We start from the raw sequence: 115,343 nt of genomic DNA, 5'->3' as shown, positions 1-115,343 counted from the left end.
CTGTATTTGGCTTATGTCCGATCGCAACAAACAAGCCTTGAACTTGTACATCCTGAGTGCTTGCATCTTGGGTTGATTTGATACGAACAGCGGTTACGCCGGTTTTATCACCCAATACTTCATCCACTTGATGGTTCCAGATAATACTGATTTTGCCTTCTTTTTCTTTGGCAAAAAGATGGTCTTGTAAAATCTTTTCAGAACGTAAGCTGTCACGACGGTGAACAAGGGTCACATGCGCTGCAATATTAGAAAGATAAAGTGCTTCTTCAACTGCTGTGTTACCACCACCAACAACCATGACATTTTGGTTCTTATAGAAGAAACCATCACAGGTTGCACATGCGCTCACGCCTTGGCCCATAAACGCAGCTTCAGATTCAAGCCCTAAATATTGTGCAGTTGCACCTGTTGCAATAATCAACGCATCACATGTGTACTCTTCCATATCGCCTTTGAGAACGAATGGACGAGTATTCAGGTCTACTTCATTGATGTGATCGTAGACGATTTCTGTGCCGAAACGTTCTGCATGTGCTTGCATACGTTCCATAAGCACAGGACCCGTTAATCCTTCTGGGTCACCTGGCCAGTTGTCAACTTCAGTGGTCGTTGTTAATTGACCACCGAGTTGCAAACCTGCAATCAGTGTTGGCTTGAGGTTAGCACGTGCAGCATAGACTGCTGCGCTATAGCCTGCAGGACCAGAACCCAAAATAATTAACCGTGAGTGACGAGCGCTCATTAAAGAACATCCTTTTTATATTAAAACTGCTAAAATTATACGTGAATCCAGAGGGGAGTGGGGTAAATCGATCGGGATAATATTGATTAACTCAATCGAATTGAACTATATCCGTGCAGGATGTTAACAACAACAGTAAACAATCGTGCATCTTTTTTGTAAGAACGAGTGCATAATATAAAACTTATTGATTAAGGCATTTTAGGCCTTAAAAGATACCAACAAATAACGAATCGGGTTACAGGACTGTATATGACTGCGGTGTCAAGTGTTTATGCACAACGCTTTTTAATGACATTATTTTTGATTTCTTTTGGCATTTATTTATTTCTTGCCACAGTAACCTATACACCGTTTGATCCGGGTTGGATGCACATTTCCAGTGATACCCAGCAGGTTTCAAATGCCAGCGGTGTGGCAGGCGCTTGGATCGCAGATTTATTGTTCGGCTTCTTGGGATGGGCAAGCTTGCTGATTCCTTTATTTTTATTTATTGAAGCCATTCAAGTCTGGTGGCCAAGAAGCTTTCTTAACCGTCCATTTCGTTATGCTGCCCAGTTCTTCTTGATCCTGTCCATTTCCAGTCTATTGTACCTGCATTGGAATACCCCCGCAGATACTTTGGACAATGCAGCTGGAGGAATCATTGGTTATGAATTGGGACAGAGCTTGTCGCAATTATTGACCATTTATGGCGCAACTTTGTTCTTACTCGCATTCAGTATTCTATTATTGACTTTGGCTTTTGGGATTCAGTGGAACAAGACCTGGGCTACATTGAAAAATACGCCTGCTTATTTACAGGATTTATTTTATAAAAATGTGCCTCAGAATGAATCTGCGTATGATCTGACTGAGCAATTAGCCGCTGCAGATACACCAGCAATCAAGAATAAAACTCAAAAAGAGTCTGATCCAGAATTTGAAACAGAAGAAGCTAAAGTCAATCAGGTTCAGGCAAAACTGATTAAAATTGATGATTCACATCATCAGTTGATGGCAGAAAAACTGTTTGCTGATGTAGTTGCGAAAGAACAGCAACAAAGTACTCAACCTGCACAAGCGGAACAACTTGAAGATTTTGAGCAAACCTTACAGCGCGCGCATCAATTTGAAAATGAAAGCCAGCGTTTGGTGCAAACTGGTGAAGTGTGGCGTGCATTGCAACGCGATGATGCAAGTCATAAGCAAGAGATTGATGCCTTATTAAGAGCGGCGGATGATTCTGCCAATGCGGCTCATCCCTATGCAGCGCCTGCTGCACACGTTGCAACGCAGCCATCCAGTCATCGTAATTTAGATTGGAATGATGACCAAATCTTTGATGAATTGTTGGCTGCTGTTCCAAACAGTAAGACGGCAACAGATTTACATACCCCATTTACGCAAGAGCCTCCGGCGCATTCAGCCCCTCAGGTTGCTGAGGTCGAATTTGAGGCAGATATTGAAGCCTTGATTAATGAGTCTGCAAGACCAGCAGCTGTACAGCCAGAGGCTGCACCGATTCAAAATGCAATCCATTCTATCCAAGAGGATGTTCATCGCATCGCTGAGCAGCAAGCAGATGATTTTAGTGATCTTCTGGTCGAAGAAGAGCGTGAACAGGCTTCACCACGAACGACCAGTTATGCGCAATCCTCTGCTTTTGTAAAAGCACCGATTGAGGTTTCAACGGCGCCGAAAGAAACACTGTCTAAAGAAGCTTTTATCGAAGCATGGCAGGAAACGGCAGGTAAAGCAGATCCAGATGCGGATTTAGATATCGAAGAAGATTTTGATCTGGATGCGCCGTTAACGGATGCATTTGGTCGTCCGATGTCACGCGCCATGCAAGTCGCGCAAAAACGCCGTGATCTACCGACTTTACCAGGTCTGGAATTGCTGGATGAAGTTGATCCAAACAAAAAGGTCAATTTCACCGCTGAACAATTAGCACGTCTTTCTGAGCTGTTAGAGATCAAACTACAAGAGTTTAATGTGAAGGCTCAGGTGGTCGAAGCCCAGCCGGGACCAGTCGTAACACGTTTTGAACTCGATCTTGCACCAGGTGTAAAAGCCTCTAAAGTGACCAATATTTCACGCGATCTGGCACGTTCAATGTCGATGGCTTCGGTTCGTGTGGTTGAAGTGATTGCAGGAAAACCATATATCGGAATTGAAGTGCCGAATAGTAGCCGTGAAATGGTACGCTTGATTGAGTTATTGAAAACGCCAGCTTTTGAAGACCCTGCAGGTTTGCTCTCTATGGCGATGGGTAAGGACATTTCAGGTAATCCTGTCATTACTGACCTCGGTAAAGCACCACATATGCTGGTTGCGGGAACCACAGGTTCTGGTAAGTCGGTTGCCGTGAACTCAATGATTCTTTCGATGTTATTGAAGTATACGCCTGACCAGTTACGTTTGATTCTGATCGATCCGAAGCAGCTTGAATTAGCCAACTATAATGATATTCCACACTTATTAACGCCTGTGGTCACTGACATGAAAGATGCGGTCAGTGCTTTAAACTGGTGTGTCAATGAGATGGAACGCCGTTATAAATTGATGTCCTTCTTGAAAATTCGTAAGTTGAGCGACTATAACCGTAAGGTCGAAGAGGCAATTGCCAATGGTGAAGACCTCATTGATCCAACATGGAAAGCCAGTGATTCGGTGGTCGGTGAGCGTGCACCGCGTTTGACACCGTTACCGTCGATTGTGATTGTTGCGGATGAGTTTGCAGACATGATCATGCAGGTCGGTAAAAAAGCGGAAGAAATGATTACTCGCTTGGCACAAAAATCGCGTGCTGCGGGTATTCATCTGTTACTTGCAACCCAACGTCCTTCGGTGGATGTGATTACAGGTTTGATTAAAGCCAATATTCCAACCCGTGTTGCATTACGCGTAAACAGTAAAATTGACTCACGTACTATTCTCGATGCAGGTGGTGCAGAAGACTTACTCGGTCATGGTGATATGTTGTTCCTAGGACCAGGTAAAATCGAGCCTGAGCGTGTGCATGGTGCCTTTATTAGCGATGATGAAGTGAACCGTATTTGTGATGCTTGGCGTGAACGTGGTGAGCCGGATTATGTTGATGAAATCCTGACGCCATTTGATGAGGAGCCAAGCTCACGTGGTTTTGAAGATGGGGATGGTGATCCAAGTCGTGATGCGCTGTATGATCAATGTGTATCGTTCGTTTTAGAGACACGTAAAGCATCGACCTCATCGCTACAACGTAAATTTAGCTTGGGCTATAACCGTGCGGCACGCATTATCGACCAAATGGAAGAGAATGGCATTGTCAGCTCAATGGGCGCCAATGGTAAGCGAGATATTCTGGTTTAAAATTATCTGCTAAAAAAAGCCTCTATTGATAGAGGCTTTTTTTATTGGTATTCAGTGGCTTTATTGAAGAAGCGATTAAGCAAATTTTGCTAAAACTTCTAAGAAGCCATCTTTTTGACGCGGAAATTGAGCAATCACATCATGAATGCGCTGTCCTTCAGGGTTGGTTGCATTCAAGTCACGACCATCTGCCAAAAACTGGGTAATCAAGCGCTCATAGTCATTTGGACGCATATGTTTGAATGCATGATAAAGCACATGAAAGTCAGCATTTACGCCAGTTGGAGGAAGTTGGTTAAGGTAGGCAAACACACGCTCATCTGACCATTCTTCATTGAAAGTTGCTGGCTGTGATAATGCCATGACAATCTCCTCAGTCTTATAAAATAATAAAGGCAAAATCCTTGAAGTGGGGGAAAGCCATGCTTTCCAAAATCCACTCGCGTATTTTGCCTTTATTTGCGAAAAATCGCTAATGAAAAAACTGCTATCGATCTTCAGGTAAATTGATATTCATTTCTAACATTTCGATATTTGCTTCTGAACGAACCTGCATTTGAATATGCTGTTCATCCACACCACGAACATAACGACTCACCACCTGCATGATTTCTTTTTTCATCTGGTCGATTTTGTCTTGGCCTAGGCGACGACCTAAACCTTGTTCAGAGGCAACAATTACCTTTAAACGATCTTTGGCAGTTTGTGCACTTGATGGTTTTTCATCACTGCTAAAAAGTTTACTCCAGAATCCTGCCATAATTACGCTCCAAATAGTCTAGCTAACCAACCTTTTGGCTGTACTGCAATGTGTCGATAAGGACGGTCTTCACCAAGGAAGCGAGCCACTAAATCATCATAGGCTTGACCCGCTTTTTCTTCTGCATACAGAATCACTGGCTTACCTTCGTTTGATGCTTGAAGCACGCTTGGACACTCAGGAATGACGCCCAATGTCGGCACTCGTAAAATATCTTTAGAAATATCGTCAATCGTAAGCATTTCTTGACGATCAGCACGTTCAGGGTTGAAGCGTGTGATACATAGATGCTTACGGATACGACCTTCGTTTTGTTCAACTTTTTTGGTCTTGCTATCGAGCATGCCAATAATACGGTCTGAGTCACGAACTGATGAGATTTCAGGGTTAGTTACAATGATGGCTTCATCAGCATGATACATTGCTAAAATCGCACCGCGCTCAATACCTGCTGGTGAGTCACAGATGATGTAATCGAACTCTTGAGAAAGTTCATCAATGACACGTGCAACACCTTCATCGCTCAAGGCATCTTTATCACGGGTTTGTGATGCAGGGAGAATGTACAAGTTTTCAATATCTTTATCACGGATTAGCGCTTGCTGTAAGCGTGCTTCATTATTAATGACATTGACGAAATCATAAACAACGCGGCGTTCGCAGCCCATGATCAAATCTAGATTACGTAAACCTACATCGAAATCAATCACAACAGTTTTATGACCACGTAGGGCTAAACCTGTTGCAAAAGATGCGCTTGTTGTAGTTTTACCTACACCACCTTTGCCTGACGTTACGACAACAATTTTGGCCACCGAATCCACTCCTATTTATGGTCATACGCCCCTAAAAGGGCTTATTTGGTGCTTTAAAACTCAATTCAATAAATTAAAACTGCAAGGCTTCAAATTCAAGTTCTTGCTTGTTATTTAAATAAATATGTACAGGCTTTTTGATCATATCTTTGGGAATATCATCTGCTACACAATAGGTTCCTGCAATCGAGATTAATTCTGCTTCTAAAGAGTGACAGAAAATACGTGCTGCAGCTTGCCCACCTGCACCTGCAATGACTCTACCACGAGCATTGCCATAAATGTGAATATTTCCAGATGCAATCACTTCTGATCCACTATTCATGCCCGCATTTAAGATAATATCGCCTTGATCTTGGACCAAACATTGGCCTGTCCGCAAAATCTCATCATGATAAGAGGTGATATATGCATTCGATGTGTTTTTTTGTGGTGTTTGTATTGCAGCATTATCCGCTGTTTTTACAGGAGCATGATCAACCACTTGTTCTTTAGATGCCTTGATGCGCTGTAAGGGCTGATCGGCAGGCAGAACAGGGAATTGAATCGCACGAGCTTCAGCACCCAAAATGCCATCAATGACGGCCATCGGTTGTAAACCTAAATCAATTAGAAGCTGAATTAACGCAATCAGCTCTTGTTCTACGGTACTGTCAATAATGACGAGTGTACCGACATAAGAACCTTCATTCAGTGTACTACTCAGTTGCTGTCGGATTGCATTATGGTCATTAGTGTCAAAAGTCAGACGACTAAAATTCACCATTCTGCCCGTAATCCGTATATCAGCCATAATTTATCCTTCAGGGCTTTTTAAGCGCTCTATTGTGTTGAAGCGTGTTGTAAATAAAAGCAAATGCTAGAACAAATTACACGAATTCTCTAGCTTGATTGGTAATTTTTCTTGTAATCATTCTGCTTTTTTATCCAATTGATCAGATTCTTGCAAAGTTTGCTGCCATTGTTTGACTTTTACCTGTTTTCGAATTGCTTCAAGGCTTTCAAATACCACTGATTCGACTAATTCTTCTAAGTACTGATTGTCAATATTCAGCTCACTGACCTGTTGTGCAATATATTGATAATTTTCATTCGGCTTTTGTACGGAACCTGCTGTAAAGGGTTCGATGAGGCCTGCACTGATATTTTCACCCAATCGTTGCCCAATACTTTGTATTTGTTGTTCGATACGGCCGCCTACAATCGGGATCAGACGCAACAATTGGGTCAGTTCAGGGGTATCTTCAATGGCTTGATTGACAATAACACCGACTTTTTGAGTGATCACGGGTTGTTGTTGTTGTAATGCTGTCGCCAAGGACTCCTGTAACATTGAGGTCAATGTCACAGTAAAGAGTTGTCGATGATGATCAACCAGATCATGAATAATTTTTTTATGGCTGGAGCTGGTTTGCAATTCGTGCCGAATGCCATCAATCACAGTAATGACGACACGATCAGACAGCTCTTCCATCACCACACGATAATAGAATAGAGCTTTGATACGAATGCCATCTGGCACAACCTTATAACCAAGTTCATGGAGTCGGTAGGCGATAATTCCTGCACGGAATAAACGCAGGAAACGTAAATGCGGAATAATGGCTAAGATTTCATACCAGTGAATAAAGGGGAAAAACCACCAACGGGCATGATGTTTTTGTGCAATTGAGATGATCCAGCGCACAACCAGTTCAACAATCAAAAAGATAATGAACCATGCTTCGGTGGTAATCACCCAAGGGTGTAAATGGGTACGATAAAAATCCAGCACACTGGAGAGATGGATAAAATTAAAAAACCAAGCCCCGATATTACTCATCAGGAAAAAGTTCATGCCTAGACAGAACAAGTTAAAAACAATAATAAACACCATGAAAATGTCATAGACGAGGAACAGTTTGAAAAACACACTGTTCGGATTGACATAGTTATATTTAGAGTTTTGTCCTGAGTCCTGCTGGGTCATGTCTTTACTCAATTCCTGATGAGAATATTAATTATATTTTGCTTTCATTTGTGAAATCAGCTGGTCTTTTTCAGTCCAGATTTGATCAACCCATTTTTGGAAACGTTCACGATAGGCAGGGTCATCTTCATAATTACCGCCGAGTACCCAGTCTGGAATTTCTATTTTACGTAAATCGACAGCGATACGTGATACATCTCCCAACCAGAACTCACCATAACCAGGTGCACCATCGGGATAGACAATAGTCATATCGACTAATGCATCAATTTGATCCCCCAGAATGTTAAGTGCTAAAGCTAAGCCACCCGCTTTAGGTTTGAGTAAATTCTGAAACGGAGACTGCTGTGCTGCATGTTTTTCTGGGGTAAAGCGAGTACCTTCTAAATAATTTAATAAGGTAAATGGTTGACTCAGTAACTGTTCACAGGCTTTACGTGCTTCCAGCATATCGCGTGATTTCAGCTCTGGATTTTTGGCAATTTGTTCTTTACTGTGGCGCTTCATCATTGGGAAGCCCAAAATTTTGAAGGCTTGTCCCACAAAAGGAATGAAAATAAGTTCCCACTTGGTAAAGAAGCGGGTCAGAGGCATACGGGTTAAACCAAAATATTGGTTTACTGTGGTATCGACCCAGCTTTGATGATTGCACATCATCAAGTATCGACCTTGTAAATTCAGATCGAGTTGTTCATCAATACTGATGTCCCAGTGTAAATTTGGCAGAACATGGTCAATTAACCAATTGTTTACCCCTAACCAACTATTGGTAATTTGAATATTGGTTTCATCTACTTTGGCTGATTTTTTAAATAATTTAGTGAGACCGAGTGCCAGTACAGGCGGACCATGAAAAAAGGTGCTGCCTGTAATCACGGAACTAACGGTTAATCCTTTACTGACTTTTTGCAATAGGGATGCTTTTTTATTAGCGGTAGCCATAAATCGAACCTTGAGTGCATATGTTTGAAAAAAGAGATGTTCCAACTATAAACAACAGATGTTGAAATACAACTGTATATTTTCAGATATTGACATTTTTTATATATTCAAATGCGTACATTGGTTTTTATTGGTAAGAGATAGAGACTATATTGTCAAGTTTGCTTGTAAATTGCGCATTTTTATTTTGTGATTCAAGTCTCATTATGTTTTTATTTTGAGAGACGTATAACAATGAAGAAATTGTGTTGGCGTGATCAAGTAAAATGCATCAAAATATTACAAAACTACTAACAAAGTGTTTATTATTAACAAAAAATCAATGGTCTAGCGCCATTTTCTCATTCATCATTTGTCCAGACAACAAAATACATAGACAGGAGCAACGCAATGCGTGCATTAGTAATTTCAACACTCGTAGGGGCTGGATTGGTACTTTCTGGTTGCCAAACGACTGGTAATAACATCGGTGGCGTTGAATACGACAAAGCAGCTTTAGGTGCATTAATCGGTGCCGCTGCAGGTTATGGTGTTTCTAAGGGTAACGCAAATACAAGTAAGCAAAATAACCGTGCTGCGGCAATTGGTGCAATTCTTGGTAGTGCTGGTGGTTTATATCTCGATAACAAAGAGAAAAAATTACGTGAGCAAATGGCAGGTACAGGTGTAGAAGTTGGTCGTAATCCAGATGGTTCTGTTCAATTAATCATGCCGGGTAGCATTACATTTGATACCAACAAATCAAACATCAAACCTAACTTCTACGGTACTTTAAATAAAGTAGCGCAAACTTTAGGTGAAGACAATAAGAGTGCGATCCTAGTAACAGGTTATACAGATAACACGGGTAATGATTCAATCAATATCCCATTATCTCAAGCACGTGCTCAATCAGTGAAAAACTATTTAGCTGGTCAAGGCATTTCTGGTAGCCGTATCGATGCGCAAGGTTTAGGTTCAGCGAACCCAATCGCTTCAAATGCGACTGCTGCTGGTAAAGAGCAAAACCGCCGTGTAGAAATCAGCATTTATGCTAAACAGTAATTTTTACTGATTTCAAAAAAGCCACCTTCGGGTGGTTTTTTTATTGCAGATCAAAATAGGCGACAAGCTACGGCGTGTTATTTGGATAAGGCATCATAATTTATACATATCCCTAGATTTACTATTGGGATTCTAAAACAGAGATGTCTATAATTGTGCTCGAAAAATCAGGCTCGGAAACGAGAGAGGTATAAACCATGTCATCTGCCAGTCAACTTAATGACAAGCAACTTGAGGCCATGAAATATGTTCAGGGACCATTGTTGGTGCTTGCAGGTGCAGGTTCAGGCAAAACCTCTGTAATTACCCGAAAAGTTGCTTTTTTAGTGCAGCAGTGTGGTATTCCTGCCTATCGTATTACCGCAATGACCTTTACCAATAAAGCGGCACGTGAAATGAAAGAGCGTGTCGGAAAGTTGTTGTCACGTGAAGAAGCCAAAGGGCTATCGGTCTCGACCTTTCATACCTTCGGTTTAAACTTACTCCGCCTTGAATTAAAACATTTACCGCTTAAAAATAATTTTTCGATTTTAGATGCCGATGACTGTAAACGAATCTTGATGGATTTGATGCAGCGTGACAATTTATCAGGTGCTGAGAGCAAAGAACTGCTCGCCAAGGCGATGAAGAAAATTTCAGACTGGAAAAATGATCTGATTGTCCCTGAACAAGCACACTCAACTTGTGAAACTGTTGAAGATGTCCAATTTGCGCATCTATATCAGCTCTACGAGCGCAATTTACGTGCCTATAACGCCGTTGATTTTGATGATTTGATCGTGATGCCAACACGTTTGCTTCAGGAAAATGCCGAAGTGCGTGACAAATGGCAGAACCGTGTTCGTTATTTATTGGTGGATGAATATCAAGATACCAACACAGCACAATATACCTTGGTGAAGTTGTTGGTTGGGGTCATGGGACAGTTTACCGCTGTAGGTGACGATGACCAATCCATCTATGCTTGGCGTGGCGCAAAGCCTGAAAACATGGCCTTGTTAAAAGATGATTTCCATAATCTTAAAGTGATTAAGCTGGAGCAGAATTATCGCTCGACCAGCCGTATCTTAAAAGCGGCCAATGCCGTGATTGAAAATAATCCGCATATTTTCGATAAGAAATTGTGGAGTGATAAAGGTCATGGCGAAACCATTCGTGTCATCACCTGTTTGAATGACGATGATGAAGCGGAACGTGTAGTGAAAGATCTGATCACGCATAAGCTGATGAATGGTAAAAACTGGAAAGATTATGCGGTGCTGTATCGTGGTAACTTCCAAGCACGTGTGATTGAAACCCAACTGCGTCAGATGCAAATTCCGTATAAGTTATCAGGTGGGCAGTCTTTCTTCGCGCGTGCTGAAATTAAGGATGTGATGAGCTATTTACGCCTCATCATTAACCCAGAAGATGACAGTGCCTTCTTGCGTATTATCAATACGCCTAAGCGTGCTATTGGCCCAGTGACGCTAGAGAAACTCGGTTTATTTGCCCAAGAAAATACCTTGTCTTTATTAACGGCATCGTCAGACCAACGTTTAAGCATGGTGTTACCGAAAAAAGCAGCAACACAATTACATGAGTTTGCTGATTTTATTGCGACCTTCACCCGTGAATTGCTTGATGATGATGAGCCAATGCCGAAAGTTCGTCAGATGATCAATGAAGCAGGCTATATCGATTATATCCGTGAACAGGCTGCGACGCCTGCGCAAGAGAAAACCAAACTCGACAGTGTCGAAAGTTTATATAGCAGTATTCAAAATTTGTTGAATCGTACCGATGACGTCGATGAGAAAAATATTGAAAGTGTGATTCGCAAATTGGTACTGCTGGATATGCTTGAGCAGCAGCAGGAAGAAGAAGACACGGATAAAGTGAACTTATTAACCTTGCATGCCGCCAAAGGTTTGGAATTCCCTTATGTGTATATGATTGGCCTAGAAGAAGAGCTATTGCCACATAAGAACTCGATTGCATCAGAAACCATCGAAGAAGAACGCCGTTTGATGTACGTGGGCATTACCCGTGCGCGTCAAGGTCTGACTTTAACCTTAGCAGAGCAACGTAAGAATGGCGGGCAAATGCGTCAAATGACGCCAAGCCGCTTCTTGGATGAAATGCCGCAAGATGATCTGGAATGGCATGGCCGTAAAAAGAAACTGGCACCGAATGTCGATCCAAAAGAACAAGCTCAGCAATACCTTGCCAATTTAAAAGCATTGTTGAAACGTTAAGAAATTGTAAGTAGGAAAATTTAATGAAAGTTCAAGTTAAAGTATTAGATGCCCGTTTAGGCCAAGAGTGGGCTTTGCCTTCTTATGCAACCACAGGTTCAGCAGGTTTAGATTTACGTGCTTGTTTAGATGAAGCAATTGACATTGCTGCGGGTGAAACCGTTTTAGTGAAAACTGGCTTGGCGATTTATATCGAAGATCCAAACTTTGCGGGTTTGATTTTACCGCGTTCTGGTCTCGGCCATAAACATGGGATTGTGTTAGGTAACTTGGTCGGTTTAATTGATTCTGATTACCAAGGTGAGTTGATGGTGTCGGTTTGGAACCGTGGACAAAATAGCTTCCGTTTAGAGCCAGGTGAGCGTTTAGCGCAATATGTTTTGGTTCCAGTGGTACAGGCAGAGTTCGAACAAGTGAGCGAATTTGTTGCGACTGAGCGTGGTGCTGGTGGGTTTGGACACACTGGAAAACAATAAACATTTCAGTAATTATCACTTTAAATGCAATGTTTTGCTGAAAAACGTTGCATTTTTCATATTGATTGTTGCCTCGATATATATTACAAAGCAGCTGATTCATTATTTTAATTTTTCTGAATAAGGGTTAATTAATTTCTTAATAGTTTCTGCTTTTTTTATGGATCCAAAGATTATAAAAATAGGGGCTTACAGTGAATATACAACATACATTTCCGCTGAATGTTTTCCGTGCTTATGATATTCGCGGAAAGCTCAGTAATTTAACACCGAAGATTATTAGCTCGATTGCCTACGCTTTAGCTTCGCAATATAAAAATGCTGAACAAACACATGTGGTGATTGGTTATGACGCACGTTTAACCAGCCCCGCTTATGCCCATATCATCCAACAAACCTTTGAGCAGCAAGGCTTAAAGGTCACTAACATTGGTTGTTGCTCATCGCCAATGATGTATTACATTGCCCGTGACTTTGGCGGCAACGGGATTATGGTCACAGCGAGTCATAATCCAAAGTCTGATAATGGCATTAAATGGATTTTAAAAGGTGAACCGCCAACGCCTGAAGTTATTCAGCAAGTCGGGCAATTTGCACAAATTTCTTTAATACATCGTGATGATTCGCTACTTTCAGAAAATTTGGCACATCAGATTATTTCTAAATACTGTTTGCAATATCAGCAATCATTACTGACCGATATTCAACTCGCACGCCCTTTAAAAGTGGTTTTAGATGGATTAAATGGTTCAGCAGGGCATTGCGCCAAACTGGTTTTAGAAAAATTGGGCTGTACGGTGATTGCTTTACGTTGTGATGCCAATGGCCATTTTCCAGACCATGCCCCAGATCCCTCACATGCTGAGCATTTAAGCAAGTTACAAGCCGCTATCGTGGCTGAAAAAGCCGATCTTGGGATTGCTTTAGACGGTGACGGCGATCGTGTCGTTTTACTCGATGAGAATGCACACATCATTAGCCCTGATCGCTTATTGTCGTTATTCGCGCAGATCTGCTTGCAGCAACATCCGCACAAAGAAATCGTATTTGATGTGAAGTGTTCAAGTATGGTGGCAGATACGGTACAGCGATTAGCTGGACAAGCTAAAATGATTCGTACAGGCAGCAGTTTCTTACGTGCTTACTTGTCTCAATCTCAAGGTTCAGCCGTCTTTGGTGGCGAATATGCTGGGCATTATGTGTTTAATGATGGGCGTGGCTTTGGCTATGACGATGGTCTTTATGCGGCATTAAGGGTGATGGAATATCTGACTCAATCTAGCGCAGTCAGTTTATCTGAATTATTGGCGATTTACCCAGAACGCTACTGTACTGAAGACACCTATATCAGTACCCATGATGTCAATCCACAGCAAGTTTTAAATGATATTGAAATTTTAAGTCATCGTTTAAGTGCGCGTTTAAGTAAAATTGATGGGGTAAGACTTGATTTTGACGATGGATTTGGCATTATTCGAGCATCAAATACTGGCGAATATTTTACCGTGCGGTTTGATGCAGATAATCAAACCCGATTAATTGAAATTCGCCAGACCTTTGTTTCTATGCTGCAAACGCAATATCCGCAGATTGCACAAGAACTCGCACTGGCTTAATAAGGAGAGACGCATGCCACATGAGCATATCGGCATTGATAAAGCAAAAATTTTGATCGAAGCTTTGCCGTATATCCAACGTTTTGCAGGAAAAACGCTGGTTGTAAAATATGGTGGTAATGCGATGACGGATCCTGAGTTGGAAAGTTCATTTGCCCGTGACATTGTGTTGTTAAAAACGGTTGGTCTGAATCCAATCGTTGTGCATGGTGGTGGGCCACAGGTGGATTCATTGCTAAAACGCCTAGGGCAAGAATCTGATCGTATTGATGGGATGCGCGTAACCGATCAAGCAACCATGGAAGTGGTTGAAATGGTATTGGGTGGGAGTGTCAATAAATCGATCGTAAATCTGATTAATCAGCATGGCGGTCGCGCTATTGGTTTAACCGGTAAAGATGGTAATTTACTGCGTGCACGCAAATTGCTGATGGAAAAGCAGGAAGCTGATGGTTCGATTTCACAAATTGATTTGGGCATGGTGGGTGAAGTCACTGGTGTAAAAACTGATGTGCTAGAAATGTTTACCCAAAGCGATTTTATTCCTGTCATTGCACCCTTAGGTGTGGATGAGGAAGGCAATACCTATAATATCAATGCGGATCTTGTGGCGGGAAAAGTTGCAGAAGCGCTTGGTGCTGAAAAGCTGATTTTATTGACCAATATCACAGGGGTATTGGACGAAAATAAAAATCTATTGACTGGTCTAAGCACACAAGAAGTTGATCGCCTGATTGAAACAGGTGTGATTTATGGCGGTATGATTCCGAAAGTAGGTTGTGCGCTTGATGCGGTTAAAGGTGGTGTAGTTAGTGCGCATATTGTGGATGGTCGTGTACCACATGCAAGTCTATTAGAGATTTTTACCGATCATGGCGTTGGTACATTGATTACCAACCGCGCCAAACATTAATTTATTCTATTGATTTTCAAAGAGACCTCGAAGGGTCTCTTTTTTTCGTCATCAGTTGTTCATGTTTTAGTCATCGCAATGTCATTTAAGCACTTTAAGGTGAATCTAGCCATAAGGAGCTTTCATTATGCTAGAAAAATTAAATCAATATCGCCAGACATTGACTTTACCTTTACGCCACAAACCAGCTCAAAATCAATTCCGTTTTGAATGGGTGGATAATTTAAAAGAATTACAAGAAGTACAACGCTTTAGAGCGACACAATTCAGCCATCAATTTGGGATGCGCTTTGAAGACGGTTTAGACCAAGACTTATATGATTTCGGTTGCGAGCACGCGGTATTACGGGAAAAATGGACAGGCGAAATCGTCGCTTATACACGGCTTAAATTGTTCCAAGGCCATGAAATTGGACAGAGTTATAGTGCTCAAGAATTTGAAATCGTTCCACAATTCTCTCATTTACCGAGTATTCTCGAAATTGGACGTACTTGTGTTCATCCAAAATTTCGTTCGGGTAAAGCCCTGTCAATGCTCTGGCTGAACCTGACGCCTAAAGTCCTGTGGTCGATGCGCGCCAAGTATTTGATGGGCTGCGTTAGTATTCATTTAGAAGATAATTTGGCGCGTGCTTATTACACCCACCGTCAGATTCAACAATTGGGTGAGCATCAGACGATTGATATTCGTTCAAAACGTAGCTTTGAGCCAGAGCGTCCTGATTATAGTTTCCCGCAAGATGAGCGTATGCCAAAGCTTTTCCAAACGTATTTAGGAATGCAGTCGAAATTGTCAAAACAAGCATTTTATGATGAAGATTTTAAATGTTTGGATTATTTTGTTTTCCTTGAGGTAAATAAGATTGCCACTTCTTTTGTCATGAACAAAATGGTACAGCGCTAGTAAGGTTTTGTTGATACTACAACCATGCATTGCGTTATCGGCTAAAACAACATAATCAATGCATGAAACATCTACTATGATGGCTCTTATCAAGTTTCATACCGATGTTTAGGGCCGTTTTAGCCATAACTCTACGGGACAGGGATATTTTTTGCTGCTACGTCGTTATGTTTTGTTCATTTAGAGTCACTAAATTTTACAAGCCCTGCCTCGTATCAGCTAAAAATATTCTCTGTCGCAAGCATCTGTGTAATATCAACAGAACCTCTTATCATTCTTAATCTAATAGTGAGCACATATTGAGATTTACAAGGCATCTCTCCCTCATGCACAATAGGCATAGATGTTAGATAGTTAAAAGATATGTGCCAGCTATTAGGAATGAATTGCGCCACCCCGACAGACATTACTTTTTCTTTTCGTGGGTTTTCACAACGCGCAGGGGTGACCTCTGACCACTGTGATGGTTTTGGGATCGCTTTTTTTGAAGATAAAGCCTGCCGATTATTTGTGGATAATCAATCTGCAGTCGAATCTCCTATTGCTGATTTAATTCGTAATTATCCAATCAAGTCTCGTAATGTCATTGCGCATATCCGTAAAGCCACGCAAGGTAAAATCAATTTAGAAAACTCACATCCTTTTTTGCGTGAATTATGGGGCAGACATTGGATTTTTGCTCATAATGGCGATTTACATGATTTCAAACCTAAGTTAAGTGGCCGTTTCGAGCCAGTAGGCAATACTGATAGTGAATTGGCATTTTGTTATTTGCTGGACCAGTTTGTTGAGACCTTTGGCTATACCGAACCGAGCCTGGAAGAAATCTTTGCACTGTTACAGCAGATTGCCCCACAGATTGCAGAGCACGGGACATTTAATTTCTGTTTATCAAATGGCAAGGCATTATTTAGTTATGCCACAACAAAACTACATTGGCTCGTACGTGAGTATCCATTTCAACCTGCGCATTTAATTGATCTCGATGTTGAAGTCGATTTTAGTCAAGTGACTACGCCAGAAGATCGGGTTGCAGTGATCACAACGGAGCCTTTGACGCATAATGAAGCATGGACGGCATACCAAGCAGGGGAAATGATTTTATTTCAGCATGGTAAACCGATTCTGCATGCCTTGACTCAAGTGGAACGTTTAATTCGCGAAGCAGAAAACCCAGCCTTAAAACGCGTGACTAAAGCGGACCAGTATTGAAGTGGTTCAATGGATAGAAATGAACTCATCGCTCAGCTCATTCTTTAGATTTACCCAAAGATGAGTATGTGGTTGTTGGTGGTGGCGTATTAACCGCACATTGTATCCGTGATACAGCCGATATTGATCTTGTGGTAAGCGCAGATTTGTTTGGTCATTTACAGACGACTTGGAATCAGAAAATTCGTCCAAATGGGAAAATAGGACTTTATCAGGGCTGTTTAGAAGCTTATTTAGATGTGAACTGTGGCGACAGTCAGGAAAGTTTTCAAACCCTATTGGCAAGTTCTGAGCTGATTGCTGGAATACATTTTATGCATTTATCGACACTCGCTGAATTTAAACGAAATTATGGGCGGAAAAAGGATTTAGCCGATTTAAATTTAATAGCAGCATTTCAAAACAATAAATAAGACTGTTTTGCTTGGATTTTTTTAATTTTAAAATTATTTTTTATAAAAATTAGATAGATATTTTTTCTTGTTGGTTAAAAAATACTTGAGTGTTTTGATCGGTTAAAATATTTAAATAAATATAAAACAAGGGTTTAATTTGTTTTCTTTATCAATAGTTAAAATCTGACAAAAATGCTGTGTTTTTATTTAATTGCTTTGTCGATATTATATCCTTATTCAATAAATCAAATATGGTTTGGGGTTCGATATGGGTATGAAATGGTCTGTCGAATATAATACAGGAATCGAGGTGATCGATGATCAGCATCGTCGTATTCTAGATTATATTAATGAAATTGATGAATTAAATGAGGGTGATGATCGGGCAAAATTAAAAGGTATTTTGGATAATATCATTGATTATACTCAGTCTCATTTTACCTTTGAAGAAAGCTTACAAGAAGAAGCAAACTATAAATATCGTGTACCGCATAAGCGTGTACATGACTTATTTATCAAAAAGATAGAGACTTATCGTCAACGTTTTGAGTTGGGGCAAGAAATTGATAGTGAGCTGCATGAAGCACTCTCAAAATGGTTGATCAACCATATCCGTCATGATGATGCGGATTATGTCGGTGCAGTAAAAGAAAATATGATTGGAATCATTAAAGAAAATGAAAAGAAAAAAGGGAAAAACTGGTTTTCTCGATTCTTCTCATAATAATAAGACAATAATAAAAGACTCCTTATGATAAAAAATAATAAGGTGTGGTATGAGTGAACATAAGGGGTCTACTTAATAATATAATAATTCGTGCGCAGCAAATCATCGTAAGGTGATTTGCTTCTTTCTTTCGATATCTTTTGTTTTGATTTTCAGGCGTGAGAAAGGCAAAATAGATTGAATATTTCATTGCAAACTCCATAAAGCGCAATGAGTTCAAAGATTTTTCAAGGAATGCATTATGCAGGACACAACTCTGTCACGCTGGCTTGCACCAGTGATGGCGTTTTGCCTATCTTTTGTCATGATTAGCACATTGGCACCCGCTGTTGGCATCCAGATTGACCGTCAATTCGATTTCTGGCTGCTGTGGCTAGGCACCATGATCGTATTGGCATTACCTATCGGTTATCTTGAAATTGCTTTAGCTAAACGTTCACAAACGACAGCATTACAAGCGCTTTCCAGTTTAACCCGTGATGCAGATGCGTCACCAAGATGGCGTATCGTGGGATGGTTGGCCGTTGTTTTTGTTCCATTCTTTGCTGGCAGCATGTTGATGACGGCAACACAGGTGACGAGTCAACAACTTGGATTGGATCTTTCTAGCCAAATCGTTTTCGCAATTTTTGCAGTTGTGGCATTGGCACTGTCTTTTATTCCTCGTCAGTTTTTGATCATTTTAGCCATGCTTGGCGTACTCGCTGCATTTGTACTTGCCAATGTGATGGGAACCCATTTACAAGCATGGCATTGGACGGGTATCGAGTTTAAAGAGTGGGGCAATGCGACAGTACTTGCATTAGTCGCAAGCGGTTTAGGTCTGGGCTTATACTGGCAGAGTAGTTTAGCAGCAGTGAAGCAACAAGATGCTGCGACAACTGCGGTATTACCAATTTGGGTGGCACAACTGCTTGCGGTGATCGCCTTTGGTTTCTTCTCAGTGCAAACACAGCTTCCTGCCTTGGCATGGGTGTTCGCTGCAACACTGTCTGCTGCATTGTTAATTCAATTTGCCAAAGAGCAACTGGCACAGCGTCAGCTTGCGATCGTGATTCAATGGCTGATTTTACTGGCGGCAATTGCTGTTTGGGCTGTGCCACAGGTCGAGCAAATTTTTAATACCCTATTCATGTTATGGGGATTGACGATTTGTTTGATTTATGCATTGTTTGCTGGCTGGATCATGAAGATTAGTCATCTGCGTAAAGCCATGGGCTTTAGTAATGAGCTGTTTTATAACCTTTGGCGGATTGCGATCCGTATCGTGTTACCGCTTTCAATTGTGGTGGCAATGATCGCCGTGATTGGGCAAGTGCTGTAATGGAGCAGGCTCAACAGGTTTGGGTGGCCTATGCATCACTTGAGCAGCAATTTCATATCGCTGTTCGCTTTAACGAAGGTATGACGGCGCAACAGGCTATAGATGCTAGTGGTTTAGCTGAGCAGGTGAGTTTGCCAGAGCTTTTACATTTGGGGATCTTTGGCAGCAAGATTGAAGCAGATACCGTGTTGCATGCGGGTGATCGTGTTGAGATCTATCGTGCGCTTACAATTAATCCAAAAGATATTCGGCGTAAGCGGGCGGCAAACAACCCTGTCGGGCGATTTATTAAAGGCAATCGCTTTAGACCATCAAGCTCATAAAGAAAACCCCTCACGATTGACTCGATGAGGGGTTTCTTTTTACGGGAAAGCCGTTATAGTGGTGGCGCAGTCAAAATCGCTTCTTTTGATGCCGGTAAACCAGGTTGTGATTCTGGAATCGTATCTAAGCCTTCCAGACGTTCGACATTACCATTCGCATCAAAATAAACTTTTAAATGTTGACCGTGAGCCGCGGGTATTTTTGCTTTTTTCGCATAAGTACCTGGGATATAGTTGTAGATGTAGTCCCAACGTTGTGGATTCAGTGGATCTGTCACTGTTGGACTACCAAGCAAGAAACGGACTTGCTGAAAGCTCATGCCCACTTGTACTTGAGAAGCTTGTGCTTTGGTTAATGGTGTTCCCTGTGGAATATCAACTTTATAAACACCAAAGACTGAACAACCGCTAAGTACTGAAGTGACGAACAACGCCAGCATGATTTTTTGCATTTTGCTACACTATCCTGATAAATGATGATGCATTTGGTTCAAGGATAGATCATACTGCATCTAAACTCTATTGCCTATTCCAACTTAAGATTTGTTGAGAGACCTTTTTTTATGCCGATTTCCAATCAAGACTTACGCAAAGCTGGACTTAAAGTTACCCTTCCTCGTATTAAGATTTTGGAATTATTAGAAAATTCAAAACAACATCATTTAAGTGCTGAAGATATTTATAAAACCTTGCTTGAACAAGGTGAAGATGTTGGCTTAGCGACAGTTTACCGTGTGTTAACACAATTCGAAGCTGCGGGTATTATTCAGCGTCATCATTTTGAAAACAATCACTCTGTTTTCGAAATCATGCAGGAAGATCACCACGATCACCTTGTTTGCTTAAACTGTAATAAAGTTATTGAATTTACAAATGATATTATCGAGAAAGAGCAGCATTCAGTTGCAGACCAACATGGTTTTGCCTTAACTGGACACTCTTTAAATCTATATGGCTACTGTAGTGATGCAGAATGCCAAGAGGCTTATCGTAAAAAATAAGTTGTATTGAGTAAAAAATCCAAGTGTTCACGAAAACTGAACAAATAAAAAGGGAAGGTTACAAAAACCTTCCCTTTTTTAATGGCTTAATTTGAATTATTGGCCATCGAAGGTGATATTGCGGCTGGCACTTAATAACTGGTCTGCGCCTTCTTCTGACAGTTTAATGGTGAGGCGTAGGTCATTTGGCGAGTCTGCGTGTTTCAAGGCATCTTTATAAGTAATCTGACCTGCTTTATAAAGGTCGAATAGGGCTTGGTCAAAGGTTTGCATACCCAATTCGCGTGAACGTTTCATCAGATCTTTAATCTCATGAATTTCACCTTTACGGATATAATCCGCCAAAAGTGGTGTATTGATCAAAATCTCAATCGCAGCACGACGTGAATTACCATCCGGTGTTGGAATCAACTGCTGTGCGACGAGTGCTTTTAAATTCAGCGACAAATCCATATACAATTGACTATGACGGTCTGCTTCAAAGAAGTGAATAATACGATCCAGTGCTTGGTTAGCGTTGTTAGCGTGCAGGGTGGCAAGCACCAAGTGACCTGTTTCGGCGAAAGCGATGGCATAGTCCATGGTTTCACGTGAACGAATCTCACCAATCAAGATTACGTCAGGCGCCTGACGTAGTGTATTCTTCAGCGCAATCTCAAATGAATCGGTATCAATCCCGACCTCACGCTGTGTCACGATACAGCCTGCATGTTGATGCACAAATTCAATCGGGTCTTCAATGGTGATGATATGACCTTTGGAATTTTGATTACGGAAACCAATCATTGACGCAAGAGACGTCGATTTACCCGTCCCTGTTGCACCAACAAAGATGATGATGCCACGTTTGGTCATCGCCAATTCTTTCAGTACTTCAGGTAACTTCAAGTCGTCCATACTTGGAATATGCGTTTCAATCTTACGCAGTACCATGCCTGGCATATCACGTTGCTGAAAAGCACTGACACGGAAACGCGCCGTCTTTTCACGGTTCATGATCGCGAAGTTACATTCACGTGTGTCTGCAAATTCTTTACGCTGCTTGTCGGTCATAATGGATTGCACCAGTTGACCTACAATTTCCCCTGAAAGTTTCGATTTGGAAACAGGCACGATCTGCCCGTTAATTTTCATTGAAGGTTCAACATCCGCAGTGACAAATAAGTCCGATGCATTTTGTTGAATCATCAAATTGAGTAAATCATTAAAGTCCATGATATTTCTCTAATCCATTTATTTTTATAGGAATGATTCGGGTTGTTTTGCAACAGTACGAGCAGTTTGTGGGCTAATTAAGCCTTTAGACACCAGTGTTTTCAGACTTTGATCCAAAGTGGTCATACCGTAGTTGGCACCTGTTTGGATCGCAGAATACATTTGTGCGACTTTGTTTTCTCGTACAAGGTTACGAATCGCAGGAATACCGATCATGATTTCATGTGCAGCCACACGACCACCGCCATTTTTCTTTAATAGCGTTTGTGAAATCACGGCTTGTAGAGATTCAGACAGCATGGCACGCACCATGTCTTTTTCTTCTGCAGGGAATACGTCGATGACACGGTCAATAGTTTTCGCCGCAGAGGTGGTATGTAGGGTACCAAACACCAAGTGGCCTGTTTCTGCAGCGGTCAGTGCCAAGCGGATGGTTTCTAAGTCACGCATCTCACCGACCAGAATAATGTCAGGGTCTTCACGCAATGCTGAACGAAGTGCTGCATTAAAGCCGTGGGTATCACGATGCACTTCACGTTGGTTAATCAAACATTTTTTCGATTGGTGTACAAATTCAATTGGATCTTCAACCGTTAAAATATGGTCATAACGGTTTTCGTTAATATAGTCGATCATCGCTGCAAGTGTGGTGGATTTACCCGAACCCGTTGGGCCTGTGACGAGTACAATTCCACGTGGATAATCACAGATTTCTTTGAAAATTGAACCTAAGCCCAAATCTTCCATCGTTAAAACTTTAGATGGAATGGTACGGAACACCGCACCTGCACCGCGGTTCTGGTTAAATGCGTTGACACGGAAACGGGCAATATTCGGTACTTCAAATGAAAAGTCAGTTTCTAAATCTTCTTCAAAGTCACGACGTTGTTTATCATTCATAATGTCGTACACCAAGCGATGTACATCTTTATGTTCAAGTGCTGGTAAGTTAATACGACGAACTTCACCATCCACACGAATCATAGGAGGCATACCCGCTGAAAGGTGTAAATCGGAAGCACCGTTTTTAACTGAAAAGGCGAGTAGTTCTGTAATATCCATAATTTCCCCGAAACAAACTAAAATGTCTCATTATTTTGTAGAATAATATAAGGCTTTCATTCGGGCTTACCAACACCTTAAAGAATGGAAAGCAAAAAAAGATTTCGTAAATGAGAACTGTGTCAATGAATCAATCGCAACAATCCCGCCAATCTGTTTTAAATCAAATAGAACAAGCCTGTCAGCGTGTTCAACGTGATCCTGCAACAGTGCAATTGTTGGCGGTTTCCAAGACACATCCTGGTGCCAGCCTTCGCGAAATGTATGCAGTCGGGCAGCGTTGTTTTGGTGAAAACTATTTACAGGAAGCGTTAGAAAAAATTGAGGAATTAAAAGAACTAGAAATCGAATGGCATTTTATTGGACATGTGCAGCGTAATAAAACCAGGCATCTGGCTGAGAAATTTGATTGGGTACATGGGGTTGATCGTTTGATCATCGCTGAGCGTTTATCCAGTCAGCGTTTAGATACTCTACAACCCTTGAATATTTGTTTGCAGGTGAATATTGATGGGCAAGATTCTAAAGATGGTTGCCAACCTGCGGAGGTCGCTGAACTGGTTCAGCAAATCAGCCAGCTCCCCAATATCCGTTTACGTGGTTTGATGGTGATTCCTGCACCCGAAAATCATGCTGCATTTGCTGATGCTAAAGTGCTATTCGAGCAAGTGAAAGCGCAACATGCACAACCGCAAGACTGGGATACCTTAAGTATGGGCATGTCTGCTGATCTGGACGCTGCAATTGCGGCAGGTTCAACCATGGTGAGGGTAGGAACTGCATTATTCGGAGTACGGGATTATTCAAATTAATATAGCGTGAATTGAATAAAGAGCCGTAGAAATAAAGAACAAATTACAATTATATAAAATATCTCTACTGCTGAAAAAAACGGCATAAATTAGAATGACGTGTTTATTCATTTATATTCAACCTGAATATAAATGAATCACGATTATTTTTACAAAGATAAAAATTGAATTTAGGATCACGTTTAAAATGAAAAAACTCTATTTTTTAATCTCTTTTATTTTATGTCTATTTTTAGCAGCGTGCAGTAAAAAACAGAGTGATGTGGCTGCAGAGGCTGCCGATAGTAATGCTCAAGTGGCTGTAGATGAGAAACTGGGTACCAAATGGGGCGATGAGATTAGCTCGCATGTGACCGAGGTGAATTTAAGCCGTTTAACCGAGCAACCGATTGCTGAATCACAAGTCCGTTATGCCAACAAACAATATCAAGGCAAGACCGTTAACAGTATTTCGTTGGCAGCAGGGAAAATTAGTTTTTCTATTGTTGATGATACTGATCAACCCTTTGCTTTATCTCGTGATGGCCAAAACTATTATCTCTCAGCAAAAGATGGTCAAAGCTACCAATTAAAATATGAAAACCATACCGACAATACCTATGAAGTGGTAGCAAGTGTTGATGGGATCGATGTTTTAGATGGCAGTGCCGCTTCACGAAATAATGCAGGTTATGTGCTGCATCCGCACAGTGAAATTACCATAGAAGGCTTCCGTAAGAGTGACTCTGCTGTCGCTTCTTTTACCTTTAGTAAGCCTGAGGATGCTTATGCAGCAAATTCGGATAATGGCTCAATTCAGAATACAGGCATTATTGGAACAGCGATTTATCAAGTTGAATCACTGAAGTCCGCTGATGCAGCTGCAGAAGAAAAGCCATCTAAGTATGCTCCTCCACCAAAGGCTTTCCCCGCTGATAAGAATGAATAATGGATGAAAACATCCCTAAAAGATTGGTTAGCTTGAAGGGATGTTCTTATTTAAAAATAAGAATTTCTATAAGACGTTTAAAATCGTATAGATTTTGATCGGCCAATGATAAATGAATAGAAGGCAATCTAGCCTCTGTTATTTAAAATGTAGGTATATAAATGAATATCGCAAAATGCATATTGACTGTTTTAATTGTTGTTATATGTACTTCTAGTAAGGCAACTCCAACACCTGAAATTGAAAAAGCAGTTATTTCTGAGCATAAAACATATCAGGATTTTAAAGAAACTTTTATGTTTTTAATTGCAAAACTAGCGGAAAATACTGGAAATGATTCGCAACAAGATGAGGTCATTGATGCGCATTGGGCATGTGTACATCAAAATCAAATTGTTAAGATGTTTAATAATAATCAAAAATATAGAAAACAGTTTGACCAAGAGTTTGCCAAAGAATATACAACATTTGATGATACTTTAAAGGGCTTTCAAAAGTCTGTGCTCGAAACCAAATCTGTTTGTGCTGAGATGAAAACAGCCTACAACAAAATTTAAAGTTCAAAAAGGGGTGCAATTAGAACCTAATTCATCCCTTAAATGACTTCGCACTTGACCAAATGGTTATGCCTGAATTTTTAAAGGTCTTTGTGCATATTTTCTTTTTTAAGTCATTTATTCTAAGCATGTTAATGTTTCGATGAAGTTTTTAAAATCATGAAGATTTTGATCAGCTATTGCTGAGGAAATCGCTGGATTGGGATGAAAGAAAATGCTTTTCATCCCGACAGCCTGTGCACCTTGTATGTCTGCCAGTTCATTATCTCCGACAAAGATACAATCTTGTGGGTGAACACCAAGCTGCTGACAAGATAATAGAAAAATTGCGGGATCTGGTTTTCTGAGTCCGACTGCCTCGGAAACAATGATGCTAGAAAAGTATTCAGTCAGCCCTAGCGCATAAAAATTATGTTCTTGAAAGGGTGTTCTGCCATTAGAGATTAATCCAATTAAATAGCCTTGCTGTTTTAATTGGATGATGACGTTTTCTACATGTTCAAAACAGCATGAAAACTTATTAAAATCATTGATATAAGTGGTTAAAAGGATTTCTTTAGAATGATGTTGAATTGAAAATTCCTGAATCAGATTTTCATAAACACGATCTTTCCAAACTTTGCCATTATCATCTAATCCAAGAAAGCGCTGGATAAATTTTTCTCTGTCATCGGCAGGTACCAATTGAAAGAAATTAACCTGCCAAGTGAGGAATTTTATTAATGACGTCGTTCGATCAAGTAAGGTTTGATCAAGGTCAAAAATAACAGCTTTTTTCTGATTCATGTGATTTAAGCATGGTGATTATTTAATCATGATAATGCTTTAACCAACAATTTCAATCCGACTCGAACCTGAACCAATCGGCTGTACCTGAATCTGTACAGGAATTCGTTCATGCATTTCCTGAATGTGCGAGATCAACACCACTTTACGGCCTTGGCTTTGTAATTGATCCAGCGCATTCATCACCATATGCAAGGAAGAGGCATCCAGCGTCCCAAAACCTTCATCAATAAACAGTGATTCGATTTTCATGGAACCTGAGGCCATGTTGGCAATTGCCAAGGAAATTGCAAGAGCAGTAAGGAAGGACTCTCCACCGGATAGTGAAGCCACGGAGCGGGTTTCTCCATCCATATCATGGTCAATGATGGCTAGGCTGAGGGAGTTATCCAAACGTTTTAAGGTATAACGCTGTGACAACATGGTGAGTTGTTGGTTGGCATATTCCAGCAGAATATCCAGATTATATTGCTGGGCTAAATCACGGAAATCTTTACCCTTAGAATCACCAATCAAACTGGAAATTTTATTCCAGCGGTGTTCCTGCTGCTGAATCTGCTGGATCTGATCTGCAAATTGCTTTTGCTTGGCAACATTTTGCTGATGTAGTTCCAGTTTCAGTTTGAATTGATCACGTTGTTCAGCTTGCTGCTGTAATTTTTCATGATTGAGATGGATGTGCTCAAGCAACTGGTTGTGTTCGATGGGTGGCTGTTGTTGCTGATGTGTCTGTAATTGCTGTTGCAACGTTTTCAATGCAGAGGCGGCCTCATTGAGCAAGCGTTCTGCATGTTGTAGCGATGTTCGAATGTGCTGCTCTTGCTCAGCACGAATAGCAAGTAAATCCGCTAATAGATGGTCTTCAAATTCAGGATGCTGGTCTAACCATGCTCGGATTTCAGTCTTGGATTGGACAAGGGTAGCTTGTTGCTGCTGCTGTTGGGCTTTGAGCTGTTCCAGTTCATTTTTCTGCTGTTCAAAGCTTTGACGAGCCTGTTCAAAACGCTGTTTGATCTGCTGATATTGATTTTGGAGTTGCTGACGCTGTTGGTCGTGTTGGTTTAACCATTCATTGGCTTTAAGTTCGGTTAAACCTGTCATCGCTACAATCAATTGATGCGCTGACTCTGTATTTTGTTTGCCCTTAATCTCGACATCTTTGAGTTGCTGACTAAACTCCACATGTTGAGCGATCAAGCTGGTTAAATTGGACTTTAATAGATTCAGTTGCTGTTCAAGCTGCTGTTGTTTTCTGCTGAGTGTTTCATCTTGTTCAAGCTGTTGAACACGTTGCTGTAAACGTTGTGCTAGCTGTTGGGCAGAGCTCAGCATTTGCTGCTGCCATAAGCTTTGTTCATCGCTGCTCAGGCAATCCACAACATGCTGAATCTGTTGCTGTGACTGCTGTACGCTTTCCAGTTGATAGCGGATATTTTGAATCGTTTGAGTCAGGTGATAGTGGTCTTTATTGGCCTGATGCAGTTGCTGTAACTCAATTTCAATCTGCTGTTTGAACTGGGTTGCTTCATTGATGTATTGCTGTTGAACTGTAGTGATTTCCGCATGCGACTGGGTTAAATCTAACTGAATGTCGAACTGTGCTGCATGTTTGACTAATTCTTGATGTTGCAGTTTGAATTTGTCATCCGCTTGTTGCATGGCAGATTGCAATTGAGTCAGTTCGGTACGAATCTGGGTAAATTGCTGCTGTGTGTTTTGCCAAAGTTGAAAGCACTGCTGCTCTTGTTGAATGGCCTGTTGCTCTTGCTGTTGTTGCAGCTCATACAAGGCTTTGGAGAGCTGACTGGCATCATCACGGTAAGGGTGTTCGGTGCTGCCACAGACCAGACAGGCTTCGCCGTGTTTGAGTTCTGCACGGAGATGTTCAATATTTTCAGCATGTAATAACCGCTGTTGTTGCAACATTTGCTGCAATTTTTCCCGCTCATTCTTGGCAGACTGGAATTCACCTTGGCTGGTTTGCAGTTGTTGTTCAAGCTGCTGGTGTTGCTGCTGTGTGCTATTGAGCTTATGGCTTAGTTCATCACGTTCTTTTTTAAGTTCAAAATAATGCTGTAGTTTTTGTTGAATCAGATCCAGTTGACTCAATCGGGCTTGTTGTTGTTCCCTGAGTTTTTGTTTCTGTTCAAGCTGGCTTTCAATCTGTTGTGGTGCGCCAAATTTTTGAATGAGCTCATTCAATACGATCTGATCTTGTTCAAGCTTGGATTGGGCTTGTTGAATTGAACCTAAATTCTGTTCGACTTTTTGGTATTGTAGAATAAATTGCTTTAGCTGCTGAAGATGTGCATTCAAGCCTTTATCTAAAGTGGAGAATTGTGCGCTCTGTTGCAGCTGTTCAGAGCAGTTTTGTTGTTGTATGGATAGACTGTGGCGACTTTGTTCAAACTGCTGTTGTTGTTCAAGTAATGGTTGTTGTTGCGCTTCGTTTTGGTTTAGGCGAACTTTGGTTTTCTTATATTCATCAGCAATGTATTCACGTTCCTGTACATATTTACGCACTTGGGTGAGTTCTTGCTGATGGTTTTGTTCAAAACTCTGAAATTGCTGTAAGGCCGTTTCAACCTGCGTATAAGCTGTTTTTTCTTGCTCAAATTGGGTGCTTACAGCGGTAAATTGCTGCTGCTTGTGTTGAATCTGTGGTTCAAGCTGTTGCAGTGCTTTTTCCAATTGTTGCTGTTGGAACACAATCGGACGAATGCCTGAAAAGGTTTCGAGTTGGCTGAGTCGATTGCGATCTGCGGCTAAAGCCTGATGTGCTTGAATTTGAATGTCATGCTGTTGCTGTTTTAGTGTAATTTCAGTTTCGAGTTTCTGTCGCTGTTCAAACCATTGTTGCTGTTGATTAAGCTGAATTTTGTCGGTTTCAAGCTGTTGAACCTGTTGTTGTATCTGCTGAAATTGAGTCTGTAACTCGGCAACTTCTTCATCTGAACGAATTTCAATATGGCCGAGCACATTTTCCAGTTGCTTGCGTTGGTTGCTAATTTCACGGGTTTTTTCAAACGCCAGTTGTCCAATTTTGGCAAAAATACTGGAATTGGTCAGATATTCGAGTAATTCACCACGCTCATTATCGCGTGCCTTTAAAAAAGCGGTGACTTCAGACTGCGCCAACAGTACCGCACGGGTGAATTGCTCAAAACTCAGTTGGGTAATCTGTTGAATATGCGCTTCAACCGCTTTGGTTTTATCTGCAATCACCACGCCGTCAGTCAGGCATTTGAGTGAGCGTTGCACACTTTGCAGTTTGCCACTGGCATTTTCACGGGCACGTTTAATTTCCCAACGTGCGAGATAATGTTTCTGATCTTGTGCCACAAAACACAGTTCGGCAAAACCATGTCCTGTACCGCGACGTAGAACCGTTAAAGGGGAGTTGGTCAGCAGTTCCGAACCATCGACATCTAACAGTTTGCCGTCACTTTCTTTGAGGCGGGGAATTTTATTAAATAAGGCCAGACACATGGCATCTAGAATCGTAGATTTACCTGCGCCCGTTTTTCCAACAATGGCAATCAGTCCAGCACTGGCCAAAGGCTCAGTTTCAAAATCTATAAAATGCTCATCTGCCAGAGATGCCAAATTTTTCAGTCGAATTGATAAAATTTTCATGGCAGCTCCTTAAACAGTCTGATCATCTTCAAGTTGCTTTTGCGCTTCTGCGACCAAACTCATAAAGTCTTGAGTGACTTCATCATCGGCGTGATAGCCTTTTTTCTCCCAAATTTGCTGAAATAGTTTTTCAGGTGTCGGTGGTTCTAAGCTAATACTCTGCTTGCTTTCGGCATTAGTTTCATTGGAGAGATATTGTCTGGAAATGCGCACCAGTCGATAACGATTTTTGGGCAAGGCATCTTCAAATTGTTGTCGTAAATTGGGCTGTGGTGGCGTCGAGGTATGATATTCGATATCGACATATTCACGATGCTCAAGATTTTCGATCGGTTCATTTGGCAGATTACGAAGGCGCTGCATGACTACAGTAAGTTCATCTTTAATTTTATGCAGTTGAATACTTCGTGGTATCGCTAAAGCTTCAAAGTTAAACGAATCTTCACTTTTTTTAGGATCAATCGTGACTTCAACCACTTGGTGTTTATAGTTGATTTCACTAAATGACAGTGGAATTGGTGAACCGCTATAACGAATATGTGGATGCTGTACTTTTTGCGGTTTATGCAAATGCCCCAGTGCCACATAATCAATGCTGTCGTCGAACAGAGCTGTAGATAGGGCTTCTTCATTACCAATAATAATCGGCCGTTCTGAATCGGAGGTTTCTCCGCCTTGCATATGCGCATGCGACATCAGAATCAGGGCCTGATCATCGGTTTTACGACGTTTGGCTTCTTCGATTAACTGTTGGTGTAGATAAGCAATCGCATTTTGACTGTTGGTGGTGTGCTCATTAAAGCCTGTAATTTCAGCTGAACGTAGGAATGGCAGGGCAATACACCACGCTACAATCTGCTTTTGTTCATTATAAATCGGCAAAATTAAACGCTCTAAGTCGAGGGTCTTATCTTGATTCCAGCGAATCACACCGACCGTTTTGGCGTTATATTTTTCTAATAAGGGTTCAACTTGTTCAATCCGATAACCTGAGTCGTGATTGCCAGCAATCATTAAGGTTTGCATATGTGGGGCAAGCTCATGTGCATCGGCAAGAAATTGATAGAGTTGTTTTTGTGCCTGTGAGCTCGGGTTGATCACATCAAAGATATCACCCGCAATTAATAATGCATGCGGTTGTTTGGCTTTGATCTGCTCAAGTAACCATGTCAGAAATTGTTCATGTTCGTAGTGGCGGGAATGATTATAAAAAAACTGCCCCAAATGCCAGTCAGACGTATGAAAAAAACGCACGGTCATAAATGAATCTAAAAATAAAATAAACCCGAATAAGGTAGCACGTATTCAGGTGGAAGGGAGAGCCTTGATGAGCAGAAAAGCACTACAAGATCTGCCTTGATCATTTTTCAACGATGCTCTAGTTTGATCTCAATGCCATTATTTTAACAATGAGGATAGATAAAATGAGCTTAGGTCAAGTAAGCCGTGAAATCATGGATCAGATCATGTTGATTGGTCTTGATCGTGTGGAAAAGCGCAATGCTTTTGATAGCCATATGATTCATGATCTATCTCAAGCTTTAACTGAATATGAAAATAGCCCAGAACTGCGCTGCGCGGTGATTTTTGCGCATGGCGACCATTTTACTGCGGGCCTAGATCTGGTGGAGTTACAGTCCAAAATTTCACAAGGTATTTTTAATTTTGAGGCTGATCAGATTAATCCGTGGGGAACGGGCGGGCGGCATCGAACCAAACCTGTGGTGGTGGCTGTCCAAGGGATTTGTTATACTGCTGGCGTGGAACTCATGCTGAATGCTGATGTGGTGATTGCCAGTGAAAATACGGTCTTTGGTCAGCTTGAAGTGCAACGTGGGATTATGCCTTTTGGCGGGGCAACGGTGCGTTTTGTACAAGCTGCGGGTTGGCAAAAAGCCATGCCTTATTTATTGACGGGTAAAACGTTTAATAGCAAAACAGCCTATGAGTTGAATCTCCTGTCTGAAGTGGTTGAATCAGGGCAACAACTTGAACGTGCCTTGGAAATTGCCAAAGAGATTTGTAGTGCCGCACCGTTGGCAGTGCAAGCTTTATTGGCATCTGCAACCGATGCAGTCGTGGAAGGTCAAACAGTTGCATTTGAAAAAATGAACAATTATTTGATGCCGCTGTTTGTATCGGAAGATGCTCAAGAAGGGGTTCGCGCTATGTTAGAAAAACGGCCACCACAGTTTAAGGGGCGGTAATCATTTTACTTTAACTTGAGTTTAGCAAGTTATTGCGCCTGTTCATCGATTTCGCAAATCCCAAAGGTATTATGATCGAGGTCGATGAAATAGCCTTGCCAACAGCGGTTCGGGATTGCAAACTTATCCATAGCGGTAATCCCACCTAAACTTAAAATTTTAGCTGCAGTTTCATCGAAATTTGCCACCTCTATACTACAGGTAAAGGCATTGGTTCCACATCCAGTCGGTGGCGTTGCTACAGGACGTTGTAATAAACCACCATGAATTCCTGTTGTTACAATACGATAATATTCAATAGGTAAGCCTTCTACTTTTTCAAATGTCCAGCCAAACACGGATTGATAAAAGTGGACGTCACGTTGTGGATCTGATGACTGAATTTCAAAATAAATAATGTTGTTCATTCAATCTGTCCTTAATTTTTATGGTCGTAAAATTATTCTAAAGAGATATGGAATTGAAACACGAGACATTTATGTAAGCAGGTGCGCATTTTGCGGTTTGATCATAAAATCGCGTTGAATACATTTGAGTAAGATATAAGAGGTTAATCCTGTATTGATGAAAATTATTAAATTAGCGAATCATCCTGAATTACGAGAACAGGCTTCAATGTGGTTTTCGGACAAATGGGGGATTCCTGTTGAGGCCTATCGGGATAGTATTCAAAGCTCGATTGAACAGCCAGACGGAATTCCACAATGGTATGTGATTCTCGATGATACACAGCAGATCATTGCGGGCACTGGGGTGATCGACAATGATTTCCACGAGCGCAAAGATCTCAGCCCAAACCTGTGTGCTTTGTTTGTTGAGGTTGCTTATCGAAAGCGAAATATCGCCAAACAGCTGCTGGATTTTGCTCGATTAGAAATGAAAAGTTTGGGATTTGAAAAGCTCTATTTGGTGACTGACCTAGATGATTTTTACGAAAAGTGTGGCTGGACATTTTTAACCACGGTGACAGAAGATGAGGGTGGACTGATTAAAATGTATGTTGCCGATACGGTTTAATTAAAATACAAATGTCAGGCAAATAAAAACCGACGATTCGAGTGATGATAAATCGTCGGTCAAAATCTTTTTCAATGGTTCTGGCTGCTAACACAACCATTGTTAAAGATGGAGAGTCATAATGAAAGGTCACCGAAAACATTGCGGATGCCGTGCAATGTACAATCGGTTGCTGCGACCTTGTACCTTATATAACGCTACTGGTTGAGGATTGGTTGACATAAAAATGAAAAAAAAGTGAAAAAAATTTATAATTATTTTCTAAAGCCAGTCTAATTAGGTTTATCTTTATGATTTCATTGCGTTTGTACTATCTCTGGTTTTTTATAATTTGTTTTACTGCAACATTGTTGGCAGGTGTACTGGCCGCTATTTTACCCAATAGTATTGGTGGCGTGTTGACTGCGGTTCCTTATTTAATTGCGATCATTGTTATTTTATTCAAATTTCTCAAGCAACAACGCCGTGCACCGACGCCACAGGAACGGAAACGTTTAAGTATCGGCTTTAGTCTGATCTTTTGGGGCTATAACGCATGTGGCTTACTTCTCGGTCTGTTTATTTTTGCACGGAAAGATCCCGAAGTTTGGCAGAACTTTTTACTCTATCTGAAACAGCCCCAATTTTTGCTGACGGTATTGGCGATGTGGTTTGTGATTGCTGTACCGTTATTCTTAATTACCTATTGGTTTTATGGACCGCAAGCACAGCGAATGGCCAATAAAATGTTCAACTAGTTGAACAAAGTTCACTTGTAATTCACTTTCATTCTGCTAAGACTGAGATATCGAGCTGATCAATATCATGCAGGATGAGGGTGCGATGCAAAAACAGACGGTTTTAATCACAGGCGCAAGTGGATTTATTGGTTCTCATTTGTTGCCTTTTTTATTGGAACGACAATATCAAATTATTGCACTGACCCGACAGCCAAATCGAGTTTCTCAGCATTCAGCGCTACGTTGGGTGAGTGATTTTGATCAAATTGAAACGCAACAGATTGATTATGTGATTAATCTGGCTGGTGAAAATATTGGTGCAAAACGCTGGACGGAACAACGTAAACAGCAATTAATACATAGCCGTGTTGAGGTGACAGAGCAACTGTATCAATGGTTGGAACAACGGAAAATTTTTCCGAAATGTATTATTTCTGGTTCTGCGATTGGTTATTACGGTATTGATCCACAAGAACAATGGAAGCTTGTTTGTGATGAAAATACAGCACCGCAAGCGATTTTTATGTCTGAACTTTGCCAGAAGTGGGAACAAGCCGCTTTAAAATTTAGCCAACAAAATACCAAAATCATTCGTTTAGGTGTGGTTTTTGGGCAGGGCGGGATTTTGCCACAAATGCTGTTACCGATTCGATTGAATGCGGTTGCAAAAATTGGTTCGGGACGACAACCGATCGTGTGGGTTCATATCCAAGATGTACTAAATGCTATGGTTTTTCTATTGCAATCCAATCACAGTCAAAAGGTGTATAACCTTGTCGCACCTGAACAAATCAATCAACAACAATTTGCTCAAACGGCTGCCCACATTTTAAAGCGCAAACCTTTTATGCGAATGCCTAAGTGTGTATTTATATCGATGCTTGGCGAGCAAGCGCAGCTTATTTTAAATGGCCAATATGTGGCGCCCAAGGCCTTGCTGGAACAGGGTTTTCAATTTCAATATCCAGATTTAAATGTGGCATTAACTGCAATTTTAGCAAGAAATTAAATCCTGTCGCTTTAAGCGCAGCGGTGAATAAGCATTCGGATCAACCAGTGTCTCTTGCCCTAATATCAGCTGACGCAGCAGACATGCTGAACCAGCGCCCATGCATAGACCATTGCGGAAATGTCCAAAATTGGTCCAAAGATTTTCCAGTTCAGGCATTGCGCCGATATAGGGAATGCCCTGTGGAGAACTTGGACGTAAACCTGCCCAGCGTTTTACAATTGGAAATTGCGCTAATTCAGGCACCATCTCTAAACAGGCAGTGAGAATATCCTGTTGAGTATGTTCATCTACGGCAGTGCTAAAACCAGTCTCTGCCATACTGGAACCACAGACGATGTGACCATCTTGACGTGGAATCAGATACATCACCCGATTCATGCACATGGTTGGAAGCCAGTTTTCAGGGGTTTTAAATAACAGCATTTGTCCTTGTACGGGATGCACGGGGATATTGCGTTGGGTTTGCTCGGCCCATTGCTGACTCCATGCCCCAGACGTAATCACGACATGATCTGCGCTAAATTTCTGACCATCTTCCGTTTCAATCCCTTGAACTTTTTTATTTTGAATCATTAATTTTTCCACAGGGCACTGTTCAAAAAAACGTACCGCAGGGTGCTGTTTTAAATAGCAAATTAATGATTGTAATAAGCGTGGATTGCGGACATTCGAGAGTTGTGGGAAATAAATAGCTTGTTGGAATTGTGCTGAAATATGAGCGTTAACTTGCTGGAGTTGAGTACGATCAAGCAGTTCACAGTGTTGCATCGGCTCTTGATGTCGCGTGGCATAATTCAAACCAACTTCGAAATCGTCCTGATCGAAAATCAGCATACCTGTATCGTGGATTTGAAAATCAATGCCAGTGATGGGCAGCAATTTTTCATTCCATGTTTGATAGAGCGGTTTACCGTATTGGGCTAACTGATTCACTTCGGGTGCATAACGCCAAGGATACATGGGGGAAAGGATACCTCCACCCGCCCATGAGGCTGCTTGACCAGCAAGCTGTTGATCAAAAATATCGACAGAGCAGCCTTGTTCAGCAAGTTCCAATGCTGACATTAAGCCACTAATACCCGCACCAATGATGGCAATATGCATGTTAAACCAGTTTTATTTGCTTAATTGGGGTGAGCACCCAAATTTGATTTAAATTACTCAGAATAAATACGCGGCGGAGTCTTGCCGAGTTCTCAATCTATTTTAGGATTAGCTTTCAGCTGGACTTACTTTGGTTTTGCCCAAAGTAAGCAAAGGCATTGTCATCTGCAAAACCTGTTCAATTTTTTCAGCTTTATGCATCCAGCTATAAGTCCAATATCTTATATCTTGTTAGCACTGTGCAGGTTGCAGATGACGTTTCCGCGTATCAAATTTTAGAACATTCTAAATAAAAGGAAATTATTTCATCTCTTTTAATTTACGTGCTGCATCTTCCGCAAAATATGTCCAGATCCCATCTGCACCTGCACGACGGCAACACATCAATGATTCTAGAATCACGCTGTCAGAGAGCCAACCATTTTGAATCGCACCCGCAAGCATGGCATATTCGCCACTAACTTGATAAATGAATGTCGGAACACCAAAGGTATCTTTAACTTCACGAACCACATCTAGATAAGGCATACCCGGTTTGACAATCACCATATCCGCACCTTCTTGCAGATCCAGCGCAATTTCATGCAAGGCTTCGGCGCGGTTGCCAATATCCATTTGGTAATTGTATTTATTGCCACCTTTCAGGTTGCTGGCAGAACCCACCGCATCACGGAATGGGCCATAGAAGCTTGAGGCATATTTTGCTGAATAGGCCATGATATTGGTGTAGATAAAATCGTTTTGCTCTAGTGCTTGACGAATCGCACCGATACGACCATCCATCATGTCACTTGGGGCAATTACATCGGCACCAGCCGCAGCATGACTGAGTGCTTGTTTCACTAAGCATTCAACGGTTTCATCATTGAGTACATAACCCGTGTCATCAATAATACCGTCCTGACCATGCGTGGTATAAGGATCAAGTGCACCATCGGTAATCAAGACCATCTCTGGTAATTCTTTTTTGAGTAGGCGACAGGTCGTCTGAACCAAGCCATTGTCATCCCAAGCAGCTTCCGCTGTTAAGCTTTTATCTTGTTGTGGTGTGACAGGGAATAAGGCAAGTTTCGAAACCCCGAGTTCAAGCAAGGTTTCTGCTTTTTTTAGTAATAAGTCAGCCGACAAGCGTTGCACATTTGGCATGCTTGGAATGTCTTGGGTCTGTTGTTGTCCTGGTAATACAAACACTGGATAAATCAAATGATTCGCAGTTAAATGCGTTTCACTAACCATGGCACGAAGTTGGTCATTTTTACGGATACGGCGCATGCGAGTCGCAGGAAAAGCTGGACGATTGAACGTATAAGTCATAACAATCTCGATGTTCAGTATTACACTATAGGAATAATTGAGGTATTAAGTCAGGCTAGGGAGAGCTTAGCGCTGTTACCCAATTACAGAACCCCGCTATTGTAGCCCCATATTTTTAGATTTGTGCAAAATAATGGAAAGTTATTCTTTCCATTGAGTGTAGGCCGCGTATGAATGATGTAAAGAAAAACTGGACTGGGAATATTCAGCTAGGTGCCAAGGCAGATCACCAAGTGGTCTTGAAACAGCTGTGTAAGGCATTTAATGCCTGTCCATTTTTTAAATACAGTGGAATGGTCATGCGAGTGGTGGATGATCAGATTGAAGCATATTTTGAGATGCAGCCAGAACTGGTGGGGAATGTTGCATTTCAGATTTTACATGGTGGCGTTGCTGCGACGATTCTGGACAGTATTGGTGGGGTGGTTGCGATGGAGCAGCTTTATCGCCGTGCCACACCAGAAGATTTACCCGATACCATCAAAAAAGTATCGCGTTTAGCCACGGTGGATATGCGGGTGGATTATCTGGCACCAGGACGTGGCAAACATTTTATTGCCCGTGCTGAAACCTTACGTCTAGGTCGTAAAGGTTGCACCATGCGTATGACCATGGTCAATGATGAAGGTAAAGCGATTGCAACCGCAATTGCCTCGTATGCCTATTAATTTAGATGGCACAAGCTCTGCTGTCTTTTAGGCAGTAGTTTCTGTCCTGAACACCGCTTCCTTTTTTCGCGTCGATATCGTATTCCTATTTTGAACGATTTAAGTGTCTGAAAAGGGAGCTTCATTGTGGCAAAAGCAATCCATCATTTCGATTTTCTCAGCCATAATCGTGCAGCTTGGGATAAGCAGGCGCAAGAACAGCAAGCTTGGTCACGTCCTGTCAGTCATGAACTAATTCGCGCAGTTCGTCATGGAGATTGGGAGGTACATATCACGCCAAGACCATTATCCAAAGCATGGCTCGGCGATATTGTCGGAAAAAACATTCTGTGCTTAGCCTCTGCAGGTGGTCAACAAGCACCTGTGCTGGCGGCTGCGGGCGCGAATGTTACGGTCTTTGATATTTCTGATCAACAATTACAGCAAGACCGAATGGTTGCGGAACGCGAAGGGCTTCAGCTCAAGACCGTGCAGGGAGATATGTGTGATTTGCATGCATTTCAGGATGCTGAATTTGATTTGATCATGCAACCGATTTCAAACCTGTATGTTGCCGATGTTGTAGCGGTATGGCGGGAATGCTATCGGGTACTCAAACCGCAAGGGGTTTTGATCGCCAGTTTTTATAATCCTGTGGTTTTTATTGCAGATCGTAATCCTGAATATGCCAAACAGGGGCTGATTCACCCGATTTATAGATTACCTTATTCCGATCTTCAAGATCTGGGTGCAGATGCGCTCAATGCCAAACTGCAAGCAGGTGAGGCGGTGGTGTTTGGACATAGCCTCACGGATTTAATTCAGGGGCAACTGGCTGCTGGTTTTCTCATTCAAAGCTTTTATGAAGATGATCAACCACAACCACGTTTTTTAGTGGATCAATTTATGCCAACCTTTTTGGCAACACGGGCGATTAAAAATTAACAGCCTATCTTCCCTAAAATATGATTCGATGTGTCTGGTTGGGGGGGGCGAATATTTCCACCTCAATTGGTTTCATTATCTAGCAATAGTGCGATCCTAAAATAATTCTCAAACTGGATAGAGATCTGGAAAAAGTGGATAGAGTCCAGCCATAAATCAAGCTTCAATCATGAAAAGGTTTTTATGGATTGGAGGAGATAAAAATGGCTCCACGTAATATTGCAGAATGGCAAGATTTCATCACAGGATGTTTGGATTTTCGCCCGAACGATGGCGTATTTCGTATCGCACGCGAGATGTTCACAGAGGCTGAGCTTTTCGATTTGGAAATGGAATTGATCTTTGAAAAAGTCTGGATCTACGCCTGTCACGAAAGTGAAATTCCCAATAATCATGATTTTTTAACTGTTCAGATTGGACGTCAACCGTTGATTATTAGCCGTGATGGCCAAGGTCAACTGCATGCCATGGTCAATGCCTGTGAGCATCGTGGCGCCACCTTAACCCGTGTGGCCAAAGGCAATCAATCCACCTTTACCTGTCCGTTCCATGCGTGGTGCTATAAATCAGATGGTCGTCTGGTCAAAGTCAAAGCGCCTGCCGAATATTGTGAAGATTTTGACAAGTCGAGTCGTGGTCTCAAACAAGGACGTATTGCCAGTTATCGTGGTTTTGTTTTTGTCAGTCTGGATACACAGGCAACGGATCGCCTTGAAGACTTTTTGGGTGATGCCAAAGTATTCCTCGATTTAATGGTGGAACAGTCGCCAACAGGTGAGCTGGAAGTCCTGCAAGGCAAGTCTGCCTATACCTTTGCAGGAAACTGGAAACTGCAAAATGAAAATGGTCTGGATGGCTATCACGTCAGTACTGTGCACTATAACTATGTCTCAACTGTACAACATCGCCAACAGGTCAATGCCGCCAAAGGCGATGATCTGGATACCTTGGATTACAGCAAATTAGGTGCAGGCGATAACCAAACCGATGATGGCTGGTTCAGTTTTAAAAACGGTCACAGTGTTTTATTCAGTGACATGCCAAATCCAGCGGTGCGTCCTGGCTATGACACGGTGATGCCATATCTGGTGGAAAAATATGGTGCTAAGCGTGCTGAATGGGCGATGCATCGGCTCAGAAACCTAAACCTATATCCAAGCTTATTCTTTATGGATCAGATCAGTTCTCAATTGCGGATTGTGCGTCCAGTGGCGTGGAATAAAACCGAAGTGATTAGCCAATGTCTGGCGGTAAAAGGTGAGTCGACTGAGGCACGTCGTAACCGCATTCGCCAGTTTGAAGATTTTTTCAATGTCTCTGGCTTAGGTACGCCTGATGATCTAGTGGAGTTCCGTGAACAGCAAAAAGGCTTCCAAGCACGTTTGGAGCGTTGGAGTGATATTTCCCGTGGACAGCATAAATGGTGTTATGAGCTGACGCAGAATGCACAGGATCTCGGGATTCAACCTGTGATCACGGGCCGTGAACTGACGCATGAAGGCCTATATGTCAATCAGCACGGTCAATGGCAGCGTTTAATGCTGGAGGGTTTAAATCGCAAGGCCTTAAAAATGCAGGATATTACCTACCAGTTAGATACTGTGACAGAGGAGGTCTAAGCCATGACTGCTGAATTACATTTTGCTGTTTCACAATTTTTATATCAGAAGTCTGAGTTGTGCGATCGCTATGATTGGGATGCCTATCTGGAACTGTATGATGAAGATAGCGAATATCACATTCCACAATGGATTGATGATCATCGTTATGTCGAAGATCCAAATCAGGGCTTGTCTTATATTTATTATGCAGATCGCTCAGGACTTGAGGATCGCGTGTTTCGTATCCGTACCGGCAAAGCGGCATCAGCCACACCCTTACCACGCACGCAGCACAGTATTCAAAATGTACAGGTCAAAACCCTGCCAGAGGGTTTGATTGAAGCCAAAGTCGGATGGAGCACTTTATATAACCGTCAAGGTCTGGAAGGTTGTTTCTATGGACATGCCACTTATCTGTTAAGACCCACAGCGGAAGGATTCCGTATTCGCCGTCAGCACACGATTTTGCTGAATGACAAAATTGATTCGGTCTTAGATTTTTATCATGTTTAAGGGAGCTTCATGATGGGACATTCAGTTGCGCTTAATTTTGCCGATGGAAAAACCTTTTTTATTTCAGTTCAAGAGGATGAGTTACTGCTCAATGCTGCAATTCGCCAGGGCATCAACCTACCCTTGGATTGTCGTGAAGGCGTGTGCGGGACCTGTCAGGGCCAATGTGAAACTGGCAGCTATGAACAGGAATATGTGGATGAAGATGCCTTGAGCGAGCGTGATTTGGCTGAGCGTAAAATGCTGGCCTGCCAAACACGAGTCAAATCCAATGCTGCCTTTTATTTTGATCATAGCTCCGAGATGTGCCATGCAGGTGAAACCTTAAAAATTGCCAGCAAAGTGACCAAGGTTGAACTGGTGTCTGAGACTACCGCCATCTTGCATGTCGATGCCAGTTCATATACCAAGCAACTTGAGTTTCTGCCGGGTCAATATGCGCGTTTGCAGATTCCTGAAACAGAGGATTGGCGTTCTTATTCCTTTGCCAATCGGCCTAATCCTGACAATCAACTGCAATTTTTAATTCGTTTATTGCCTGATGGGGTGATGAGTAATTATTTACGTGAACGCTGCCAAGTCGGTCAGACCATCATGATGGAAGCACCTTTGGGTAGTTTCTATTTGCGTGAAGTGCAACGACCTCTGGTGTTTATTGCAGGTGGCACAGGTCTATCCGCTTTTTTAGGCATGCTGGACAATATTGCCGAGCAAGCCGATGCACCTGCGATTCAGTTGTATTACGGCGTCAATCAGGCAACCGACTTATGCGAACAGTCACGTTTACTGGCCTATGCAGAACGAATGCCGAATTTTAACTATCAACCCATCGTCACCCAATCTTCAGAGACTTGGACAGGAAAAACAGGTTATATCCATCAGCATCTGAATCGGGAGCAACTGGCGGAACAAGCCTTTGATATGTATTTATGCGGGCCACCGCCGATGATCGAAGCGGTCAAAAGTTGGCTGGATGAGCAAGCATTAACGAATTACCGTCTCTATAGTGAGAAGTTTTTACAAAGCAATAGTGCACGTATTGCACTCGAGGCTTAATGGATAAAGGGATGGAACATCGTGATGACCATCCCTTTTTTCATTCATCAAAAATATCATCCTCAACATTAAAAAATATTGGATATATGCAATCAGACGACTCTGAAGGAGAGATTGACTGCAGATATTGAATTGATTCAACCAACAGAAGTTTTAACAGAATTTGCTTTTAAGGGAATAAAGATGAAGACAGTTGATGTTAATACAGTAATCAATCGTGACAGTTTATCGCCGCTGCAATGGCTGGTATTTACACTGGGTTTCTTGGTGTTTTTTTGTGATGGTTTAGATACCGGGATTATTGGTTTTATTGCGCCCGCCTTATTGGATGATTGGGGCATCAGTAAACCCGAATTGGCACCCGTACTCAGTGCAGCACTGGTGGGGATGTCGATCGGTGCAATTATTTCAGGGCCATTGGCAGATCGGTTTGGACGTAAAGGGGTGATTGTGTTTACCACCTTATTATTTTCCGTATTTACCATCTTGTGTGGTTTTGCTTCTTCCACGCAGGACTTGATGATTTACCGCTTTATTACCGGTGTGGGCTTGGGTGCAGCGATGCCAAACATCAGTACCATTGTTTCTGAATATATGCCCGCGAAACGCAAAGCCTTTCTGACTGGTTTGGCGGGATGTGGGTTTATGTTAGGGATTTCCTGTGGTGGTTTGTTGTCTGCCTATTTGTTGGAAAATCTCGGGTGGGCCAAAGTGGTGATTTTGGGTGGTATTATTCCTTTGTTCCTCGTGGTGGCTTTATTACTGAAACTACCTGAATCGGTGCCTTATCTGATCAAACGAGAGCAGCAGGCCAAAGCGCAACAGATTCTGGCAAAGATTCAAGGTCATACATTTACCGACACCGTTAAAATCGAGTTGCCACACCTTGATGTAGATCGCAGTGAAAGTCCTGTTAAAACAGTTTTGGGCAAATATCTGTGGGGTTCAGTGATGTTATGGTTATGCTGTTTTATGAGCCTGTTGGTGTTCTATTTGCTAACCAGCTGGATGCCAACCATTTTAAAAACCGCAGGTTTTAGCACACAACAATTTAGTTTAATTGCCGCGATTTTCCCTTTTGGTGGGGTGATTGGTGCCATCATCATGGGTTGGTATATGGATAAACTGAATCCAACTCAGGTGATTAAATATGCTTACCTGACAGCATTTATCATGTTTATCGTTGCGGGCTTTGTTAGCTCAAGCATTTTGTTACTTGGCATTAGTATTTTCCTGATTGGGGCATTGCTGACAGGGGCGCAATCGTCTCTATTACCTTTGGCCGCATTGTTTTATCCATCACAGTGTCGTGCGGTTGGGGTGTCGTGGATGCATGGCATTGGTCGCATCGGCGCTATCTTTGGGGCGTTCTTTGGTTCTTATATCTTTACTTATGAGATCAGCCTTGGCGGAATTTTCTATCTGCTGGCCTTGCCGACCCTTATTGCTTTCATTGCCCTAAGCTTAAAAGCCATGCGTCAGAACAATAAAGCCAAACCCGTGTTAAGCACCAGTTAATAGATAAAAAAGCCCAGTACGTTGACTGGGCTTTTTTTATTTAAGAATGTTCACTCATGTTTATTTCGGGTTTCACTTGGTTTTTCCCCAAATTCATCCTTATATTCTTGAGCGAAGCGGCTGAGATGATTAAAGCCCCAGTCATAAGCCAATTTGGAGATGGAAATTTTTTGATGTTTGGCGGTATTACTCAATATTTTATAGATTTGCTGTAGGCGATATTTACGTAGATAGGCCATCGGACTCAGGCCATAATGCTGCTGAAATTCTTCATAGAGTTTGGATTTAGACACACCTGCCAAGGTGTGTAAACTTTCGGCATTGAGGGCTTCATGAGCATGCTGAATGATAAAGTTTTTTACTTTGCGTAGATAAGCTGGCTCAGCTCGGTTGCAGCGTTCATGTAAGGCTGCAGAATAATTATTTTCCTGAGACAACAGCAGGGCTTTAATCACAAAATTTTCATAGTCTTCGGAAAACATGGGTAGGCCTGAAAAGTCGGCATAATGCGATTTAAGCTGCAAGAAATTTTCAATATTGTGCCACCATGCTTGCATCAAGCCAGTCATCGACAGTGAAATTTCAGGGTTAAAGACGATGGCTTCTTCAATCGGTTGATTCAGCAGTTCGGACAGGACCAGTTGCAGGCTGTTTTCGGGAATCACCACCTGAAATTTTTGACAGTCCTGATTGATGACCAAATCCTGTAAGTCTTGATTGGAGACAATCAAACCAGTTTGTGCATCGGATTGGTATTTTGCGCCACGGATACTCAGCGTTTGTTTGCCATGAAAGGGCAGACTGATGCTATAGGCTTTCAGGTTGGCAATATTGATGGCGACATTGGCGCCATAACTGATGGTTCCGATCGCCATTTTTTTATGCGGTAAACGAATCCCGTCATAATGAAAATCGAGTGTTTCTCGACATAGGGTATCCAAGCGGTGTTCACCACAGATCATTGACATCAGATCTTGAGCAAAGTCGGCCTGATGCGAATGATGGATAAGATCCATATTTTGGCTGAGTGATGTCATCGTCCTTTCACCTAGCTAAGTGTTTGTTGTTTTAGCAGCAAGAAAAATGCCATTCTGATCCATAAATGACCGTGCTTTTCTCGCATGGAAGAATGAATTGCTGCGCAAAAATCAATATTCCACTTAAGCTCATTAGAACAAATCCAGCCAAATACACAAGCCTATTCCACATATATCTTCATGCTTTATAGGTATGTTAAGCATTGTTGTGTCTGAGGAGACTACGAAGATCACTTGCTTAGAACCCAAACTTTAAGTTTTTTATTATCATTAAAATATCAATTTATAAGAATTGAACGCATCAGTTATTTTTTTTAATCTCGTCATATGATTTTTTATCGTTAAAATGCGAAATGGTTTTTGTTCTTATTTTTCATTTTTGGTTTTTTTAACATTCAGTTAAGTTTTCAAAATTAAACTGATCGGCTGATTAAACCAAAAGTTAAAAATCTCTTTAATTTTCAGGAATAACTTATGACTGACGCTCAAGCCAACCAACAGGATGCTGCTTCAGATTCGGCATCAGATGATGCAATGAAAGCAAAACGTAAAAAATTCCTTGGATTTTTCGCACTCATTCTCATTCTCGCTGCAATTCTGTATGGTATTTGGGCGTTATTCTTTAATCATTCGGTCAATACCGATAATGCTTATGTCGGTGCAGAAACTGCACAAATTACCTCAATGGTCAGTGGGCAAGTGGCTGAGGTCTTGGTGAAAGAGACCCAACAGGTCAAACAAGGCGATGTATTGGTACGTATTGATGAACGTGATGCCAAGATTCAATTGGCACAGGCGCAGGCAGAACTGGCTAAAGCGCAACGCCAATATAAACAAAGCCAAGCCAATAGCAGTTCTTTAAATTCTCAGGTTGTGGTTCGTAATGATGAAATCACTAGTGCACAGGCACAAGTGACCAAAGCACAAGCCGATTATGATCGTGCTGCATTGGAATTGAATCGTCGTAATGAACTGGCTGCATCAGGTGCAATTTCTAAAGAGGAATTAAGCAAGGCACAAAGTGCGGTTTCAACAGCAAAAGCCAGTCTGGATTTGGCACAAGCAGGTTTGGCACAAGCGACCTCAAGCCGTAAAGCGGCTGAAAGTACCTATGCGGCCAATGAAGCCTTGATTCAAGGGGTGAATGAAGCATCTACTCCAGATGTTTTAGTCGCAAAAGCACATGTGGAACAAGCGGCCTTGGATTTAGAACGTACGGTAATTCGTGCGCCTGTTGATGGTGTCATCGCCCGCCGTAATATTCAGATTGGACAACGGGTTGCGCCTGGAACCGTGATGATGTCGGTGGTGCCTGTCTCTGCACTGTATGTCGATGCCAACTACAAAGAAAGCCAATTGGCGAAAGTCAAAGCAGGGCAGAAAGTGACTTTACGCTCTGATTTATATGGTGATGATGTGGTTTATCACGGCGTAGTACAAGGTTTCTCAGGCGGTACAGGTGCAGCATTTGCCTTGATCCCTGCGCAAAATGCCACAGGGAACTGGATTAAAGTGGTACAACGTTTACCTGTGCGTATCAGCCTTGATCCGAAAGAACTTGCAGAACATCCATTGCGTGTAGGGTTGTCGATGCAAGCGGATATTGATCTCGCATCGAAGTAATCAGCCATGAAAACGCAAAATCCATTTGCAGAATTGAGTGGCGGGCGCTTACTACTTGCCGCGTTTGTGATCGCCCTTTCAAATTTTATGGTGGTACTAGATACCACCATTGCCAACGTATCTGTCCCTCATATCACGGGGAACCTCGCAGTTTCCAGTTCACAGGGGACCTGGGTCATTACCTCTTATGCCGTTGCGGAAGCGATTTGTGTCCCTTTAACAGGGTGGCTTGCGGGGCGCTTTGGTACGGTTCGGGTGTTTGTCTTTGGTCTGATTGGCTTTACCATCTTTTCATTCCTGTGTGGTTTGGCGACATCCTTAGAAATGCTGGTATTTTTCCGTATCGGACAAGGTCTCTGTGGCGGGCCATTGATGCCACTCAGCCAAACACTATTGATGCGGATTTTCCCACCTGAAAAACATGCGCAGGCAATGGGATTGTGGGCGATGACCACGGTGATTGGCCCGATTCTCGGCCCGATCCTTGGCGGACTCATCAGTGACAATCTATCTTGGCACTGGATTTTCTTTATCAATATTCCTGTGGGTATTTTCTGTGTTTTAGCCGCGATACGTTTATTGTCGGTGGCTGAAACCAAAACTGAAAAACTGCGGATTGATGCGATTGGCTTAGGCCTGTTAGTGCTTTGGATTGGTGCATTGCAATTGATGCTTGATCTGGGGCATGAACGGGACTGGTTTAATAGCAGCAGTATTATCATGCTGGCCTTGATTGCGGTGGTTGGCTTTATCGTGTTTATGATTTGGGAACTGACCGAAAAGCATCCCGTGGTCAATCTGTATGTGTTCCGACATCGGGGCTTCGCCGTATCAGTATTGGCTTTGGCCTTTGGCTTTGGTTCCTTTTTTGGCAGTATTGTACTGATACCGCAGTGGTTACAGATTAATTTGGGTTATACCGCCACATGGGCAGGTTACCTGACAGCCACCATGGGCTTTGGTAGTCTGACCATGTCGCCCATTGTGGCGAAGCTGTCGACCAAATATGACCCACGCGCCTTGGCCAGTTTTGGTTTGGCTCTGCTCGGTGTCGTGACCTTAATGCGTGCCTTCTGGGTGACTGATGCGGACTTTATGGCTTTGGCTTGGCCACAAATATTGCAAGGCTTTGCTGTACCATTCTTCTTTATTCCACTGTCAAATATTGCAATGGGCTCGGTTTTACCACAGGAAATGGCATCGGCAGCAGGTTTGATGAACTTCTTGAGAACCATGGCAGGGGCGATTGGTGCTTCAATTGCAGTCACCATTTGGGATGATCATGCCAAAGTGGCACGTAGTGAAATGGTGAATAACTTACATCCGCAAGAAGTACAAAATACCTTATTGCAGAATGGGTTCTCTTCTGATGCGACACTCGCCACGATTGCGAATCTGGTGGATAAAGAAGCGATTACCATGTCTGCCAATCATGTATTTATGCTGTTGGCGATCGTGTTTGTGTTTGCCAGTGCTCTGATCTGGATGAGTCCAAAACCGAAACCTGTGGCTGGTGGGCCTGCACCACATTAACTTGGATCGGGACTTGAAAACGCAAGTTTCGCAACAATATAGGCTTATAAGCGCATATTTTGCTCGATGCTTAGAAATTAACATTTAAATTCTAGTCATCTATGCTATGATTGCGCTGTACTTTGGGGATGTTTCTGGCTTCGACGCTGGTAATGAAACTCATAGATGCATGCCGAGAGCGCATTTCCTCTCGTAAATCAAATTTGCATTTTTTAGTCGCAAACGACGAATCATACGCTCTAGCTGCCTAAGGGCAGCTTGTCCGCTTCACTGAATACTTGTGGTCAGTGAACCCGACTGAAGCGCACGCACACAAGTCCGTATAGTGTTGAGCCTCGGGACACTATACCAAATCTAGAGGATCGCACTTCGTACCCTGTTCGTCGGGTCACTTAGTGTTAAAACAATAGACGATATCTAAGCATGTAGTATTCTCGAGTGTAGTGCTGGCGGACGCGGGTTCAACTCCCGCCATCTCCACCAAAATATTATTCGGGATTGTTCAATCCGATGTAAAAAAGCCTTTAAGTTCAATACTTAAAGGCTTTTTTATTTGCCTGTTTGTCCGATATTATCCGACTTGATTTGACCTTATTTTTGCCTTTTAAGGGTCAAAATTGGGACAATTTGACCCACAAGATTCAAAATGATTGGGGCAGGAAAAATGGCACTAACTGATGTGGAATGCAAAAAGGCATTACCTAAAGAAAAGCAATATCGATTATCAGATTCTAATGGGTTGTCACTCATCATTGATCCCAAAGGGGGTAAATATTGGGCGCTTCGACTTACGGTTGATGGGCAAAGAAAATCTAAAGCACTAGGGCAGTATCCTGAACTAAGTTTGAAAAAAGCTCGTGAAATTGCTTTAGATATAAAATATAAGTTTTCTCGTGTAGAGGCGGTTGATGAGTTAAAACCACTTTTTAAAGAGGTGGCTGAAGATTGGTTTGAAAATCAAAAAGAAACATGGTCTACAAAGCATATTAGCAATGTCCAAGCATCATTAGATGAATTGTATATTGGACTTGCCAACAAGCGAATTAATCAAATCCAAGCTACTGAAATTTTGCAGGTTATTAAGAAAATAGAGGCAAGAGGTTCGCTTGAGATTGCCAAGCGTACCTTGTCACGTTGTGGTATGGTCATGAAATATGCCATAGCTCATGGCTATAGATACGATAATCCAGCAAGTGATTTGGTTTATGCACTCAAAAATAAAAAAGTGAAGAACTTAGCTTCATTATCAGAAAATGAAATGCCTGAATTCCTTAGACGCATCAAAACTTATCCAGCGGACGCTCAAACTCACCACGCTATTATTCTGATTATGCTTACTGGTGTTCGAGTAAGTGAGTTACTGCAAGCGAGTTGGGACGAATTTGATCTAGATGAGCGTAAATGGGATATCCCTGCTGAGAGTATGAAGAATGGTTTGCCTCATCGTGTACCTTTAACAGACATGATGCTAGATGAACTTCAGGCATTGCGTCTGACACATAATCAGGATCTATTATTTCCGCACCGCCTAAATAACAAGGGAGCTATGCGTAGTGAGTCAATCTTAGCCGTGATTAAACGTTCAGGCTATGCAGGACGAATGACTACACATGGATTTAGATCATTATTTAGTACAGTAGTGAATGAATCGAATTTATTCAATCCTGATGCTATTGAGCGGCAACTTGCCCATGTGCCACAGAACCGTATTCGCTCTGCATATAATCGAGCGCAGTATTGGGACGAACGTGTAAAGATTATGGAGTGGTATGGGGAGCAAGTAAAAAATTGGATGCTAAAATTATAGTGTGGAAAAAAAAGAGGCTGAAAAGCCTCTTATCTTTACAAGATTAAATAGTTATGCAATATGAAACAGTTATGAGGGAGGTGGCTATATTTTCAATTTAATGTATCATCGCAATGCCATTGAAGGTGACTTCAAACCGTTTTTAAAGGCAAAAGTTGACCTAGATGAACTTGTTAGTATTTTTCTTTCCCATCATCGCACATTTCTGTTAAATACATTTGATGAATTAATTCTTCTAATATTTCACTTTCAGTTTTATTTTTGAATTCAGAAAGATCTTTTAATTTTGTTTTAGCTGTCTTTGTTAAAGGCAAATGATTGTGCAAAGCCTATGGCTATGGCAGGTTTTACATTAATTTAGATTTAGATGAATCAGATGAGTTTGACCCCTTCATCTTTAGAACAACAAGTTTTAATGGCATTCGTACTTTGGCAGTACGGTTACGTTACTACCATGCAGCTTCAGTTGACCTACTTTCATGCTTGCCTTATGAGGTAAAAGCATTATACAAAGTTACTGTACCCCGATTTACTATGTGGAATTAACTTTACGTGATGCTATCAATTTAAAGGTTACAGGAAGCAATTAGCTCAGCCAGGCATATTGATAACGAGAGCAAGGCAGCAGGATTTTATAAGGAAGCTTTAGATCATGTGGCAAGGCAAGGTTATGACAACGCTAATTTTGAGGTAGGAGGTGAAGAGGGGCTGGAATTGTGGAAGAGTTTTACAAAGATGAATCAAAAACAAAGTCGAATCAACAAGCCTCTGATTTAACTCATGTGCAACATATTCGAAAAGAGTCAATATTGGGTAAGTTTGATTTTTATAAGAATAAAAATTAGATAAAACAGAATGTTATTTTCTATTTCAACTGACGCCATCCTACCACTAAAAATGGATTATTTGTCTCTAGCTTGTTGAGGGGTGATCCCACTCCATTCTTTAAAAGCCCGTGTAAAAGCACTGTGTTCTGAATAACCGAGCAACATAGCTATTTCCATGATATGTAAACGAGGGTCTTGTAAATACGACGTGGCCAACTCATAACGAACTAAATTTAATTCATGTCTGAAGTTCGTTCCTGCCTCCGTCAATCGACGTTGTAATGTTCGTGAAGAACAATTGAGTTTTGCACTTATTCGCTCAATATCTGGTTCTCCGTCATGCAATGCCCTAGTAATGAGCTGGCGAACTTGTTCTACGATCTCATACTGTTGTGGTAATTGAGCAAGTAAACGATCAGCATGTTGTTCAAGGATTGAAATCAGTGCTGCATCAGGGCTTTTCAGCGGAAAATGGAGGATTTCACTACTATACCTTACAGCTACTTCACTTTGACCAAAGAGAACAGGACAACTAAAAAACTCCTCGTAGGGACTTATGTCAGTTGGCCTAGGATGTTTGAAATGAACAAAAACAGGATTAACAGTACCTCTAACGAGTGTGCGACAGAACTGGACTAAAACAGCATATCCAGTGACATTAACTAATGCACCAGTTATGTACTCACTTTCATCCCAAGTAATATCAATCCAATTATTCCCTCTGCGTAGAACCATTGGAACCACATCAAAAACTAAGCGAAAATATTGATTAAGACGTACTATGGCTGCTTCAAGATTTTCACTAGCTAAAAATACAGAACCCAACACTCCTAGATGTCGTGCAGTGATCGTTTGTCCAAGATGTATTCCTAATAATGGATCTTTTAGTTGCTCAGCTGCTGTTTCCAGCATACGGTTCCAATGTTCAACATTAATGCCACCAATACCTTGAGGGTCTGGTTCAGGCCAAGGTTCTTCGAGCAATTCTTCTGGTGAGTAACCTTTTTCATCAAGGTACTCATACAGTAATTGGACAAATGTTTCAGGTATTACGCGTCGATATATATGTTGTCCCATAGCAGTTTTTGTTTTTCCTAACATTTTTATTACTGTTTGGCGGAAAGTATCAAGTAGGTTGTCCGCTAGCGTCAAGCCCTAGAAATTATCCTAACCTATAATTTAAACATCTTCAGTACAAATGGTTAGAATAGCGATGACTCAAAATACCTCTAATCTCTTAAAGCCAATAGTAGTTAAATTTAATTCAGGAAAATTACTGTGTAGCGCTGACTTTTATCGCCCATTAGGTGCAGGTCCTTTTCCTATCATTGTTATGGCACATGGTCTAGGTGGTACTCGAAAAATGCGTTTACCAGCTTTTGCTGAGCGCTTCACTGCTGCTGGTTATGCTTGTTTAGTGTTTGATTATCGACACTTCGGTGAAAGTGAAGGTGAGCCCCGCCAGTTATTAGACATTGGAAAACAACTTGAAGACTGGAAAGCTGCCATCGCCTATGCTCGTAGTCTAAAAGACGTCGATCCGAAGCGTGTGATCATTTGGGGTACTTCATTTGGTGGAGGTCATGTGCTATCAACAGCTGCTGATGACAATCAACTTGCCGCTGTTATATCACAATGTCCATTTACTGATGGCTTTGCATCTAGCATGGCTATGAGTCCACTCACTTCCTTAAAGGTAACAGGACTAGCACTACAAGATAAAATTGTTTCATTGTTCGGAGCTAAACCAGTAATGGTACCGCTTGCGGCTCAATCAGGACAAACAGCATTGATGAATGCACCTGATTGTTATACTGGCTATTTCGCGCTTATGCCTGAGGGATCAAATATTCCGAACTATGTTGCTGCACGTTTTGCACTTGATATTATTCGTTATTATCCTGGTCGTAAAACTCCAAAAATTAAAGCGCCTGTTTTATTTTGTATTTGCGATCATGATACGGTAGCGCCTTCCAAAACTACTCTGCGTCATGCCAACCGGACACCGCGTCATGAAATCAAACACTACACCGATGGGCACTTTGAAATTTATGTTGGAGAAGCTTTCGAGCGTGTTGTGAAAGATCAGCTCGACTTTCTAAAGCGTACTGTTCCGATCAATTAATTAAATATTTTGAACTAGGGCCATAAAAAGATTAGGCTGCTACTTGCAGCCTTTTTTACATTGCTTGTCCATGACACGTTATGAGTCGTGTGGCACATCAGGTTATGACAATGCTGTCTTTAAAACAGGATTGCTATTGTTGAAGAGCCCAATATGAATAAGGCAAGATCAGAGCAATAATCAGCATCGGGATAATGGGTCAAGATTGGGTAAATTTGAATTGCATGAAAATAAAAAGTAAATAAAACAGAATGTTATTGATTCAGTTCAAGTGACGCCATCCCAGTATTTTCCAAGGTTTTACAGCCCTGAGCCATGTTCAAGATATTCAGAAAGGATTGCAGCAGTCAGTGTCAGTATAGCCCTTAAATTAATTTTGATATTCTTCTTTTGATGATATAAGTGCTTCGAAATCGAAGCACTTCATTTATATAGCGTTCAATGACAATTTGACCATTACGAAGTAGCTATATTTTCATTTAAGAAAGGAATAATTCTTTGTTATTAGAAGCAGCAGTTTTAAAGAGTTTTCCACTACTCCAACGAGACTGGGCTTCACGACCAGCGGTCGCCAAAGGACTTTGAGACGTTTCATAAAATGAAATTAGCGTGTATCTAGATTCTTAGTGGCTATGCAAAGAGCTGTTAGTTCGGAGTAATTACTCAACTAAAGGCTCTTGTCCTTGTATTGTATAGTTAAGCGTTTATTCTGAATTTTAACGCTGTTAGCTAGTTTTAGTTAAGTTTAATTATTTAAGTACATTTAGAGTAAAATGTATAAAAGTAAGGTGGTTGATATCATTTTACAAATTAATCTATTTTTTATAGGTAACAAATGGATTAATAACTATTTTAAGCGTATGAAAAAAATAGCAATAACTAAGAAGCAATTTTTAAAAATAATTATCAAACCTTAAATTAATCTTAAAAAAATATAATTTCATTGTTCAATTTTTTGAAACACACTGTTGACTCTTTTTTTTTGATGAATATTAAGAACAATTTAGTAATATGTCGAAAAACATCTATGGCTAATAAAATGCGAACTGTGAAATACAATATTACTTTTATTGTTATTATTACCATGCTATCAATTGGTGGTCTTATATCTACTGATATTTTTCTTCCTGCCATTTTGGATATGAGTGATTATTATAAAGTTGATGAAAGTTCTATTCAAAATGCAATTGCTATCTTTTTATTAGGAATATCTATATCTCAGCTTATATATGGTCCACTTAGTGATAGCTTTGGAAGAAGAAAAATATTATTAATTGGGTTGGTAATTTGGTTTTTTTCAACAGTAGGTATTTTATTAACTAATTCAATTGATAGCTTGCTTTTACTTAGGTTCTTTCAAGGTGTAGGTTCTTGTGCAGGTATTACTATTAGTAAGGTTATTATTAACGATAAGATGGGGAGGGAAGATGCGGGACACTTATATTTAATAATTTTCCCTTTTGTTGGTATGTCACCAGCAATTGCACCAATGATTGGTGGGGTTTTAAATAATTATTTCGGCTGGAAATCATGTTTTGTATTTCTCGTTGTATTTATTATGTTTACCTTGTTTTTATGTTTTTTCTATCTAGAGGAAACTTTGCAAAAATCTAAAAGACATCCATTTAATATTTCATCAATCTCTTTAAATACTTTAAAAGTTTTTTCCGATAAAGTTTTTATCTATTATGCTTTAATTCCATGTTTTGCTTATGCTGCATATTTTTCTTATATAGTTGAATCACCAATTTTATTAAATAAACTGGGATTACACGTTGCTTATATTGGTTATTCATATATTGGATTATCCTTAAGTTATGTTTTAGGTAATATTGTAGCTAAAAAAATATGCAAAATCAGAGGAATAGATAAGACAATAAAAATTGGATACACAATATTTGTTATAGGAGGAGTTCTCTTTTTACTACAAATGCTTTTAAGCTCAAGTATTCTAGTAACAACGATACTTAGTATATCTGTGCTTACTTTTGGTAATGGCTTTCTATTGCCATTAGGTACAGCTTCAGCAATTGCATCTCATAAAAATGCACCAGGAACAGCATCAGGTGTAATGGGAACACTTCAATTAGGTAGTGCGGCAATCGTTTCTTTTCTAATTGGATATCTATCTAAACATAATCCTACAATTGTAGCTTTTATTATTGCCTCAATAAGTATTTTGGGGTTTGGTATCTTTATGTTTTTTCACAGTAATATAGTCAATAACGACTAAAATAAAAGAGAGATCTATATGATTAATAACATCGACGTAACTCTAAGAGATGGTGGTTATCAGAATAACTTTAGTTTTACAGCAGAGTATGCAATTACTCATGTTGAAGCTATGGTTAAAGCAGGGGTTGAATATGTTGAGATAGGATATAGAAATGGTTCTTTTAAGCCTATTCCAAATATTGGCTTAACTGGTATATCTCCAAACAAATATATAGAAAAAATACATACTAATGTTCCAGAGGCTAAATTAGTAATAATTGCACATCCGCATAATATATCAGAGTCTGATATTTATGATATGAAAAGTGCAGGTGTTGATACTATTCGATTATGTATTAAATCTGATAATACAAAGCCGACTTTAACTTTATGTGAGTTGGCGAAAAAAGTCGGATTAAATGTTTGTATTAATGTGACAAGAGTCAGCCAAGTGCCAACTCTATCAATAATTGAAATGGCCCAGTTGTGCGAATTATCTGGAGCAGATGTTCTCTATTTAGCAGACTCAAACGGTAGTTTGTTACCTCATGATATTGCAAATATGACAAAAGTTCTTATGCATACATCTAAGATATCTGTTGGCTTCCATCCACATGATAATTTAGGTCTTGCTATGTCTAATAGTATTCAAGCCGTTAATGCAGGAGCAACATGGATAGATAGTTCATTAGCTGGAATGGGAAAGGGATCTGGAAATTTAGTACTTGAAACATGGTTGCCTTATCTGAATAGCTGTAAAAAACATAATAGTAAATATGATTTGGCACCAATATTTACTCAACTTAATACACTAAAATCAAATAATTGTTTTTCAGAATCTAAACGAAATTTAATCGATATCATGTTAGGGATTGGTAATCTAAGCGTGGAGCATAAGACAGAAATTGAGGAAGTACTGTTACAAGATATCCACTCTGCATTAAATAAAGTTCGTTCTTTACAGGTGAATTTAGCATGAAAAATAAGGTTGCCGTTATTCTTGCGCCAGTTATGCCAGTGTGGGATAACGGGGATTTTTGCAAGGATTTAAAAACAATATTACTTGACCTGAATTATGAAGTTCACATCATTGATACTGTAAATGAAATAACCTCATGTGCTCCAAAAGTTATTATTGATAGCCTCAAAAACAAATTAAATGAAGAGATTAAATCACCATTTATTTTGATTGGATTTGCAATGGGTGGGGCATTGGTTCAAGTCATATCTACGCAAATCGACAATGTAATTGGTGCTATTTCAATAAATGGTCCTGGTTTTGCTGATGAGGATTTGAAATTAAAGCTTTCCAATTTAGTTAATTTACTCAATCAGAGAGAGCTTACTTTAGCTATGGACGAGCTACATAAATTGGTTTTACCTAAAAATATTTTATATCACATTCCACCCATGCATATAGACAAAGAGCTTCAGGAAAATGCGATTTCAAGAATGAAATTAGGCTTTAAATTGTTATTGAATTTAGATGCTCGCAATATTATCCCAAATTTTAAACACAATTTCTTAAGTGTGGTAGGTGAGTTGTCCCAATTGGCTTCAATCAATAATCAAGTGATTGTACATAGCCCTCACTTTCAATACCGCTTAGTTAATAAAGCTGGAATGAGACCTTGGAACGATAATCCAATGGATTGCAATAAGATTTTAAAAGAATGGTTAAGTACTTATGAATAAGAATTTGCTAGTTTTACCTGGTGATGGTATTGGAAAAGATGTATGTGATGCTGCATTACCAATTATTGATGCACTTAATTTACCCATCTCAATATGCTTTGGGGATGTTGGATGGACCTGTTGGGAAAATCATGGGGATTCTGTTCCTCAAGATACTTGGTTAAAAATTAAAAAAGCAGATGCAGTTTTATTAGGCGCGATTACAAGTAAGGGGAAAATAGCAGCGCAAGAAGCTTTACCAGCTGAATTAAAAGGTAAAGATATCAAATATGTTTCTCCTGTTATTCAATTACGCCAGAAATTGGGTCTGTTTGCTAATATTCGGCCAGTACGATACGTGGATGGCAATTTAAGACCTTTTGATCTTTGTATCATTCGAGAAAATACGGAAGGGTTATATTCAGGTTTTGACTTCAAGGGCATTCCTGAAGAAATGGCGGATTGGCTGAAGCACCCTAACATTAGCCACTCTGGCAGTGAAAATGTTGCTTGGTCTGTTAGATTACAAACAAAATTTGGCTTGGAACGTCTTTTTAAAACTGCGTTTGAATATGCGGAAAAACACAATCTTAAGCGAGTTACTTTTGCCGATAAGCCTAATGTCATGCGTGAAAGTGGTGCCTTTGCAAAAGAAATTTTTGATTCAATTGCATCTGAATATCCATTGATCGAAGCAGATATCCATAATGTTGATGCTGTAGCACTTTGGTTAGTTACTCGTCCTCATACTTTTGGAGTTATTGTTGCCGAAAATATGTTTGGCGATATTTTATCTGATCTTGCAGCTGGGGTAATGGGGGGGTTAGGTCTAGCACCAAGTGCTAATATTGGTTCTGATATAGCCTATTTTGAGCCAGTACACGGCAGTGCACCCTCAATGGCAGGTAAGAACAAAGCAAATCCATCTGCAATGTTCTACACAATTGCATTAATGCTCGACTATCTTGGATTCTCTGAAGAAGCTAAATTAATTGAAAATGCAACGGATAGTGTAATTCGTGAAGGAAAAGTTGTCACTTATGATCTTGGTGGTGAAGCAACAACTACAAAAATGGCCCTAACTATTATTGAGAAAGTCACAAAATTAGTTAATCGTAAGACGGCTACGGTCATTACAGTGGGTGATGAATTACTTACCGGAGAAAACAATAACTTAAACCTACAATTATTTAGTAATTATTTATATGAAAATGGTCTTCAGGTAAAAAAACATATCGTTGTTGCTGATGATATTAAGCAAATTTACCAATCAGTGATCGAAAGTCTCGGTGCAAGTGATCTAATTGTAGTCAGTGGTGGACTAGGACCTACATCTGATGACAAAACGAGATATGCTATTGCGAAGGCTGCTAATAAACCACTTAAGTTTGACGAAGCAACTTGGACTAAAATTGAAAAGCAGTTAATAAGTTTTGGTGTACGAGTCGATAACTCAAACAAGATTCAGGCAACTTTTCCAGAAGGCGCAAAAATTCTCGCAAATGAAACCGGTACTGCTCCTGGTTTTGCGATACATTGTGATGCAAGCCAATTAATAGTATTACCAGGCCCACCTAAACAGGCTTGCAAAATTCTTAAGAATTATATTGAAAACAGTAGCTTGTCGCAGATTTCAAATGATACTAAATACCATTGGACTCTAATTGGTATAAGTGAGGGTGAAATTGGGCAAATATTCAATCAATTTTTCCCGCCTGAGGATTTTGAAGTCCATTTCTTATGGAAAAGTCCTTATGTTCAGGTCGAGTTAAAACTCAACCATTTTCAGCTTATGAAGTTAGAAAGTTTGGAAAAAATTGAGGAAGTGCTTCAACCGTATATCGTTAGTCGTAAACGAGAAAAAGCAAGTGATATTTTAAAGAAAGTCGCCTCTATTAAATGGGAGTTTGAGGATCCAAGCCTTTCAAAATATTTAAGTAGTTCAAATACAGAAACAGCTTCACATGCTGTAAATGTGGAGATTGAACCCAAATTAAATGTAATTTTGGAGGGAGATCGCCCAATTGGTCAAATGACTATGACTACTTCGATCAGTAAACAGAAACAACTAAAAGTTATGTTCCCTTATAACAAAGATGTAATTGAACATATTTTAGAAGAATACGCTTCATGGTCGGTTTTAAAAATGCTAGAGAAAAGTGAAAAATAGAATGGAAACAACATTAATGTCAATTAAAGAACGTTTATTAGCACTAGATACGGCTTCAGTTTCTGATGCAATGGATAGTCTTGATATCCCATGTGGTTTACACAGCATTCATGCCCGTGTTTCTGGTAAAAAAATTGCTGGTCCAGCATTTACTGTTAAATATGAAAGTTATCAACCTGAAAATGAAATCTTTTCAAATGCTGGAAATTACATTGATACTGTAATAGAAGGGAGCGTGATTGTTATTGATAGTCAAGGACGGTCTGATTGCACAAATTGGGGAAATATTCTTACAACCAAGGCCAAATTGAACAACATTGAAGGTACAGTTCTCTTTGGTGCTGCTCGCGATATAAATGAAATCCGTAAAATGGAATATCCACTCTTTTCGAGTCATATTTATATGGTATCTGGAAAAAATAGAACTCGAATTGCTGCAATACAAAATACGATAGAAATTGGATCAGTCATAATTACACCCGGTGACTGGATTTTCGGTGATGATAACGGTGTGTTAAGTATACCTCAAAGCAAACTCTTAGACGTTCTGGAAAGAGCCGAGAATGTTGAATTGACAGAACAAAGAATTTTAGCTGCAGTCTTAAATGGTGGTAATTTATCTGAAGCCAGAAAAATGCTTGGTTATGCAACTCCATGGGAAGTGCAAAAATGAACAGCGCTTTTTATGATTACTGGAGTAATCAATTAGATTTCATTGATATTCATTATCATGCAAAGCCTGATAATTACTCACGAAGATATAATGCTCTAGAAGCTGGACTATTATACAAAAAAGAAAATGGGGCTGTTGTGTTGAAGAACCATTTAGGCAGTACCACTAGTCTTGCAGCCTTAGCTCAATCTGACAACTTACCTGTTTTTGGCTCAATTGTATTAAATCCAGCATCTGGAGGAATTAGTGTAAACTCTGTAAGACAGGCTTTGAGTCAATATCAAATAAAGAATGCTGGTCGAATGATTGTTCATCTACCTACATTTGTAACGAGTCTTCACAAAAGCAGATTAAAACGAACTTTTGCTAATCAATATGCAGAATCCCTTACTGAGAATGAAGGCTCAATTACGAATAGCAATGGGAAGATTAAATCTGAAGTTATTAATTTAATTGAGTTTTCTAGAGAACATGATATTGTTTTATCAAGTGGGCATGCTAATAAGGCTCAAGTTATGGAACTCATGGCAGAAATTGATAAACGGGGAGGTAGTAGGCTGATGCTAAACCAACCTGCGAATCCTATGACGGGATTTACGGCATCTGAGTTAAAAGCTTTGGGTAATCATGATTGGCTGTATATTGAGCAATGTGCATTAACTGTATATTTGAATTATCAAACAAAAGATGATTTCTATAGCGTGTTATCAGAAGTAAATAACGTTATTTACAGTTCTGACTTAGGTCAACCCTCACAGCCAGATATTCCCCAATGGCTAATCGATAGTAAATTATGGTTCAAAGAAGCTGGGTTAACCAAGCAAAGAGAAAAAGAGATTAGACTTCTTAACCCTTTGCAGATGCTGGATTCCATGTAAAAGCTAAATTTAATGATTTTATAAAATCAATAAATGCTTTTTCCTTCAATGATGGATGTGGATTAATATGGACTATATACATTGGTAAGGGTTGGGGCATAAACTCATCCAACAAAGATATTATATCTCCATCCATCAAAGATTTTTTTACCGTAAAGTCTGGTAAATAGGATATACCTTGATCATTTAAGACCATTTGGTAAAGATCAAGACTATTATTGACCCTCACAATTGAAGGGATTTTAATATTCACACTTTTACCTTCGATCATATAATTCCAAGTACGTGTGTGATTATCAAAATGTTGCAAGCATTTGTGATTGCTTAGTTCCGAAGGGTGATTGGGTGCTCCAAATTTTTTGACGTATTGTTTTGATGCACAAGTATATTTTCTCCAATACCCAAGCAAAGTAAAGTAGAGATTACAATCTGGTCAAGGACCACAATGGATGGCTAAATCGTATCCATGGCTGAAGAGCTCTAAACAATGGTTACCAGTTATAATTTCAAGGTTTAGATTAGGATGTTGTTCTTGAAACTCATGCAACTTAGGGATGATATGTAAGTTACTTATCGAATGGGGAATTCCAACTTTTAAGTTACCACTAACATCATTATTCAGATTTCTAATATCATGTAGAGAAAGTTCATATTCATCGATAATTGAAACACAATGTTTGTAAAACCGTTCTCCAGCAGGTGTCAAAAGTATTTGGCGTGAATTTCTCTTAATTAATTGAATATTTACTTCGGTTTCTAATAAAAGAATTCTACGACTTATGAGACTTGGAGATAGTTTCATTTGTGTTGCTGCCGCACGAAACCCTTGACAGTCTACAACCATTCTAAATGCTTTCATATTTTCAAGCATCTAATAATCCCCAATCTCTTAATTTTATTAAGCCGATATCATACTAATTAAAAAATATTTTAACAGATAGTAAAATGTAAACTATAGACTTATTATTTAGTTTTTTTAAATAAAATTCTTTTTAATTTCATTCAATTAAAAAATAAATCATAATTTTTACACTATTCTTCAATTATTTCTTATTGCAAACAAATGTATTTTTGGATTAAACAACATATTTAATCCAAAAATAATAAAACTTTGATTTTTTAAAATTATTTAACTTTATACCAGGTCTGACTTCTACCAAGTGCAGAAATACCGATGTAACCACGACCACTAAACTTCTTACCATCAGGAGATAAGGTAGCATTAAAGCTATAGGTTTTACCTGTCTTAGGATCTAAGATTGATCCATTCGTATATTTGTTTTCACCTGAACTTTTTAAATTTTTAACGATCGTCAGACCAACTAATGATTTGTTTTGGTAGGCTCCTTCGCATTTGCTACATTTATTCGCTTCACTTGGAACCAGAATTTTTTCGATAGTCGCTGATAAAGCACCATTTTTATCTTCATTAAATCTTACAAGAGCCCTTGGTTGATTGGTTTCATCATCAATTGTTTTCCATACAGTACCATTGAGCTGGTCAGATGCGTATGACTGAACAGGATGGGCTGCAAATAAACATAAAAGCAAATATTTTTTCATAACAATGGATTCTCTACTTAACAAACAGTATGTTTTTGATAGCCTAAATTGATTTTGCCATCACTACTAAAAATATGAGATTCAATCTGATCACCAATTTTTAGATATTGGGAGCGTCGGGACTGGCTTTTGTTAAACAATTGCCATTTGAGCTTCTCAGGTAAAAGTGCCGTCATTTTTATTAGGGTTGTCGATGGCAATCCAAGTGCACAGCCTGATGGCGTACCCGTCATGAGTACATCACCCACTTCAAAGTTGGTAATCTGAGAGAATTCAGTCAGTGTCTCAGCGGGCTTAAACACCAGATTTGCGGTTGAATCTTGCTGACGGACTTCACCATTTACTTTCAGGATAAGTTGTAACTTGTTTAGATAATGCATTTCTACTTTATTCAATAAACACAATACAGGACCTAGCGGACAGAAAGTACGATAGCTTTTTCCCTTATAAAATTGCATTTGTGGAATCTGTATGTCACGCGCGGAAACATCATTGCCAATACATATACCTGCAATATATTCATGTAAGTTATCTGTGGTGACGGTGACACTGCCTTGCGTTTTTTTCCCTAGGACTAGTGTTAATTCAATTTCATAGTCTAATAAATCAACATGGTTTGGTTTTTCAATCCATCCATTTGGACCATGAAGTGAGGCCAATGATTTGGTAAAAAACATATTAAATGACTGGGTATCAGGATTAATTCCCGAATCAAGCATATGCTGGCGGTAATTTGCCCCTTGACATAATATTTGCGATGGATTTGTGATTGGACTCAGTAGCTCTATCTCATTGAGTAAGTATTTTTCTTTACTCTCTGTTGCCAATTTTTCCAGTTCTAGAATGCCATATTCAATGATTTCTTGGGTGCTTGCAAAGTCATACTGAAAGGAAGTAATTTGGTCTTCCTCAAGGAGTCCCCAACGTTTTTTTTGTTGGGTATCAATAAAATGAACTATATGTAAAGCCATAACAAATATCCCAATTTTATTTTGAGCGTTTCTTTTCTGCGATAGCGATAATCGGCTGAGTCATCCACCGTTTAAATTTATTGCCGAAAGATTCTTGTTGATAAATTGGGCGTGGACTGACTTCTTCATTGGCTTTTTGGTATTGAGGAAATAGGCTTAACGCATTGCCTCTTTGAATTTTATAGTGGTCGGTTTCATTAAAAATGCTTAGTTCTCCAAGAGACTGTACTTGCATATGGGAGGCCGGTGCAGGTGCAAATGGAAAATCACTGCCAAATAAAATTCTTTCTGTGCCAACAAGCTCTTTTAAAGCTGACATAGCATAAGGAGATGGTGATAAAGCAGTATCAAAATAAAAACGCTTGATGTAGGTCATGATGCCTTGAGGAGCATTTTTATTCATTTCAGTCATTAGGTTGCCTAACGAGACTCGCCATGCAATATAAGGTAGAAAACCGCCTGCATGCGCGAGAATAAACTGGATATCTGGATAGCGTTCCATCACGCCAGAAGTAATTAAATTAACTGCTGCGCGTGTGGTATCAGGTAAAAATTCTAGAATAAATCCAGGCGTAGTCAATCCTAGATTTTCACTGGTCTCATGCAGATTGGGATGAATAAAAACAATCGCTTTACGTTTGTTGAGTTCAAACATGAGTTCTTCAAAGCGACTGTCACCAAGAAAAATACCATTAGTACTTCCCAATAAGACAATGCCATCCGCTTTCAGGACTTCTAATGCATATATCGCTTCTGCACAAGCTTCTTGAGTCAATGGCATTGGAAGAACGGCAAAGAATCCAAACCGGTTTGGAAAGTTTTGACGCATTTCAGCCGTATATTCATTGCATTGACGAGCCAAGCGACATGCTTCTTGTACCTCACCAAAATAGACACCGGGAGCAGACAGAGAGACGAGAGCTGTATCAGTGCCAATCTGATCCATAATGTCAATCGATTGTGATGGTGTCCAGACAGGCAAGGGCGCACCCGCGACTTTGTCGATGCCTTTATTCAGCATGGCCTCTCTAAAAACTGGAGGAACAATGTGATGATGCACATCAATTCTTCCTTGCTGAAATATTGTATTTGTCATATCTGATCCTCAGCCGAGCTGTTAGTTTTTAGTTGCTAGTATTTCTAGACAACAAAATATCAATATGCTTATATTAGATCAATAGTGATTAAAATTGAACAATAGTGTTTAATATTTTTTGTATTGTTTTAATTGCGAATACATTTAGTTTTTTGAAAAGATAATTTTAACGAGTGGGGGAAAACGTTTATGAAGTCAATAGGGACTATTTTTATCCAAATTTTTCTATTCAATATTTTTATAGCAAATACATGGGCTCAAGATATTACGGGGATGTGGAAGGCGATTGATGATAAAAGTGGTTACGCAAGGGCAAAGGTGAATATTTATAAAATCAATGAAGGGCAATACGAAGGAAGAATTGAGGAGATATATCCGTTGCCTGGTCACAGTACAGCATTTACGGATAAATGTTTTCGCTGTAAAGGTGATCTAAAAGATACGCCTCTGAAAGGAATGAAGATTCTGTATGGATTCAAAAAAAATATGAATAGACCAGATGAGTACCATGATGGTCATGTCATTGATCCGATGAGTGGTAATATTTATAAAGGTAAAATTAAAATCAATGCCAATGCTACAAGAATGATTTTACGAGGATATATTGGTACTTCAGCCTTAGGACGAAGTCAGGTTTGGATGAAAGTGGACTAAAATTTGATGGCCCAAGCCAACATGATCTTATGATGTCGACTTGGGCTATGTGATTAAAATTTATAATTTAACTGAAGTGAAAAAATATCTGCGTCAGTGTCAAAAGAACCATTGAGTGTTTGCATCGTTGGTTTACCTGCTACAACAGTTGGACTTTCAATTGTTGCTTCATTTGCAAAAATATGTGAGTAGCCAACATCCATACTTAGGTTTTTATTTACTTGAAAACCTGCACCTAAAGAAATCCAGATTCTATCGGTATCTGGAAATCGGACCGTTCGGTCAGAGGATGACTCAACCACAGATTGATCATAAGCCATACCGAATCGGAGTTGTGTTGATGGAGTAATTTGATAGAGAGCACCGATACTTGATCTTAAACCATCTTTAAAGTTGAGTTGCTCCTCGTATACGACAGCATTATTGTTAGGATTTACTGCACTAAAAGCAGGAAGAACAGACCAATCATACCAAGTGAGTTCTGCAAGCGCAGTCCATTGTGGCGTAAAACGATAGGCGCCTGCCAAGCTCGCACTTTGTGGCATTTTAATCTCGACGGTCGCTGGATTAACCAATTTTGCAGCTGGTGTTGTGACGGTCAGAGAACCATCCAGTTTTAAACTTGTTTCAGAACGATAAGTCAAACCAATATCTAACTTATCCGTTGGCCGTAAGAATATCCCTATATTTCCAGCCCAGCCATCTCCATCTCCTTTCAATTCACCTTGAGCATCACCTAAGTAAAGAGGTGGATTCGTATTGATCAACGGTGCCGCTTTTCTGGTGAGCGTAGCATCAAAATCAAGATAATTTAGCCCCAAACCAATCATAAGTTGAGGATTGATCTCAAACGCCAATGAGGTATTGATATTCACCCCAGTGACTTCAGTTTTAAGACCTTGATATCGCCCAACAAAATCTTCGTTCCATTCTCCTTTGTTTCCGTATAACGGAGACACACTCATCCCCACAGCAAAAGGTTGCTCACTTCGATACACATATTGAGCACTAGGCACGGCAAATTTTCGTTCAATACTGGCTTCTACACTCCCAGTTGGAACGATGGGTGAAATTGATGTGTTTTTATCCCCTTTAAAATCCGTTTGTGCATCAACATATGATGCTGAACCTGATAAGTAATGGCCTGAACTTAAACCCATCATCGCAGCTGGGTTATAGGCGACCACACTCGCATTTTGTGCAAGCGCTGATGAACCGGCAAAAGCATAGCCAACGCCAGCGGCAGTCTGAGTATCGACAAAAACACCAGATGCGTAAGTTAAAGAAACAGGGCTTAAAGCAATAAGAAATATGAATTTTGATTTAAGTGGTCCGATCACAACAGTATCCTTAAAATTTACATGAATATAAAATATTAAACAAATGTGTTCAAAAAGCAATTACTATGTAAAAATTATATTTTTTAGGGTTTTTAACGAATAATTTTTTATAAAAATTATATCTGACTGAAATATATAGATTTTAATTAAATGAACAAATATTGATTAATTTGAACAGTTGTGTTCAAATTGATTGTATAAAGTATTTGAGAAAGAAAAAATGACGAACACTCATACATTGACATCCCAAGTGGTGAAATTTGGTCAGAGACAGATTTTCTTAAGTGAACAGGGTGAAGGTTTCCCGATTCTTATGTTGCATGGTGGTGGTCCAGGTGCTTCAGGGCTATCTAACTACTCCAAGAATATTGACGCATTGGCAGAAAAATATCGCGTTCTCATCCCAGATATGCAGGGTTATGGGCAGTCTTCAAAGGGAGTGAATCGTGATGATCCGTTTGGAGATTTAGCAGATGCAATGTTGGGCTTATTGGATCAATTAAAAATCAAGCAAGTCCATATTATTGGCAATTCTCTTGGTGGTGCATGTGGCTTACGCATGGCACTAGAACATCCAGAGCGAGTTGCAAGCTTGATTCTTATGGGGCCAGGCGGAATTAATACCACCAAAGGTCTACCGACTAAAGGTTTGAACTGCTTATTAAATTACTACGGTGGCAAAGGACCGAGTATGGATAAGCTCAGAACCTTTATCCGTGAATACTTGGTCTTTGATGGCAGTCAGGTGCCTGAAAGTGTCATCCGTGAACGCTTCCAAGCCAGTATTGATCCAGACGTGGTTGCAGCACCGCCATTAAGACGACCTACAGGATTGAAAGGTGCTATTCGCATGGACTTCACCCGTGATTCACGACTCAAAAAATGTAAAGTTCCAACCTTGGTGGTTTGGGGTGCGAATGATTTAGTGAACCGTCCGAGTGGTGCACTGACCTTGCAGAAAATCATGCCGAATTGTGATGTTTATTTATTTGCCAACACAGGGCATTGGGTGCAGTGGGAAAGAGCGGATGAATTTAATCAACTCAGTCTAGATTTCTTTGCTAGACAAGCCATCGTTTGAAAAGGTGAGCATATGAATAGCACCACAATAGATCAGGATGTTTTTGGTTTAGTCCGTATGGCTTATGCAGTGATTGAATCAAACAAACTTAAACAGTGGAAAGAGTTCCTGCAACAGGGTTTAGGGCTGCACTTTAACGATGAAGAACAGTCCATGAATGAACTTAGCTTTCGTATGGATCATCATGCCAAACGCCTGATAGTGCAAAAAGGAAAGTCAGAAGATTTTGTCGCACTAGGTTGGCAGGTTAAAGATCAAAAAACGCTAGACATTATTCTTGGTCGCTTGGCTGAACGTGATATTGCCGTTGAGAAAAGTACGCAGGCTGAGGCTGAGCAAAGAGGAGTAAAGCAATTCTGGCGCATCATGGGACCTAAAAAACAGCATATCGAGCTGTTTGTTGAGGCCAACTTGAGTGATGAACCCTTAAATATGTTGACCTCAAGCTTTGTGACTGGTGATGCAGGAATGGGACATGTGGCAATTACCTCACGAAAGCCTTTGAAGATGCAGCGGTTTTGGCAGGAAATCTTTGATGCAAGACTGAGTGACCAGATTGAGCAAGTCATTAGTGGTGTAACACTAGATGTAACTTTCTTACGTCTAAATGAACGTCATCATTCAGTTGCGATCGCTACGACCAGAGAAGTCGCTCTAGATCCAATTCGCACTAAAGTGCAACACATGAATCTACAAGGTGCTTCTTTAGATGACTTATCCAATGCCTTTCAACGATGTAAGCAGCTTGGTTATGAAATGGCGCATGAGATTGGGCAGCATCCAAATGACAAGGAATTGTCATTTTATGTGATTAGTCCATCAGGTTTTGAAATTGAGTTTGGATGGGCACCATTGGTGGTAGATGAAAGCACATGGAAACCGACCAAGTATTTTGCAATCAGTTCTTGGGGACACAAGCCCGAGAATCCAGGCAAGCTCTATATGCTTTCAACCAATTTAAATAATTTGAAACAGGGAATCTCAACAGTGATTCATCCTGAATATTCACCCATCTAGTTTTAGAGGTTCTAAACATGACAGGTCAGAAAATTAAAAAAACGACATCACAAAATGTAGATGTGGTTATTGCAGGTCTAGGACCAACTGGATTGGTGTTGGCTCATATTTTAGGCAAACGAGGACACCAAGTATTGGTGTTGGAACGTGAACCTGTGTTTTATGGCAATGCTCGTGCTGTGTATACCGATGATGAATGCATGCGTATTTTTCAGTCGATTGATATGGCGGAAGAACTGCAAAAAGATATGCTCTTGGATACGCCTGTACAACTGGTTCGTCCAGATGGAACCGTGATTGCACAATACAAGCCGCTCAAACGCCCATTCGGGTGGTCGGTGGTGAATTTCTATTATCAGCCTTATTTGGAAACTTCTTTAACCAATGCTTTAGCCAAATATCCAAATGTTCAAATTTTGCGTGGACGAGAGCTGATTAATTTTAGTCAAGATGCAGACAGTGTGACTGTGATCCATCAGGCAACACAAGTCTATCGTTTTAGTGATGAGACTGATGTTAAAACTGAAGTACAGGGGGATAGTGACGTCCAACAAGTTATCGCACGTTATTTGGTCGGCGCTGATGGTGGGCGTAGTACTGTTCGTTCCAAACTTGGTATTGAAATGTCAGGGAAAAACTTCCCAGAGCCATGGCTGGTTGTGGATCTAAAACAGAAAGACCGAAATAAAGGCTTACGTCATCTACCGTATTTTAATTTTGTAGTTGATCCAGATCTACCAGTAGTGAGTTGTGTACAGCCAGATGGATTCCATCGCTTTGAGTTTATGTTGAAAAAAGGTCAAACCAAAGAATATATGGAACAACCTGAAACAGTACGTATGTTGTTATCCAAATTCGTAAATCCTGATGACTTTGAAGTAAAACGTAAGCTGGTCTATACCTTCAATGCCTTGGTTGCCAATCAGTGGCGAGACAAGCGTGTGCTTCTAGCAGGTGATGCTGCCCACATGACTCCACAATTTATGGGGCAAGGCGCAAGTTCAGGTATCCGTGATGCAGGTAATTTAGGTTGGAAACTCAGTGCAGTCCTAAATGGACAAGCTGGAGACAAATTATTAGATAGCTATGAAAGTGAGCGTCATGATCATGCCAAAGCAATGATTCAGGGTTCAGTCTTATTAAAAGACCTTGTTTCAATGACCAATCCGGTGGTTGGAAAAATTCGTGATGGCTTGATTAAAGGGGTTCTTGCAACTCCTAAACTCAAAGAGTGGGGACAGGAAGGTGGTTTTAAACCAAAACCTGTTTACACGAAAGGTCAGTATTTTGGCTTAGCGCGTCAGCATCGTTCAAGCCCAGAAGGTAGTCTTGCACCACAGCCTATAGTCAGAGGCTTTGATGGCAAACAAACTTTACTAGATTCCTTGCTAGGTAATGGCTATGCCTTAATTGGATTAAGTGTAGACCCAACACAAGGCATGTCTGAAACATTTAAGCAGTTTCTAAAACAGTTGGGGTGTCAGTTTATTACGCTTTATCCGTATGCTGAACGCCCACAAGCACATACCGCACGGAACTTGAACCCTGATGTATTGGAAGTAGAAGATATCGAGGGCAATATGGTGAACTGGTTAATAAAGAGTGGGCAAGATAAACCTGTTGCTTTATTACGACCTGATCGATTTACCTTTGCCGTTTCCAGACACGTGGAAATCAATGCAGTCATTCAACAGTTACAAAAGCAATTAGAACTTGGTCAGAGAACCACGCATTACAATGAGGTGAGCGCATGAGTATACATTTACATGCAGCAGCAGAAGCCCTCAGACAAGCGCGCGAATCTGGTCAAACAATTGCCGCAATTACTCAGAGTTATCAAGTCTCTGGATTGGATGAAGCTTATACAGTGGCACAAATTAATACGGAATATAAGCTGAGCCAAGGTTCAAGAATTATCGGGAAGAAAGTAGGTTTAACCTCAAAAGCAGTGCAACAACAGCTTGGTGTGGATCAGCCTGATTTCGGGATTTTATTCGATGATATGGAATACCTAGATGGTGACACCGTTCCTGTCAGCCAACTTATGCAACCTAAAATTGAGGCAGAGATTGCTTTTATTCTTGGGCGTGATCTTGTTGGCCCAATACCATCGTGGGGTGAGTTCATTTCTACATTGGCCTATGCTTTACCCGCTTTAGAGATTGTCGATAGCGCGATTCGTAACTGGAAAATCACGCTGGAAGATACGGTAGCCGATAACGCATCTTGTGGTTTGTTCGTTTTAGGAAATCAGCCAATCGAAATAGGCAGCTTAAATCTAGCAAAAGTAAAAATGGAACTTGAACACAATAAAGTTGTGGCATCAAAAGGTAATGGAGCCGCGTGTTTAGGTCATCCATTAAAAGCTGCTTGGTGGTTGGCTCGTACCATGTGTGAAAAAGGGATTGGTTTAAAAGCTGGTGAGGTCATTTTATCTGGTGCGCTAGGACCAATGGTCAATGTCAAAGCAGGTGATAGCGTGACTGCCTATATTGGCCGTTTAGGTTCTGTCAGTTGCCAGTTGGTATAGGTGGGGAACATGAATAATCAATCAAAAAATAAAATCAAGGCTGCAATTATTGGTAGTGGCAATATTGGCAGTGATCTCATGATCAAGATGTTACGTTATGGTGAACATCTTGAAATCACTGCTATGGTTGGTATTGATCCAGAATCGGATGGTTTGGCTCGTGCCAAAAGAATGGGGGTTGCAACTACGTCTGAAGGTGTTCAAGGGCTTATTCAACTACCTGAATTTAAGCAGATCGATATTGTTTTTGATGCAACCTCTGCTGGAGCACATATCAAAAATGATGCCTTATTAAGACAACATAAGCCGAATATTCGTATGGTGGATTTAACCCCTGCGGCAATTGGTCCTTATTGCGTTCCTGTGGTGAATCTGGAACAACACATTGACCAGCTCAATGTAAACATGGTGACTTGTGGTGGACAAGCGACTATTCCAATGGTTGCTGCAGTCTCGAAAATTGCTAAAGTTCATTATGCTGAAATTGTGGCGTCTATTTCCAGTAAATCTGCAGGTCCAGGAACTCGCGCCAATATTGATGAATTTACAGAAACCACATCAAAGGCATTGGAAACAGTCGGTGGTGCAACAAAAGGCAAGGCGATTATTGTCCTCAATCCAGCCGAACCGCCATTATTGATGCGTGATACGGTGTATGTGCTGTCTGAAGCTGCAGATCAGGCTGTGGTTGAAGCCTCAATTGAGCAGATGGTTGCTGAGGTTCAAAAATATGTTGCTGGCTATCGCTTAAAACAAAAAGTCCAGTTTGAGGTGATTCCTGAATCTGCCCCACTCAATATTGCCGGATTAGGGAAATTTTCTGGTCTAAAAACCAGTGTGTTTTTAGAAGTTGAAGGTGCAGCACATTATTTACCTGCCTATGCTGGCAATCTGGATATTATGACTTCGGCAGCGTTGGCAACAGGCGAGAAAATGGCGGCATCACTCCAATCACAACGTGCATCGGATGAGGGCTAAGCGATGGATAAGATCAAAAAATTATATATTTCCGATGTGACTTTACGTGATGGCAGTCATGCAGTCCGCCATCAGTACTCCATTCAAAATGTGCAAGAAATTGCCAAAGCGTTAGATGAAGCAAGAGTAGACAGTATCGAAATTGCGCACGGTGATGGATTGCAAGGTTCAAGCTTTAACTATGGCTTTGGCGCACATACTGATTTGGAATGGATTGAAGCAGCTGCTGATGTACTTACACATTCCCAAATTGCGACTTTATTGCTGCCTGGTATTGGTACCATCCACGATCTTAAAGCTGCGTATAACGCGGGTGCCCGTGTTGTTCGTGTTGCTACGCATTGTACAGAAGCAGATATTTCCAAACAACATATTGAATATGCGAGAGAATTGGGCATGGATACCGTGGGCTTCCTGATGATGAGCCATATGACCACGCCTGAAGCCTTAGCCCAACAGGGTAAACTGATGGAATCTTACGGTGCGCAATGTATCTATGTCGTGGATTCGGGTGGTGCAATGTCCATGAATGATATTCGTGCACGCTTTAGAGTGATGAAAGATGTTCTAAAGCCTGAAACACAAACAGGAATACATGCGCACCATAATTTAACTTTAGGTGTTGCGAACTCTATTGTTGCTGTTGAAGAAGGCTGTGACCGTATTGATGCCAGCCTTGCAGGTATGGGGGCAGGTGCTGGCAATGCACCACTAGAAGTTTTTATTGCTGCTGCTGAACGTTTAGGTTGGCATCATGGTACTGATTTATTTACGTTGATGAATGCTGCTGATGAATTAGTGAGACCATTGCAAGATCGCCCAGTACGTGTAGATCGTGAAACACTTGCATTAGGGTATGCAGGGGTATATTCAAGCTTCTTGCGTCATGCCGAGATGGCTTCTAAACGTTATGACCTAAATACCGTTGATATTTTAGTGGAACTGGGTCGTCGTCGTATGGTGGGTGGACAGGAAGATATGATTGTCGATATCGCTTTAGACCTTCTAAAAAAACAGCAACAGGCAGGATAACCACATGAGCCAATTCAAATTAAATGGCAAAGTCGCTTTAATTACAGGTGCAAACTCAGGTATAGGCGCAGTCACTGCAAGAGAATTAGCACTACAAGGCTATCATGTCTTTTTAGCGTGCCGCTCTCAAAAGAAAGCACAAGCTGTACTTCAAGAAATCCAAAGTCTTAGTTTTGGGCGAGCAAAGGCGGAATTTATAGAGTTAGATCTAGCTGATTTAGACTCTGTACGTCAGTGTGCGGCACAATTTCTTTCCAGAAACTTAGCCTTGCATTTACTCATTGCCAATGCTGGCTTGGCAGGCCAGAAGGGAATGACTCAATCAGGCTTTGAACTCACATTCGGCGTTTGCCATGTTGGACATTTTCTTTTAACGCAATTACTGACTGAAAAATTAATTGAATCAAAACCTGCACGGGTAGTTGTAGTTTCGAGTAAGGCACACCGACATGTTCAAGGTATTGATTTCAATGCTGTGTTGAAAACAACCAAGAGTTTTGGTGGCTTGAAAGAGTATGGAGTGGCCAAACTTGCAAATATTCTTTTCGTGAAAGAACTTGGTCGTCGCTTATATGGTACAGGCGTCACCGCCTATGCCATACATCCTGGTGTGGTTTCAACTAATGTCTGGCGAGGTTTGCCACAACCGCTAGTTAAGTTAATTAGCCATTTTATGATTAGCCCTGAAGAGGGAGCAAAAACAACACTTTATTGTGCTACCCAACCGCAGCTTGCTGGTGATACAGGGTTCTATTATGAAGATTGTAAAGTCAAAGTTTCTTCACATGCTGCTCAGAATATAAATTTAGCCAATGAGCTGTGGGAAAAGAGCTTAAATTGGGCAAAACAATAAACCAAGTTTTAAGAATACAGGGACGTCTTCTTAATTTGATGAGGAGAATAAAATGGATAACTTTGTACCCCCAAAAGAAAACTATGGCAAATGGGGACGTGATTTAGAACGTTGGTATTTTGATCCAGTCTTTTTAAACTCGGATCAACTCAATATGGCAAAACCTGCGTTATTTGTTGGAAATCATACCTTGTATGGTCTTTTGGATGTGCCATTGTTTGTTGAACATATACGGGAGCAACATGGTATTCATTTACGATCTTTAGGGGATCGTATGCATTTTCATATTCCAGTATGGAAAGACATACTCACAAAAGGTGGTATGGTCTTAGGATCGCCAGGAAACTGTCATGCCCTGATGGAGAGTGGACAGTCAATCATTGTATTTCCTGGTGGTGCACGTGAAGTTATGCGTAGGAAAGGGGAAAAGTATCAGCTGATCTGGAAAAAACGTACTGGCTTTGCCCGTCTAGCAATAGAACATGGTTACGATATTATTCCATTTGCTTCTGTTGGAGCAGATGACTGCTTTGATATTGTTATAGATGCTAATGATATTCAACAGAATACAACTGCGCAGAAATTTCTTAAAACATTCAAACTGAATGATAAGTTAAGAGGTGGAGATATTTTGCCACCTATTCCTACGGGAGTAGGATATTTACCGATTCCCAAGCCACAACGCTTTTACTTTAGTTTTGGAGAGCGAATATCTACTTTAGATATTCCACATGATGAGCAAGGGATATGGCATATTCGTGAGCAAGTTGCACAATCTATTGAAGATCAAATCTCAGAATTGAAAAAATATAGATCAACTGATAAAAAGCAGAATTGGAGCTGGTTACGTAAGAAACTCACAAAAAGCTTTGATGAATAGTATTATCTGTATAATAATAGTCAAAATTGTTCAAATACTGCATTCTTGTTCAAAAGGTTTAAATTGTGCGTTTATCTTCATCACAGCAAAGAATTCATAAAACAGCATTAAAACTTTTTGCTGAAAAAGGCTCTACGAATATTAGTATAAGTGAGCTCGCTTCAGCTTCTGGTGTAGCTCGTGGCACTATTTATAATAATCAACTAGATCCTGATACATTGTTTGAAGACATTGCATCTCAACTCGCTGAAGAAATGAATGCGCGTGTTATTAAAACACTAGGAAATGAATCAGATTCGGCTATCCGTCTTGCTACGGGCATTCGTATGTATGTTCGTAGAGCGCATGAAGAGTCCGATTGGGGACGATTTATATGCCGTTTTGCTTTCAGTTCAAAATCACTAATGGCCTTATGGTCAAGTAGTGATTCACCATTGCCAGATGTAATGGCTGGTTTAGACAGTAAGCGATATACATTCCGTGAGGATCAACTACTTTCCATTATGTCTTTGATCGCAGGTTCAGTTTTAACATCTATTTTTCTCGTATTAGAAGGACATAAAACTTGGAGAGATGCGGGTACTGAAATTGCTGAGTTATTGCTATACGCAATGGGCGTAGATCGTGATGAAGCCTATGAGATTGCAAGAAGGGAATTACCGCCTTTATTAGAGCTATAAAAGAATATCTAAAAAAGCCTGAATTAAAATTTCAGGCTTTTTATCTAAATAGATCTCTATTTTTTAACTAATATATTGTTTTTCATGTGCTTTTAAAAAATTGCAAAGAAAAAGACCTAGTTCAAAAAGGATATACATAGGTATGGCTAATAAAGCCATTCTTAAAGCATCGGGTGGAGTTACAAACATAGCTATACCAAAACAGCCTACAATGATATATCTTCGGTTACTCTTTAAATTTTCAATTGGTACCATTCCAGTAAGGACTAATACAATAACTAATACAGGGATCTCAAAAGCTAAGCCAAAAACCAAAAAAAGTTTTAAGCAGAAACTTAAATAACTATTTATATCTGTCATCGGTAGTATATTATCAGGCGCAATATAAATAAAAAAATGTAAAATTGAAGGCAATATTAGCTGATAGGAGAAGGCTATACCACAATAGAATAATATAAAACTTAATATTAATAATTTTGAAATTAGTTGTTTTTCATTTTTATATAATGCCGGAGCAATGAATTTCCATACCTCTAATAATGAAAAAGGCATAATCAACATAAGTGTGAGATAAAAATTTAATTTAAAAGGTGACATAAAATTTGAGGCTATGTCTGTAGCAATCATCGTAGAATTAGGTGGAAGTTGCATCTGTAAAGGAGCAGATAGTAGTTGATAAGTATTTTTAGCAAAAGGTAATAAGCTAATAAAAGCGAGTAATATCATTATTACTATTTTTATTGTTAATTTTCTTATTTCATAAAGGTTTTTCGCAAGAGAGCTAGTAATGTATTCCCTATCATTCATGATTGTCTTCACCCTTTGTAGTAGGTTGATCAACGGATAAATGACTTGGGTTAGTTTTTTCTTTTGACTCTTGTTTAGTCAATTCTGAAATTTCATTTTTTATTTCTTTTATATAATTTCTAAGTTCAGTTTCAGTGCTTTTTAGTTTTTTAATTTCCTCATTGAGTTCTTGTTGAAATTTATTCACTTTCAGATCCTCATTTATGATACCTTGTAATTCTAGAATCATATTTTTGAGCATGAGATAATATTTACCCACTGTACGCGCTACAGTAGGAAGTCGCTCGGGACCTATAAAAATAATAGAGACAATTGAAAATAATATTAATTCGCTAAAACCTATATCTAACATAACTTTTAAACTTTATTATTTTCCTGATCTTGATCAGTAATTTTTTGATTGCTAGAAGTAGTACCGCTTTCTTCGTTTACCGAAGATCTAAAATCTTTAATAGCACCGCCAAGATCTTTCCCTAAATTTTTTAATTTAGAAGTACCAAAGACCAAAATAATCACAATCATCATGAGCAGAATATGCCATATCGACAATCCCATTGTTTTCTCCAATTTAAGAACATAAATTTCAAATAATTTTACATTAGTGTTCAAAAATACAGTATTTGTATAAAATTTTTTTGTTTAAAAATTATAAGAATTTGATTTATATAGAAATGGCGCAATTGATCAAGTGTGATTATTGTTGAACACATGTGTTAAATTGTCGTTTCTTACACTTAGGGTTAAAAAAAATATGGAACAGAACAAATTTCAGAATGTAGATATTACAGATGAGATAGATGTCAGCCGTAGAAATTTATTAAAGACATTTGCTTTAGCTGGTGTGGCCACTGCTGCTGGTGCTTCGGTCTTAGGCCGAAAAGTTTTTGAAAGTGAAACATTGTTATCCGGAAGTAATACTTCCTTAACGACTTCAACCGCCTTTGGTCCATCATCTAGCCAAGAAACGGAAAAAAACCTTATTGGCAATCTCATTGATAATTTTCAGGGAGGTAATTTTAGGATAGATGTTCATTGTCATCATATCCCTGATTTCTATCGTGAATCTTTAGCGAGCTATGGTATCACTCAGGCAGGAGGAGTGGATTTGCCAGAATGGTCACCAGAGCTAGCCGTTAAATTTATGAATAAATACAGTATTCAAACCCAAGTTTTATCAATCTCAGAACCAGGTGTTTTTTATATTCCTGAATTAAATAAACGTGTAGCGCTCGCACAAAAAATTAATGATTATACCTCTCAGGAACTAATCTATTCGCAGAATTCGGATCGTAGAGGTAGGTTCGGCGGATTTGCTGTTTTACCTTTAGGTGATTTGAGTACACAAGATTTACAAAATGCTTGTGATGAAGCTAAAAGAGCAATTAACACTTTGAAAATGGATGGTATTGGGCTATTTAGCAATTATTTCGGTACTTATCTCGGTGATCCAAAATTAGATCCATTAATGGAAACATTAAATGAGTTAGGTACTATGGTGTTTATTCATCCTGTTACACCGATGAGTACTCCAGATCTTGATTTGCCACATTTTTTATTTGAATTTCCTTTTGATACGACCCGCGCAGTTGTAAACATGATGTATAAGAATGTTCTACTAAAATATCCACGCATAAGATGGTTATTAGCGCATGCAGGAGGAGCTGTTCCATTCTTAGCTTATCGTACAACTCTATTACGTTATTATCCTGCGATTGCACAAAACTTTGGTATTTCACTGCTAGACGATGGTAATCTTGCTTATTCTCGTCTGTACTATGATACAGCGTTGTCTCCAGCACCTTCTGCGATGAAGTCTGTCAGGGAAGTAACCAGTGTAGAACATATTATGTTTGCTACGGATTGGCCTTTTTCTTCACAAATATTTGTTATACCGGGCGATCCAGCCCCGCAGTTAAAAGATACATTTAACTCTGATGAGCTTGATAAAGTTAATAGAGGGAATGCTTTGAATGAATTTCCTTTATTAAAACAGCGTCTTAATAACATAGTCTAGAAGTTGAAATTTTTAAGCCAATCGTTCTATGGGTATGAATTATTGGCTTAACTTTGCATTCTAGTCACAAATAATACCTTTAAAAATCAATTCAGTTTTAAAAAAGATGGAATTGATCCTGTTGAGGAATTATATGGGGATAAGACAAGATCAGAGCAATAATCAGCGTGGGGATAATGGGTCAAGATCGGGTAAATTTGAGTTTTATAAAAATAAAATTTAAACAAAACATAGTGTTATAGATTTGGTTCAACTGACGCCATCTCCACCAAAATTCGAAAAAGCCCTGAAATGAAAGTTTCGGGGCTTTTTTATACCGAAATTTAAGTATATTAAATTCAAATAAAATATAATTTATTTTAACTAGCTAGAGCTTAAAAATAATAACCAATATTAACGTTGACTTGATTTTCCCATTGATTGCTTCCTCCTGCAGCAAGACTTTGTCCATAACTACTACCACCGATATACGGATTATTTTTTCCAAATAACCATTCCGCAGCAATATAAACATTCTTCTTGTAGGTAAATGCGGAACCTAGTACGAGCTGCTCTGAATCTAAAAATGCTTTTTTTGTTTTATCGTATCGGCTGTAATGCAGATACACATTGAAATCATTGATATCCTTTACATTAAATTCTGGAATCTTATAGTTGAGATCTAAGCTGTAGAGCATGCCTTTATTGGCGATATTAAAAGTTCCATCATAAGAGCCGAAAGTTGTCTGATCATAGGGAGTATCAATCTGATTGAATATACTGATAAATTTAAGCCCTAAACGATCTTTATTTAGCCCATAATGCAGTGCGTAGACGCCACGATGACCTTCTTTATCCTCTTTTAGTTTTGACTTTAACTGAGCATAGTATGCAGAGATTCCATAGTTTGCTGACCAGCTGTCATTGTTTTGAGTATAGTTATATTGTAAGGCAACGGCATCTTGCTCTTTATAGTGCGTGCCATTCTCGAGATTTTCATCAGCAGGAATAAGCTGATTAGAATAATATGCCCCTTGGCTTGTTCCTTTGCCTTTCCACGGATTGGCGGCATAGTAAGCTGCATAGATTTCATGATTGTCTTTTTTATAATTATATTTTGCACCTAAGCGATATAAGTCTTCAATTCCTGCGATATAAGCCATCGACTCGATGACTGTACTGGTGTAATAGGGCTGAAAACCAATTGGAACTTGATTTAAACCGACTTGAATTGATTGCTGGGGATTTACTGCATACTCAAGATAGGCTTTTTTAGTGAAGTTAACATCACCAATATGATCGGTATAATCATAAGGATACGCACCACCCAAAACACGATGCTCGATGTGACCTGAGAGTTGGTCATAATAAAAATCGAGATTCACAATTGCTGTATCAAAACTTAACTTACGGATATCTCGGTCGGGATCGTAATCCAAGCGCATACGAACAGCTCCGCCAAGGTCTACACGATTTTGGGAGGCTTGCTTGGTATCTATTGTGTCATTTGCAGAACTTACAGCACTGAAAAGCATGCCTACATTGAACAAAATAATGGCTGAAATGGTCTGTGATTGAAATATTTGAGTCGATACAGTACGTCTCATCAAGGATGAGTTATTTAAAAAATTTTGCATATTTTGTCCTTAAATTATTTTGATCTGCCTTCCAGCAGCAAGATGTATTCCCTCGAGAAATCGAGTGTTTTAAATTGGTATTCTGAGTACCAAGAAAGCTATCCCGATCAAATCCTGTTTAATCGGGAGGAAATGAAAACTTATTCGACAGGCTTGTCGTAGAAAAAGGTTTTAATAATTGAGAGTAGTTGCAGCATAAAGATAAACAAGACACAGAAGCCGCCGCAAACGGCTAAATATTTAATCCCATCAATGCCTTGGCCACCGCCACCAAAGGCACTCATGATGATGGCAATTGAACCAATGAGAACACCCCAGATAATACGTTGATAGGACGGAGCTTCTTCACCAATCGGAACATTCTTGCTACACATACCTGCGATTGTGGTCGTGATACTGTTTGCAGCAACGGCGGAAGAAAACAGGGTTAAAACCAGAATCAGCGGTACGATGACGATACCTAATTTAAATGGAAGATGCTGTAAGAACGCCCATAGGCCAGACACTGCACCGTTATCCTTAATGATTTGGACTAAATCCAATACACCGCTTTGCTGTAAATAAAGCGATGTGCCTCCCCAAACTGAAAACCAGACGAGGGCAAAGCAAGAAGGCATAATCCAGTTCACGATAATGAACTCTTTTAAGGTACGACCATATGCGATCAGTGCCAAGAACATTCCCATCAATGGTGCATAAGCCACCCAAACCGCCCAGTCAAACAGCGTCCACCATTGAGTTAAAGCTGGACCGCCAATATCAATTGGATCTAGACCCCAAAGGAAGAAATTATCTAGCCAAATTGCCATACCCGCAGTAGATGATCTCAGGATGTAAAAGGTTGGGCCCGTAAGGAATAATAAAATCAGCAAGAAATATAAAACTTTCGATTTAATACTCGCTAGAATTTTAAAGCCTTTGTCTAAACCTAAATAAGATGAGAAGGTGAATAAGAAGGTGGTTAATGCACCTAACAGTACCCATAAAACTGTAGTGGCGTGATAGCCATAAGCGACTTTTAGACCTGTGACCACGACAGTCAAACCCGTACCTAGGCCTGATGCTAAGCTGAGGACGATTGCCATGGTCGCAAGCACATCAATGATATCTGCAATAATTCGATTCTGTGCGTATTTTCCGAGTAGAGGTTCTAAAGTTGCTGCAACAGATAAGCCTTTTTTCTTGTTGTAATACATATAAGCAGCGATTAAACCAGAGAGGGTATACATGGAGTAGGGAATAAAGCCCCAATTGTAAAAGACACGGCCTAGACTCCAAATCGCAGCACTGTGTGTCAATGGTTCTACCCCAACTTGGTTCAGCTCTCCGTATACATTACCAAAATAGATAATTGGTTCGTTCACTCCATAGGTGATTAAACCTGTGGCAACACCACTGCTGAGCGCCATGGCAAACCATCGACCAAAACTGGTGCTGGCTTTGGCATCTTTTCCACCGATACGGATATGTCCATAGCGAGATACCAATAAAATTCCGACCAAGATGAGCGAAATCATGGAGACCCATTGATATAACCAACCAAAATTTTGCAGAGACCAGTTAAAGAAATCTTTGGTCAGATTAATTAATGCTTCGCTATGTGAAATGCCTAAAACAACAGCGGAAGACATTAATAAAAATAAGGGAACAAAGACACCCCAGCGTACGGTTTTTACCTGTTTCGAAACACCTTCCATATACTCATCCTTATGTATTCGGTGGGAATAAGCTCATGACCTGCCACGTGTACATCCATGTGGCGTTTGTTTTTTGTTCGGAGTAAACATTACATGCTTTAGCATGTATATACAACTAAAGTTTTTATTTTAACCCCATGTTTTTTAATGAGATTAAAAGAATATGGGCGAGTGAAATTTTATCCCTGTTAATTGAATAACTGGATATTGATGAAATGAGTTTTGATCTTAAAACTAAGATTGAAAATAGAGTAAAAAATACTTTTAAATTTATGAGTCTAAAAGTAACGATGATTTAATCTAACTTTTCAATTTTATCTTCAATGATGTTTAAAAACGTACCATCGTGAATCATTCCTTTGATTTCATTGATAAAGCTATAGAAATAAGTATCTTGGTCTGAGATTTTGATACGTTGCTCTAATGCATAGATAATTGCCTGCATCGCAGGACTTCGTTTCTTATCTTTTGGCAGAAATTGATGAGCGTAATATCCAGATAACAGCTCAATGGCCAGAATGTATTCTAGCTTGTCGGCAATGGATATTGCCTTTTTTGAGGCATTATAGCCCATTGCCACATAGTCTTCTTGATTGCCGCAAGTTGGGGTGTTATCAATGGTTGCAGGGTGGGATAAGATGCGCATGTCATTCAAAAGCGCAGCTTGTGTATATTGTGGAATCATTAATCCTGAGTTCAACCCAGGCTGTCGGATCAGAAAATAAGAAAACCCAGATAAGCTGCCGTCAATCAAACGATTATTCCTGCGTTCAGACATTTTGGCTAAATTTGTGGCCGCAATTGCTGCTGTATCCATCGCCAAACCCACATAAGATGAGTCTGGATTACAAGCTGAAATAATTTCTTGCTGATTTTGATCATGCCAAACGATAGGATTATCGCAACATGCGTTCATTTCAATTTCAATTGTGATCAGTGCATCATTCAGAACTTTCTTTGCAGCACCATGCAGTTGTGGGATACATCTGAGTGAGAGTGCATCTTGTAATTTGGTTGGATGTTTAAGTAGGGCCAGTTCCGAATCTTTTAGTAACCGTCGAATATTCGATGCCGTTTGTGCCTGCTCAGGATGAGGGCGAACCTTCATCACGCGTTCATCAAAGGCAATAAGGATTCCTTCGAGTGATTCGAGACTGAGGGCTGCGATAATATCCGCGGACTTGGCCGCATTTTGTAGATCATATAAAGCTAAACTGGCAAGGGCGGTAGTCGAGGTGGTACCTGAGATTAAGGCTAAGCCTTCTTTTGCTTGCAACTGTAGTGGAGGGATATTTTCCGCAGCAAAGACGTCTCGGGATGCACGTAATTCTCCTTGGTAGTAAAGCTGACCACGTCCCGTGAGCGTCAGTGCTAAATGAGCTTCTGGTGCCAAGTAACCAACCGAGCCTTCTCGTGGCATCCACGGAACTAAATTTAGGTTTAAAAATTGACGAATTCTCTCGAGTACTTCAAAACGTACACCGCTATAACCTTGACCTAGGTTTTGTAGAATCATCAGCATACAGGCGCGTGCTTGTTCTTCGTTTAGTGGTTCACCAACAGAAACGGCATGAGATAAAATTAAATTTTCTTGTAATTCTGCGGTTTGTTGTTGCGAGATTTTTTCTGAACATAGGGCACCAAAGCCTGTGGTAATCCCGTACATCGGTTCATCACTTGACATCATATCTTCAAGAACGGCCCGTGATTTTTTTACCCGAGCAACATAGTGTTCTGAGAATTCAAGTTGAGATTTAAAGCGGGCAATTTGAATAAAGGTCTCTATATCAATTTTGTCGCCTAATTGAATGGTCATCGTTTCGTCCTGATACGTTGCTTTCATGTTTGAAAACAGATGCATTTCTTTTTGATGTTACTCAAGAAAAGCATTTCCCTCGCTCTTCACTATAGGAAGGTTTTATTTCCTACGCTGGTGCATAAAACACAGTTTCTTTATATACCTACTTTGATCTCGGCATTGTTGGTCTACAGCACATACACTTTTTCCATAAAAATTCAGAAAAGAATGATAATGAAAGATTGAGATGTGTTTACTTGTATATACATATGTATACTAAATTGAGACTAGATTGAAAACTTATTTTTAAAAATATTTTATATCTTTTTGATTTTATAAGTTAAATTTTATAGCTGAGCTTTCTTTATGGTACTTCGTAACGTAGAAGTCATTGTTTGGAAGGATTGTTCGCATGGTTACTGTGCTTAGAAAGCAAGAAGGGGTATTGAAATAAAGGAACTAGATTTGGACTTTTTAAATTAGCCCGTTTAAGGAAGTCTCTAATAAAGGGCTTGGAAGAAATTATATATTGGGTTGAACGGAGAGCTTAGTAGAGCTGAATTTCAATATTAGGAGAGGGGAAAATATATTATTCCCCATCCTCACCCGCCACATAAACAGGCGACATTTGTCTCGCATCAAGTGGCTGCTTACAACAATCACAAGTTAGGCTTGGGCTGGTCACATGCCCACAGCTTTTGTGCAGGTAACGCAGCTCAGGAAATTGCTTGTTTTCATTCTGCCAAATATTGCCCCATGTACTCATGGTGACAATAATCGGGTAGAGTGCTAAACCCTTTTCAGTCAGCTTATACTCATAACGTTTTGGTGCTTCGTGATAGAGCACTTTCTCAAAAATCTTGTGTTCGACCAAACGGTTAATCCGCTCGGTGAGCAAATGACGGGTGATGCCCAACTGCTTTTGAAAATCATCAAAACGACGGGTTTTCATAAAAGCATTACGAATAATCAGCAGGGTCCAACGGTCGCCAAAAATCGACAAAGTCCGTGCAATTGGACAATTCATTTCACCGAGTTCATGCCATTTCATCGCAATACCATCTATATGTCTTTACAGGAAGCAGGCTGTCATTTTAGGACAACTTGAACGATTAAGATATCCGCTTTATTGACAACTTATCATAGCAGCTATATTTTTCAATTAAGTTCTTTTTTGGAACTTAATATTTTGAGATCTATTCTTGAGGTGAGTTATGTCTGCGTCAGCGTTAAAAGAAAAATCAAAGCAAAAGATACCTGCATCATTTCCAGTCCGCCGTATGGATTATGAATTTCAGGATATGCCCAAATATTGGTGTAATGATGAGCCAACCTTTACCCATTATTTCACAGGACTGTCCACCCTATTTCCAGAAGGAGAGTCTTACTTTGTTCGTTCTGTCAGGGCTTTACGAGATCAAGTCAAAAGCAACCCGCAACTGGATCGTGATATTGGCGCATTCATTGGTCAGGAAGCCATGCACTCCAAAGAACATCATGCCTTCCATGTCAGTGCACAACAATATGGGCTAGATCCTGAATCATTGGAAAAAGTGACAGGGATTATCCTTAAAGCCATTGAACGCACTTTTCCGAAAAAGTGGAATCTATTGGTCACCGTTGGCTTGGAACATTACACCGCGGTACTGGTGGTGGAGATGATGAAAAACGTCAATGAATTAATGACCGATACTACTATTCGGAATCTATGGTTATGGCACAGTGTGGAAGAAACTGAACACAAAGCGGTTGCCTATGACATGTATGAATATCTCTATGGCAAAGGTTTAGATGCTTATATCCCACGGGTTGCGATTTTTAGCCTGAGCTTGGTGCTTATCACAACTTTCTCTAATGTCTATCAAGTGGTGTTGATGTCGAGAGATAAGCAATTACTGAATCTAAAATCATGGGCTAAATTTGCAGGCTTTACTGTACAAGCCTATCGAAAATTGGTGCCACAATTTTTTTCTTATTATCGTCGTGACTTTCATCCCAATGATACTGATGAGTCTGAAATTGTTGCAAAAACCAAAATCAAAATTGGTTTGTCTCCTGAGCAGTCGACTTTTGTGCATTAATAACATTAATAAATTGTATAGAAAATCATCGGCACAGATGCATCGCCAAAGGGATAAATATCTGTAAGATAAGTGGAGTGAGCACCAAGCTGCTCGCTTGTCGCAGAGATGAATTCAATAAAAAATGGATAGATAACAATGAGTACAGTGGTCTTACATCAATGGGAAATTTCACCATTCTGCAAAAAAGTCGCACGGATGTTAGCGTTTAAAGGCATCCCATTTGAAACCGTGAATTATAACGGGGTATTGGGGGCCAAAGTCCCAATGCTGAGTAAAGTAGGTAAAGTGCCTGTGCTGGACATTAACGGACAGCGCATTCAGGACAGTACCCGCATTGCCCGTTATCTGGATGAGGCCTATCCAGATTTACCACTTTTATATCCTGTAGATCCATTACAAAAAGCCTATGTCGAATTGTGGGAAGACTGGTCGGATGAGTTGTTATATTTCTATGAGGTGTATTTCCGTGTTAGTGATGCCGATGCCTTAAATCAAGCGGTGGCCATTAGTGCAGAGGGTCGTCCCAAGCATGAAATTGTATTGATGAAACCTTTGCTAAAGGCAGCTCTGAATATGCAAGTGAAGATGCAAGGCACAGGGCGGATGGCAAAGGCTGATATCGAAGCAGAATTTACACATCACTTAGAGCGTATTGAATTGGTGTTAGGTCAAACGGGTTGGTTGGTCGGTGAGAGCAAAACCATTGCCGATATTGCAGTCGGTTCTCAACTGTTAGAGGTAATACGCACCAGTAAAATTTGGGGACCAAAAATTAACAGCTATCCTCATATTCAGCACTGGATACAACAATTATGAATCAGGTCAATCGAGATTCGACCCAGCCAACAGGTATTGTCGTCGTGATTGGTGTTGGGGCAGAGCAAGGCATTGGTGCTGCGGTGTGTCGCCGTTTTGCCCATGAGCAATTTAAAGTTTATGTGGTGGGGCGGACGCTCAATAAAGTTGAAAAGGTGGCTGCAACAATTAATGGTCAAGGTGGGCAGGCAGTGGCTTATGCACTGGATGCTGAAAATGAGCAACAGGTGCAGGCTTTGTTTGAGCATTTAAGCGATCAGCCAGAAGCTCTGGCAGCGGTGATTCATAATGTGGGCGGTAATATTCCTTCGATCTTTTTACAGAGCAGTTTAAAGTTTTTTAGCCAAATGTGGCGTTCGACATTTTTATCTGCGGTATTGGTGGCGCAGTGTAGTTTGCCCATTTTTCAAAAACAGCAGCAGGGCACCTTGATTTTTACGGGTGCCAGTGCCTCATTACGAGGGAAACCTTTTTTTGCCGCATTTACCATGGGCAAATCTGCGTTGAGAAGCTATGCCTTAAATTTGGCAGCACTATATCGCCCTCAAAATATCCATGTGGCGCATGTTGTGGTGGATGGCATGGTCGATGGTGATCGTGTCAATAAAGCCTTATGGGGCTTGGGGCGGCTGGCGCGGTTAACTCGTGGCACAGGTGGTTTAAATATTGAAGCAATTGCCGAAAATTACTGGATGCTCTATCAGCAAAATGCTGACTTATGGACCCATGAACTGGATTTACGTCCTTATCAGGAGAAATTCTAAGATGAGTAAGTTGTTACCACAATGGTTTAAATCCAAACAAAAAGCGAAGGGCTGTATTGTGATCGTGGGCAATGATGTCCAGCAATTGAGCCAACTTTTTGCTGAGCAAGTTCAGGCCGATGCTATGCCAGTTTATCAACTGCAGCATGATGTGACAAAAAACCAGCCACAGATCGAGGCTCAAGCGGAAGGGCCGACCGCTGTTCGCCTGAATTTGCTTGATGCTACTGCGCTAAAAAGTGTTATACAGCAGATTCAGAAAGCAGGGCATTTTGTCGATTTATGCATTTTTCAGCCTGACTTTGTGTTGGCTGAAAATAGCCAGCTATTGTCCGCTGAACAGCTTGAGTCCTATTGGCAAAACACGGGCTTAACTGCGGTCAGTATTGCCCAAGTTGTAATTCGGCAGATGCTGCCGAAACAGCAAGGCACCTTGATCTTTTTAGGGACTCAACAACCAGTCGAATCGGAGCAGGATTTATTCAGTCAAAGCATGTCTGCCAGTATTCGCGCCTTAGCACAGTCCTTAGCTAGAGAGTTCCACCCCAAGGGCATTCATGTGGTGTATTGTGTGGTACCGCATGGGCAAAATCATGAATTGATGCAATCGCTGCAACAGACCTGTTGGCACTTATACCAACAACCTAAATCGACATGGAGTCAGGAACTGCGCTTAGGATTATAAAATCATGCGGATTCAATCGTTGAGCTGAAATGCATCATAGAGCATGCGGATGATGTTTGAAATTTCTGTTTCATTAATGGCGGCATAACCAAAGCGGATATGAAAATGCTCATTGGATTGCTGACTTTGCTCGGCAAAATGCGCTTCGGCATCAATATGCAGTTGATTCAGTAGCTCGGCATATTCAGCACGATAGGGAAATTTAAATTTGACCCATAAGGCCATGCCCCCCAGCGGTGAGTTTATTTCGACCTGATCTTTAAATACCGTTTGGAAGCTATTCAGTGCAAAGTCGCGCCGTTGTTGATAGATCTTGCGCATCTTGCGGATATGCCGTTTGATTTCTCCTTGTTGCATCAGTTCCGCCATCGCCAGTTCAGTGATGATATTGCCTTGTTTATCGATCAATAAAATATCCTGATTCATGGCATGGATGATGTCTCGATTGGCGACCACATAACCAATTCGTAGACTTGGGGCAAACACCTTGGACAGCGAACCAATATGAATCACCTTTTCTGCATGCGGTAAGCTGATCAGCGGTGGAATTGGACGACTGTCATAGTGAAACTCATGATCATAGTCATCTTCAATAATATAAAAATCAAATGCTTTCGATAGTTCCAATAGCTTTAGGCGTCGATCCATGGCCATGGTTACGGTGCTGGGATATTGATGATGTGGGGTGGTGTAAATTGCAGCCACAGCGTATTTTTCTAATATTTCTTCAAGATGCTGGATATCAAGACCGTGTTGATCCAATCGAACCCGAACGATGTGATAATGATGCGATAAAAAGGTTTCGACAGCAGGAGGATAAGACCAGTGTTCCACCACTATGACTTTGCGTGGTGAGCTTTGTTTAGCTAGCACACGAGCCGCTAAAAAAATCCCCATTTGGCTACCACGAACCACACAAATATTCTCGATGCTGGTTTTAATAAAACGTTCCATCGACAGCATTTGCAGCAATGCCTGACGTAACTCAATACTGCCTTGTGGATCGCCATAGCCCATGATTTGAGAACGGGTCACTTGAATCAGGGCATGTCGATAAGCACGGGAAAATAACTCATAAGGGATTAGGCGGGTATCTGGAATGCCATCATTCTTAATTGCTACTGGACTGATTGTATTGGATGAAGGATTGGGTTCTGCCACCGCATTGATTTTTTTATGTTTTAACTCGGGCAGGTTCTCCGCCACAAAAGTGCCTTGGCGGGGTTTTGAGATCAGCCAACCTTGTGCTTCTAAATCCTCATAAACCGACTGTACGGTTTTACGATTAATTTTTAATTCATCGGCGAGCGAGCGGGAGCCAGATAAGCGCGAACCTGAGCTGAGCCGTCCAGACAGAATCTCTTCAATAATCTGATTGGCCAACTTGAGAAAGATGGTTTTTTCTTCTCGGTCTTCAAGATGAAGACGAATCTTCCATGGCTGCTGCATGCTGATCTGGACCATATAAGTTTTAAAAACTGGATATTTTAACCCATCCACTGACTTCGTATTCTGCATCTGTCCCATCCACAAATCAACCGTAGCGAGGTGGTCTTATGCAAACCGCATTACTCAGCAAACAGCAATTGATGCAAACTGCGCAGCAGAGTATGAATTTGATCCAAGAGGTCAATTACAGTGATCGACAGAAGTTGGCTTTAACCTGTCGTATTTTATTTGATCATGGTCATGATGCAGGCTTGGCAGGGCAAATTACCTGTCGTGCCGAGCAAGAAAATAGCTTTATTACGCAACGTTTTGGTTTGGGTTTTGACGAAATTACCGCAGCCAATTTATTGGTCGTGGATCAAGACCTCAAACCTTTAGATCAGCAAGGCATGGCCAATCCAGCCAACCGTTTTCATACCTGGATTTATCAGCAACATCCTGAAGTGAATTGCATTATTCATACCCATCCCACTCATATTGCTGCCTTGTCGATGCTAGGTGTGCCACTCGCCATCTCGCAAATGGATACCTGTGCCTTGTATGAGGATTGCTCTTTTGTCGGTGAATGGCCGGGAGTGCCAGTCGGTAATGAAGAAGGCATTTTTATTTCCGAAGCTTTAGGAAAAAATCGGGCGGTATTGTTGTCTCATCATGGCCAATTGGTGGCAGGCAAGAGCATTGAAGAAGCCTGTAATTTAGCGCTGTTGATTGAGCGTGCCGCACGTTTGCAACTGTTAGCCATGTCGGCAGGGCAGATTCAACCGATTCCGCATGAACTGGCAAAAGAAGCGCATGACTGGCTGTCTACCGATAAGCGTAACAAAGTCAATTTTGCCTATTATGCACGTAAGGCATTGAAAAACCATCAAGAGTGTATCGAGGAGTAAATCATATGAAAATTGAAGGCATTATTGCTTATCCCGTCACGCCATTTAAAGCAGACGGCCAACAGCTTGATCTTGAGGCCCTGAGCATCACTCTAAATGCATTGCTTGAATCACAATGTGATGCGATTGCACCTTTGGGCAGTGCAGGGGAAAGTGCCTATTTAACTTGGCAAGAATGGCAGCAGGTGGCGCAAACCACAATTGCAGTGGTGAATCAGCGTGTTCCAGTGATTGTCGGGATTTCTGAACTGACCACTGTCATGGCGATTCAAAAAGCCAAGAAAGCGGAGGAATTGGGTGCAGATGTGATTATGGTGATTCCAGTGTCTTACTGGAAACTCACTGATCAGGAAATCTATGATTATTATCAGCAGATTGCCGCATCGGTAAAATTGCCGATCATGGTCTATAACAATCCTGCCACCAGCGGGATTGATATGACACCTGAATTGATCGTGAAGATGTTTAATGAGATCGACAATATTTGCATGGTCAAAGACAGCACTGGTGATATTCAGCGCATGCATAAATTTCATGCATTGAGCCGAGGAAAGTTGCCATTTTATAACGGTTCTAATCCATTGGCGCTAGAAGCCTTCTGTGCTGGAGCAACAGGTTGGTGTACTGCTGCGCCGAATTTGTTGGGTCATCTGCCAAAGCAATTGTATCAAGCGATTCAACAAGGTGATCTGCCAAAAGCGCAGGCGATATTTTATCAGCAATTACCTGTGCTGAGCTTTATTGTCAAAGGTGGCTTACCGAAAACAGTAAAATCGGGACTCAACTTATTGGGCTTCTCGGTTGGTTCGCCAAGATCGCCTTTGCAAGCTGCGACAGGGGCTGAAATTGAGCAGTTAAAAGGCTTGATACAAGCGGCTGTAAAATAATTATGTTGGCGTCAGGTCGAGATGCACCGACCTGACCTAAATATATTCTGGGCAGCTTAAGTTTGAGTTTGACGAAATTGACTGGGTGTAAGCCCACTCCATTTCTTAAAGGCACGGGCAAAGTTGGCCGGTTGTAGATAGCCTAAGTACAGTGCAATATCCTGTACTTCCATGTGTGGATTGAGTAACAGCTGTTTGGCCTGTTGATATCTGACTTCATCTAATAACCCCAGATAAGAATAACCTGCTTGATCTAACTTTCGTCTTAGGGTTCTGCTGGAGGTATGCAAGCGTTCGGCAATGCTATCTAAACTCGGGTAGCCTTTTTGTGGAGTGAGCTGCAACTCGGTTTTGACCCTGAGTCCAATATCTTGAATGGTTTCGGAAAAACGGATTTGTTCGGCTTCACATTGGGCCAAGGCCTGTTGAAAAGCCGTTGGATCTGCCATTTTGGTGCAGAGGTTAAGGATGGCAGCAGGATAACGAATTTGATTGTGAGTTTGATTAAAGCGAATGCTTGGAAGTTGGGGCTGAAATTTTTGATGGTAGGGCGGTTCAGCCCAGTCGACATGCAGTTCAACATCCGAAAAATCATGCTCAGCCAAGGCCTGTGCTGTGTGAACCACGCCAATCATCAGGCATTCATAAAAGAAACGTCTCAGTATTTCGGCTTGCACAAGCTGCTGACTGACCACGGGATGGGTTTGCTGAATTTCAATAACTGAAACGAGATTTTCTTGGTAACAATCAATGCGATAATCTTTGAGCCGCATATTAAAAAATTGACTGGCCAAGGCAATAGCATGTTTGAGCGAGGGGCTGCTCATTAGGGCATAACCCATTGGACCATGCGCAGTTAAACGAAGTTTCAGCCCATATTCATATCCCAGACCACAGTCTTGCGCCAGCCCTAAACTGACCCATGCCAATTTAGACCACTGAATCGGGGTGATTCGGGCATCGACCTGATGTAGAAGTGCTGACGGTATTTTGCTTTGGTATAGAATTTCGGAAGCAGAAAAGCCTTTTTCAACCATGATTTCTAATAATAAATGTGCATAAGAAATCGGGATAGTCGCTTTGGACAAGCCATAGGGATCTTTCATTTTTTTATTTTATGCTGGCCGAAAATGATTAGCAGTATGGCTGAATTACCGCTCACGCTCAAGTTTTAGCTCTTTGATACTAGGGGTATTCTGTTGATCTGAGTATTGGTAATGAGTTTAGCTCTTCCTATTAAAGATTCCCCCGTTGTGATTACTGGTGCATCGTCTGGTATTGGCGAAGAACTGGCAAAACAATTTGCAGCACGTGGTTATTCGCTTGTTTTGGTGGCACGACGAGTCGATAAGCTTGAGGCTTTGGCACTGCAGTTAGGTCAAAAATATCAAATTGATGTGATGTTACGGCCGTGTGATCTCGCGGATCGTGAGGCAAGAACTCAATTTCGTCAGGAACTCGAGCAACTGGATGTGGCGATTTTATGTAATAACGCAGGCTTTGCCACCTTTGGCCGATTGCAGGACTTAGATGCTGACCGCGAACGTGAACAGACCGAGTTGAATGTGGTGGCGGTGCAAGATCTGACCTTAGCGGTATTACCCAACATGATTCAGAAAAGACGAGGTGCCATCCTGATTGTCGGTTCTACCTCTGGCCATCAACCGACGCCAGCCAATGCCACTTATGCAGCAAGCAAAGCCTTTGCCAATTCTTTTGCCGAATCACTGCACAGTGAGCTGAGTGGTACAGGGGTGAGCTGTACTTTATTGGCACCTGGACCCACCATCACTGGTTTTAATGCGGTGGCAGGGATCAGCAAGATTGATGGAATCGGGGGCAGTCTGGTTTGGGTGACCGCAGAACGGGTCGCCAAAGAAGCCATTCAAGGCATGGCCTGCAATCGTCGAATTGTGATTCCAGGGTTGATTGCACAGGCACAAACGCTGGGGGGACGTTATACCCCACGCATTATTTTATTGCCGATTTTAAAGCACGTGTTTTCGAGATTAAAAGCATGAGACAGTTGATTCAAGATTTACGCACGCCGATCGCACTCGCCAACTGGGGCAATAAGCTTTATCACAATGCCCAATATTTAACTGCGGTGGTTGAAGTCAATGAGAAGCGAATGGCACGTTGGCTGCCTGCTGGAATGAAGCTGACGAAACCCGCCAGAGCGGATTTGTTTTGTGCCTATTTCCCTGAAAATGTTTATACAGGGGCATATCACGAAGCGGGACTCTTTGTACATATTCAGGTCGGTAATAAAACCGGCATCTTTTGCCCGTGGATGATACTGGATGATGATCGAGCCATGATTATTGGGCGTGAGTTGCTCGGTTATCCGAAAAAAATTGGGGAAATCAGTTGGGATAATGATGGTTCACGGATTATCAGTCAAGCATCACGCCGCGGTGCGGTCCTGGTTGAAATGGAAGCCAAACTGGGTGAGATACTACAGGATGCACCGCCCATTTTAGGATTACCGCATCGTAATATCACAGGTGGTCTGGGGCTGGGTTTACCTAGAGAAGTCCGATTCACTCCGAAAGAGCATGTTGTTGAAGTACGTCGTGTCGAGATGAAATTACGCTTTACCGGAACAGTGAATGATCCTTTGCATGAAATGGGCTTAGGTCATGTGATGGATGCACGCTTACATCGAGTGGATTTATCAGGTGGCTTGATTCCGCCGATTCAGATTCCTCGATTACGTACCCCGTTGTTTTTGCTGCGTCAATTCAATCCACGGGTTTTATAGAGAGTAAATTTAGATTGCAGTAAAGATTTGTTGAGCAATGAAATTAAAAAATGGAATCGAGATCTATCGATCAAAGCATCAGGAACAATGAAAATGGCACAATCAACTTCTACCCATTCACCCTTACAGCAACCGCTACGTTTGGCATGTGGCATTAGTATTCCTAACCGAATTGCAAAGTCAGCCATGAGTGAACAATTGGCTGATCGTTATGGTTCACCTACCACGGACTTACAACAACTCTATGCAGCATGGGCCAGAGGGGGTACTGGTTTATTAATCACTGGCAATGTCATGGTTGATCATCGTGCCTTTGTTGAGCCGAGAAATGTGGTGTTGGAAGATTCTCAATTCTTACAAGCACATAAACTCTGGGCCCAAGCGGCGCAAGCCAATGGCAGCAAGATCATTATGCAAATCAACCATCCAGGGCGGGTTGCGGTGCTGCCTTTATTTAAAAAGCCGATTGCACCTTCAGCAGTAGGTCTAGATTTACCTGCAATGAATCTAATCCGTGTTCCGCGTGCCATGTCTGAAACAGAAATCTTAGAACAAATCCAGCGGTTTGCCAGCACAGCGGCATTGGCGGTGCAGGCAGGCTTTGACGGCGTACAAGTCCATGCTGCACATGGCTATTTGTTATCTCAATTTTTATCGCCTTTGGCCAATACCCGTACCGATCAATGGGGGGGAAACCCAGAAAATCGTCGTCGTATCTTGATTGAAACAGTTCGAGCTGTGCGTCAGGCCATTGGCAAAAATAAAATCCTCAGTGTCAAACTGAATTCTGCCGATTTTCAGAAAGGGGGGCTGAGTCAGGAGGAGTCGCTGCACATTGCTTTGGCATTAGCAGCGGAGGGCATAGATTTATTGGAAGTGTCTGGGGGCAATTATGAATCTCCCGCGCAACTGGGCTATGCCCCTGATCGTCAGGTTCAACGCGATGCTTATTTTCTGGATTATGCCAGCGCATTGCGCCAACAGAGTCAATTGCCACTGATGTTGACTGGTGGATTACGCAATATAGATGTGATGAATCGTTTAGTCAGTGATGGCACGGTGGATGTCGTCGGTTTGGCCCGTCCTTTTGCTTTACAGCCCGATTTAGCCAAACAGCTCTTGGCAGGAAAATCAGTCACAGCGCCTGCAAAAATTCCAGCGGTGGGCTATAAGCCTATCGATGCTTATCTGCAACTGGCTTGGCATGCCGCTCAATTCCGCCGCATTAGTCATGGCCAGAAACCAAAGGCAATTAAAGGTTTGATTAGAACACTTGTGGCATTTGGGCCGCGGATGGGCTTTAACATTTTGACGCAGGATTAATGCTCAAGGTCTTGTGTAGATAAGGAGTTCTTTTATGCGTGGATTCATCAAACAAAACCATCACATTGTTCCTCGACGTCCCGTATTTGATTTTGCAGGAACACCGAGCCACTGGATTTATGACGATCCTTTGGCATCGCAGATCCTTAATGTCATCAATCCCATTACACCAGCACCTGAACGCTGGTTCTGTCAGACTTTTCGAGATGCACTGCCACTAATTCAAGATCAACAATTAAAAGCAGCGGTCATGGCTTTTATCAAGCAGGAAGCGGCGCACAGTTATGGACATACCTTGGGCACGCGACATATTGAGGCCTTGGGGATTGATCTGAGTCAATATAGCAAACTGGTGAACTGGATCTTTCATGACATGCTGGGGCAGAAACCATTCGGTTATGAGCTGCGTCACTCTGCTTTGAAGTTGAGATGGTTACAGACTCGTCTTGCCATGGTTGCCGCTGCGGAACATCTCACGGGCGTATTAGGACATTGGGTACTCAATGCGCAAGGTTTACAACAAGCACCTGTCGATGAGGAAATGCTGCGTCTATTGCAATGGCATGGTGCCGAAGAAGTAGAACATCGTGAAGTCGCCGATGCCATGTTTCGGCATTTAAGCAATAACATGCTGCTGCGAACCGCAACGGCTGCTGTTACTTTTCCTTTATTTATTATATTGGCTTATGTCGCTGTGGAAACCTTGGTTGCAAAAGATCCGCAATTACCACAGCGTTTTCGCTTTAAAGATTACTTGCGTGCTGCCCGACAGGATCGCGTGCCTCGTGTGGGTTATGTCTTGACTGCTTGCTTACGTTATTTAAATCCCAAACACAGCCCATTACATGAAGGGTCAACAGAACAGGCCTTGGCTTATTTAAATCAAATGCCAGTGTTTAAGCAGGCATAAATCACAAGCCTAAGTTGAGTTTTATGCGATGCCTGCCATCATCATTTGAATTGCAGCATCGCTATATTTTTTTAACAGATTGGCATCTTCAGGTGCAGATAAGAACTTAAATGCACCTGCGATAATCATGCCGACAATGGCATGTCCGGTCATTTCGGTATCCAGATCCGCTTTTAAATAACCGCATTTCACCCCATTTTTTAAATAGTCTGCGGTGAGGAGGCCACCGAGGTGCAGCAGGTTATGCACTTGGGCGGTCATTTCTTTATCAATCGAGGTTGCTTCAAGCAAAATCAAACGTACCGCACGTGGGTTGTCCTTGGCAAATTCCTGAAATTTACTGGAAATCCTTTCACATTGGATGCGATAAGCCTCAAGGGTGGATACCGCATCAGGCGCATTTTCATCGGCCAATAAGGCGGTGATTTTGAACATGGTATCGACAATGACTTTATCCAGAATGTCTCTTTTATTCTCAAAATGACGATAGAAAGTACCATGGCCAATACCCAGTCTTTTGGCAATGTCAGAGATCGCAGTTTGATGATAACCGCGTTCAGAAAATTCCAAAAAAGCAGCTTCAATAATTTCTGCTTGTAATTGAATACGTTGGCGTTCAGCACGCGAGAGAGTTGTTTGATCATTCATGGCAAAAATTTTATCAGAACTTCATCGGAAATACGATAAAACAAAATCAACGAAAATTGACACTTCATTCCGTAAATGACATTATGTTCCGGGTTGGTGGTTTTTTGATTAATAAAAGGAACTGGAAATGGGAAAAAAATACAGTTTTTTAAACAAAGTGGTGTTCATTACAGGTGGTGGGCGAGGGATTGGTTTAGCCACAGCCGTTGCCTTTAGAAAACTCGGTGCCAAAGTAGCGATTGGCGATATTGATCTGGAGTTGGCACAACAAGCCGCCACTAAAGTGCAAGGCTTTGGCGGCTATTTAGATGTGCGTTCACAGAACTCTTTTCATGACCTCATTTTGCAGATTGAAAAGCAATTGGGTCCCATAGATATTTTGGTCAATAACGCTGGCATTATGCCAATGGGAGCGATGGTTGAGGAAAGCCAAGCCATCACCGATGCGCAAATTGATATCAACTTGCGTGGGGTGATTCATGGCATGAAAGCGGTATTGCCCAAAATGCTGGCGCGACAAACAGGGCATATCGTTAATGTTGCTTCTCTCGCGGGTAAATATCCAATTCCAGGCGCCAGTATTTATTGTGCGACCAAATTCGCAGTGGTGGGTTTAACCGCATCGATGCAACAAGAGCTGAGAGATACGCCGATTGGCTTATCTGCCGTATTACCATCCAAAGTCTTGACTGAGTTGTCGTCTGGAACAGGTGACAGTTTGCCGATTCCGACGGTAGAACCGCAAGATGTGGCGAATGCGATTATTCAAGCCATCGCACATAATCTAGCTGAAATTGCGGTACCGAATTATTTAACCCATACCCCCAAAGCCTATGGATTGGTGCCGCATTGGCTGAATACCGGATTCCGAAAACTGATTGGGGATGACCGTATTTTAAAAGGCTTGGATCAGAATGATCGCAAAGCATATAGCCAACGTTTAAGCCAATTGGCACAGACAAAATAAGGATTAAAACTCATGGCAAAGATCGAAAAATTTCATGTGGTGATTATTGGGGCTGGCTTTGCAGGGATTGGAGCCGCCATTAAATTACAACAAGCAGGTTTCACGGATTTTGTGGTTTTGGAAAAAGCTGATGAAATTGGCGGTGTCTGGCGTGCCAACACCTATCCGGGGTGTGCTTGTGATGTACCGTCAGCGTTATATTCCTATTCTTTTGCACCGAACCCACAATGGAGTCGGGTGTTTGCGCAGCAACAAGAAATTAAGACTTATATACAAAATGTTGCGCAGCAATTCGATGTGCAAAAGTATGTGCGCTTTGGCTATGAAATGCTGGAAAGTGCTTGGGATGATCAGGCCAAACATTGGGTGGTGAAAACCAATCAAGGTCTCATTCATGCCCGTTTTGCGATTATGGCAGGTGGGCCAATGCATCAACCTGTACTGCCTAAAATTAAAGGTTTAGAAACATTTAAGGGCACCCAGTTCCACTCGGCAGAATGGAATCATGATGTTGACTTAAACGGTAAAAAAGTTGCCGTTGTTGGTGCAGGCGCGTCTGCAATTCAATTTGTACCTGAGATTCAAGCTCAAGTTAAGAAACTCACTTTGCTACAGCGTACCCCACAATGGGTATTGCCAAAAATGGATCAAAGCCTGCCAAAACTTGCTCAGGCACTGTTTAAAGTGCTTCCCATCACTCAGCGTTTGACCCGTTATGGCGTTTATGGCGTGTTCGAATCGTTAAACTCCAGTATGCATCATCCAAAACTGGTCAGCCAGATTGAACGCTTAGCCAAATTGAATATTCGCTTAGGGGTAAAAGATCCTGCGCTAAGAGCAAAACTATTGCCTGACTTTACCATCGGTTGCAAACGGGTATTACAGTCCAATCAATGGTATCCGGCATTGGCAAAGTCGAATGTAGAGGTATTGCGCTGTGGGGTAGCAGAAGTGCGTGGCAATACGCTAATCGCCAGTGATGGATCGCAACATGAGGTCGATGCGATTATTTTTGGCACAGGCTTTGAAGTCAGTAATCCTCCAATTGCCAAACAGATTCGTAATAAACATGGCAAAAGCATGGATGAGGTGTGGCAAGGCAGTGCCCAAGGCTATTTAGGTACAGTAGTTGAAGGCTGCCCCAATGCCTTTGTGATGTTTGGTCCTAATATTGCGGTTAGCTCGTCGGCACTGATTATCATTGAAGCGCAATTGGCTTATATCTTGGATATGTTGAAGAAGGTGCAGGCACAAGAGATTGAAACTGTTGAAATTCGTGCTGAGGTATTGGAGCAATACAATGATGAAATCCAAGCGGCATTAAAAAATACGGTCTGGAACACAGGGGGATGCAGCAGCTACTTTATCGATCGTAATGGGCGTAACAGTACCTTATGGCCGTGGACCACCTTTGAGATGCGTGCTCGTTTAGCGCAATGTGATCTGAATGATTATGTACTTGGTTTTACTGAGTCTGAACCTGAGAAAAAAGCCAGTTAAATGATGACTCGGTGATGCCATTAACAGGAGCACATGATGCAGCAAAAGATGATTGAAACAGGCGTAAAAATGAGTTTGCGACTGAGTTTTAAGCTGGCCAGTGGTTTAGCTTTACCTTTTCCAATCTTGCGTGGCGCAATGGAGATCGGGTCACGCATTTTCAAACCCAGAGCCGATGTTTTCATTCAGCAGATTAAATTAAGAGATGCGCTTGATCAACGCCTCGTTCCAGCCGAAGTTGCAACGCCAGATAGTGATGTGCAAGGGGTATTATTGCATTGTCATGGCGGTGCTTTTTTTGCCGGTTCATCACGAACCCATCGCGCACTTGCTACCGAATTGGCTGCACGAGCCAAGGTCAACGTGTATATGCTGGATTATCGACGGGCGCCTGAACATCCTTATCCTGCGGCATTGGAGGATGTGAGGTCGGTCTATCAACATTTGTTAAGTGATGGCTGGACGCCTGAGCAAATTATTTTGGGTGGAGATTCAGGTGGATGTGCCTTGGCCTTAGCATTCGCGGTGGAATTAAGAGAGGCAGGGCAGATTTTACCTGCTGGGATGATCATGATCTCGCCTTATGTGGATATCACCTTAAGCTCGGCTTCAGTATTTAAAAATGCCAAACGAGATCCGATGATTCGTGCCTATGCTTTAAAACGGGGTGGGGATGGATATCGCGGGCAATTACGATCTAATGATCCACGTATTTCGCCTATTTTTGCTGATTTAAACGCTCTTCCACCGCTATTGATCCAAGCAGGCAGTGAAGAGATTCTCGTGGATGATGCGATTAATCTGGCTGAGCGTGCCCAACAAGCGGGTGTGCAGGTTCATCTGCATGTCTATGAAAATATGTGGCATAACTTTCAGATGTTTAATCGCTTTGTACAAAAATCTGAACAGGCATTAGATGAGATTGGTGATTTTATTCAAGCGATTTTGGCAAAGACATAAGCTTCACGTTCTAGACTTTTGAAACGGTTCATTTTAATTTTTAACATTTATATAAATTGCTGATTGATCTTAAAAATAGGCAGTCGTACAAGTATAAGAAATAAAACATTAGCTCAATTGGTTTATATGCTGCTCTTTTTTGTTCTGGTTGTTCGCCAAGTTTATCTTTGTTTGGTTGGATGAGGTTTTAACAACAGCCATAGCCATTCTTAAAACCCCTGTGATGATTATTGTGTTAAGCCTCCACCCAATACTTTGTATAGCTCAATCTGATTGTTGAGCCGTGCCTGTTCCAGTAATAACAAACTTTGCTCAGCAGCATAATGAGAGCGTTGTGCATCCAAGACACTTAAATAACTATCAATCCCTGCACGAAAGCGGGTATTAGACAGTTTATAGTTCCGATTGGTCGCATCGACTAAGCGTTGTTGTGCAGTAATCCGTTCATCCATATAGGCACGTGTGGCAAGGCTGTCATTGACTTCTCTAAAAGCAGATTGAATGGATTTTTCATAATTCGATAGTGCGATTTGCTGCTCGATTTTTGAAATCTTAAGATTGGCCTGACGGGTGCCCCAGTCAAAGATCGGTAGATCCAGACTCGGGCCAATCGACCAGACTGCATGACCAGATTTAAACAGATCACTGAGTTGAGTCGATGCATAACCCGCTGAGCCTGTTAATCGAATGCTAGGAAATAAGGCCGCTTTGGCAACCGCAATATTGGCACCTGCTTCGTGCAATTGATATTCAGCGAGTTTGAGGTCAGGGCGATGATTCAGTAACTCACTGCTTAAACCTGTGCTTAAAACTGCGTTGGTACTGATGTTTTTAACGGGTTGTTGTGGCAAGAGGTCTACAGGAAGCTGTTGTCCCACCAACAGATTAAGTAAATTTTGTGCCTGCATCACCCGCGTTTGGTAGTTGGCCGCATCATGACGAGCAGTTTCGACCGAGATCTGTGCCTGACGTAAGGGAATTTCGCTGTCAGTGCCCGCATCGAAACGTTTTTGATTGAGCTGATAGGCATTCAATTGTGTCGCAAGCGTTTGTTGGGCAAGTTCCAACTGTGCATGGGCAAAGGCATAATCTAACCATGCTTGGCTGACTTGACTGACCAGACTGATTTGCATGGCATCACGCGCACTCTGAGTCGCCAGATAACGATCCAGTGCCGCATCTTTCAAATTGCGAATCCGTCCCCAAAAATCCAGCTCATAAGCCGTCAAACCGAGGCCGACTTGCAAGCTTGAACTGGGATTATTGGGATCAAGTGTCGGGGAGACTTGGCGAAGCAGATCTGCACGACCAGCAATTACAGGGAACTGATCATTTTTCCTGATCTGATAATATTGCTGTGCGCGCTGAATATTCAGGCTTGCGCTGCGTAAATCACGGTTATGACTGAGGGCTAGTTCAATTACCTGCACCAAACGTGGATCAGCAAGAAACTGCTGATAGCCTTGGGATGCAATGGAACTGCCTTGAATCGAATGATCATAACTGTTCGGAATATCAGCACTGACGATAGGTGGTTGTGGTTTAAAGTTTTGACAGCCATTCAGTGACATGGCCAAAGCTGCCATGATGAGTCCAGTGCTTATCATCGACTTAGATGAATGATGCTGGGAGCTTTTGGTGAAGACTGGATCGTTATTCATGCTTGAGACTCCATCGCATCAATTTTCTGTAGTTCCTGTACACGAGCCGAACTTTGGTTATGTTGACGTGCCAGCAGACTATAAATGGTGGGCAATACAAACAGGGTGAAGAATGTGCCAATCAACATACCGCACACAATCACCAATCCAAGACCAAAACGGCTATGTGCGCCCGCACCTGTGGCAAACAGTAGTGGAATAAGACCAAACACCATCGCCGCCGTGGTCATCAGAATCGGGCGTAAGCGAATTTGTGCCGCTTTAAGGATGGCGGCCTGTTTGTTCAGTCCTTCATGCAGTTGCAACTCATTGGCAAATTCAACCATGAGGATGCCATGCTTACTAATCAAACCGATCAGGGTCACCAAACCAATTTGGGTATAGATATTGACGGTGGCATAACCGAGTGCCAAGGGTATCAAGGCACCGCAAATCGATAGGGGCACGGTAATTAAAATAATGAATGGGTCGACTAGACTTTCATATTGCGCGGCCAAGACCAGATAAATCACCACCAATGCAGCCAAAAATGCAAACAACAGCGTATTGCCTTCCTGCATATACTGACGCGCATCGGCTTGCCAGTCATGGCTGAAACCCGTCGGTAACTCAGCCGTGACTTGTTCAAGGAACGCTAAGGCTTGGCCGAGAGAAACGCCAGGCGCAGGTATGGCTTGGAAGGTTGCGGCATTCTGTTGGTTAAACTGCGTCAGTTTATTCGGCTCGACTTGTTCATTCAGACGGACCACGGTAGATAGTGGAATCAATGTTCCCTGATCAGTGCGTACAAATTGCTGGGTCAACGCTTGTGGGGTCAGACGCTGGCTTTTGATACTTTGAGGAATGACATCATAAGCGCGGCCTAACATACTAAAACGATTGACATAGTTTTCACCTACGAGGGTCGCCAGTGCTTCGCCGATGTCCTGCATACGGATACCCAAGCTATTGGCTTTGGCACGATCGACTTCAATTTTCAGCATTGGATTATTGAAATCCAGATCACTGTCTACCACTACAAACAAGCCACTCTCACGAGCTTTTTGTTTGATATTTTCCATGGTTTGATAAATGGTGGCATAGTCTTGGGCACTACGCAGCACCATTTGTACCGGCAAGCCACCTGTTGAACCGGGCAAAGCTGGATTTTGGAATACAAAAATACTGCTACCTTCTACAGCACCGACCTTGGCTTGCAGTTCCTGTTGAAGTTCATCGGCAGAGCGTGTACGTTCAGCCCACGTGGATAAGGTAGTACCCCCAAAACTGGCTGCTGGGCCATCAGTACCATTAATAATCCAAGTGGTGCTGGTTTCAGGTAGGGTCCAGAACACTTTATCCAACTCATAGTTGAAGTGTTCGGCATAGTTTAAATTGGCATGCTGTGGTGCCTTAATCGCAGTTAGCACACTGGCTTGATCTTCTAATGGTGCCAGTTCCTTTTGTGGGAGTTGATAAAGAAAAGGTAGGCTGGCAAAAACAGCAATGGCAAAGACCACAGTGATCCAACGATGCTGCAATGAAAATTGCAGTAAGCGGTGATAGACATGAGTTAAACGTTCAAAAAACCATTCAGCAGCTTTAGCCATGCGGCCTTCTTCCTGCTTGGATTGCAGCAGATAAGAACTCATCACTGGGGAGAGGGTGAGGGCAATAATCCCTGAGACCAAAACTGCGCCCGCCAAGGTCAGTGCAAATTCCTTAAATAATGAACCTGTTAATCCACCCATCAGACCAATCGGCGCATAGACGGCAGCAAGGGTAATGGTCATGGCAATCACGGGGCCTGCGACTTCACGTGCACCTACCAGTGCGGCGGCAATAGGTGACAAGCCTTCTTCAATATGGCGGTGTACATTTTCCACCACCACAATGGCATCATCCACCACCAGTCCAATTGCCAGTACCATCGCTAATAAGGTCAGTAAGTTGATACTAAAGCCAAAAATCAGCATCAGGCCTAAAGCGCCCAGCATTGAGAGTGGAATTGTCACCACAGGAATCAAGACACTACGAAGTGAACCTAAGCACAGATAGATCACAGCAATGACAATAATCAGGGCTTCGATAAAGGTATGCAGCACTTCATCAATCGAAGCATCAATAAAACGTGCGGTTTCATAAGCCAGATTGGCTTTGACACTCGGCGGTAAGGTTTTCTGTATCTCAGGCAATTTATCCTTGATGCCTTGAACAATCACCAGTGGATTACCTGTTGGAGTGGCCTGTAAACCAATAAAAATTGCGGGTTGCCCGTCCATCGAGGCACTGGTTTCGGTAGATGCTGCACCGAGTTCAACCGTGGCGACATCCTGCAAACGAATCAGGTTCTGCCCATCATTACGGATCACCAGATTTTTAAAGTCTTGAATACTGGTTAGCTCGGTTGACACGTTGACATTGGAAACCACCAATTCACCTTTGATTTGACCGGGGGCGGCTTGGTAGTTGTTTTGACGAATCGCACTGGCGACATCGGCAGCGGTCACGCCACGACTGGCCAAACGGTCTGCATCCAACCAGATCCGCATCGCGAGGCGTTGGCTACCATAGGTTTGAACTTTTGCCACGCCTTCAATGGTGGATAGCATCGGTTCAACCACCCGTGATAGGTATTCGGTCAACTCGGGCATAGACAGTTGTTCACTGGAAAAGCCGATATAAGCCACGTCGGTCGATTCGCCTGAGGAGCGTTCAATCACAGGGTCAAATGCCTGTTCTGGCAATTTATAGCGAACTTGGTTGACCTTGGCCATGACTTCGGTCAGGGCTTGAGTGGAGTCTCGATTGAGTTGCATGCGCAGGGTGATGACACTGCGGCCTTGTACTGAGGACGAACTGAGGTAATCAATACCTTCAACCGAAGAGACCGCTTGTGCAATCGGTTGCGTGACAAAACCTTGCATCAGTTCAGCTGATGCACCCGGATATTCAGTGCTGATGCTAATGGTTGAACTTTCTAATAAGGGATACTGGCGAATCGGCAGTTTATTCAGTGAGAATAGACCTGCCAATAAAATCAGGGTACTGACCACCAGAGCCAGTACAGGGCGTTTTACAAAAAGATCGGTAAATTTCATCTGAGTGTCTCCCTAAAGCTTGGCTTTGGCTTGGGACGATGAAGTTTGCTCTAGGCTATTCACCGTTGGTTCGATTTGCATGCCATCACTGAGTCGAACTTGACCTGAAACCACCACTTGGTCACCTGCTTTAACACCAGATTGCACTTCGACCCAACCTTGATGACGTTCGCCGAGTTCGACCGCAACCCGTTGTACCGTTTGTTTTTGTGGCTCATGTTTCACTAGAAAAACAGTGTTGCCATAGGCGGTATAGGTGATCGCTGTTTCAGGGATGACCAAACTGGGTAGATTGGCTTCCTGTATCTCTATTTTTGCGTACATGCCTGGTTTTAACTGTTGATGTTGATTATTGAGCAGTGCCTGTCCGGTCATGGTTCTGGATTTACTCACCATCGGATCAATCGCATTCACCACCGCAGAGAAGCTTTTTTCAGGAAAGGCATCTATTTTCAGTTGAACGGCTTGGCCTGTTTTTAAGCGTGCCGCCAGTTGTTCATCCAGTGTGAAATTGGCAAGCAGTTGCTGTGTATCGACCAGATTGGCAATACTGCTACCTGCTTCAAGGTATTGCCCTTGATGCACTTGGCGAATCCCGATCACCCCAGAGAAGGGTGCACGAATAGATTTCTGTTCAATCAGTGCTTGCAGTTGCTGGATTTCAGCGCGGGTCATATCTCGGTCGGCCAAGGCCGTATCCATTTCTGCGCGTGAAATCGCATTACTATCAATCAGTTGTTTGGTGCGGTGATAGGCCATTTCCGCCTGTTTTAACTTGGCTTGTAGCCGCCCTAAATTGCCTTGCTCGACATTGGTTTTGAGTTGAACCAGTAATTGTCCCTTTTTGACGGATTGTCCTGACTGAAAATAAATCTGTTCAATCACGCCTGTCGTTTCCGCAGAGACTTGAACTTGCCGTACTGCTTCCAACTCGCCAATACTGGAGAGAATACGCGGTGTGACTTGTTGTTTGACTGTTGTCAGCGCGACTTTGACGGGTGGATAACTGTAGCTGGAGGCATTCTCTGTGGAGCGGGATTTAAAATAAACATAAGCGGCTACAGCAATGACAATTAAAATACTGATAATCAGCAAAATACGCAGTTTGGTTTTCATGCGATCACTCCAACATCTTGCAGCTGTTGACGAAAATGGCTGGCAATAGCCGTACCGATTAAGCCACCAATCACCGAAATGTGTTCAAGTGCAAAATACAGCGCAATTTGTGCTTGTCCCCCAGACAGGTTCCAAAAGGTATGTACCAATACAATCGTAATTACTAAAAAAACAGACAGCAGTGCAGCACCCAACCAAAGGTAGCGATCAAACAAAATACTGTATGCACCCACAAGTAAGACCAGTGCCGAGGCATAATTAAACAGCCATGTAGGCTCTAAACCTGCAGCTTGCATTTCCTGAAAGCCAGTATCGACATCCAGCACTTTGCTGAGACCTGAGCTAAAAAATAACAGTGCCAGACAACACCGGCTAATGATCCATAACCATTGACTTTCTAAACTTGATTTAATGAAGTACGGCATAGGCGTATTTCCTGAGTAGATTCAGACTGACTGCTGAAAAACATTAAAAATGAATTGCTTAATTGCATTTGATAATGCAGTGCCAAGCAGTCTAAAACCTCAAGTTATATTGAGGTCAATGGGGTGAACTCGAAAATTAAAGTATGGAAAAAGGCATTTTTAGCAGGAGCGTCAGCACAATTTCTGTCGATGCTTCTGCATTTTTTATGAGGCTGGATTTAAGCAAATGGCTTGTTTTGACTCATGCTACAAGGCTTTAAATTGACAAATCGTGTTGCCATACACTATAAAACCTAAAGTAATATTGAGATATTGAACCATGACACTCGAACGAAAAATTGATATCAATCGGATGCTGACGGTTGGGGAAGTGGCTAAACGAAGTGGTGTCGCGGTTTCCACCCTACATTTTTATGAATCCAAAGGATTGATTAAAAGTATTCGAACCAATGGCAATCAACGTCGTTATCCTTTGGCTGTGCTGCGCTATATCGGAATTATTAAGGTTGCGCAAAAAGTGGGCATTTCATTGGAGGAGATTAAAAAAGCGTTGAGTGTTTACCCGATAGGCAGCAAGTTAACGGCGGAGCAGTGGGCAGAATTATCCACTTGTTGGCGTAAAGATTTGGATGAGCGAATCCAGAAGCTGACTCGTTTAAGAGATGAAATGGATTGGTGTATTGGCTGTGGTTGTTTATCTTTGGAACAATGCCGTTTGCGTAATCCAGAAGATATCCTGGCAGAGCAGGGCTCAGGTCCGCGTATTTTAGAGCGCGAGGATGATTCAATAATAGAATTTTAAGTAATTGAAAAATAAAAATTATAAATAGAATTTAAGCTTGGCTCCATTTAAGACTTTCAAGCTGCTTTTGTGTTGCGCGTTGTCGTGCTTGAAAAAATGCAAGTACGCTATTTATGTATATTTCTTGATCTATCAATCAAATGATTAATGACAGCCATCGAGGCTTGAGCCAATTTTTACCTGAAATCAAATAAATATTAAGCAATTGTGAATTCTGTATTTATTTTTGTATTGATATTGATAATAATAATGATTCTTATTTAATTAATTGCAGCATTATGAACAATCAGCTTAAACAATCTGCTTTAAATATTGCGATAAAATCGATTCTGATTTTCGGGGCATTTTCACATAACACTTGGGCGCAAGAACAGGGCGCAAGCGTACTCCCAACCATTAAAGTTGCAGCCGAGGATGAAAAAACGGAAGGTAGCGAAAGCTTTCAAGCGAAATCATCTCGCACATCCTCCAAGCTAAAACTTTCCTTAAAAGAAACACCACAATCCGTCAGTGTCATTACGCGGGAACAGATTGAGCAACGTAATCTCAATATTATTGATGATGTGCTTGCGGCCACGCCAGGGGTCACCGTGACTAAAAATGATAGTGAACGCTCAAACTATTCTGCGCGGGGGTATGCGATTAGCAACCGTCAAATTGATGGCATGCCAATTGGAGAGAATAGCCCGCGTGTTGATAGTTTTTTCTTTGACCGTATTGAAGTCGTGAAGGGGGCAACAGGTTTAACAGGATCTACGGGAAATCCATCTGCTACCATCAATATGATTCGTAAACGGCCTGCAAAAGAACTGACTGGCTCGGTTGCCACCTCATTTAGTCGCTGGAATACCATTCGCAATGAGGCTGATGTTTCAATTCCTTTGACGGCTGATGGCAGTGTGCGCAGCCGTGTGATGGCCGCACGTCGAGAGGGAGAATCCTATATGGATTATTACTCTCTGGAAACCTTGGCGGCGATGGCAATGGTTGAAGCTGATATCACGGACAAATTAACAGGCAGTATTGGTTTTCAATATCAAGACAACCAACCACGTGGTTCAACGTGGGGAACTGTACCATACTGGAATCAAGATGGCTCGCTGGCCAATTTACCGCGCAATTTCAGCTTGGCCAATCGCTGGAATACCATTAGCCAAAGTGACAAAACCGTATTTGCTGATTTGACCTATAAATTTGAGAATGACTGGATGATCAAGGCGGCAGCCTCACATTCATTGTCCAAAAGTTTCTGGTTGATGTCTTATGGCGGTTCTGGTTTTCCTAACCAAAATGATGGAACAGGCGTTGGGGTTTGGTCAACAGTATATCCAACATCTGAATCTAAAAAGACCAGCTTAGAGTTGTTCGCCAGTGGGCCGTTTAAATTATTTAATCGTGAGCATGAATTGGTGATTGGTGGAAATGGCTTTGATCGTTCTACAGATAGTCCGGGTGGATTCATTGATGGTATTGCCAGTAATCAATTGACCTGTACCAAGAAAGTGGATGGGGTAACGCTACCTTCTAATAATATTGGTGATACCTGTGTGATCAATGATTGGCGTACATGGAATGGTAATGCAACGCCAAAACCAGGCTACACGGTTATTCCTTCGACTAAAGATGCGAAACAACGTAATTATGGTGCATACAGTACCTTAAAGCTAAACCTAACAGATGATCTAAAATTGATTGTCGGGGGACGTTATAGTGATTATTCGGCAACGAATGGTACCAAGAGTGATGTGAAAACCGATGCTTTCACACCTTACTTTGGTACCACTTACGCGATTAACGATATTGTCACTGCTTATGCCAGTTATACCGATATGTTTAATCCAAGCAGCCAGAAAGACCGCAATAACAGTTTCCTAGATCCTGAAACAGGTAAAAGCTATGAGGCGGGTTTAAAAGCCAGTTTATTGGATGACCAACTTTTGGCAACCGCTGCTGCATTCTGGTCGAAAAAGGAGAATGTTGCAGTTCGTGATGAAGAGGCGATTGCAGCGGGTATCAAAACCGATGATGGCGGTGATCCAATGAAAGCTTCGGGTGAAGGCCTAAAAATTGAAGGCTTTGAGCTGGAAGCGATTGGACGGATTACACCGACGTGGAATATTACGGCGGGTTATACCTATGTGAACAGTATTAGTTCAGAAACTGTGAAGGCTTCAACAACCCTTCCTCAGAATCAAGTCAAAATCTACACCAATTTCAAACTCCCTGAACAGCTCTGGGACGGCGCAAATAAGTTCAATATTGGCTTTGGTGTGAATTGGCAAAGTGAGGTCGTAAGTAAGTCGAGCAGTGCACCTAAAAACTCTGATGGTTATGTGCGACAAGATGCTTACTTCTTGGCGAGTGCCAATATGGGCTATACCTTTAACGAATCATTCAGTGCAAACCTACAAGTGAATAACTTATTTGATGAAAAATATTATCAACAGGTCGGTTTCTACAATGGTGTTTATTGGGGTGAACCACGGAATGTAACTTTATCGCTACGTGCCAAATTTTAAGCAACAGAAAATAAACTTTTAATCGTGAATAAAGGCCTAACCATCAGAATAGGCTTTTATTCAAAAGATTTTTGAGATGCTATAGGTGCAAGTTGCAGCAACGCTTATTATAAAAATAGCTAAAGTGAATCAAAGTATTTTAAGTAAAAAACAATCTAACTCAAAAGTATAAATTTAATCGCCCTGATTCAGTAATATAAAGCGAACAAAAATGTGACGTAAATTGTCATAAATAGACGGTTCTGTATGGACATTAAAACGATATTTTGAGTAAAATGCGCTAAATTCAAACAGATAATCTATAAAAAAAGATGGCGAATAATATCTTTCAAGCTTTAGAAAGCTTGGGCCTGACAGCACAAAAACGTGCGATTCACGCTCAATTTTCAAACACATCTTTAAATAATCAAGTTTTCTTACAGCGTATTGAGGGTCTGCATCAGCTCAATCATGGCCTTGACCTACAATTACTCTGTCTTTCGACCAATGCAGTCATTCCTTTAAAAAGCTTTATTGGCAGTCAGGTAGCCATTGATATTGTGACCGATAAAGCAGAGTTGACGCGTATCTCAGGGATTATTACCCAAGCTGATATCGGCGCCAGTGACGGTTCGCTGACTATTTATCGTTTAGGTGTACAAGACCCGACCGCCTTGTGGAAGCAGCGTCGTAACAGCCGTGTTTTTATGGCGAAATCTGTTGTGGATGTTGTGCAGACTATTTTTTCTGAATGGCAGCAACGGAGCCCTTTATTTGCTTCCAGTCTAACTCTCGATAAAAGCGGACTTACTAAGGACTACGACGTCAGGCCGTTCATCATGCAACATAATGAACGAGATTTTGACTTTATTCAAAGGCTTTTGGCTTCGGAAGGCATTAGTACTTTAATTGATGAAGCACAGCTGAAAGTATCCAGTTCCAGTGAACAGATTCAGCCGCAGAAACTCAGACTCATCGATGACAATAATCAATATAAAGCCCTAGAGCGCCGTCATATCCGCTTTCATCGCAGCAGTGCAACCGAAACACAGGACAGCATTACGGCATTTGTGGCACAGCGTTCTCTGCAACCAAGTGCGGTACATGTACAGCGTTGGCAAGCCGATGCCTTAGAACAAGAAGAAGGGGCAGGTAGTGTTCAGAGTAAACATCAGCATAGCGATCTACATGATAACCAACAGCTTGCATTAGAACAGGCGTGGCATTTTTCCCCTGCTTGGATTCAGGATTTAAAGGGGGAGGATGGCGCCACCAAATCGGGCAATGCTCAAATTGAAAAACTGAATCAGAACTTAAGCCAGTATCATGATTCACAGGCCAAGCAGTTTATTGCGACATCGACTGTTCGCGATACCCCAGTGGGCTATTGGTTTGAACTGAATGAACACCCTGAAATTGATCAGCATGATGGCGCAGACAAAGAGTTTCTGATCAGCTCAAAAACGTTCTATAACCAAAATAACCTACCTAAAGATTTAACGGATCAAGTCGCAGCTTTGCTTCAACAAAGCAATTGGCAAAGCAGTCCTTTTCAGCATGCGGTCTCTGATGAACGTCAAGCCAATCAACTGACATTGCAACGACGTAATATTGGGCTGGTTCCTGAGTATAACCCGTTACAACATCGACCTGTGACACATCCACAACGTGCCAAAGTGGTGGGGCCAAGCGGTGACGAAATTTATGTGGATGAATGGGGCCGGATTAAAGTTCGCTTCCTGTTTACCCGAGCCGATGACCACAGTCATGATAGTGGTGCAGGTGCCAATGACAATGATACTGACTCTGCATGGCTGGATGTATTAACGCCGTGGGCAGGTGAAGGCTACGGTGCACGATTCTTACCGAGGATTGGTGAAATCGTGGTGATTGATTTCTTTGATGGTGATATTGATCGACCTTTTGTGGTTGGGCGGATTCATGAAGCACAGCGTAGCCCGACCAAGTTTGACCATGTAGGTAAGTTGCCTGATACCAAAAAACTGGCAGGGATCAAATCCAAAGAATACCAAGGTGACGGTTTTAACCAGCTACGTTTTGATGACACCACGGGACAAATTAGTGCGCAACTACAAAGCAGTCATGCCGCCACTCAATTGAATCTGGGTAAACTCAGCCATCCTAAGGCTGCGGCTGAGAGTGAAGATCGGGGTGAGGGTTTTGAGCTACGGACCGATCAATGGGGTGCAGTGCGTGCAGGCAATGGTTTACTGCTCAGTACTCAAAAGCAGGATCAGGCGCAAGGAGAGCATCTCGATGCAGAACCTGCCAAGCAACAGCTAGAAGGCAATCAAAACAATGCCAAGGCTTTAAGTGAAGTCGCCAAAAATCAGCAAACTGATGAAATTGAGTCTTTAGAACAGTTAAAAGAATTTGCAGAACAGATTGAAGCAAAGATTGCCAAATTTAATAAAGCGTTGTTGTTACTTCATTCGCCAGCAGGCATTGGTCTAAGCAGCAATGAGGATATTCATGTGTCTGCAGATGGACAAATCAACCAGATTGCAGGCGATAGTATTAACCTAAGTACGCAAAAAAATCTGATTGGCCATGCTCAAAATCGAATTAGCCTGTTTGCTGCTCAGAATGGGATTAAGCAGGTGGCTGCCAAAGGCAAGTTTGAGGTTCAGGCACAGTCAGATGGACTGGACTTGCTCGCCAAACAAGGCATCCAGATCATTTCCACTGAAAGTCAAATTCAGATTAGCAGTCCGAAAGAAATTGTGATTACCGCAGGCGGTTCTCAAATCAAGCTGAATGGCTCAGGTATTTTTCCTGTGACGGGAGGCAAGTTTGAGGTGAAGGCGGGGCAGCATTTGTTTATGAGCGGCTCAAGTGTTAGTACTCAATCCAGTTTGCCACCACCACCAAAGCGCGGACAAGGGGTACTGGAATTGCTGCACGATTACAAACATGGCGAGTTTGTGAAACAGGGTGGCTATCAGGTTATTGATTCACTGGGTCAGCAGTTTTCTGGTCAATTGGATGATAAAGGTTTTGTTCGGGTTTCTGGGCTGGCAACGGGTGCAGCTAAAGTTGTATTTGAAGATGATAAACGTGATCCGTGGGCGGAATCCAGTGACTTTAAACGCCCGCCAATGTGGCCAAATGAAAATGACCCTGATGCGCAAACCTTATTGGGCAAAGCAGAAACAGGTCTTAAAAATGCGGTTAGCAGCGCCAAGAATGCTTTAGGTCAATCCTTTACCAGTCCTTCTTCCGTGTTAAAAACGCTTGAGACTGCAAAGCAGTTGAAGGAGGGTGGAGCAAAGGCTTTATTGCCAATGCTACAGCAGGGGGTTCAGTCTAACCTGACAGAACAAGCAAATAAGCTATTGGCTGATCAGGTCAAGGACAACCCATGGGCGCAAAAAGTGATGAAAAATATGGGCAGTCCTTTGGACAGTCTATCCCAGTTCAAAAATCCATTGCGTGCGCAACAAAACCTAATGGCAAGCGATAAAAAAACCAAAGATCCGTTCGATCTAACGCGTTTTGATTTTAAAAATTAAGCTTTGAGAATGATGAAAGATGGCGACACCACCTAAGAAGACCAACAATCAGCAAAATAAACAGAGTGTAAGAACCAATACTGGACAAGTTGCGGTTGTGCCTTTAAACAAAATGTATGCTGCTGATGTCAAAGCAGGTATGAATAAAATCAATTCATGGTTGAAGAAGAACACCAAGGACTATGTCGACTTAAATACCATTAAAAGTGTAGCAGGCTCGCTTCCAGTGATTGGTAATGCGATTGCTTTGGTGGATGCCGTTTACGATGTTATCGATATCAGTAAAAAACCAAACCCGGGTTTTGGGGATTGGCTGAATCTTGGTTTAGATGTGATTGGGATTATTCCTGTACCGCCAACCATGGCAACAATGCGCATGAGCTTGAGACCGACTTTGAATCTGGTTCGTCAAAAAGCAGGTGGGGTCATTTCCGATACCATTTTGGTGATTTTAAGTGATCACTTAAATGAACGTATTGCAGGTGAACTCGATCAGTTTGCGGCAAAAGCTCAACCGCTTGTCAAAGATATGATGCAGCACTGTGGAACAAAAATCACCAGCATCAGTAATGATTTTGCCAACGGCATACAAAAAATATTAAATGGTCACGTCTTTAGTTCAGCAGGTAATGTCAAACAAGCACAGAAACAACTTAATAAAGTCAATCTAGATAACTTACAGCGTAATCCGAAAGCTACTTTCAATAATGCTGTAGATGGTTTGACGAACTTATGGAAAGCGAGCGTTAAGGAAAATATTAACACGGTTGCCAAAGGTGTTTCATCGGTTGTGCCAGCCAGTGCGAAACAGCCGATTCAGCTGGTTATTACAGGGATTCGTGGTTTTGGTAAAAAAGCGCCGCAGTTCTTGATGACTTTAGCCGATCCGGGCAAAGCAATGAGTATTGCTTGGTTATTAAATGTCTTATTAAAAGCTGTACAAAAATTCAAATTAAAGAAAAAAGCCACAGCCAATATTACTCAGAAACAGGTCGCTAAAAAAGAAAAGAGTCGACCGAGTGGGGAACTGGAAAAAACCAATCACCAAGCCAAAGCTAAAAACAATCCAAATGAAGTGTCATGTCCACTGAATTTAGGTGGTGGAAAGACCAAAACAGGTACTAAAAAACATATTACTTATGCATTGGGAACTGAGTTTTTAACTCATCAGGATGCCTATGTGTCTGCGATTGAAAGTTTTATTTTAAATCGAACCTATGCATCGAACTTGTATCAATTAGACCAAGGAGAGTTCGGGGCAAGATGGTTGACCTCTTTTACCACCCGAATTGTGCCGCAAAGTGAATATATTGAAGAAACGGAACAACAGGCCGCATATATCAAACCGTTGGCAGGGCTGGAATATATTGGTCCAGACGCACGCCCAGTCAAATTACCTCAATTAAAAGTGGGCGAAAGCTTTCACAATCAAACAGAAGATTTTTACTATAGTGTGATCTCTGAACATATTCAGATGATTTCTTATCAAAAAGAAGAAAAGCATATTTTTGAAAAGTATCAAGATTATTATCGCTTATCTACGATTGAATATAAAAATGGGGTGACCTTAGCGGTTCGTTATGACCATCAATCGGGTGATCATTCATTTATTTCGGATGTATTGATTAAAGAGAAGCAAAAATTATTGGCGCATGTCGCTTTCCAAGTCGATGCACAAGGCCGTATTGACGATGCATGGTTGGTGGAAAATGGGCAATTGCTTCGTCCGCTTGCGAGTTATAACTATAACCATAAAGGCGACTTAATCGAGGCCATTACTGAAAATGGCGCAAGCTATCATTATCAATATGAGCATCACTTATTAAGCCGTTATACCGATCTGACTGGTCGTGGTATTAATCTGGAATATGACGGGATTGAACCCACATCGAAGGCCTTTCACGAATGGGCTGATGATGGCAGCTCTGAGAGCAGACTGGCATGGGATGAAAATATCCGTTTAACCTATGTAACGGATGCCTATGGGGCAGAAACTTGGTATTACTATGATATTGATGGCTATACCTATCGCATCATTTATCCTGATGGATTGGAAGAATGGTTCTTCCGTGATGATTTTGCCCGTGTTACCAAGCATGTTGATCGAGACGCCGCGGTAACCATTTATGAATATGATGAAAATGGCAATATTGTCAGTGTTACCCAACCTGACGGTTCAAATTTATATTATGCCTATGATGACAAGCGTCAATTAACAGGTATGGTCGATGCTGAGCAAGGGCGTTGGTTTAAGGAATATGATGCTCAGGGCAATATCAGCAAGGAAATCGATCCGCTAAAACGTATAACAGAATACAGTTACAATGCTTTAGGTTTACTCACTTCGATAAAAGATGCCAAAGGGGGTTCCAAGCAGTTAAAGTATGATGATCAGGGTAATCTGATCAGTTATACCGACTGTTCGGGCAAAACCACCACATGGCAGTATGATGAACGTGGGCGAGTAAAATCAGTTGAAAATGCATTAAAACAAAAGGTTGAATACTTCTATAGTGACCTAACCACAGAACAACGTGAACCGATCATTCAAGGTTTGCCACTGAATGCTTTTGGTCAACTTGAAAAAGTCAAACATGCTGATGCCACGGAAGAACAGTTTGTTCATGATGCCGAAGGGCGTTTATTGGCGCATGTCGATGCCAAAGGACAACTCACGCAATATCAATATGACGCGGCGGGACTGATTTCATCTCGTACGGATGCCTTGAAGCATACGTTGAAATATCAATGGGACAAGCTGAATCGTCTGAAACGTTTGACCAATGAAAATGGGGCAAGCTATGAATTTTTCTATGATGTTGCCAGCCGCCTGATTAAAGAAATTGATTTTGATGGTAAAGAAACCCTGTACAAATATGATGAAACAGATGGTAATTTATCCAGCAGTATTGAGGTGGCCTCTGCATTTGGGCAGGACTTAAAAGATCGGGCTGCACCGAAAGATCGTATTCAACAATTCCTATTTGACAGCATGGGACGACTAGAGCAGCGTCAGGCAGGTTATGGC

The 115,343-nt window shown here is 41.3% G+C and carries 100 protein-coding genes, 1 other RNA gene and 2 pseudogenes (2 of these 103 cut by a window edge); 66 read left to right on the top strand and 37 right to left on the bottom strand.

Annotated elements, in window-relative coordinates:
• Positions 1–745: the 5' portion of a thioredoxin-disulfide reductase gene (gene trxB, locus NDN13_RS09690; protein WP_005273370.1), read on the bottom strand. It extends 206 nt beyond the left edge of the window; 745 of the gene's 951 nt are visible here — the first part of the coding sequence; the start codon lies at positions 743–745; its stop codon lies beyond the left edge, outside the window.
• Between the two features lie 252 nt (positions 746–997).
• Here trxB and NDN13_RS09685 point away from each other — a divergent pair, with 252 nt between their 5' ends.
• The gene (locus tag NDN13_RS09685; RefSeq protein ID WP_251118085.1) at positions 998–4,081 is read left to right on the top strand and encodes a DNA translocase FtsK; all 3,084 of its coding nucleotides are present in this window, start codon (positions 998–1,000) and stop codon (positions 4,079–4,081) included.
• 75 nt (positions 4,082–4,156) lie between these two features.
• On the opposite strand, the gene NDN13_RS09680 is transcribed toward NDN13_RS09685, so the two are convergent.
• The 6 genes from NDN13_RS09680 to yihG all read right to left on the bottom strand — a co-directional run bounded on the left by NDN13_RS09680 (position 4,157) and on the right by yihG (position 8,567).
• Complete coding sequence (locus tag NDN13_RS09680; protein WP_005150979.1) at positions 4,157–4,444, bottom strand: PA4642 family protein; 288 nt, start codon at positions 4,442–4,444, stop codon at positions 4,157–4,159.
• A gap of 124 nt (positions 4,445–4,568) precedes the next feature.
• The gene (gene minE, locus NDN13_RS09675; RefSeq protein ID WP_004655180.1) at positions 4,569–4,841 is read right to left on the bottom strand and encodes a cell division topological specificity factor MinE; all 273 of its coding nucleotides are present in this window, start codon (positions 4,839–4,841) and stop codon (positions 4,569–4,571) included.
• A gap of 2 nt (positions 4,842–4,843) precedes the next feature.
• The gene (gene minD, locus NDN13_RS09670) at positions 4,844–5,656 is read right to left on the bottom strand and encodes a septum site-determining protein MinD (RefSeq protein ID WP_016541963.1); all 813 of its coding nucleotides are present in this window, start codon (positions 5,654–5,656) and stop codon (positions 4,844–4,846) included.
• A 73-nt stretch (positions 5,657–5,729) separates the two neighbouring features.
• A complete protein-coding gene (gene minC / locus NDN13_RS09665) occupies positions 5,730–6,449 on the bottom strand; it encodes a septum site-determining protein MinC (protein WP_251118084.1) in 720 nt (239 codons plus the stop codon).
• A 117-nt stretch (positions 6,450–6,566) separates the two neighbouring features.
• Positions 6,567–7,625 (bottom strand): preprotein translocase subunit SecA, encoded by a 1,059-nt coding sequence (locus NDN13_RS09660; protein WP_251118083.1) that lies wholly within the window; start codon positions 7,623–7,625, stop codon positions 6,567–6,569.
• Between the two features lie 27 nt (positions 7,626–7,652).
• Entirely contained in the window at positions 7,653–8,567 is a 915-nt protein-coding gene (gene yihG, locus NDN13_RS09655; protein WP_251118082.1) for a 1-acylglycerol-3-phosphate O-acyltransferase, YihG family, read from the bottom strand.
• A gap of 390 nt (positions 8,568–8,957) precedes the next feature.
• Here yihG and NDN13_RS09650 point away from each other — a divergent pair, with 390 nt between their 5' ends.
• From NDN13_RS09650 to NDN13_RS09600, 11 genes are all read left to right on the top strand, one after another.
• Positions 8,958–9,611, top strand: a complete 654-nt coding sequence (locus NDN13_RS09650; protein ID WP_004805169.1) for a YiaD family glycine zipper/OmpA-like lipoprotein — start codon at positions 8,958–8,960, stop codon at positions 9,609–9,611.
• 197 nt (positions 9,612–9,808) lie between these two features.
• A complete protein-coding gene (rep, locus tag NDN13_RS09645) occupies positions 9,809–11,848 on the top strand; it encodes a DNA helicase Rep (protein ID WP_016541959.1) in 2,040 nt (679 codons plus the stop codon).
• 23 nt (positions 11,849–11,871) lie between these two features.
• Positions 11,872–12,324, top strand: a complete 453-nt coding sequence (dut, locus tag NDN13_RS09640) for a dUTP diphosphatase (RefSeq protein ID WP_016164487.1) — start codon at positions 11,872–11,874, stop codon at positions 12,322–12,324.
• Positions 12,325–12,518: 194 nt separating this feature from the next.
• Positions 12,519–13,940, top strand: coding sequence for a phosphomannomutase/phosphoglucomutase (locus tag NDN13_RS09635; protein ID WP_251118081.1), 1,422 nt, complete (start codon positions 12,519–12,521; stop codon positions 13,938–13,940).
• Positions 13,941–13,953: 13 nt separating this feature from the next.
• Positions 13,954–14,853, top strand: coding sequence for an acetylglutamate kinase (gene argB, locus NDN13_RS09630; protein ID WP_159413646.1), 900 nt, complete (start codon positions 13,954–13,956; stop codon positions 14,851–14,853).
• Positions 14,854–14,980: 127 nt separating this feature from the next.
• Positions 14,981–15,757, top strand: a complete 777-nt coding sequence (locus NDN13_RS09625) for a GNAT family N-acetyltransferase (RefSeq protein ID WP_016541957.1) — start codon at positions 14,981–14,983, stop codon at positions 15,755–15,757.
• Between the two features lie 363 nt (positions 15,758–16,120).
• A complete protein-coding gene (locus NDN13_RS09620; RefSeq protein WP_251118080.1) occupies positions 16,121–16,969 on the top strand; it encodes a class II glutamine amidotransferase in 849 nt (282 codons plus the stop codon).
• 68 nt (positions 16,970–17,037) lie between these two features.
• The gene (locus NDN13_RS09615; protein ID WP_251118079.1) at positions 17,038–17,382 is read left to right on the top strand and encodes a zinc ABC transporter substrate-binding protein; all 345 of its coding nucleotides are present in this window, start codon (positions 17,038–17,040) and stop codon (positions 17,380–17,382) included.
• 250 nt (positions 17,383–17,632) lie between these two features.
• Positions 17,633–18,088, top strand: coding sequence for a bacteriohemerythrin (locus NDN13_RS09610; RefSeq protein WP_004655155.1), 456 nt, complete (start codon positions 17,633–17,635; stop codon positions 18,086–18,088).
• A 244-nt stretch (positions 18,089–18,332) separates the two neighbouring features.
• Entirely contained in the window at positions 18,333–19,415 is a 1,083-nt protein-coding gene (locus tag NDN13_RS09605; RefSeq protein WP_251118078.1) for an SLC5/6 family protein, read from the top strand.
• Positions 19,415–19,738, top strand: a complete 324-nt coding sequence (locus NDN13_RS09600; protein ID WP_251118077.1) for an RnfH family protein — start codon at positions 19,415–19,417, stop codon at positions 19,736–19,738. The genes NDN13_RS09605 and NDN13_RS09600 overlap by 1 nt, the downstream gene beginning before the upstream one ends.
• A gap of 53 nt (positions 19,739–19,791) precedes the next feature.
• Here the strand turns inward: NDN13_RS09600 and NDN13_RS09595 are convergent, their stop codons facing one another.
• Positions 19,792–20,190, bottom strand: coding sequence for an outer membrane protein assembly factor BamE (locus NDN13_RS09595; RefSeq protein WP_004655148.1), 399 nt, complete (start codon positions 20,188–20,190; stop codon positions 19,792–19,794).
• 111 nt (positions 20,191–20,301) lie between these two features.
• Here NDN13_RS09595 and fur point away from each other — a divergent pair, with 111 nt between their 5' ends.
• A complete protein-coding gene (gene fur / locus NDN13_RS09590) occupies positions 20,302–20,739 on the top strand; it encodes a ferric iron uptake transcriptional regulator (RefSeq protein WP_004655147.1) in 438 nt (145 codons plus the stop codon).
• Between the two features lie 96 nt (positions 20,740–20,835).
• On the opposite strand, the gene NDN13_RS09585 is transcribed toward fur, so the two are convergent.
• The gene (locus NDN13_RS09585; RefSeq protein WP_101237599.1) at positions 20,836–21,954 is read right to left on the bottom strand and encodes a PilT/PilU family type 4a pilus ATPase; all 1,119 of its coding nucleotides are present in this window, start codon (positions 21,952–21,954) and stop codon (positions 20,836–20,838) included.
• Between the two features lie 24 nt (positions 21,955–21,978).
• On the bottom strand, positions 21,979–23,016 hold the full coding sequence (locus tag NDN13_RS09580) for a type IV pilus twitching motility protein PilT (protein ID WP_004655144.1): 1,038 nt from the start codon (positions 23,014–23,016) through the stop codon (positions 21,979–21,981).
• 125 nt (positions 23,017–23,141) lie between these two features.
• Between NDN13_RS09580 and NDN13_RS09575 the strand changes: the two genes are divergently transcribed.
• The 3 genes from NDN13_RS09575 to NDN13_RS09565 all read left to right on the top strand — a co-directional run bounded on the left by NDN13_RS09575 (position 23,142) and on the right by NDN13_RS09565 (position 25,313).
• Positions 23,142–23,828: a YggS family pyridoxal phosphate-dependent enzyme gene (locus NDN13_RS09575; protein ID WP_251118076.1), complete on the top strand. Its 687-nt coding sequence runs from the start codon at positions 23,142–23,144 to the stop codon at positions 23,826–23,828.
• Between the two features lie 187 nt (positions 23,829–24,015).
• The gene (locus NDN13_RS09570) at positions 24,016–24,756 is read left to right on the top strand and encodes a hypothetical protein (RefSeq protein ID WP_033134344.1); all 741 of its coding nucleotides are present in this window, start codon (positions 24,016–24,018) and stop codon (positions 24,754–24,756) included.
• A gap of 161 nt (positions 24,757–24,917) precedes the next feature.
• Positions 24,918–25,313: a hypothetical protein gene (locus NDN13_RS09565; RefSeq protein ID WP_251118075.1), complete on the top strand. Its 396-nt coding sequence runs from the start codon at positions 24,918–24,920 to the stop codon at positions 25,311–25,313.
• A gap of 117 nt (positions 25,314–25,430) precedes the next feature.
• On the opposite strand, the gene NDN13_RS09560 is transcribed toward NDN13_RS09565, so the two are convergent.
• Genes NDN13_RS09560 through NDN13_RS09550 form a run of 3 tightly spaced genes read right to left on the bottom strand, consistent with a single transcriptional unit; the run spans position 25,431 to position 30,995 of the window.
• The gene (locus NDN13_RS09560) at positions 25,431–26,099 is read right to left on the bottom strand and encodes an HAD family hydrolase (protein ID WP_251118074.1); all 669 of its coding nucleotides are present in this window, start codon (positions 26,097–26,099) and stop codon (positions 25,431–25,433) included.
• Positions 26,100–26,138: 39 nt separating this feature from the next.
• Positions 26,139–29,735 (bottom strand): AAA family ATPase, encoded by a 3,597-nt coding sequence (locus tag NDN13_RS09555; RefSeq protein ID WP_251118073.1) that lies wholly within the window; start codon positions 29,733–29,735, stop codon positions 26,139–26,141.
• Between the two features lie 9 nt (positions 29,736–29,744).
• Entirely contained in the window at positions 29,745–30,995 is a 1,251-nt protein-coding gene (locus tag NDN13_RS09550; RefSeq protein WP_159884770.1) for an exonuclease SbcCD subunit D, read from the bottom strand.
• A gap of 164 nt (positions 30,996–31,159) precedes the next feature.
• On the opposite strand from NDN13_RS09550, the gene NDN13_RS09545 reads away from it, so the two are divergent.
• Positions 31,160–31,942, top strand: a complete 783-nt coding sequence (locus NDN13_RS09545; protein WP_251118072.1) for a crotonase/enoyl-CoA hydratase family protein — start codon at positions 31,160–31,162, stop codon at positions 31,940–31,942.
• Positions 31,943–31,971: 29 nt separating this feature from the next.
• On the opposite strand, the gene NDN13_RS09540 is transcribed toward NDN13_RS09545, so the two are convergent.
• Positions 31,972–32,349: a VOC family protein gene (locus NDN13_RS09540; protein ID WP_251118071.1), complete on the bottom strand. Its 378-nt coding sequence runs from the start codon at positions 32,347–32,349 to the stop codon at positions 31,972–31,974.
• A gap of 157 nt (positions 32,350–32,506) precedes the next feature.
• Here NDN13_RS09540 and NDN13_RS09535 point away from each other — a divergent pair, with 157 nt between their 5' ends.
• From NDN13_RS09535 to NDN13_RS09525, 3 genes are all read left to right on the top strand, one after another.
• A complete protein-coding gene (locus tag NDN13_RS09535) occupies positions 32,507–32,959 on the top strand; it encodes a GNAT family N-acetyltransferase (RefSeq protein ID WP_251118070.1) in 453 nt (150 codons plus the stop codon).
• Between the two features lie 290 nt (positions 32,960–33,249).
• Positions 33,250–33,696: an ABZJ_00895 family protein gene (locus tag NDN13_RS09530; RefSeq protein ID WP_016164472.1), complete on the top strand. Its 447-nt coding sequence runs from the start codon at positions 33,250–33,252 to the stop codon at positions 33,694–33,696.
• An 85-nt stretch (positions 33,697–33,781) separates the two neighbouring features.
• Positions 33,782–34,687, top strand: a complete 906-nt coding sequence (locus NDN13_RS09525; RefSeq protein ID WP_251118069.1) for a TIGR01777 family oxidoreductase — start codon at positions 33,782–33,784, stop codon at positions 34,685–34,687.
• Here NDN13_RS09525 and thiO read toward each other — a convergent pair.
• Both thiO and hemB read right to left on the bottom strand, forming a co-directional pair.
• Positions 34,673–35,794: a glycine oxidase ThiO gene (thiO, locus tag NDN13_RS09520; protein ID WP_251118068.1), complete on the bottom strand. Its 1,122-nt coding sequence runs from the start codon at positions 35,792–35,794 to the stop codon at positions 34,673–34,675. The two genes, NDN13_RS09525 and thiO, sit on opposite strands and share 15 nt — an antisense overlap.
• 300 nt (positions 35,795–36,094) lie before the next feature.
• Positions 36,095–37,108 carry a porphobilinogen synthase gene (hemB, locus tag NDN13_RS09515; protein ID WP_005190886.1) on the bottom strand — a complete coding sequence of 338 codons (1,014 nt, stop codon included), beginning with the start codon at positions 37,106–37,108 and terminating at the stop codon, positions 36,095–36,097.
• A 170-nt stretch (positions 37,109–37,278) separates the two neighbouring features.
• On the opposite strand from hemB, the gene NDN13_RS09510 reads away from it, so the two are divergent.
• The 6 genes from NDN13_RS09510 (at position 37,279) to NDN13_RS09485 (ending at position 43,388) form a co-directional block, all read left to right on the top strand.
• Positions 37,279–37,776, top strand: coding sequence for a thioesterase family protein (locus NDN13_RS09510; protein WP_241271271.1), 498 nt, complete (start codon positions 37,279–37,281; stop codon positions 37,774–37,776).
• A gap of 126 nt (positions 37,777–37,902) precedes the next feature.
• Positions 37,903–38,700, top strand: coding sequence for a class I SAM-dependent methyltransferase (locus NDN13_RS09505; RefSeq protein ID WP_251118067.1), 798 nt, complete (start codon positions 37,903–37,905; stop codon positions 38,698–38,700).
• A gap of 203 nt (positions 38,701–38,903) precedes the next feature.
• Positions 38,904–40,319, top strand: a complete 1,416-nt coding sequence (gene antA / locus NDN13_RS09500) for an anthranilate 1,2-dioxygenase large subunit (RefSeq protein ID WP_251118066.1) — start codon at positions 38,904–38,906, stop codon at positions 40,317–40,319.
• Positions 40,320–40,322: 3 nt separating this feature from the next.
• The gene (antB, locus tag NDN13_RS09495; protein ID WP_004805221.1) at positions 40,323–40,814 is read left to right on the top strand and encodes an anthranilate 1,2-dioxygenase small subunit; all 492 of its coding nucleotides are present in this window, start codon (positions 40,323–40,325) and stop codon (positions 40,812–40,814) included.
• A gap of 12 nt (positions 40,815–40,826) precedes the next feature.
• Positions 40,827–41,870 carry an anthranilate 1,2-dioxygenase electron transfer component AntC gene (antC, locus tag NDN13_RS09490; RefSeq protein ID WP_251118209.1) on the top strand — a complete coding sequence of 348 codons (1,044 nt, stop codon included), beginning with the start codon at positions 40,827–40,829 and terminating at the stop codon, positions 41,868–41,870.
• Between the two features lie 183 nt (positions 41,871–42,053).
• Positions 42,054–43,388 (top strand): MFS transporter, encoded by a 1,335-nt coding sequence (locus NDN13_RS09485; RefSeq protein ID WP_251118065.1) that lies wholly within the window; start codon positions 42,054–42,056, stop codon positions 43,386–43,388.
• 50 nt (positions 43,389–43,438) lie between these two features.
• Here NDN13_RS09485 and NDN13_RS09480 read toward each other — a convergent pair whose 3' ends face one another.
• Positions 43,439–44,425, bottom strand: coding sequence for an AraC family transcriptional regulator (locus NDN13_RS09480; RefSeq protein ID WP_251118064.1), 987 nt, complete (start codon positions 44,423–44,425; stop codon positions 43,439–43,441).
• Between the two features lie 474 nt (positions 44,426–44,899).
• On the opposite strand from NDN13_RS09480, the gene NDN13_RS09475 reads away from it, so the two are divergent.
• The 5 genes and pseudogenes from NDN13_RS09475 to NDN13_RS09455 form a co-directional block, all read left to right on the top strand.
• Entirely contained in the window at positions 44,900–46,048 is a 1,149-nt protein-coding gene (locus tag NDN13_RS09475; RefSeq protein ID WP_251118063.1) for an HlyD family secretion protein, read from the top strand.
• 6 nt (positions 46,049–46,054) lie between these two features.
• Positions 46,055–47,581 carry a DHA2 family efflux MFS transporter permease subunit gene (locus NDN13_RS09470; protein WP_004805230.1) on the top strand — a complete coding sequence of 509 codons (1,527 nt, stop codon included), beginning with the start codon at positions 46,055–46,057 and terminating at the stop codon, positions 47,579–47,581.
• A 124-nt stretch (positions 47,582–47,705) separates the two neighbouring features.
• Positions 47,706–48,064: a transfer-messenger RNA gene (gene ssrA, locus NDN13_RS09465) on the top strand.
• Positions 48,065–48,245: 181 nt separating this feature from the next.
• The gene (locus NDN13_RS09460) at positions 48,246–49,388 is read left to right on the top strand and encodes a tyrosine-type recombinase/integrase (protein WP_251118062.1); all 1,143 of its coding nucleotides are present in this window, start codon (positions 48,246–48,248) and stop codon (positions 49,386–49,388) included.
• A gap of 318 nt (positions 49,389–49,706) precedes the next feature.
• Positions 49,707–50,233 (top strand): annotated as a pseudogene (locus tag NDN13_RS09455) (recombination directionality factor); the annotation flags it as partial.
• Positions 50,234–50,290: 57 nt separating this feature from the next.
• Here NDN13_RS09455 and NDN13_RS09450 read toward each other — a convergent pair.
• Positions 50,291–51,316, bottom strand: a complete 1,026-nt coding sequence (locus NDN13_RS09450) for an AraC family transcriptional regulator (RefSeq protein ID WP_251118061.1) — start codon at positions 51,314–51,316, stop codon at positions 50,291–50,293.
• Between the two features lie 112 nt (positions 51,317–51,428).
• Here NDN13_RS09450 and NDN13_RS09445 point away from each other — a divergent pair, with 112 nt between their 5' ends.
• The 7 genes from NDN13_RS09445 to NDN13_RS09415 all read left to right on the top strand — a co-directional run bounded on the left by NDN13_RS09445 (position 51,429) and on the right by NDN13_RS09415 (position 59,949).
• Complete coding sequence (locus tag NDN13_RS09445; protein WP_251118060.1) at positions 51,429–52,340, top strand: alpha/beta hydrolase; 912 nt, start codon at positions 51,429–51,431, stop codon at positions 52,338–52,340.
• 1,027 nt (positions 52,341–53,367) lie between these two features.
• Complete coding sequence (locus NDN13_RS09440) at positions 53,368–54,573, top strand: multidrug effflux MFS transporter (RefSeq protein WP_251118059.1); 1,206 nt, start codon at positions 53,368–53,370, stop codon at positions 54,571–54,573.
• 18 nt (positions 54,574–54,591) lie between these two features.
• Positions 54,592–55,533 (top strand): hydroxymethylglutaryl-CoA lyase-like TIM-barrel protein, encoded by a 942-nt coding sequence (locus NDN13_RS09435; protein ID WP_251118058.1) that lies wholly within the window; start codon positions 54,592–54,594, stop codon positions 55,531–55,533.
• Positions 55,530–56,249, top strand: coding sequence for a hypothetical protein (locus NDN13_RS09430; protein WP_251118057.1), 720 nt, complete (start codon positions 55,530–55,532; stop codon positions 56,247–56,249). The genes NDN13_RS09435 and NDN13_RS09430 overlap by 4 nt, the downstream gene beginning before the upstream one ends.
• Positions 56,242–58,398 carry an isocitrate/isopropylmalate dehydrogenase family protein gene (locus NDN13_RS09425; protein ID WP_251118056.1) on the top strand — a complete coding sequence of 719 codons (2,157 nt, stop codon included), beginning with the start codon at positions 56,242–56,244 and terminating at the stop codon, positions 58,396–58,398. Before NDN13_RS09430 ends, NDN13_RS09425 begins: the two co-directional genes overlap by 8 nt.
• Before the next feature lies 1 nt (position 58,399).
• On the top strand, positions 58,400–59,071 hold the full coding sequence (locus NDN13_RS09420; protein WP_251118055.1) for an RraA family protein: 672 nt from the start codon (positions 58,400–58,402) through the stop codon (positions 59,069–59,071).
• Entirely contained in the window at positions 59,068–59,949 is an 882-nt protein-coding gene (locus NDN13_RS09415) for a DUF6282 family protein (protein ID WP_251118054.1), read from the top strand. Before NDN13_RS09420 ends, NDN13_RS09415 begins: the two co-directional genes overlap by 4 nt.
• On the opposite strand, the pseudogene NDN13_RS09410 reads toward NDN13_RS09415, so the two are convergent.
• The 4 genes and pseudogenes from NDN13_RS09410 to NDN13_RS09395 all read right to left on the bottom strand — a co-directional run bounded on the left by NDN13_RS09410 (position 59,918) and on the right by NDN13_RS09395 (position 63,579).
• Positions 59,918–60,793: pseudogene (locus NDN13_RS09410) on the bottom strand (LysR family transcriptional regulator). The gene NDN13_RS09415 and the pseudogene NDN13_RS09410 overlap by 32 nt on opposite strands.
• Positions 60,794–61,074: 281 nt before the next feature.
• Entirely contained in the window at positions 61,075–61,512 is a 438-nt protein-coding gene (locus tag NDN13_RS09405) for a DUF2147 domain-containing protein (RefSeq protein WP_251118053.1), read from the bottom strand.
• Between the two features lie 17 nt (positions 61,513–61,529).
• Entirely contained in the window at positions 61,530–62,483 is a 954-nt protein-coding gene (locus tag NDN13_RS09400) for a fumarylacetoacetate hydrolase family protein (protein WP_251118052.1), read from the bottom strand.
• Positions 62,484–62,499: 16 nt separating this feature from the next.
• Positions 62,500–63,579: an amidohydrolase family protein gene (locus tag NDN13_RS09395; protein ID WP_251118051.1), complete on the bottom strand. Its 1,080-nt coding sequence runs from the start codon at positions 63,577–63,579 to the stop codon at positions 62,500–62,502.
• Positions 63,580–63,768: 189 nt separating this feature from the next.
• Here NDN13_RS09395 and NDN13_RS09390 point away from each other — a divergent pair, with 189 nt between their 5' ends.
• Complete coding sequence (locus tag NDN13_RS09390) at positions 63,769–64,233, top strand: DUF2147 domain-containing protein (protein ID WP_251118050.1); 465 nt, start codon at positions 63,769–63,771, stop codon at positions 64,231–64,233.
• Positions 64,234–64,286: 53 nt separating this feature from the next.
• Here NDN13_RS09390 and NDN13_RS09385 read toward each other — a convergent pair whose 3' ends face one another.
• Entirely contained in the window at positions 64,287–65,573 is a 1,287-nt protein-coding gene (locus NDN13_RS09385; RefSeq protein WP_251118049.1) for an OmpP1/FadL family transporter, read from the bottom strand.
• A 220-nt stretch (positions 65,574–65,793) separates the two neighbouring features.
• Here NDN13_RS09385 and NDN13_RS09380 point away from each other — a divergent pair, with 220 nt between their 5' ends.
• The 9 genes from NDN13_RS09380 (at position 65,794) to NDN13_RS09340 (ending at position 74,624) form a co-directional block, all read left to right on the top strand.
• Complete coding sequence (locus tag NDN13_RS09380) at positions 65,794–66,654, top strand: alpha/beta fold hydrolase (RefSeq protein WP_151716390.1); 861 nt, start codon at positions 65,794–65,796, stop codon at positions 66,652–66,654.
• Positions 66,655–66,666: 12 nt separating this feature from the next.
• The gene (locus tag NDN13_RS09375) at positions 66,667–67,671 is read left to right on the top strand and encodes a VOC family protein (RefSeq protein ID WP_251118048.1); all 1,005 of its coding nucleotides are present in this window, start codon (positions 66,667–66,669) and stop codon (positions 67,669–67,671) included.
• A gap of 17 nt (positions 67,672–67,688) precedes the next feature.
• Positions 67,689–69,425, top strand: coding sequence for a bifunctional 3-(3-hydroxy-phenyl)propionate/3-hydroxycinnamic acid hydroxylase MhpA (gene mhpA / locus NDN13_RS09370; RefSeq protein ID WP_251118047.1), 1,737 nt, complete (start codon positions 67,689–67,691; stop codon positions 69,423–69,425).
• Positions 69,422–70,201 (top strand): 2-keto-4-pentenoate hydratase, encoded by a 780-nt coding sequence (locus NDN13_RS09365; protein ID WP_251118046.1) that lies wholly within the window; start codon positions 69,422–69,424, stop codon positions 70,199–70,201. The genes mhpA and NDN13_RS09365 overlap by 4 nt, the downstream gene beginning before the upstream one ends.
• Before the next feature lie 9 nt (positions 70,202–70,210).
• A complete protein-coding gene (locus tag NDN13_RS09360) occupies positions 70,211–71,179 on the top strand; it encodes an acetaldehyde dehydrogenase (acetylating) (RefSeq protein ID WP_251118045.1) in 969 nt (322 codons plus the stop codon).
• Positions 71,180–71,182: 3 nt separating this feature from the next.
• The gene (gene dmpG / locus NDN13_RS09355; protein WP_251118044.1) at positions 71,183–72,211 is read left to right on the top strand and encodes a 4-hydroxy-2-oxovalerate aldolase; all 1,029 of its coding nucleotides are present in this window, start codon (positions 71,183–71,185) and stop codon (positions 72,209–72,211) included.
• A gap of 4 nt (positions 72,212–72,215) precedes the next feature.
• Positions 72,216–73,064 carry an SDR family oxidoreductase gene (locus NDN13_RS09350; protein WP_251118043.1) on the top strand — a complete coding sequence of 283 codons (849 nt, stop codon included), beginning with the start codon at positions 72,216–72,218 and terminating at the stop codon, positions 73,062–73,064.
• A gap of 52 nt (positions 73,065–73,116) precedes the next feature.
• The gene (locus tag NDN13_RS09345) at positions 73,117–73,944 is read left to right on the top strand and encodes a lysophospholipid acyltransferase family protein (RefSeq protein WP_159883797.1); all 828 of its coding nucleotides are present in this window, start codon (positions 73,117–73,119) and stop codon (positions 73,942–73,944) included.
• Positions 73,945–74,009: 65 nt separating this feature from the next.
• A complete protein-coding gene (locus tag NDN13_RS09340) occupies positions 74,010–74,624 on the top strand; it encodes a TetR/AcrR family transcriptional regulator (protein WP_005314005.1) in 615 nt (204 codons plus the stop codon).
• Between the two features lie 63 nt (positions 74,625–74,687).
• On the opposite strand, the gene tatC is transcribed toward NDN13_RS09340, so the two are convergent.
• From tatC to NDN13_RS09325, 3 genes are read right to left on the bottom strand one after another with little or no spacing between them, the layout of a single operon-like run.
• Complete coding sequence (gene tatC / locus NDN13_RS09335) at positions 74,688–75,431, bottom strand: twin-arginine translocase subunit TatC (protein ID WP_251118042.1); 744 nt, start codon at positions 75,429–75,431, stop codon at positions 74,688–74,690.
• On the bottom strand, positions 75,424–75,783 hold the full coding sequence (gene tatB / locus NDN13_RS09330; RefSeq protein WP_251118041.1) for a Sec-independent protein translocase protein TatB: 360 nt from the start codon (positions 75,781–75,783) through the stop codon (positions 75,424–75,426). Before tatB ends, tatC begins: the two co-directional genes overlap by 8 nt.
• A 5-nt stretch (positions 75,784–75,788) precedes the next feature.
• Positions 75,789–75,986, bottom strand: coding sequence for a Sec-independent protein translocase subunit TatA (locus NDN13_RS09325; RefSeq protein WP_251118040.1), 198 nt, complete (start codon positions 75,984–75,986; stop codon positions 75,789–75,791).
• 196 nt (positions 75,987–76,182) lie between these two features.
• Here NDN13_RS09325 and NDN13_RS09320 point away from each other — a divergent pair, with 196 nt between their 5' ends.
• On the top strand, positions 76,183–77,445 hold the full coding sequence (locus NDN13_RS09320; protein WP_251118039.1) for an amidohydrolase family protein: 1,263 nt from the start codon (positions 76,183–76,185) through the stop codon (positions 77,443–77,445).
• A 374-nt stretch (positions 77,446–77,819) separates the two neighbouring features.
• Here NDN13_RS09320 and NDN13_RS09315 read toward each other — a convergent pair whose 3' ends face one another.
• From NDN13_RS09315 to NDN13_RS09300, 4 genes are all read right to left on the bottom strand, one after another.
• Complete coding sequence (locus NDN13_RS09315) at positions 77,820–79,061, bottom strand: hypothetical protein (RefSeq protein ID WP_251118038.1); 1,242 nt, start codon at positions 79,059–79,061, stop codon at positions 77,820–77,822.
• 140 nt (positions 79,062–79,201) lie between these two features.
• Complete coding sequence (locus NDN13_RS09310) at positions 79,202–80,758, bottom strand: BCCT family transporter (protein ID WP_251118037.1); 1,557 nt, start codon at positions 80,756–80,758, stop codon at positions 79,202–79,204.
• Between the two features lie 295 nt (positions 80,759–81,053).
• On the bottom strand, positions 81,054–82,574 hold the full coding sequence (locus NDN13_RS09305) for an HAL/PAL/TAL family ammonia-lyase (RefSeq protein WP_251118036.1): 1,521 nt from the start codon (positions 82,572–82,574) through the stop codon (positions 81,054–81,056).
• Between the two features lie 571 nt (positions 82,575–83,145).
• Positions 83,146–83,607, bottom strand: a complete 462-nt coding sequence (locus tag NDN13_RS09300) for a winged helix-turn-helix transcriptional regulator (protein WP_159884695.1) — start codon at positions 83,605–83,607, stop codon at positions 83,146–83,148.
• A gap of 163 nt (positions 83,608–83,770) precedes the next feature.
• Between NDN13_RS09300 and NDN13_RS09295 the strand changes: the two genes are divergently transcribed.
• The 4 genes from NDN13_RS09295 (at position 83,771) to NDN13_RS09280 (ending at position 86,905) form a co-directional block, all read left to right on the top strand.
• Positions 83,771–84,637 carry a metal-dependent hydrolase gene (locus NDN13_RS09295; protein ID WP_241271302.1) on the top strand — a complete coding sequence of 289 codons (867 nt, stop codon included), beginning with the start codon at positions 83,771–83,773 and terminating at the stop codon, positions 84,635–84,637.
• A gap of 138 nt (positions 84,638–84,775) precedes the next feature.
• Entirely contained in the window at positions 84,776–85,456 is a 681-nt protein-coding gene (locus NDN13_RS09290; RefSeq protein WP_251118035.1) for a glutathione S-transferase family protein, read from the top strand.
• Entirely contained in the window at positions 85,453–86,220 is a 768-nt protein-coding gene (locus NDN13_RS09285) for an SDR family NAD(P)-dependent oxidoreductase (RefSeq protein WP_251118034.1), read from the top strand. The genes NDN13_RS09290 and NDN13_RS09285 overlap by 4 nt, the downstream gene beginning before the upstream one ends.
• Position 86,221: 1 nt before the next feature.
• A complete protein-coding gene (locus NDN13_RS09280) occupies positions 86,222–86,905 on the top strand; it encodes a Rossmann-fold NAD(P)-binding domain-containing protein (RefSeq protein WP_251118033.1) in 684 nt (227 codons plus the stop codon).
• Between the two features lie 12 nt (positions 86,906–86,917).
• On the opposite strand, the gene pdxR is transcribed toward NDN13_RS09280, so the two are convergent.
• Entirely contained in the window at positions 86,918–88,423 is a 1,506-nt protein-coding gene (gene pdxR / locus NDN13_RS09275; RefSeq protein WP_251118032.1) for a MocR-like pyridoxine biosynthesis transcription factor PdxR, read from the bottom strand.
• 38 nt (positions 88,424–88,461) lie between these two features.
• Between pdxR and NDN13_RS09270 the strand changes: the two genes are divergently transcribed.
• Both NDN13_RS09270 and NDN13_RS09265 read left to right on the top strand, forming a co-directional pair.
• On the top strand, positions 88,462–89,241 hold the full coding sequence (locus NDN13_RS09270) for an aldolase (RefSeq protein ID WP_251118031.1): 780 nt from the start codon (positions 88,462–88,464) through the stop codon (positions 89,239–89,241).
• A gap of 5 nt (positions 89,242–89,246) precedes the next feature.
• Entirely contained in the window at positions 89,247–90,128 is an 882-nt protein-coding gene (locus NDN13_RS09265; RefSeq protein WP_251118030.1) for a dihydrodipicolinate synthase family protein, read from the top strand.
• Positions 90,129–90,184: 56 nt separating this feature from the next.
• Here the strand turns inward: NDN13_RS09265 and NDN13_RS09260 are convergent, their stop codons facing one another.
• Positions 90,185–91,234 carry a helix-turn-helix transcriptional regulator gene (locus tag NDN13_RS09260; protein ID WP_251118029.1) on the bottom strand — a complete coding sequence of 350 codons (1,050 nt, stop codon included), beginning with the start codon at positions 91,232–91,234 and terminating at the stop codon, positions 90,185–90,187.
• 111 nt (positions 91,235–91,345) lie between these two features.
• On the opposite strand from NDN13_RS09260, the gene NDN13_RS09255 reads away from it, so the two are divergent.
• From NDN13_RS09255 to NDN13_RS09240, 4 genes are all read left to right on the top strand, one after another.
• The gene (locus tag NDN13_RS09255) at positions 91,346–92,149 is read left to right on the top strand and encodes an SDR family NAD(P)-dependent oxidoreductase (protein WP_251118028.1); all 804 of its coding nucleotides are present in this window, start codon (positions 91,346–91,348) and stop codon (positions 92,147–92,149) included.
• A complete protein-coding gene (locus NDN13_RS09250) occupies positions 92,146–92,892 on the top strand; it encodes an acetoacetate decarboxylase family protein (RefSeq protein ID WP_251118027.1) in 747 nt (248 codons plus the stop codon). Before NDN13_RS09255 ends, NDN13_RS09250 begins: the two co-directional genes overlap by 4 nt.
• Positions 92,893–92,985: 93 nt before the next feature.
• The gene (locus tag NDN13_RS09245; protein ID WP_251118026.1) at positions 92,986–94,215 is read left to right on the top strand and encodes an NADH:flavin oxidoreductase/NADH oxidase family protein; all 1,230 of its coding nucleotides are present in this window, start codon (positions 92,986–92,988) and stop codon (positions 94,213–94,215) included.
• Positions 94,216–94,249: 34 nt separating this feature from the next.
• A complete protein-coding gene (locus NDN13_RS09240) occupies positions 94,250–95,125 on the top strand; it encodes a metal-dependent hydrolase (RefSeq protein ID WP_251118025.1) in 876 nt (291 codons plus the stop codon).
• Between the two features lie 21 nt (positions 95,126–95,146).
• Here the strand turns inward: NDN13_RS09240 and NDN13_RS09235 are convergent, their stop codons facing one another.
• Positions 95,147–95,773, bottom strand: a complete 627-nt coding sequence (locus NDN13_RS09235; protein WP_004805327.1) for a TetR/AcrR family transcriptional regulator — start codon at positions 95,771–95,773, stop codon at positions 95,147–95,149.
• A 127-nt stretch (positions 95,774–95,900) separates the two neighbouring features.
• Between NDN13_RS09235 and NDN13_RS09230 the strand changes: the two genes are divergently transcribed.
• Genes NDN13_RS09230 through NDN13_RS09220 form a run of 3 tightly spaced genes read left to right on the top strand, consistent with a single transcriptional unit; the run spans position 95,901 to position 99,200 of the window.
• Positions 95,901–96,740, top strand: coding sequence for an SDR family oxidoreductase (locus NDN13_RS09230; protein WP_251118024.1), 840 nt, complete (start codon positions 95,901–95,903; stop codon positions 96,738–96,740).
• A 12-nt stretch (positions 96,741–96,752) separates the two neighbouring features.
• Positions 96,753–98,240, top strand: a complete 1,488-nt coding sequence (locus NDN13_RS09225; RefSeq protein WP_251118023.1) for a flavin-containing monooxygenase — start codon at positions 96,753–96,755, stop codon at positions 98,238–98,240.
• A gap of 36 nt (positions 98,241–98,276) precedes the next feature.
• Positions 98,277–99,200 carry an alpha/beta hydrolase gene (locus NDN13_RS09220; protein ID WP_251118208.1) on the top strand — a complete coding sequence of 308 codons (924 nt, stop codon included), beginning with the start codon at positions 98,277–98,279 and terminating at the stop codon, positions 99,198–99,200.
• A gap of 227 nt (positions 99,201–99,427) precedes the next feature.
• Here the strand turns inward: NDN13_RS09220 and adeC are convergent, their stop codons facing one another.
• The 4 genes from adeC to NDN13_RS09200 are packed head-to-tail and all read right to left on the bottom strand — an operon-like array spanning position 99,428 to position 105,482.
• The gene (adeC, locus tag NDN13_RS09215; RefSeq protein ID WP_285292185.1) at positions 99,428–100,861 is read right to left on the bottom strand and encodes an AdeC/AdeK/OprM family multidrug efflux complex outer membrane factor; all 1,434 of its coding nucleotides are present in this window, start codon (positions 100,859–100,861) and stop codon (positions 99,428–99,430) included.
• Positions 100,858–103,941 (bottom strand): MexW/MexI family multidrug efflux RND transporter permease subunit, encoded by a 3,084-nt coding sequence (locus tag NDN13_RS09210; RefSeq protein ID WP_251118022.1) that lies wholly within the window; start codon positions 103,939–103,941, stop codon positions 100,858–100,860. The genes adeC and NDN13_RS09210 overlap by 4 nt, the downstream gene beginning before the upstream one ends.
• A 12-nt stretch (positions 103,942–103,953) precedes the next feature.
• Positions 103,954–105,057: an efflux RND transporter periplasmic adaptor subunit gene (locus NDN13_RS09205; protein WP_251118021.1), complete on the bottom strand. Its 1,104-nt coding sequence runs from the start codon at positions 105,055–105,057 to the stop codon at positions 103,954–103,956.
• Positions 105,054–105,482 (bottom strand): DoxX family protein, encoded by a 429-nt coding sequence (locus NDN13_RS09200; RefSeq protein WP_251118020.1) that lies wholly within the window; start codon positions 105,480–105,482, stop codon positions 105,054–105,056. The genes NDN13_RS09205 and NDN13_RS09200 overlap by 4 nt, the downstream gene beginning before the upstream one ends.
• 319 nt (positions 105,483–105,801) lie before the next feature.
• Here NDN13_RS09200 and soxR point away from each other — a divergent pair, with 319 nt between their 5' ends.
• The 4 genes from soxR to NDN13_RS09180 all read left to right on the top strand — a co-directional run.
• Complete coding sequence (soxR, locus tag NDN13_RS09195; RefSeq protein ID WP_005205283.1) at positions 105,802–106,284, top strand: redox-sensitive transcriptional activator SoxR; 483 nt, start codon at positions 105,802–105,804, stop codon at positions 106,282–106,284.
• Between the two features lie 278 nt (positions 106,285–106,562).
• Complete coding sequence (locus tag NDN13_RS09190) at positions 106,563–108,803, top strand: TonB-dependent siderophore receptor (protein WP_251118019.1); 2,241 nt, start codon at positions 106,563–106,565, stop codon at positions 108,801–108,803.
• Between the two features lie 311 nt (positions 108,804–109,114).
• Positions 109,115–112,315: a type VI secretion system Vgr family protein gene (locus NDN13_RS09185; protein ID WP_251118018.1), complete on the top strand. Its 3,201-nt coding sequence runs from the start codon at positions 109,115–109,117 to the stop codon at positions 112,313–112,315.
• 19 nt (positions 112,316–112,334) lie between these two features.
• Positions 112,335–115,343: the 5' portion of an RHS repeat-associated core domain-containing protein gene (locus NDN13_RS09180; protein ID WP_251118017.1), read on the top strand. The gene runs 1,884 nt beyond the window's last position; the window shows 3,009 of its 4,893 coding nt (coding positions 1–3,009); the start codon lies at positions 112,335–112,337; the stop codon falls past the right edge of the window.

The sequence above is a fragment of the Acinetobacter sp. C32I genome, from assembly GCF_023702715.1.
Classification (GTDB): domain Bacteria; phylum Pseudomonadota; class Gammaproteobacteria; order Pseudomonadales; family Moraxellaceae; genus Acinetobacter.
Note: the sequence above shows the minus strand (reverse complement) of the source record. Positions and strands in the feature narration are given on the sequence as shown.

Bases quoted from the DNA above. Each gene is read 5' to 3' on its own strand.
- pdxR (WP_251118032.1), bottom strand. From the start codon at position 88,423: ATGCAGAATACGAAGTCAGTGGATGGGTTAAAATATCCAGTTTTTAAA.
- NDN13_RS09565 (WP_251118075.1), top strand. From the start codon at position 24,918: ATGAATATCGCAAAATGCATATTGACTGTTTTAATTGTTGTTATATGT.
- NDN13_RS09430 (WP_251118057.1), top strand. From the start codon at position 55,530: ATGAAAAATAAGGTTGCCGTTATTCTTGCGCCAGTTATGCCAGTGTGG.
- NDN13_RS09470 (WP_004805230.1), top strand. From the start codon at position 46,055: ATGAAAACGCAAAATCCATTTGCAGAATTGAGTGGCGGGCGCTTACTA.
- NDN13_RS09650 (WP_004805169.1), top strand. From the start codon at position 8,958: ATGCGTGCATTAGTAATTTCAACACTCGTAGGGGCTGGATTGGTACTT.
- mhpA (WP_251118047.1), top strand. From the start codon at position 67,689: ATGACAGGTCAGAAAATTAAAAAAACGACATCACAAAATGTAGATGTG.
- NDN13_RS09545 (WP_251118072.1), top strand. From the start codon at position 31,160: ATGAGCTTAGGTCAAGTAAGCCGTGAAATCATGGATCAGATCATGTTG.
- argB (WP_159413646.1), top strand. From the start codon at position 13,954: ATGCCACATGAGCATATCGGCATTGATAAAGCAAAAATTTTGATCGAA.
- dmpG (WP_251118044.1), top strand. From the start codon at position 71,183: ATGGATAAGATCAAAAAATTATATATTTCCGATGTGACTTTACGTGAT.
- antA (WP_251118066.1), top strand. From the start codon at position 38,904: ATGGCTCCACGTAATATTGCAGAATGGCAAGATTTCATCACAGGATGT.
- NDN13_RS09365 (WP_251118046.1), top strand. From the start codon at position 69,422: ATGAGTATACATTTACATGCAGCAGCAGAAGCCCTCAGACAAGCGCGC.
- NDN13_RS09295 (WP_241271302.1), top strand. From the start codon at position 83,771: ATGTCTGCGTCAGCGTTAAAAGAAAAATCAAAGCAAAAGATACCTGCA.
- NDN13_RS09425 (WP_251118056.1), top strand. From the start codon at position 56,242: ATGAATAAGAATTTGCTAGTTTTACCTGGTGATGGTATTGGAAAAGAT.
- dut (WP_016164487.1), top strand. From the start codon at position 11,872: ATGAAAGTTCAAGTTAAAGTATTAGATGCCCGTTTAGGCCAAGAGTGG.
- NDN13_RS09325 (WP_251118040.1), bottom strand. From the start codon at position 75,986: ATGGGATTGTCGATATGGCATATTCTGCTCATGATGATTGTGATTATT.
- NDN13_RS09525 (WP_251118069.1), top strand. From the start codon at position 33,782: ATGCAAAAACAGACGGTTTTAATCACAGGCGCAAGTGGATTTATTGGT.
- soxR (WP_005205283.1), top strand. From the start codon at position 105,802: ATGACACTCGAACGAAAAATTGATATCAATCGGATGCTGACGGTTGGG.
- NDN13_RS09250 (WP_251118027.1), top strand. From the start codon at position 92,146: ATGAGACAGTTGATTCAAGATTTACGCACGCCGATCGCACTCGCCAAC.
- NDN13_RS09480 (WP_251118064.1), bottom strand. From the start codon at position 44,425: ATGACATCACTCAGCCAAAATATGGATCTTATCCATCATTCGCATCAG.
- adeC (WP_285292185.1), bottom strand. From the start codon at position 100,861: ATGAATAACGATCCAGTCTTCACCAAAAGCTCCCAGCATCATTCATCT.
- antC (WP_251118209.1), top strand. From the start codon at position 40,827: ATGGGACATTCAGTTGCGCTTAATTTTGCCGATGGAAAAACCTTTTTT.
- NDN13_RS09620 (WP_251118080.1), top strand. From the start codon at position 16,121: ATGTGCCAGCTATTAGGAATGAATTGCGCCACCCCGACAGACATTACT.
- minC (WP_251118084.1), bottom strand. From the start codon at position 6,449: ATGGCTGATATACGGATTACGGGCAGAATGGTGAATTTTAGTCGTCTG.
- NDN13_RS09305 (WP_251118036.1), bottom strand. From the start codon at position 82,574: ATGACCATTCAATTAGGCGACAAAATTGATATAGAGACCTTTATTCAA.
- NDN13_RS09680 (WP_005150979.1), bottom strand. From the start codon at position 4,444: ATGGCATTATCACAGCCAGCAACTTTCAATGAAGAATGGTCAGATGAG.
- NDN13_RS09380 (WP_151716390.1), top strand. From the start codon at position 65,794: ATGACGAACACTCATACATTGACATCCCAAGTGGTGAAATTTGGTCAG.
- NDN13_RS09230 (WP_251118024.1), top strand. From the start codon at position 95,901: ATGGGAAAAAAATACAGTTTTTTAAACAAAGTGGTGTTCATTACAGGT.
- NDN13_RS09610 (WP_004655155.1), top strand. From the start codon at position 17,633: ATGGGTATGAAATGGTCTGTCGAATATAATACAGGAATCGAGGTGATC.
- NDN13_RS09625 (WP_016541957.1), top strand. From the start codon at position 14,981: ATGCTAGAAAAATTAAATCAATATCGCCAGACATTGACTTTACCTTTA.
- NDN13_RS09400 (WP_251118052.1), bottom strand. From the start codon at position 62,483: ATGGCTTTACATATAGTTCATTTTATTGATACCCAACAAAAAAAACGT.
- NDN13_RS09445 (WP_251118060.1), top strand. From the start codon at position 51,429: ATGACTCAAAATACCTCTAATCTCTTAAAGCCAATAGTAGTTAAATTT.
- NDN13_RS09685 (WP_251118085.1), top strand. From the start codon at position 998: ATGACTGCGGTGTCAAGTGTTTATGCACAACGCTTTTTAATGACATTA.
- NDN13_RS09600 (WP_251118077.1), top strand. From the start codon at position 19,415: ATGGAGCAGGCTCAACAGGTTTGGGTGGCCTATGCATCACTTGAGCAG.
- NDN13_RS09575 (WP_251118076.1), top strand. From the start codon at position 23,142: ATGAATCAATCGCAACAATCCCGCCAATCTGTTTTAAATCAAATAGAA.
- NDN13_RS09210 (WP_251118022.1), bottom strand. From the start codon at position 103,941: ATGAAATTTACCGATCTTTTTGTAAAACGCCCTGTACTGGCTCTGGTG.
- fur (WP_004655147.1), top strand. From the start codon at position 20,302: ATGCCGATTTCCAATCAAGACTTACGCAAAGCTGGACTTAAAGTTACC.
- NDN13_RS09310 (WP_251118037.1), bottom strand. From the start codon at position 80,758: ATGGAAGGTGTTTCGAAACAGGTAAAAACCGTACGCTGGGGTGTCTTT.
- NDN13_RS09585 (WP_101237599.1), bottom strand. From the start codon at position 21,954: ATGGACTTTAATGATTTACTCAATTTGATGATTCAACAAAATGCATCG.
- NDN13_RS09530 (WP_016164472.1), top strand. From the start codon at position 33,250: ATGATTTCATTGCGTTTGTACTATCTCTGGTTTTTTATAATTTGTTTT.
- NDN13_RS09540 (WP_251118071.1), bottom strand. From the start codon at position 32,349: ATGAACAACATTATTTATTTTGAAATTCAGTCATCAGATCCACAACGT.
- NDN13_RS09405 (WP_251118053.1), bottom strand. From the start codon at position 61,512: ATGAAAAAATATTTGCTTTTATGTTTATTTGCAGCCCATCCTGTTCAG.
- NDN13_RS09510 (WP_241271271.1), top strand. From the start codon at position 37,279: ATGAATGATGTAAAGAAAAACTGGACTGGGAATATTCAGCTAGGTGCC.
- NDN13_RS09555 (WP_251118073.1), bottom strand. From the start codon at position 29,735: ATGAAAATTTTATCAATTCGACTGAAAAATTTGGCATCTCTGGCAGAT.
- NDN13_RS09345 (WP_159883797.1), top strand. From the start codon at position 73,117: ATGGATAACTTTGTACCCCCAAAAGAAAACTATGGCAAATGGGGACGT.
- NDN13_RS09550 (WP_159884770.1), bottom strand. From the start codon at position 30,995: ATGACCGTGCGTTTTTTTCATACGTCTGACTGGCATTTGGGGCAGTTT.
- NDN13_RS09415 (WP_251118054.1), top strand. From the start codon at position 59,068: ATGAACAGCGCTTTTTATGATTACTGGAGTAATCAATTAGATTTCATT.
- antB (WP_004805221.1), top strand. From the start codon at position 40,323: ATGACTGCTGAATTACATTTTGCTGTTTCACAATTTTTATATCAGAAG.
- NDN13_RS09265 (WP_251118030.1), top strand. From the start codon at position 89,247: ATGAAAATTGAAGGCATTATTGCTTATCCCGTCACGCCATTTAAAGCA.
- NDN13_RS09205 (WP_251118021.1), bottom strand. From the start codon at position 105,057: ATGAAAACCAAACTGCGTATTTTGCTGATTATCAGTATTTTAATTGTC.
- NDN13_RS09450 (WP_251118061.1), bottom strand. From the start codon at position 51,316: ATGTTAGGAAAAACAAAAACTGCTATGGGACAACATATATATCGACGC.
- NDN13_RS09240 (WP_251118025.1), top strand. From the start codon at position 94,250: ATGCGTGGATTCATCAAACAAAACCATCACATTGTTCCTCGACGTCCC.
- NDN13_RS09580 (WP_004655144.1), bottom strand. From the start codon at position 23,016: ATGGATATTACAGAACTACTCGCCTTTTCAGTTAAAAACGGTGCTTCC.
- NDN13_RS09190 (WP_251118019.1), top strand. From the start codon at position 106,563: ATGAACAATCAGCTTAAACAATCTGCTTTAAATATTGCGATAAAATCG.
- thiO (WP_251118068.1), bottom strand. From the start codon at position 35,794: ATGCATATTGCCATCATTGGTGCGGGTATTAGTGGCTTAATGTCAGCA.
- NDN13_RS09660 (WP_251118083.1), bottom strand. From the start codon at position 7,625: ATGACCCAGCAGGACTCAGGACAAAACTCTAAATATAACTATGTCAAT.
- NDN13_RS09435 (WP_251118058.1), top strand. From the start codon at position 54,592: ATGATTAATAACATCGACGTAACTCTAAGAGATGGTGGTTATCAGAAT.
- NDN13_RS09220 (WP_251118208.1), top strand. From the start codon at position 98,277: ATGCAGCAAAAGATGATTGAAACAGGCGTAAAAATGAGTTTGCGACTG.
- tatB (WP_251118041.1), bottom strand. From the start codon at position 75,783: ATGTTAGATATAGGTTTTAGCGAATTAATATTATTTTCAATTGTCTCT.
- rep (WP_016541959.1), top strand. From the start codon at position 9,809: ATGTCATCTGCCAGTCAACTTAATGACAAGCAACTTGAGGCCATGAAA.
- hemB (WP_005190886.1), bottom strand. From the start codon at position 37,108: ATGACTTATACGTTCAATCGTCCAGCTTTTCCTGCGACTCGCATGCGC.
- NDN13_RS09235 (WP_004805327.1), bottom strand. From the start codon at position 95,773: ATGAATGATCAAACAACTCTCTCGCGTGCTGAACGCCAACGTATTCAA.
- NDN13_RS09595 (WP_004655148.1), bottom strand. From the start codon at position 20,190: ATGCAAAAAATCATGCTGGCGTTGTTCGTCACTTCAGTACTTAGCGGT.
- NDN13_RS09285 (WP_251118034.1), top strand. From the start codon at position 85,453: ATGAATCAGGTCAATCGAGATTCGACCCAGCCAACAGGTATTGTCGTC.
- NDN13_RS09375 (WP_251118048.1), top strand. From the start codon at position 66,667: ATGAATAGCACCACAATAGATCAGGATGTTTTTGGTTTAGTCCGTATG.
- NDN13_RS09360 (WP_251118045.1), top strand. From the start codon at position 70,211: ATGAATAATCAATCAAAAAATAAAATCAAGGCTGCAATTATTGGTAGT.
- NDN13_RS09460 (WP_251118062.1), top strand. From the start codon at position 48,246: ATGGCACTAACTGATGTGGAATGCAAAAAGGCATTACCTAAAGAAAAG.
- NDN13_RS09390 (WP_251118050.1), top strand. From the start codon at position 63,769: ATGAAGTCAATAGGGACTATTTTTATCCAAATTTTTCTATTCAATATT.
- NDN13_RS09260 (WP_251118029.1), bottom strand. From the start codon at position 91,234: ATGAAAGATCCCTATGGCTTGTCCAAAGCGACTATCCCGATTTCTTAT.
- NDN13_RS09290 (WP_251118035.1), top strand. From the start codon at position 84,776: ATGAGTACAGTGGTCTTACATCAATGGGAAATTTCACCATTCTGCAAA.
- NDN13_RS09320 (WP_251118039.1), top strand. From the start codon at position 76,183: ATGGAACAGAACAAATTTCAGAATGTAGATATTACAGATGAGATAGAT.
- NDN13_RS09350 (WP_251118043.1), top strand. From the start codon at position 72,216: ATGAGCCAATTCAAATTAAATGGCAAAGTCGCTTTAATTACAGGTGCA.
- NDN13_RS09535 (WP_251118070.1), top strand. From the start codon at position 32,507: ATGAAAATTATTAAATTAGCGAATCATCCTGAATTACGAGAACAGGCT.
- tatC (WP_251118042.1), bottom strand. From the start codon at position 75,431: ATGAATGATAGGGAATACATTACTAGCTCTCTTGCGAAAAACCTTTAT.
- NDN13_RS09200 (WP_251118020.1), bottom strand. From the start codon at position 105,482: ATGCCGTACTTCATTAAATCAAGTTTAGAAAGTCAATGGTTATGGATC.
- minE (WP_004655180.1), bottom strand. From the start codon at position 4,841: ATGGCAGGATTCTGGAGTAAACTTTTTAGCAGTGATGAAAAACCATCA.
- NDN13_RS09420 (WP_251118055.1), top strand. From the start codon at position 58,400: ATGGAAACAACATTAATGTCAATTAAAGAACGTTTATTAGCACTAGAT.
- NDN13_RS09280 (WP_251118033.1), top strand. From the start codon at position 86,222: ATGAGTAAGTTGTTACCACAATGGTTTAAATCCAAACAAAAAGCGAAG.
- NDN13_RS09300 (WP_159884695.1), bottom strand. From the start codon at position 83,607: ATGAAATGGCATGAACTCGGTGAAATGAATTGTCCAATTGCACGGACT.
- NDN13_RS09570 (WP_033134344.1), top strand. From the start codon at position 24,016: ATGAAAAAACTCTATTTTTTAATCTCTTTTATTTTATGTCTATTTTTA.
- NDN13_RS09225 (WP_251118023.1), top strand. From the start codon at position 96,753: ATGGCAAAGATCGAAAAATTTCATGTGGTGATTATTGGGGCTGGCTTT.
- NDN13_RS09255 (WP_251118028.1), top strand. From the start codon at position 91,346: ATGAGTTTAGCTCTTCCTATTAAAGATTCCCCCGTTGTGATTACTGGT.
- NDN13_RS09270 (WP_251118031.1), top strand. From the start codon at position 88,462: ATGCAAACCGCATTACTCAGCAAACAGCAATTGATGCAAACTGCGCAG.
- NDN13_RS09395 (WP_251118051.1), bottom strand. From the start codon at position 63,579: ATGACAAATACAATATTTCAGCAAGGAAGAATTGATGTGCATCATCAC.
- NDN13_RS09560 (WP_251118074.1), bottom strand. From the start codon at position 26,099: ATGAATCAGAAAAAAGCTGTTATTTTTGACCTTGATCAAACCTTACTT.
- NDN13_RS09475 (WP_251118063.1), top strand. From the start codon at position 44,900: ATGACTGACGCTCAAGCCAACCAACAGGATGCTGCTTCAGATTCGGCA.
- NDN13_RS09245 (WP_251118026.1), top strand. From the start codon at position 92,986: ATGGCACAATCAACTTCTACCCATTCACCCTTACAGCAACCGCTACGT.
- NDN13_RS09485 (WP_251118065.1), top strand. From the start codon at position 42,054: ATGAAGACAGTTGATGTTAATACAGTAATCAATCGTGACAGTTTATCG.
- yihG (WP_251118082.1), bottom strand. From the start codon at position 8,567: ATGGCTACCGCTAATAAAAAAGCATCCCTATTGCAAAAAGTCAGTAAA.
- NDN13_RS09315 (WP_251118038.1), bottom strand. From the start codon at position 79,061: ATGCAAAATTTTTTAAATAACTCATCCTTGATGAGACGTACTGTATCG.
- NDN13_RS09605 (WP_251118078.1), top strand. From the start codon at position 18,333: ATGCAGGACACAACTCTGTCACGCTGGCTTGCACCAGTGATGGCGTTT.
- NDN13_RS09185 (WP_251118018.1), top strand. From the start codon at position 109,115: ATGGCGAATAATATCTTTCAAGCTTTAGAAAGCTTGGGCCTGACAGCA.
- NDN13_RS09440 (WP_251118059.1), top strand. From the start codon at position 53,368: ATGGCTAATAAAATGCGAACTGTGAAATACAATATTACTTTTATTGTT.